Annotated in this window: 97 protein-coding genes, 2 rRNA genes, 1 riboswitch and 1 other annotated feature (2 of these 101 only partly in view); of the genes, 12 read left to right on the forward strand and 87 right to left on the reverse strand. The window is 39.3% G+C overall.

Annotated features, from left to right (window positions below; genetic code table 11):
* The 14 genes from IGJ49_RS13560 to pth all read right to left on the reverse strand — a co-directional run.
* Nucleotides 1-804, reverse strand: a 23S ribosomal RNA gene (locus IGJ49_RS13560); it reaches 2,111 nt to the left of the window's first position.
* Between the two features lie 230 nt (nt 805-1,034).
* Nucleotides 1,035-2,595 (reverse strand): 16S ribosomal RNA (locus IGJ49_RS13565).
* Together the 16S and 23S rRNA genes form the textbook arrangement of a ribosomal RNA operon.
* Before the next feature lie 964 nt (nt 2,596-3,559).
* Complete coding sequence (gene lysS / locus IGJ49_RS13570; protein ID WP_010734126.1) at nt 3,560-5,056, reverse strand: lysine--tRNA ligase; 1,497 nt, start codon at nt 5,054-5,056, stop codon at nt 3,560-3,562.
* A 115-nt stretch (nt 5,057-5,171) separates the two neighbouring features.
* A complete protein-coding gene (gene dusB / locus IGJ49_RS13575; RefSeq protein WP_010734125.1) occupies nt 5,172-6,170 on the reverse strand; it encodes a tRNA dihydrouridine synthase DusB in 999 nt (332 codons plus the stop codon).
* The gene (gene hslO / locus IGJ49_RS13580) at nt 6,171-7,058 is read right to left on the reverse strand and encodes an Hsp33 family molecular chaperone HslO (RefSeq protein ID WP_010734124.1); all 888 of its coding nucleotides are present in this window, start codon (nt 7,056-7,058) and stop codon (nt 6,171-6,173) included.
* Between the two features lie 153 nt (nt 7,059-7,211).
* Nucleotides 7,212-9,308: an ATP-dependent zinc metalloprotease FtsH gene (gene ftsH, locus IGJ49_RS13585; protein WP_010734123.1), complete on the reverse strand. Its 2,097-nt coding sequence runs from the start codon at nt 9,306-9,308 to the stop codon at nt 7,212-7,214.
* Between the two features lie 90 nt (nt 9,309-9,398).
* The gene (gene hpt, locus IGJ49_RS13590) at nt 9,399-9,944 is read right to left on the reverse strand and encodes a hypoxanthine phosphoribosyltransferase (RefSeq protein ID WP_010734122.1); all 546 of its coding nucleotides are present in this window, start codon (nt 9,942-9,944) and stop codon (nt 9,399-9,401) included.
* Nucleotides 9,944-11,374 carry a tRNA lysidine(34) synthetase TilS gene (gene tilS / locus IGJ49_RS13595; protein WP_010734121.1) on the reverse strand — a complete coding sequence of 477 codons (1,431 nt, stop codon included), beginning with the start codon at nt 11,372-11,374 and terminating at the stop codon, nt 9,944-9,946. Before tilS ends, hpt begins: the two co-directional genes overlap by 1 nt.
* A gap of 78 nt (nt 11,375-11,452) precedes the next feature.
* Nucleotides 11,453-11,923: a S1 domain-containing RNA-binding protein gene (locus IGJ49_RS13600; protein WP_010734120.1), complete on the reverse strand. Its 471-nt coding sequence runs from the start codon at nt 11,921-11,923 to the stop codon at nt 11,453-11,455.
* A 46-nt stretch (nt 11,924-11,969) separates the two neighbouring features.
* Entirely contained in the window at nt 11,970-12,395 is a 426-nt protein-coding gene (locus IGJ49_RS13605; protein WP_010734119.1) for an FtsB family cell division protein, read from the reverse strand.
* A 63-nt stretch (nt 12,396-12,458) separates the two neighbouring features.
* Nucleotides 12,459-12,734 carry an RNA-binding S4 domain-containing protein gene (locus IGJ49_RS13610; RefSeq protein ID WP_019722335.1) on the reverse strand — a complete coding sequence of 92 codons (276 nt, stop codon included), beginning with the start codon at nt 12,732-12,734 and terminating at the stop codon, nt 12,459-12,461.
* A gap of 9 nt (nt 12,735-12,743) precedes the next feature.
* Nucleotides 12,744-14,342 (reverse strand): putative polysaccharide biosynthesis protein, encoded by a 1,599-nt coding sequence (locus tag IGJ49_RS13615; RefSeq protein WP_023520496.1) that lies wholly within the window; start codon nt 14,340-14,342, stop codon nt 12,744-12,746.
* A 15-nt stretch (nt 14,343-14,357) separates the two neighbouring features.
* The gene (gene mfd / locus IGJ49_RS13620) at nt 14,358-17,879 is read right to left on the reverse strand and encodes a transcription-repair coupling factor (protein ID WP_438723849.1); all 3,522 of its coding nucleotides are present in this window, start codon (nt 17,877-17,879) and stop codon (nt 14,358-14,360) included.
* A 17-nt stretch (nt 17,880-17,896) separates the two neighbouring features.
* The gene (pth, locus tag IGJ49_RS13625; RefSeq protein WP_224434298.1) at nt 17,897-18,457 is read right to left on the reverse strand and encodes an aminoacyl-tRNA hydrolase; all 561 of its coding nucleotides are present in this window, start codon (nt 18,455-18,457) and stop codon (nt 17,897-17,899) included.
* A 346-nt stretch (nt 18,458-18,803) separates the two neighbouring features.
* On the opposite strand from pth, the gene IGJ49_RS13630 reads away from it, so the two are divergent.
* The gene (locus IGJ49_RS13630) at nt 18,804-19,778 is read left to right on the forward strand and encodes an L-lactate dehydrogenase (RefSeq protein ID WP_019722338.1); all 975 of its coding nucleotides are present in this window, start codon (nt 18,804-18,806) and stop codon (nt 19,776-19,778) included.
* Nucleotides 19,779-20,075: 297 nt separating this feature from the next.
* A complete protein-coding gene (locus IGJ49_RS13635; RefSeq protein ID WP_349521104.1) occupies nt 20,076-21,476 on the forward strand; it encodes a L,D-transpeptidase family protein in 1,401 nt (466 codons plus the stop codon).
* 48 nt (nt 21,477-21,524) lie between these two features.
* On the opposite strand, the gene IGJ49_RS13640 is transcribed toward IGJ49_RS13635, so the two are convergent.
* Nucleotides 21,525-22,031: a VanZ family protein gene (locus IGJ49_RS13640; RefSeq protein ID WP_010734112.1), complete on the reverse strand. Its 507-nt coding sequence runs from the start codon at nt 22,029-22,031 to the stop codon at nt 21,525-21,527.
* A gap of 122 nt (nt 22,032-22,153) precedes the next feature.
* Between IGJ49_RS13640 and IGJ49_RS13645 the strand changes: the two genes are divergently transcribed.
* Nucleotides 22,154-23,953 (forward strand): M3 family oligoendopeptidase, encoded by a 1,800-nt coding sequence (locus IGJ49_RS13645; RefSeq protein WP_349521106.1) that lies wholly within the window; start codon nt 22,154-22,156, stop codon nt 23,951-23,953.
* 123 nt (nt 23,954-24,076) lie between these two features.
* Here the strand turns inward: IGJ49_RS13645 and IGJ49_RS13650 are convergent, their stop codons facing one another.
* The 17 genes from IGJ49_RS13650 to IGJ49_RS13730 all read right to left on the reverse strand — a co-directional run bounded on the left by IGJ49_RS13650 (nt 24,077) and on the right by IGJ49_RS13730 (nt 41,972).
* Complete coding sequence (locus tag IGJ49_RS13650) at nt 24,077-25,549, reverse strand: C40 family peptidase (RefSeq protein ID WP_438723852.1); 1,473 nt, start codon at nt 25,547-25,549, stop codon at nt 24,077-24,079.
* A 362-nt stretch (nt 25,550-25,911) separates the two neighbouring features.
* Nucleotides 25,912-26,436: a rod shape-determining protein MreD gene (gene mreD / locus IGJ49_RS13655; protein WP_010734108.1), complete on the reverse strand. Its 525-nt coding sequence runs from the start codon at nt 26,434-26,436 to the stop codon at nt 25,912-25,914.
* 3 nt (nt 26,437-26,439) lie between these two features.
* Complete coding sequence (gene mreC, locus IGJ49_RS13660) at nt 26,440-27,294, reverse strand: rod shape-determining protein MreC (protein ID WP_023520501.1); 855 nt, start codon at nt 27,292-27,294, stop codon at nt 26,440-26,442.
* A 159-nt stretch (nt 27,295-27,453) separates the two neighbouring features.
* A complete protein-coding gene (locus tag IGJ49_RS13665; protein WP_010734106.1) occupies nt 27,454-28,092 on the reverse strand; it encodes a thiamine diphosphokinase in 639 nt (212 codons plus the stop codon).
* Entirely contained in the window at nt 28,092-28,742 is a 651-nt protein-coding gene (gene rpe, locus IGJ49_RS13670; protein ID WP_010734105.1) for a ribulose-phosphate 3-epimerase, read from the reverse strand. Before rpe ends, IGJ49_RS13665 begins: the two co-directional genes overlap by 1 nt.
* A 12-nt stretch (nt 28,743-28,754) precedes the next feature.
* A complete protein-coding gene (gene rsgA / locus IGJ49_RS13675; RefSeq protein WP_438724021.1) occupies nt 28,755-29,654 on the reverse strand; it encodes a ribosome small subunit-dependent GTPase A in 900 nt (299 codons plus the stop codon).
* Nucleotides 29,655-29,804: 150 nt separating this feature from the next.
* Nucleotides 29,805-31,853, reverse strand: a complete 2,049-nt coding sequence (pknB, locus tag IGJ49_RS13680; protein WP_010734103.1) for a Stk1 family PASTA domain-containing Ser/Thr kinase — start codon at nt 31,851-31,853, stop codon at nt 29,805-29,807.
* Nucleotides 31,850-32,590 (reverse strand): Stp1/IreP family PP2C-type Ser/Thr phosphatase, encoded by a 741-nt coding sequence (locus tag IGJ49_RS13685; RefSeq protein WP_010734102.1) that lies wholly within the window; start codon nt 32,588-32,590, stop codon nt 31,850-31,852. The genes pknB and IGJ49_RS13685 overlap by 4 nt, the downstream gene beginning before the upstream one ends.
* 12 nt (nt 32,591-32,602) lie before the next feature.
* Nucleotides 32,603-33,961 (reverse strand): 16S rRNA (cytosine(967)-C(5))-methyltransferase RsmB, encoded by a 1,359-nt coding sequence (rsmB, locus tag IGJ49_RS13690; protein ID WP_438723856.1) that lies wholly within the window; start codon nt 33,959-33,961, stop codon nt 32,603-32,605.
* The gene (gene fmt, locus IGJ49_RS13695) at nt 33,961-34,905 is read right to left on the reverse strand and encodes a methionyl-tRNA formyltransferase (RefSeq protein ID WP_438723857.1); all 945 of its coding nucleotides are present in this window, start codon (nt 34,903-34,905) and stop codon (nt 33,961-33,963) included. Before fmt ends, rsmB begins: the two co-directional genes overlap by 1 nt.
* Entirely contained in the window at nt 34,898-35,389 is a 492-nt protein-coding gene (gene def, locus IGJ49_RS13700; protein WP_023520504.1) for a peptide deformylase, read from the reverse strand. The genes fmt and def overlap by 8 nt, the downstream gene beginning before the upstream one ends.
* A gap of 13 nt (nt 35,390-35,402) precedes the next feature.
* Complete coding sequence (priA, locus tag IGJ49_RS13705; protein WP_023520505.1) at nt 35,403-37,811, reverse strand: primosomal protein N'; 2,409 nt, start codon at nt 37,809-37,811, stop codon at nt 35,403-35,405.
* A 190-nt stretch (nt 37,812-38,001) separates the two neighbouring features.
* A complete protein-coding gene (gene rpoZ, locus IGJ49_RS13710) occupies nt 38,002-38,307 on the reverse strand; it encodes a DNA-directed RNA polymerase subunit omega (protein WP_010734097.1) in 306 nt (101 codons plus the stop codon).
* A 4-nt stretch (nt 38,308-38,311) separates the two neighbouring features.
* The gene (gene gmk, locus IGJ49_RS13715) at nt 38,312-38,926 is read right to left on the reverse strand and encodes a guanylate kinase (protein ID WP_153830575.1); all 615 of its coding nucleotides are present in this window, start codon (nt 38,924-38,926) and stop codon (nt 38,312-38,314) included.
* 257 nt (nt 38,927-39,183) lie between these two features.
* Entirely contained in the window at nt 39,184-40,074 is an 891-nt protein-coding gene (locus tag IGJ49_RS13720) for a YicC/YloC family endoribonuclease (RefSeq protein WP_349521112.1), read from the reverse strand.
* An 18-nt stretch (nt 40,075-40,092) separates the two neighbouring features.
* The gene (locus IGJ49_RS13725) at nt 40,093-40,311 is read right to left on the reverse strand and encodes a YdbC family protein (RefSeq protein WP_019722353.1); all 219 of its coding nucleotides are present in this window, start codon (nt 40,309-40,311) and stop codon (nt 40,093-40,095) included.
* Between the two features lie 2 nt (nt 40,312-40,313).
* Nucleotides 40,314-41,972: a patatin-like phospholipase family protein gene (locus tag IGJ49_RS13730; protein WP_224434913.1), complete on the reverse strand. Its 1,659-nt coding sequence runs from the start codon at nt 41,970-41,972 to the stop codon at nt 40,314-40,316.
* 233 nt (nt 41,973-42,205) lie between these two features.
* Here IGJ49_RS13730 and IGJ49_RS13735 point away from each other — a divergent pair, with 233 nt between their 5' ends.
* Nucleotides 42,206-42,982, forward strand: coding sequence for a hypothetical protein (locus IGJ49_RS13735; protein WP_010734092.1), 777 nt, complete (start codon nt 42,206-42,208; stop codon nt 42,980-42,982).
* Between the two features lie 54 nt (nt 42,983-43,036).
* On the opposite strand, the gene thiT is transcribed toward IGJ49_RS13735, so the two are convergent.
* From thiT to mprF, 9 genes are all read right to left on the reverse strand, one after another.
* A complete protein-coding gene (gene thiT, locus IGJ49_RS13740; RefSeq protein WP_010734091.1) occupies nt 43,037-43,621 on the reverse strand; it encodes an energy-coupled thiamine transporter ThiT in 585 nt (194 codons plus the stop codon).
* Between the two features lie 83 nt (nt 43,622-43,704).
* A riboswitch (TPP riboswitch) is annotated at nt 43,705-43,807 on the reverse strand.
* A gap of 23 nt (nt 43,808-43,830) precedes the next feature.
* Nucleotides 43,831-44,799 carry a ribose-phosphate diphosphokinase gene (locus IGJ49_RS13745; RefSeq protein ID WP_019722356.1) on the reverse strand — a complete coding sequence of 323 codons (969 nt, stop codon included), beginning with the start codon at nt 44,797-44,799 and terminating at the stop codon, nt 43,831-43,833.
* 89 nt (nt 44,800-44,888) lie between these two features.
* A complete protein-coding gene (gene glmU / locus IGJ49_RS13750; protein ID WP_224434302.1) occupies nt 44,889-46,262 on the reverse strand; it encodes a bifunctional UDP-N-acetylglucosamine diphosphorylase/glucosamine-1-phosphate N-acetyltransferase GlmU in 1,374 nt (457 codons plus the stop codon).
* A 155-nt stretch (nt 46,263-46,417) separates the two neighbouring features.
* Nucleotides 46,418-47,236: a pur operon repressor gene (gene purR, locus IGJ49_RS13755; protein WP_438723861.1), complete on the reverse strand. Its 819-nt coding sequence runs from the start codon at nt 47,234-47,236 to the stop codon at nt 46,418-46,420.
* Nucleotides 47,237-47,411: 175 nt separating this feature from the next.
* The gene (locus IGJ49_RS13760) at nt 47,412-48,233 is read right to left on the reverse strand and encodes a metal ABC transporter permease (RefSeq protein WP_019722358.1); all 822 of its coding nucleotides are present in this window, start codon (nt 48,231-48,233) and stop codon (nt 47,412-47,414) included.
* Nucleotides 48,206-48,886 (reverse strand): metal ABC transporter ATP-binding protein, encoded by a 681-nt coding sequence (locus IGJ49_RS13765; RefSeq protein WP_010734086.1) that lies wholly within the window; start codon nt 48,884-48,886, stop codon nt 48,206-48,208. Before IGJ49_RS13765 ends, IGJ49_RS13760 begins: the two co-directional genes overlap by 28 nt.
* A gap of 18 nt (nt 48,887-48,904) precedes the next feature.
* The gene (locus IGJ49_RS13770) at nt 48,905-49,855 is read right to left on the reverse strand and encodes a metal ABC transporter substrate-binding protein (RefSeq protein ID WP_226077026.1); all 951 of its coding nucleotides are present in this window, start codon (nt 49,853-49,855) and stop codon (nt 48,905-48,907) included.
* 534 nt (nt 49,856-50,389) lie between these two features.
* Nucleotides 50,390-51,238, reverse strand: coding sequence for a 4-(cytidine 5'-diphospho)-2-C-methyl-D-erythritol kinase (gene ispE / locus IGJ49_RS13775; protein WP_019722360.1), 849 nt, complete (start codon nt 51,236-51,238; stop codon nt 50,390-50,392).
* Nucleotides 51,239-51,350: 112 nt separating this feature from the next.
* Nucleotides 51,351-53,921 (reverse strand): bifunctional lysylphosphatidylglycerol flippase/synthetase MprF, encoded by a 2,571-nt coding sequence (gene mprF / locus IGJ49_RS13780; RefSeq protein WP_010734083.1) that lies wholly within the window; start codon nt 53,919-53,921, stop codon nt 51,351-51,353.
* A 349-nt stretch (nt 53,922-54,270) separates the two neighbouring features.
* On the opposite strand from mprF, the gene proC reads away from it, so the two are divergent.
* Complete coding sequence (gene proC / locus IGJ49_RS13785; RefSeq protein ID WP_438723862.1) at nt 54,271-55,065, forward strand: pyrroline-5-carboxylate reductase; 795 nt, start codon at nt 54,271-54,273, stop codon at nt 55,063-55,065.
* Between the two features lie 494 nt (nt 55,066-55,559).
* Here proC and IGJ49_RS13790 read toward each other — a convergent pair whose 3' ends face one another.
* The 9 genes from IGJ49_RS13790 to yfmF form a co-directional block, all read right to left on the reverse strand.
* Nucleotides 55,560-56,300, reverse strand: a complete 741-nt coding sequence (locus IGJ49_RS13790) for a hypothetical protein (protein WP_023520514.1) — start codon at nt 56,298-56,300, stop codon at nt 55,560-55,562.
* A gap of 527 nt (nt 56,301-56,827) precedes the next feature.
* Nucleotides 56,828-57,484, reverse strand: coding sequence for a hypothetical protein (locus IGJ49_RS13795; RefSeq protein ID WP_023520516.1), 657 nt, complete (start codon nt 57,482-57,484; stop codon nt 56,828-56,830).
* A gap of 552 nt (nt 57,485-58,036) precedes the next feature.
* Nucleotides 58,037-59,593, reverse strand: coding sequence for a ribonuclease Y (gene rny / locus IGJ49_RS13800; protein WP_010734077.1), 1,557 nt, complete (start codon nt 59,591-59,593; stop codon nt 58,037-58,039).
* Nucleotides 59,594-59,881: 288 nt separating this feature from the next.
* The gene (recA, locus tag IGJ49_RS13805) at nt 59,882-60,922 is read right to left on the reverse strand and encodes a recombinase RecA (protein WP_010734076.1); all 1,041 of its coding nucleotides are present in this window, start codon (nt 60,920-60,922) and stop codon (nt 59,882-59,884) included.
* A 105-nt stretch (nt 60,923-61,027) separates the two neighbouring features.
* Nucleotides 61,028-62,272: a competence/damage-inducible protein A gene (locus tag IGJ49_RS13810; RefSeq protein WP_023520517.1), complete on the reverse strand. Its 1,245-nt coding sequence runs from the start codon at nt 62,270-62,272 to the stop codon at nt 61,028-61,030.
* Nucleotides 62,273-62,498: 226 nt separating this feature from the next.
* Complete coding sequence (gene pgsA, locus IGJ49_RS13815) at nt 62,499-63,077, reverse strand: CDP-diacylglycerol--glycerol-3-phosphate 3-phosphatidyltransferase (RefSeq protein ID WP_019723896.1); 579 nt, start codon at nt 63,075-63,077, stop codon at nt 62,499-62,501.
* A gap of 171 nt (nt 63,078-63,248) precedes the next feature.
* Complete coding sequence (locus tag IGJ49_RS13820) at nt 63,249-64,139, reverse strand: helix-turn-helix domain-containing protein (RefSeq protein WP_010734073.1); 891 nt, start codon at nt 64,137-64,139, stop codon at nt 63,249-63,251.
* A gap of 295 nt (nt 64,140-64,434) precedes the next feature.
* Entirely contained in the window at nt 64,435-65,724 is a 1,290-nt protein-coding gene (gene yfmH / locus IGJ49_RS13825) for an EF-P 5-aminopentanol modification-associated protein YfmH (protein WP_023520520.1), read from the reverse strand.
* Nucleotides 65,717-66,985, reverse strand: a complete 1,269-nt coding sequence (yfmF, locus tag IGJ49_RS13830) for an EF-P 5-aminopentanol modification-associated protein YfmF (protein WP_023520521.1) — start codon at nt 66,983-66,985, stop codon at nt 65,717-65,719. Before yfmF ends, yfmH begins: the two co-directional genes overlap by 8 nt.
* A gap of 222 nt (nt 66,986-67,207) precedes the next feature.
* Here yfmF and mscL point away from each other — a divergent pair, with 222 nt between their 5' ends.
* Together mscL and IGJ49_RS13840 are read left to right on the forward strand one after the other, a co-directional pair.
* Complete coding sequence (gene mscL, locus IGJ49_RS13835) at nt 67,208-67,672, forward strand: large conductance mechanosensitive channel protein MscL (RefSeq protein ID WP_010734070.1); 465 nt, start codon at nt 67,208-67,210, stop codon at nt 67,670-67,672.
* A 121-nt stretch (nt 67,673-67,793) separates the two neighbouring features.
* Entirely contained in the window at nt 67,794-69,221 is a 1,428-nt protein-coding gene (locus IGJ49_RS13840; RefSeq protein ID WP_371740615.1) for an IS1182 family transposase, read from the forward strand.
* 25 nt (nt 69,222-69,246) lie between these two features.
* On the opposite strand, the gene IGJ49_RS13845 is transcribed toward IGJ49_RS13840, so the two are convergent.
* The 12 genes from IGJ49_RS13845 to IGJ49_RS13900 all read right to left on the reverse strand — a co-directional run bounded on the left by IGJ49_RS13845 (nt 69,247) and on the right by IGJ49_RS13900 (nt 79,756).
* Nucleotides 69,247-69,684, reverse strand: a complete 438-nt coding sequence (locus IGJ49_RS13845; RefSeq protein ID WP_023520523.1) for a GNAT family N-acetyltransferase — start codon at nt 69,682-69,684, stop codon at nt 69,247-69,249.
* Between the two features lie 93 nt (nt 69,685-69,777).
* Nucleotides 69,778-70,023 carry a Veg family protein gene (locus IGJ49_RS13850; RefSeq protein WP_010734068.1) on the reverse strand — a complete coding sequence of 82 codons (246 nt, stop codon included), beginning with the start codon at nt 70,021-70,023 and terminating at the stop codon, nt 69,778-69,780.
* A gap of 116 nt (nt 70,024-70,139) precedes the next feature.
* Complete coding sequence (locus tag IGJ49_RS13855; RefSeq protein ID WP_019724411.1) at nt 70,140-70,715, reverse strand: sigma-70 family RNA polymerase sigma factor; 576 nt, start codon at nt 70,713-70,715, stop codon at nt 70,140-70,142.
* Nucleotides 70,716-70,792: 77 nt separating this feature from the next.
* Complete coding sequence (locus IGJ49_RS13860) at nt 70,793-71,323, reverse strand: NYN domain-containing protein (RefSeq protein WP_010734066.1); 531 nt, start codon at nt 71,321-71,323, stop codon at nt 70,793-70,795.
* A gap of 3 nt (nt 71,324-71,326) precedes the next feature.
* A complete protein-coding gene (gene rlmB / locus IGJ49_RS13865) occupies nt 71,327-72,190 on the reverse strand; it encodes a 23S rRNA (guanosine(2251)-2'-O)-methyltransferase RlmB (protein ID WP_023520524.1) in 864 nt (287 codons plus the stop codon).
* Complete coding sequence (locus IGJ49_RS13870; RefSeq protein WP_010734064.1) at nt 72,174-72,578, reverse strand: Mini-ribonuclease 3; 405 nt, start codon at nt 72,576-72,578, stop codon at nt 72,174-72,176. The genes rlmB and IGJ49_RS13870 overlap by 17 nt, the downstream gene beginning before the upstream one ends.
* Nucleotides 72,575-73,987, reverse strand: a complete 1,413-nt coding sequence (cysS, locus tag IGJ49_RS13875) for a cysteine--tRNA ligase (RefSeq protein WP_023520525.1) — start codon at nt 73,985-73,987, stop codon at nt 72,575-72,577. The genes IGJ49_RS13870 and cysS overlap by 4 nt, the downstream gene beginning before the upstream one ends.
* Nucleotides 73,971-74,519, reverse strand: a complete 549-nt coding sequence (gene epsC, locus IGJ49_RS13880; protein ID WP_010734062.1) for a serine O-acetyltransferase EpsC — start codon at nt 74,517-74,519, stop codon at nt 73,971-73,973. Before epsC ends, cysS begins: the two co-directional genes overlap by 17 nt.
* A gap of 82 nt (nt 74,520-74,601) precedes the next feature.
* Nucleotides 74,602-74,835 (reverse strand) — a binding site (T-box leader).
* On the reverse strand, nt 74,832-76,292 hold the full coding sequence (gene gltX / locus IGJ49_RS13885) for a glutamate--tRNA ligase (protein WP_010734061.1): 1,461 nt from the start codon (nt 76,290-76,292) through the stop codon (nt 74,832-74,834). It overlaps the preceding feature by 4 nt.
* A 325-nt stretch (nt 76,293-76,617) precedes the next feature.
* Nucleotides 76,618-77,766, reverse strand: a complete 1,149-nt coding sequence (locus IGJ49_RS13890; RefSeq protein WP_010734060.1) for a PIN/TRAM domain-containing protein — start codon at nt 77,764-77,766, stop codon at nt 76,618-76,620.
* A gap of 26 nt (nt 77,767-77,792) precedes the next feature.
* The gene (radA, locus tag IGJ49_RS13895; protein WP_010734059.1) at nt 77,793-79,163 is read right to left on the reverse strand and encodes a DNA repair protein RadA; all 1,371 of its coding nucleotides are present in this window, start codon (nt 79,161-79,163) and stop codon (nt 77,793-77,795) included.
* Between the two features lie 65 nt (nt 79,164-79,228).
* On the reverse strand, nt 79,229-79,756 hold the full coding sequence (locus IGJ49_RS13900) for a dUTP diphosphatase (RefSeq protein ID WP_438723868.1): 528 nt from the start codon (nt 79,754-79,756) through the stop codon (nt 79,229-79,231).
* 214 nt (nt 79,757-79,970) lie between these two features.
* On the opposite strand from IGJ49_RS13900, the gene proB reads away from it, so the two are divergent.
* Complete coding sequence (gene proB, locus IGJ49_RS13905; RefSeq protein ID WP_010734057.1) at nt 79,971-80,774, forward strand: glutamate 5-kinase; 804 nt, start codon at nt 79,971-79,973, stop codon at nt 80,772-80,774.
* On the forward strand, nt 80,774-82,021 hold the full coding sequence (locus IGJ49_RS13910) for a glutamate-5-semialdehyde dehydrogenase (RefSeq protein WP_010734056.1): 1,248 nt from the start codon (nt 80,774-80,776) through the stop codon (nt 82,019-82,021). Before proB ends, IGJ49_RS13910 begins: the two co-directional genes overlap by 1 nt.
* A 180-nt stretch (nt 82,022-82,201) precedes the next feature.
* Here the strand turns inward: IGJ49_RS13910 and IGJ49_RS13915 are convergent, their stop codons facing one another.
* The gene (locus IGJ49_RS13915) at nt 82,202-82,510 is read right to left on the reverse strand and encodes a hypothetical protein (protein WP_175401350.1); all 309 of its coding nucleotides are present in this window, start codon (nt 82,508-82,510) and stop codon (nt 82,202-82,204) included.
* A gap of 84 nt (nt 82,511-82,594) precedes the next feature.
* Complete coding sequence (locus IGJ49_RS13920) at nt 82,595-83,035, reverse strand: DUF2798 domain-containing protein (RefSeq protein WP_019723030.1); 441 nt, start codon at nt 83,033-83,035, stop codon at nt 82,595-82,597.
* A gap of 220 nt (nt 83,036-83,255) precedes the next feature.
* Between IGJ49_RS13920 and IGJ49_RS13925 the strand changes: the two genes are divergently transcribed.
* Entirely contained in the window at nt 83,256-86,744 is a 3,489-nt protein-coding gene (locus IGJ49_RS13925) for a glucosaminidase domain-containing protein (protein WP_438723871.1), read from the forward strand.
* 67 nt (nt 86,745-86,811) lie between these two features.
* Here IGJ49_RS13925 and IGJ49_RS13930 read toward each other — a convergent pair whose 3' ends face one another.
* Both IGJ49_RS13930 and IGJ49_RS13935 read right to left on the reverse strand, forming a co-directional pair.
* On the reverse strand, nt 86,812-87,972 hold the full coding sequence (locus IGJ49_RS13930) for a glycoside hydrolase family 73 protein (protein WP_438723873.1): 1,161 nt from the start codon (nt 87,970-87,972) through the stop codon (nt 86,812-86,814).
* Nucleotides 87,973-88,302: 330 nt separating this feature from the next.
* On the reverse strand, nt 88,303-89,148 hold the full coding sequence (locus IGJ49_RS13935) for an SDR family oxidoreductase (RefSeq protein ID WP_023520531.1): 846 nt from the start codon (nt 89,146-89,148) through the stop codon (nt 88,303-88,305).
* A 121-nt stretch (nt 89,149-89,269) separates the two neighbouring features.
* On the opposite strand from IGJ49_RS13935, the gene IGJ49_RS13940 reads away from it, so the two are divergent.
* Together IGJ49_RS13940 and IGJ49_RS13945 are read left to right on the forward strand one after the other, a co-directional pair.
* The gene (locus IGJ49_RS13940) at nt 89,270-89,737 is read left to right on the forward strand and encodes an Rrf2 family transcriptional regulator (protein ID WP_019723027.1); all 468 of its coding nucleotides are present in this window, start codon (nt 89,270-89,272) and stop codon (nt 89,735-89,737) included.
* A gap of 171 nt (nt 89,738-89,908) precedes the next feature.
* Nucleotides 89,909-91,516 (forward strand): SWIM zinc finger family protein, encoded by a 1,608-nt coding sequence (locus IGJ49_RS13945; protein ID WP_023520532.1) that lies wholly within the window; start codon nt 89,909-89,911, stop codon nt 91,514-91,516.
* 171 nt (nt 91,517-91,687) lie between these two features.
* Here the strand turns inward: IGJ49_RS13945 and IGJ49_RS13950 are convergent, their stop codons facing one another.
* The 21 genes from IGJ49_RS13950 to IGJ49_RS14050 form a co-directional block, all read right to left on the reverse strand.
* Nucleotides 91,688-92,020, reverse strand: coding sequence for a DUF4176 domain-containing protein (locus tag IGJ49_RS13950; RefSeq protein ID WP_010734048.1), 333 nt, complete (start codon nt 92,018-92,020; stop codon nt 91,688-91,690).
* On the reverse strand, nt 92,013-92,357 hold the full coding sequence (locus IGJ49_RS13955; protein ID WP_438723877.1) for a hypothetical protein: 345 nt from the start codon (nt 92,355-92,357) through the stop codon (nt 92,013-92,015). Before IGJ49_RS13955 ends, IGJ49_RS13950 begins: the two co-directional genes overlap by 8 nt.
* Nucleotides 92,358-92,557: 200 nt before the next feature.
* Complete coding sequence (locus tag IGJ49_RS13960; protein WP_438723879.1) at nt 92,558-92,902, reverse strand: hypothetical protein; 345 nt, start codon at nt 92,900-92,902, stop codon at nt 92,558-92,560.
* A 5-nt stretch (nt 92,903-92,907) separates the two neighbouring features.
* Nucleotides 92,908-94,428, reverse strand: coding sequence for a hypothetical protein (locus tag IGJ49_RS13965; protein WP_438723881.1), 1,521 nt, complete (start codon nt 94,426-94,428; stop codon nt 92,908-92,910).
* A complete protein-coding gene (locus tag IGJ49_RS13970) occupies nt 94,419-94,769 on the reverse strand; it encodes a hypothetical protein (RefSeq protein WP_010734045.1) in 351 nt (116 codons plus the stop codon). The genes IGJ49_RS13965 and IGJ49_RS13970 overlap by 10 nt, the downstream gene beginning before the upstream one ends.
* 9 nt (nt 94,770-94,778) lie before the next feature.
* On the reverse strand, nt 94,779-95,033 hold the full coding sequence (locus IGJ49_RS13975; protein WP_438723883.1) for a hypothetical protein: 255 nt from the start codon (nt 95,031-95,033) through the stop codon (nt 94,779-94,781).
* An 11-nt stretch (nt 95,034-95,044) separates the two neighbouring features.
* Nucleotides 95,045-95,446 (reverse strand): DUF4176 domain-containing protein, encoded by a 402-nt coding sequence (locus IGJ49_RS13980; protein ID WP_010734043.1) that lies wholly within the window; start codon nt 95,444-95,446, stop codon nt 95,045-95,047.
* Nucleotides 95,443-99,855, reverse strand: a complete 4,413-nt coding sequence (essC, locus tag IGJ49_RS13985; protein WP_438723885.1) for a type VII secretion protein EssC — start codon at nt 99,853-99,855, stop codon at nt 95,443-95,445. The genes IGJ49_RS13980 and essC overlap by 4 nt, the downstream gene beginning before the upstream one ends.
* Nucleotides 99,842-101,014 carry a type VII secretion protein EssB gene (gene essB, locus IGJ49_RS13990; RefSeq protein WP_438723887.1) on the reverse strand — a complete coding sequence of 391 codons (1,173 nt, stop codon included), beginning with the start codon at nt 101,012-101,014 and terminating at the stop codon, nt 99,842-99,844. The genes essC and essB overlap by 14 nt, the downstream gene beginning before the upstream one ends.
* Nucleotides 101,011-101,286 carry a hypothetical protein gene (locus tag IGJ49_RS13995; protein WP_010734040.1) on the reverse strand — a complete coding sequence of 92 codons (276 nt, stop codon included), beginning with the start codon at nt 101,284-101,286 and terminating at the stop codon, nt 101,011-101,013. Before IGJ49_RS13995 ends, essB begins: the two co-directional genes overlap by 4 nt.
* 13 nt (nt 101,287-101,299) lie before the next feature.
* The gene (locus tag IGJ49_RS14000; protein WP_077151714.1) at nt 101,300-101,785 is read right to left on the reverse strand and encodes a hypothetical protein; all 486 of its coding nucleotides are present in this window, start codon (nt 101,783-101,785) and stop codon (nt 101,300-101,302) included.
* Nucleotides 101,786-101,798: 13 nt separating this feature from the next.
* Nucleotides 101,799-105,185, reverse strand: coding sequence for a type VII secretion protein EsaA (gene esaA, locus IGJ49_RS14005; protein ID WP_077151713.1), 3,387 nt, complete (start codon nt 105,183-105,185; stop codon nt 101,799-101,801).
* 252 nt (nt 105,186-105,437) lie between these two features.
* Entirely contained in the window at nt 105,438-105,731 is a 294-nt protein-coding gene (locus tag IGJ49_RS14010) for a WXG100 family type VII secretion target (protein ID WP_023520541.1), read from the reverse strand.
* Nucleotides 105,732-105,872: 141 nt separating this feature from the next.
* Nucleotides 105,873-106,763 (reverse strand): Rgg/GadR/MutR family transcriptional regulator, encoded by an 891-nt coding sequence (locus IGJ49_RS14015; protein ID WP_077151712.1) that lies wholly within the window; start codon nt 106,761-106,763, stop codon nt 105,873-105,875.
* Between the two features lie 364 nt (nt 106,764-107,127).
* The gene (locus tag IGJ49_RS14020) at nt 107,128-108,024 is read right to left on the reverse strand and encodes a phytoene/squalene synthase family protein (protein WP_062806011.1); all 897 of its coding nucleotides are present in this window, start codon (nt 108,022-108,024) and stop codon (nt 107,128-107,130) included.
* Nucleotides 108,011-109,501, reverse strand: coding sequence for a phytoene desaturase family protein (locus IGJ49_RS14025; protein ID WP_438723892.1), 1,491 nt, complete (start codon nt 109,499-109,501; stop codon nt 108,011-108,013). Before IGJ49_RS14025 ends, IGJ49_RS14020 begins: the two co-directional genes overlap by 14 nt.
* A 339-nt stretch (nt 109,502-109,840) precedes the next feature.
* Nucleotides 109,841-110,806 carry a tRNA dihydrouridine synthase gene (locus IGJ49_RS14030; protein ID WP_077151711.1) on the reverse strand — a complete coding sequence of 322 codons (966 nt, stop codon included), beginning with the start codon at nt 110,804-110,806 and terminating at the stop codon, nt 109,841-109,843.
* A 506-nt stretch (nt 110,807-111,312) separates the two neighbouring features.
* Entirely contained in the window at nt 111,313-112,083 is a 771-nt protein-coding gene (locus IGJ49_RS14035) for an ABC transporter permease (protein ID WP_010734031.1), read from the reverse strand.
* Nucleotides 112,076-113,017 carry an ABC transporter ATP-binding protein gene (locus IGJ49_RS14040; protein ID WP_077151710.1) on the reverse strand — a complete coding sequence of 314 codons (942 nt, stop codon included), beginning with the start codon at nt 113,015-113,017 and terminating at the stop codon, nt 112,076-112,078. Before IGJ49_RS14040 ends, IGJ49_RS14035 begins: the two co-directional genes overlap by 8 nt.
* Nucleotides 113,018-113,213: 196 nt before the next feature.
* A complete protein-coding gene (locus IGJ49_RS14045; RefSeq protein WP_062806008.1) occupies nt 113,214-114,863 on the reverse strand; it encodes a MutS-related protein in 1,650 nt (549 codons plus the stop codon).
* A 93-nt stretch (nt 114,864-114,956) separates the two neighbouring features.
* Nucleotides 114,957-115,343: the 3' portion of a ThuA domain-containing protein gene (locus IGJ49_RS14050; protein WP_211197069.1), read on the reverse strand. It continues 228 nt past the right edge of the window; only the last 387 of its 615 coding nucleotides appear in the window; its start codon lies beyond the right edge, outside the window — the gene reads right to left on this strand; it ends in the stop codon at nt 114,957-114,959.

Raw genomic sequence — 115,343 nt, forward strand, 5'->3', positions numbered from 1 at the left:
CTCATCCCCGCACTTTTCAACGTACGTGGGTTCGGTCCTCCAGTGCGTTTTACCGCACCTTCAACCTGGACATGGGTAGATCACATGGTTTCGGGTCTACGACTACATACTCAAACGCCCTATTCAGACTCGCTTTCGCTGCGGCTCCGTCTCTTCAACTTAACCTCGCATGCAATCGTAACTCGCCGGTTCATTCTACAAAAGGCACGCCATCACCCATTAACGGGCTTTGACTTGTTGTAGGCACACGGTTTCAGGTTCTATTTCACTCCCCTTCCGGGGTGCTTTTCACCTTTCCCTCACGGTACTGGTTCACTATCGGTCACTAGGGAGTATTTAGCCTTGGGAGATGGTCCTCCCGGATTCCGACGGAATTCCTCGTGTTCCGCCGTACTCAGGATCCTCCTAGGTGCCTTCCAAATTTCATCTACGGGGCTTTCACCCTCTCTGACTGACTTTTCCAAGTCATTCGACTATCTGAAAGAACTACCATATTGGAGTCCTACAACCCCAATGAGCAAGCTCATTGGTTTGGGCTTTTCCCGTTTCGCTCGCCGCTACTCAGGGAATCGAATTTTCTTTCTCTTCCTGCAGGTACTTAGATGTTTCAGTTCTCTGCGTCTACCTCGTATACGCTATGTATTCACGTATACGTAACATCCTACAAAAGATGCTGGGTTCCCCCATTCGGAAATCTCTGGATCATAGCTTACGTACAGCTCCCCAAAGCATATCGGTGTTAGTCCCGTCCTTCATCGGCTCCTAGTGCCAAGGCATCCACCGTGCGCCCTTATTCACTTAACCTTATCAACCTTACGGTTGGGTTTTGATCTTTCTTCTAGCGATAGAAGTCCAATCAAGAAAAATAAGCAATTGAACTTATTAAAAAACTCATTCAACGCGGTGTTCTCGGTTTGTATTACTTACATTTTTACTTCAATATCCAGTTTTCAATGAACAAAATTTTGAGAGTAGACCTCTCAAAACTGAACAAAGTATCGACAAACGTGTGTAGTCTCCGTAATATTCCTTAGAAAGGAGGTGATCCAGCCGCACCTTCCGATACGGCTACCTTGTTACGACTTCACCCCAATCATCTATCCCACCTTAGGCGGCTGGCTCCAAAAAGGTTACCTCACCGACTTCGGGTGTTACAAACTCTCGTGGTGTGACGGGCGGTGTGTACAAGGCCCGGGAACGTATTCACCGCGGCGTGCTGATCCGCGATTACTAGCGATTCCGGCTTCATGTAGGCGAGTTGCAGCCTACAATCCGAACTGAGAGAAGCTTTAAGAGATTAGCTTAGCCTCGCGACTTCGCGACTCGTTGTACTTCCCATTGTAGCACGTGTGTAGCCCAGGTCATAAGGGGCATGATGATTTGACGTCATCCCCACCTTCCTCCGGTTTGTCACCGGCAGTCTTGCTAGAGTGCCCAACTAAATGATGGCAACTAACAATAAGGGTTGCGCTCGTTGCGGGACTTAACCCAACATCTCACGACACGAGCTGACGACAACCATGCACCACCTGTCACTTTGCCCCCGAAGGGGAAGCTCTATCTCTAGAGTGGTCAAAGGATGTCAAGACCTGGTAAGGTTCTTCGCGTTGCTTCGAATTAAACCACATGCTCCACCGCTTGTGCGGGCCCCCGTCAATTCCTTTGAGTTTCAACCTTGCGGTCGTACTCCCCAGGCGGAGTGCTTAATGCGTTAGCTGCAGCACTGAAGGGCGGAAACCCTCCAACACTTAGCACTCATCGTTTACGGCGTGGACTACCAGGGTATCTAATCCTGTTTGCTCCCCACGCTTTCGAGCCTCAGCGTCAGTTACAGACCAGAGAGCCGCCTTCGCCACTGGTGTTCCTCCATATATCTACGCATTTCACCGCTACACATGGAATTCCACTCTCCTCTTCTGCACTCAAGTCTCCCAGTTTCCAATGACCCTCCCCGGTTGAGCCGGGGGCTTTCACATCAGACTTAAGAAACCGCCTGCGCTCGCTTTACGCCCAATAAATCCGGACAACGCTTGCCACCTACGTATTACCGCGGCTGCTGGCACGTAGTTAGCCGTGGCTTTCTGGTTAGATACCGTCAAGGGGTGAACAGTTACTCTCACCCTTGTTCTTCTCTAACAACAGAGTTTTACGATCCGAAAACCTTCTTCACTCACGCGGCGTTGCTCGGTCAGACTTTCGTCCATTGCCGAAGATTCCCTACTGCTGCCTCCCGTAGGAGTTTGGGCCGTGTCTCAGTCCCAATGTGGCCGATCACCCTCTCAGGTCGGCTATGCATCGTGGCCTTGGTGAGCCGTTACCTCACCAACTAGCTAATGCACCGCGGGTCCATCCATCAGCGGCACCGTAAAGCGCCTTTCAAAACGAAACCATGCGGTTTCGATTGTTATACGGTATTAGCACCTGTTTCCAAGTGTTATCCCCTTCTGATGGGCAGGTTACCCACGTGTTACTCACCCGTTCGCCACTCCTCTTTTCCCGGTGGAGCAAGCTCCGGTGGGAAAAGAAGCGTTCGACTTGCATGTATTAGGCACGCCGCCAGCGTTCGTCCTGAGCCAGGATCAAACTCTCATAATATGCTAGTTCCTCACAGCGAAAGCTGATGTGGAACTGTAGTTCGAATTTTACTTTCGAACATCATATAGTTCATTTGTTAAGCTCAATTGTTTGCTAGCATATTGCTTGCTTGTTAAAAATGTTTGTTGTCTTGAATTGAATCAAGACGCCCTACACATTTGGTTTGTCTTACTTTGTTCAGTTTTCAAAGGTCTACGTGATAATTGAAACACAACTGTCTCAGCTTATCATTTGTGATTGCCGTAGCAACTTTTATATCTTAGCAAACTCTCGGATAATTGTCAACTATTTTTTAAAAGTTTTTTTGAACTCGTTTTTCACGAGGTCGTTTTAGCAACTCACTTATCATAACTCATCGTTTGTTATTTGTCAACAATTAATTTTGTTTTTTTCTTTGCGAAATCAACGTTTATCTATTGTCGTTCACAAGCGACTTGGTTATCTTATCATGTGTCGTCCCACACGTCAAGAACTTTTTTATGATCATTCAGAAGTTATGAAACTTAACTTTTGAACAAATAATAATATACCAACTAAAATCTTATTGGTCAACGAATTTTTTTGTGTTTTTTCAAGTTTTTTAGTTATACGATTAATATGATAAAAAGCGATATAAACATTCGTTTTTTACATGGTATAAAGAGATTGAAAACCTTTATCTATATAAATCATTCGCTATTGCAACTGTGTTGAAACTTCTATAAAGCAGACCCATTTCTAATGGTTCCGTTTTCTTTTTTATATCTATCTTATCCCTTGCCATAACTTTCTCTGAATTGGTTCATTGATACGCATTTACTTAAAAATTAGTTTCAATAAAGTCTTAAATATAGAACCAGATTTCAAGCAAAGTTATCTCATTTTTTCTCTAAAAAATAAACCGACAGCAGCTAGAAATAAAAATCATTTCTGGCTATTGTCGGTTTGGTTCCCTAAACAGGTTGTTTCTATTTATGTCTCAGATTTAACGCATGGTTGGAAACAGTAATACGTCACGGATCGATTGAGCATCGGTCAATAGCATGACTAGACGGTCGATTCCGATACCTAGTCCGCCAGTTGGTGGCATACCATATTCTAGCGCTTCTAAGAAGTCTTCGTCTAAACCATGTGCTTCATCGTTTCCAAGCTCGCGTTCTTTTTCTTGCGCTTCAAAACGTTCTCTTTGATCGATTGGATCATTCAGCTCAGTAAAGGCATTAGCAAATTCTTTACCTGTGATGAACAATTCGAAACGGTCAGTAAAACGTGGGTCTTCAGGATTTTTCTTCGCCAATGGAGAAACTTCTACTGGATGTCCATAGACAAAAGTAGGTTGCACTAAAGTTTCTTCCACAAACGCTTCAAAGAATTCATTGATGACGTGACCAACACCCATTGCTTCTGTCACTTCAACTTGGTGTTCTTTTGCAATCGCTAGTGCTTCTTCTAAGGTCATTTCTTTCCAGAAATCAACACCTGTATGCTCTTTGATTGCATCGACCATATGCACACGTTTGAAATCACTCTCTAAGTCAACTGCTTGACCTGCATAAGTGATTTTAGCTGTTCCTAATACTTTTTCAGCTGCATTACGGATGATACCTTCTGTCAAGTTCATCACATCTTGAAAATCAGTATATGCAGTGTATGCTTCAAGCATCGTGAACTCAGGGTTATGAGTCGTATCGATTCCTTCATTACGGAATACACGGCCGATCTCATAAACTTTTTCCATACCACCAACGATCAGACGTTTCAAATGAAGTTCTAGCGCAATACGTAGATATAGATCCATATCTAACGCATTGTGATGTGTGATAAACGGACGTGCTGCTGCTCCACCGGCTTCATTATGCAAGACTGGTGTTTCAACTTCGATATAGCCGTTCCCATCTAAATAGCGACGGATCTCACTAATGATTTGACTGCGTTTCATGAAGCGGTCAAAACTATCTCTATTACTTACTAAATCAAGGTAACGCTGTCTGTATCGTTGCTCGATGTTCGTTAATCCATGATATTTATCTGGTAATGGACGAAGTGCTTTTGATAAAATGACGATTTCAGAGGCTTTGATCGATACCTCACCTGTATCAGTTTTCATGATTTCTCCAGTTACGCCAAAGAAATCTCCTAAGTCAGCATGTTTGAATACTTCATAAGCTTCTTCACCTACTCGGTCTTTGCGTACGTAGATTTGGATTTGGCCTTCTCTGTCTTGCAGATGGGCAAATCCAGCTTTACCTTTTCCACGGCGTGTCATCATACGGCCAGCAACACTCGCTGTCAATGCCATCTCCGCCAATTCTTCTTTTGTACGTGGATCAAATAATTCGTGCAATTCTTGGGAATTATGTGTACGCTCAAATCGCTTACCAAATGGATCGATCCCATTTTCTCTCAATTGCTCCATTTTTTCACGACGAACAATCATTTGATCGTTTAAATCTTCTAATTGATTTTGTTGTTCCTCAGTCACAAAAGTTCCTCCATTCTCATCTTATTCTCTTCCTTATAATGCCAATGAAACGCAAAAAAAGCAAGCCGAACTTAGTGTTTCGGCTTGAATTTCGCAAAAAACTTAGAATAACTTCCTAAGATTGAAGTGATAATTTTTCACTTTTTTCAACCAATTGGTCAAGCAGTTCATTGATTTCATGCTGTTTCTCAGTCTTATTGATCGCTAATTTGATCTTGGCTGCACGTGAGATACCTTTTAGATAGTAGGAAGCGTGAGTCCGAAACTCACGACAGGCGATGGTTTCTCCTTTTAAATCAACTAAACGTTCTAGATGTAATTTTGCAGTAGCGATTTTTTCGCGTGCGGTTGGTTCCGGAATCAGCTCTCCAGTTTCTAAATAATGTTGTGTCCGATGGATCATCCAAGGATTCCCTAAAGCAGCGCGGCCGATCATGACGCCATCGGCACCCACGTATTCCAACATGCGTTTTGCATCTTCTGGCGTTTTGACGTCCCCGTTCCCCATAAAAGGGATCGTTAGATGTTTTTTGACTTCCTTTAACACTTCCCAATTGGCTTTTCCTTCATACATTTGCACACGTGTTCGTCCGTGCATGGCTACTGCACCGGCTCCAGCTGCTTGAGCGGCTAATGCGTTTTCGACAGCAAAAACATGTTCTTCGTCCCAACCAATACGCATTTTCACAGTAACTGGCACATCAACTGCCGATGCAACTGCATGAACCATTTCATAGACTTTATCAGGATCTAATAACCATTTTGCACCTGCTTCAGCTTTGATGATTTTATTGACTGGGCATCCCATATTGATATCAATGATATCTGCTGTAGTATGTTTCTCAACAAACTGTGCTGCTTCTACTAGTGTGTCTTTGTTCCCACCAAATATTTGCAAACTTAATGGATGCTCCGTTTCGTCGATATGCAGCATTTCCAATGTTTTTTTGTTGCGGAAATGAATACCTTGGTCACTGATCATCTCGCAAACGACCATTCCTGCACCAAATTCTTTGACGGTTACACGAAATGCGGCGTTCGTGATCCCTGCCATTGGTGCTACAACAACGCGATTCGGTATTTCAACGTTCCCGATTTTCCATGTGTGATCCACTTATAATCCTCCCAAGGCTTCTGTCTTCAATGCTGCTAGGTCATCTTCTGTGTAGGTATACTTACTATTACAAAATGAGCAAACTGCTTCTGCGCCATGGTCTTCATCGATCATTGCTTGGATTTCTGCTGCGCCTAAAGCAATGATTGCTTCGCCAAACTTTTCTTTCGAACAATCACATTTAAACTGCACAGGCATTTTTTCTAGTACTTGCAATTCGTCTGTTCCTAACAATCCATGCAAGATTTCTTCAGGTGTCAACCCTTCATCTAAGAGTGTAGAAATGCGTGGTGTTGTTTTCAGTTGCTCTTCGATTTTCACAATCGTTTCTTCGTCTGCTCCTGGCATGATCTGGATCATAAAACCACCCGCTGTTTTGATGGTATCATCCGTATTGACTAAGACGCTTAGCCCTACAGCTGAAGGGATTTGTTCTGAAATCGCTAAATAGTACGTGAAATCTTCAGCTAGTTCACCAGATACAATCGGTGTTTGTCCTGAAAAAGGTTCTTTTAACCCTAGATCTTTTGTCACACTGAACATCCCTTGTGTCCCTACTGCTCCACGTACATCGATTTTTCCTTCTGCGTTCAGCGGTAAACTCAGGTGTGGATTTTTGATGTACCCTTTGACATCACCTTTACCATTCGCATCAACAACGATCCCACCTGCAGGGCCATCGCCTTGGATGCGTACTGTTAATTTGTCTTCTCCTTTAACTGTCGCACCTAGCAGCAGACTGCCAACTAATGCACGGCCTAATGCTGCTGATGATGTATGCCAAGTATCATGGCGTTGCTGCGCTTCTGCGACAGTATTGGTTGCACGAACAGCATATGCTCGAACAAACCCGTCATTGGCTAATGCCTTTACTAAATAATCTTCCATTTGTATGTAACCTCATTTCCCGATTTTAAAACTCATAGTGAATCATACTAGTAACTTCCAAATTTTTCAACTTTTGAATTTGTAAATTCTACGTTTCTATTTTAATTGTCAGACACAAAAAAAGAGCTGCGACTTTCGTCACAGCTGCTTTCTTTATCTATTTTGATCATCTGAATGATTTTGTTCATCCGTTGAAGTCGATTGATTCTCATCATTCAACTCTTTTTTCGCTTCATCAAACTCATGTTTTTCTTCTGCTTGTTTTTCCGCATCTTTTTCTTCTAGTGCACGTTTTGCTTCTTCAAACGTTTGCGCTTCTTTTTCACTAGGGAAGTCTGCCGATTCTGCTCCTTCAGGCATTACACCTTTTTCAAAGAGAGATTTGATTGCTTTGGCATCCAATGTTTCAAATTCAAGCAGTTTTTCTGCGATCAGTTTGTGTTGCGCACGGTGTGCTTCGATGATTTCATGTGCTTTTTGATGTGCTTCCATCAAGATCTTGCGTACTTCTTGGTCGATTTCAAAAGCAACTTGTTCTGAGTATGCTTTCGTTTGACCATAGTCACGGCCTACGAATACTTGGTGGTTTCCTTCATATTGGACAGGACCTAAGCGATCACTCATCCCATACTCTGTAACCATACTTCTTGCTAGTGCTGTTGCTTGTTCAAAGTCATTTGATGCACCAGTAGATTGAACGTTGAAGATGATTTCTTCTGCGGTACGTCCACCTAGTAATCCAACGATTTGTTCAAACATATCTTCTTTTGTCATTAAGAATTGATCTTCTTTTGGTAAAGCGATCATATATCCACCAGCACGTCCACGCGGGATGATTGTTACTTTATGAACGACACGGGCACGACTCAAGACAAGCCCAACGATCGTATGACCTGCTTCATGGTAAGCGACCATTTCGCGTTCGCGTTTGCTGATGACACGGTCTTTCTTGGCTGGTCCAGCAATCACGCGGTCTTCTGCTTCATCGATATCAGAAGCATCGATTTTTTTCTTGTTTCGACGAGCAGCTACTAATGCTGCTTCGTTTAAGACGTTTTCTAAATCCGCACCAGCAAAACCTGGTGTTTGTTGTGCTACGACTTTCAAATCAACATCATCAGCAATTGGTTTGTTTCTTGCGTGAACTCGTAAAATCGCTTCACGGCCTTTGACATCTGGACGACCAACTAAAATTTGACGGTCAAAACGTCCTGGACGAAGCAAGGCTGGATCTAATACGTCTGAACGGTTTGTCGCTGCAATCACGATCACGCCTTCATTTCCATCGAATCCATCCATTTCAACAAGCAATTGGTTCAGTGTTTGTTCACGTTCATCGTGTCCGCCACCCATACCAGCGCCACGTTGACGACCGACAGCATCGATTTCATCAATAAAGATTATTGCTGGAGCATTCTTTTTCGCAGTTTCAAATAAGTCACGAACTCGGCTTGCACCGACCCCAACAAACATTTCAACAAAGTCTGAACCCGAAATAGAGTAGAATGGTACGCCAGCTTCACCAGCAACTGCTTTGGCAAGCAACGTTTTACCAGTTCCTGGAGGTCCTTCTAAGAGAACTCCGGCTGGAATACGTGCGCCTAATTCAATGAAGCGTCTTGGATCTTTTAGGAACTCAACGACTTCGACAAGTTCTTGCTTTTCTTCTTCCGCACCCGCTACATCAGAGAAACGAACGCGATTTGCTTTTTTGTCGGCTTCTTTTGCTTTGGATTTCCCAAAGTTCATCACACGGCCTCCGCCGCCTCCGCCGCCACCTTGTTGTCCCATCATCATATAGAAGAAGAAGACGATGATCACGATTGGCAAGAAGCTTAATAGGAGTGATACCCATACGCCGCTACTTGATTCTTCTCTGATCGTAGTTGCTACGTTGTTGTCTTTTGCCAACTCTGTGACTTGGCTCAATGTTGTATCGTTTGGCAAAATAATCGTAGTGAAGTGCGTAGTTGATGTCTCAGTAGTACCTAGAATCGATAGACCACCACTATTTGCAACTGTCTGTTGTTCTTTGTATTCACCTGAGATCTTATACACACCATTAGCAGGTTGCACCTCAAAGTTTTTGATTTTGCCTTCTTGTAATTGTTCAGTGAATTTTGAGTACTCGATATCTGACGACCGTTGGCCATTGTTACCAAAAATAAAGTAGACGACCATTACCATCGCTAAGATTACGAGGACATAATACAAGGCATTTTTCATCATGCCATTGTTTTTTTTGTTCATAGTTGTCCTCCCTATGCGTTATTTTTACTTGATAAATCTTTTATCAATCCTGACCATACTATTGTAACATAATTTATGAGAGATAGATGATTAATTTGATTGATAAACGCTCGGTTTTAGTACACCGATGTATGGAAGATTTCGATAGGCTTCTGCATAATCTAATCCATAACCTACCACAAACTCGTTTGGCACATTGAAACCAATGTAATCCGCTTCGATATCTACGACTCTGCCTTCGGGCTTATCAAGGAGTGTCACGATTTTGACTGAGTTTGCTTTACGGTATTTGAATAGATCGACTAAATAAGCAAGTGTTCTTCCGCTATCAATAATGTCTTCGACAATCAATAAATCACGGCCTTCCACATTCGTATCCAAGTCTTTTACGATTTTTACTTCACCTGATGAAACAGTTGCGTTACCGTAACTTGAAACATCCATAAAATCCAATTCTAGGTAAGCATCGATCGAACGGATAATGTCTGCCATGAATGGGACAGCACCTTTCAATACACCAACAACCAACGGATTTTTATCTTGATAATTTTCAGTTAACTCTTTTCCTAGTTCTTTACAACGAACTTGTATCTCTTCTTGCGTGATCAATACTCTCTCGATATCTTTTTCTAACATCAGGTTCTCCTTCCAATTGCTTCTTTTTGATATTTGTAAAGAAGTATGTAGTGTATTTTATCAGTTTCTACACCAATACTCAAATAAGAATGGACAAAAGGGACTAGACTCCATAGATTTCTCCCTTCATCTATAATAACCCATGAATTTTTTCGTTGTGCAACAGATATTTTTTTATCGATAAAATATCTTGACACTCTTTTGTTCAACGTCTCCGTCAATTGGATACGATCTCCCGGTTTTCGCCGATCGACCCAAAGCGATTGTTCGGCGGATAACCATAGATCATGAGTGAAGATTTCACCTGTTTCATCCAATTTCCAATCTGGAAGTTGGTCGGGTGTGTAGATCCCTAACCATTCCGACTCTCCTAACTGAATGGATTGATTCGGTATGATTTTTAACGGAGTATTTTGGTGGTTGGTTGATCGTTCCTTTTTTCTTTCATAAAGATAAAGTACTTCATAGGAACGTTCGATCACCCAGCGTTTGCCCAGATCAATCTGCCATTGTCCTGCGGCTTGTTCACATTGTTGTAACAACGTGTCAATCTGTTTTTCTTTGATCGTCACTTTCGTAATTGGAAAAACGTAATCAAAGAACGTGTAAAAGAAGAAGTAACGTTCAAAAGATTCCAAACTTTCGATCACCTTCCACGGAATAGATAAGCGCTCTTCTCTATACGTAAGATGTTCCGTGATCATCTGATGAGTATTTTTTCGGATAAATTGTTCTGCCCATTGGATTTGTTGCGAGAATTTTTGGAAATGAGCCATCGCTTGGGTATTTTCTTTTTTCAATTGTGGTACGACTAAATGACGCAGTCGATTACGTTGGACAGTTAGTTCCTGATTGGTATGGTCCTCAAAAAAAGGTAAATCTTCTGCTTCCGCATACGCATACAATTGTTCTTTACTAAATGACAACAACGGTCGAATAAGTCGCCCACCAGCAAAAGGTTGCGTTTCCTTGATTCCCGCATACGTACCTAGCTGCCCACCACGAATGATTTTCATCAAAATCGTTTCCATTTGATCATCCCCATGATGCGCTGTCATCAATGTATCATAATGATAATCTCGTACGATCTCATCAAATTTCTCATACCGAAAAGCTCGAGCAGCCGTTTCAATTCCTTGTTCCGCGGGATTCTCCCATACTTTTAAGTGGAAAGTAAGATTGTTTTTATCGCAAAAGTCAGCAAGATAGGCTGCTTCATCCGCAGAAACGCTCCGTAAGCGATGATCGATATGGACAACCCCTAGCCGAAAGCCAATTTGTTTTTGGGCGGTCATTAAGCAATCGAGTAAAACCATCGAGTCTACCCCACCGGAAACAGCAACTAGTATTTTCGCATGTTCAGACAGATAGCCACGGCGTAAGCCTCTTTTTATAAATGCTTGTTTAAACTGACTTGCTCTTCTATCCATTGGTGTCACATCCTTTTACAAAATAAAAAGAGCGGACAAAAGTCTGTGACAATTGCCTGCCCTTCAATTTCGCTTAGCTTAGCTACGGCGACCGCCACGGCCTCCGCGTTTTCCTTCTGTGTTGCGTTTTAAGGAAGTCAATCGATCATCGCTATCTTTTAAAAATGAGCTCATCAATGAATCGAAGTCTTCTTTTGTATTGGAAGGTTGGCTGCGAGAAAAAGATTTTTTCTGCGGTGCGCGTCCTCGATTATCTCGAGTTTCTTTTTGTGGATATCTCTTTTGACGATTTTCATCATTAGTTTCTACTGGTTGCTCTTGTGCTTTGCGGATAGATAAACCGATTTTCCCATCATCATTGACTGTAATGACTTTGACTGTTACCTCATCACCAACGCTCAATACATCATGAATATCCTTGATATAACCGTTTGATACTTCACTGATATGAACTAACCCTGTTTTGCCAGCTCCTAAATCAATAAATGCGCCAAAATTTGTGATTCCTGAAACTTTTCCTTGCAGTTTTGCTCCTACCTCGATTGACATAAAAAAAATGTTCCTCCTAATTATTTCCCTTTTTTTATATTACTGCTTATTGGGCAGTTGTTGAACTCGTTGTTTGTTCATCGGTGTCTGCTGAATTATCTGTCGTAGATTCAAGTATCGGGTAGACTTGCTCCCCTTCTTTTGAATAGAAAAATTTGCTTCTAGCAAGTTTTGCTACGTAATCTTCATCTTTAAGCAATTTCACGTCTTCTGTGAGTTGGTCTACATCTTTATTGATTTGTTGTAACTCTGTATCTGCTTCGACTTTTAATTCATTTAAATGATTCATTCGTTGCATATCATTAAAAATTTGGAAACCTATTACAGCGAAAATGACCAAAGCACCTAAAAAGATGGCTGCTAACCTGCGTCTACGAAAAATCAATTGGCGTTGTTGTTGTTGAAATTCGACATATTTTTTCTTTGCATACTCTGTGTCTAGTGCAGCGATTTTATTGCTTTTGTTTGCCACCTGTATTCGCTCCAATCTTTTTTGATTGTCATTCTTTATTATACCAACATCCTGAATGCTTGTCTAATCTATTTCGCTTGTGTTTTGTACTCGTGTTTCTGACAAGACTTCATACATTTTTTGTGCATCTTCTTTTTTTGTTGACTCATGCAACTCTGCTACCTTGATTTCCATCGTCTTGTTGCCAAATTGGATGTCCAATTGGTCTCCAACCTTGACATCACTGGAAGATTTCGCTAGTTTGCCATTGATTTTGATTCGTCCTTTATCCGCCACTTCCTTAGCGACAGATCGGCGCTTGATGATTCGCGAGATTTTTAAAAATTTATCTAGTCGCATCTCATGTCCTCACTTTTCTTTTTTTATTTTTTTCAAACGTAAGATTTTCTTACCAAATGGCAGTAACAGCCATTCACGGATCGTAAATAATTTTGTCCAGATCACTGCATATACAAATGTGACTACGCCTATAATGACACCGCCTAGGCTGGCAAAAAGAGCAGTCGAGCGATGGCTCACTGGACCAAACAATAAGTTTAAGAAGCCATAATACACAAACAACGCTAAGACCATCCAACCTAAACATTGGATCAATTTCTTACCAAATTTTCGTTCGTGCCAAAAACTATTGATTGCTGGAGTTTCAGTACGGACAAAATACCATAAAGTCACTGATAGTCCAAGTAATGTCGATAAACTAGCACCGACTGTTCCTAAATAACTCGTGAGAAGCGGTGTAGCTAAAGCTTTAGCAAGCAAGCCCCAACCAGCACCCTTTAGTGAGGGGCGGAAAGAGTTTTTACTTTGAGCAATGCTTTGGTACGCTTGAATAATTGCAGTTAGTCCAATGGAAAAAACAAATAGAACTAGTGTCATATTCCCAGCATAATCTTTAAACAATGCGTAATTGATATAAGGCAACAATACAGCTAATCCTACTGAAGCTGCCAATGCTAATGCAGTCGTCAGACGCAAGTAAATTTTTGCTGTGGAATAAAATTGTCCTTTGACTGCACTCGTTAGGTAGCGTGTCAATGCGGGTAAGAACGTAGCACTTAAAGCTGTAGCAATAACTAATCCTAATTGAACTAACGGTTGCCCACGATCATATACTCCTTTAGCTATTTTAGATGCTTGCTCAGATAAACCATAGATTTGTAACGCATTCTTAACAAAAAAAGAATCAATCAATTGGAAGAAGATCAATAGACCACTATAAATGGAGACTAATCCCCCTTCAATCAAGAAACGGCGCACGAGTGATTTCGCTGGCCTTCTTAAAATCGGAAAGTGGCGGAAGCTCAATGCACCACCATGGATTTTTTGTTCATAATAGTACAGTACACCATATGCACATACGCCACCAAATACTGCGCCACTCATTGCCGCTGTGCCTGTTTGATAGACTGTCCAGCCTAATCGCTTAAAGGCAATTGCGCTAAAAACAATGATTGCTACACGAACAATTTGTTCCACGACTTGCGAAACCGCTGTGGGCTCCATTAAAAATCGACCTTGAAAATTCCCACGATAATAAGATAGTCCTGGCATCAACAAAAACGTGAAGGAGACGATCCGAATCAACGGCATCAGTTGTTGATCCCCCATCATAAGAGCGATCCAGTGACTAAATGAAAATACGAAGAGCCAGAGTAAAAAGCCTGACCAAAAAACAAGGGGATAAAGATTTTTCAATGCTTGTCTTTGTTCGAAAGGGTCTTTTTTTTCTGCTACATATTTAGAGATAAACTGGGGTAGCCCCGACAAAGCGAGTGTCATCGCAATACCATAAATAGGATAAACTTGTTGATAAACATAAAAACCTTCATCGCCCACTAAGTTTTGCAATGGAATCCGATAGAGTGCGCTGAGGACTTTTGCTATAAAGGAGGCAAGCGTCAACACAAAGGCACCATGCATCACTTGACGCATTTCTTTATGATCCAAAGGTTCAGCCCCTTCCTATGCAGTCGCATATTTCTGTTCGCGCAATGCTTTGACAAATTGTTGGATTTCTTGCAACCAAACAGCAGTCGTTGTTTGAGGTGGCAAGGTCAAACGAATCATCATTTGTTCTTTTTCCACACCAAGTCCTGCTTTTAATTTTGTGGCAGTCAGCGCTTCAAATAATTGTTCAACCGTGTAGCGTTTTGTTCCCACTTTGCTCAACTTGAACACGATGGTTTGTTGTTGCTTACGAATCATCTCTAGCAATGCACGATCGCCATCCATTTTGATTTGTCCAATCGTCAACAAATGCGCGACTTCTTCAGGATATTCACCAAAACGATCCAGTAGATCTGCTTCTAATTCTTCCAACATCTCTTGTGAATCCAATTCGCGAATCCGTTTATAGATTTCGATTTTTTGGCGTTGATCTGACACATAACTTTCTGGTAGATAGGCATCGACGCTTAGATCGATCTCCACAGAAGTTTTTTCTATTTGCTGATTTTTACCTTGTTTACGAGCGACTGCCTCACTCAACATTTGAGAGTACATATCAAAACCAACAGCATCGATAAATCCATGTTGTTGCGCCCCTAGCAAGTTACCAGCACCACGGATCGATAAATCTCGCATCGCGATTTTAAATCCTGAACCCAATTCCGTAAAGTCTTTGATTGCTTGAAGACGCTTTTCGCTGACTTCATTAAGGATTTTTTGCTGTTCGTACATAAAATAAGCATAAGCGACACGATTGCTTCGTCCGACACGTCCTCGTAATTGGTAAAGCGTAGAGAGTCCCATATAATCGGCATTTTCTACGAAGAGTGTGTTTGCATTTGGAATATCCACACCAGTTTCGATGATCGTTGTCGTCACTAAGACATCATACTGTCCCTCGATAAAGTCGAATAATGTGTTTTCTAGTTGGACTTCCGTCATCTGTCCATGCGCATAGGCGATTCTCGCTTCGGGAACTAATGCTTGGATTTCTTCTACTTTACGTTCAATCGTTTCTACACGATTATATAAGTAGAAAACTTGTCCCCCACGTCCCATCTCTCGCTGAATCGCTTCTCGGATCGCACCTGGATTTTTTTCCATCACATATGTTTGGATCGGATACCGATTCGCCGGTGGTGTTTCAATCACCGATAGATCCCGTACGCCTAGCATCGACATATGCAGCGTTCGCGGAATAGGTGTCGCTGTCAAAGTCAGCACATCCACTTGCGCACGCAATTGTTTCAAACGTTCTTTGTGTTTTACACCGAAACGTTGTTCTTCATCAACGATTAATAGTCCTAAATCACTAAATTCAATATCTTTTGACAATACACGATGAGTACCCACAACAATATCTAGTTGTCCTGTTCGTAATTCTTCGATCGTTTCTTTTTGTTGTTTCTTTGTTCGGAAACGACTCAGCAAACCAACATTCACTGGGAATCCCTCAAATCGTTCCAACATCGTTTCGTAATGTTGTTGCGCCAAGATTGTTGTCGGCACAAGAAATGCCACTTGTTTACTTTCTTTGACTGCTTTAAAAGCGGCACGTAGCGCAACTTCTGTTTTCCCATAGCCGACGTCCCCCACAAGTAAACGATCCATCGGTTTTTCTTTTTCCATATCTCGTTTGATTTCCGCCGCACTTCGGAGTTGGTCATCTGTTTCCGAATATGGAAAAGCATTCTCAAATTCTTTTTGATAAGAGTCATCCGGACCAAATGCGTATCCTTTTTCTGCTTCTCTGACCGCATACAATTGGATCAAGTCATCCGCAATATCTTCGATTTTTGAGGAGATCTTACGTTTCGTTTTCGTCCATTCACTACCACCGAGTTTGTTGATTCGTGGTGTTTTCGATTCCGAAGCTACATATTTTTGGATCAAATTCAACTGCGTGACAGGAATAAATAGCTTATCATCATTTTGATAAATGATCGTCATATAATCTTGGTGGACACCGTCGACCTCTAAGGTTTCCATACCGATATATTTCCCGATCCCATGATTCGCATGGACAACGTAATCTCCAGCTTTTAATTCGTTGTAGCTTTTTAGTCGTTCTGCATTCGTTACCGTTTGACGACGTGTCTGTTTTTTTGTTGTCTTTTGAAAAATCTCTTTTTCCGTGATCGTTACGATTTTTTCTTGCGGCAACTCAAAACCTGTCATCAATGCGCCTTCGACTAATTGGACTTGTCCTTTGATCAGTTGGTCTGCTTCTGTTTCTACCACTAATATGTCTTCGTCACGCAACATTTGTTCCGCCTTACGGATACGTTCTTTCGTTGGAATGAAGATGACGACTGTCTGCTCTTGTTTGCGCCAACGATCCATTTCCGTTTTCAGCAATGGCATTTGTCCAAAGAACTGTTGCATCGTGCGATACTGGAACTGGTAAAGTGCTTGGAACCTGAGATTTCCCATTCCTTTTTGGAATAAAGAGAAAAAAGTGGTCGCAAATTTTTCTTTTTGGATGATCCCATGTACGTCTGCCACAAATTGTTGTTCAGAGAATACGCGTAACTCACTGATTTTTTGTGTATGCCATTCCGCTGCTTCTCTCTCCATTTCGCGATTCGTTTCCATGATTCGTTGGTAATCGTCCACAATCAGCAAGCTATCTTGGGGAAAATAATCCAAAATCGATAAATGTTCAGGATACAAAAGATCCGCATAGAACTTCGCTTGGTCTGTCGGGACATTACGTTGCCACTCCGAGATCAACTGACCGAAATAGTCATGCAAAAATTGTCGTTCAGTAGGTTCTGCGGTCGTTGCTAATTTCTTTTCTAAGAGGTTTTCTATTTTGTTGATACCGTCAAGCAGATTCTCTTGAGAATAAATTTGTTCACTTGTTGGTGGCAACCACACTTCTTCGATCTTTTCAATCGATCGTTGCGTATCAGCTTCGAAGTATCTCATGGAATCAATTTCGACATCAAATAATTCCACACGAACAGGGTATTCAAATGTCAAAGGATAGATATCGACAATACTCCCTCGCATACTAAATTCCCCAGGTTTTGCGACCATCTCTGTCCGCTCATACCCCATCAAGACGAGTTGTTGCGGTAATGAGTCCACGGCGATCTCGTCGCCAATCTGCCAATGTAATTGGGCATTGCTCCATGTTTCTTTATCAGGAAGACGTTTGTGCAGTGCTGCCACTGGAAGAAGATAGATTCCTGGCTCATCTTGTTGCAAACGATTCAACGTCGCTACACGTTCAGCCCGAGCTTCAGGAGAAGAAAAAGCCATTTCTGCGGAAAGCACTTCATCTACTGGAAATAAGTGGATACTTTCAGCTGGCAGAACGTGTTGCAGATCCTCTGCCAATTGGTTGACGTAATATAAATTTGGCATCAGGATAATCAGATTTTTATCCAGTTTTTTAAACGCATGTGCAAACAACAACGTCTTAGCAGATCCAGCTAAACCTGTAATCAACTGTCTAGACATCCGTTGTTCAAGATTCATGGACCATTCAGCCACTTGAGCATCTTTGCCAATCAATTGGATCATATCCATCGTTTCATTCTCCTTTCTTAATTAAATTGATTCATTGTATCTATAAAAGAATGGCCATCCAATAGAAATTCAACAGCAGCGACTGATTGATCGATGCTTTGTTCGATCAAGGGTTGCGTCTCTTTACTAAAGGGACTGAGAACATGTTGGACGACTGTTTTTTTACCTTCTGGTCGACCAATACCAACTTTTATTCGATCAAAGATCGTACTATCCAAATGAGAGATAATACTCTTGATCCCATTATGTCCGCCTGCACTTCCTTTTTGTCGTAAACGGATTTTACCGATTGCTAAATCTAGGTCATCATAAACAACCACCAACTCTTCTGGATAAATCCCAAAGTAAGTCATCAATGGACCAACCGCTCGGCCAGATTCATTCATAAATGTTTGGGGTTTGACTAATAAAATTTTCTCACCTTTGTGGAAAAATTCAGCTACTTCTGCTTCAAATGTGTTTTTCTTAAAGGTCGCTTGGTGTTTTTCAGCCAAACGATCCACCACCATAAATCCAACGTTATGCTTTGTATGTTCATATTTCTTTCCTGGGTTTCCAAGCCCTACGATCATTTTCATTTCTGCGCTCATCCAATCTTATAAACAGCACAAAAGGCTGGACTGCTCATAGGCGGTCCAGTCTTTGACTCGATTTTTTTATTATTTTAGCTCCTATTAGTATAACACACAATCCTTTGTTACAGCTAAAAAGAGAAACTTAATAAATGAAAAAATGATTAAAATTATAATTCAAAACTAATGAAATCATTGGTTTTGCTAAATAGTGAAATAACGCACATGTAAGCTTTTACATATGTTACAACCTTGTTATCTGTTATATTTTGTAACCAAATAGCGTGACAGCAGGCTTTTTCCATGTTAGCATAGGCATGGGAAAAACAAATCAATGGAAGGATTGATATAAATGACTGCAAACGCAGAAAAAAAAGATCATCAAAAAGTAATACTTGTTGGAGACGGTGCTGTAGGTTCTAGCTATGCCTTCGCTTTAGTTACACAAAATATCGCTCAAGAAGTTGGTATCATCGATATCAATACAGCAAAAACTGAAGGAGATGCGATCGACTTATCACACGCTCTAGCATTTACTTCACCTAAAAAAATCTACTCAGCATCTTATGCAGATGCACATGATGCAGACTTAGTCGTTATCACAGCTGGTGCACCACAAAAACCAGGTGAAACACGTTTAGATTTAGTAAATAAAAACTTAAAAATCAACCGCGAAGTTGTTACACAAATCGTTGACTCAGGTTTCAATGGTATTTTCTTAGTTGCTGCTAACCCAGTTGATATTTTAACTTACTCTACTTGGAAATTCTCAGGGTTCCCTAAAGAGCGCGTAATCGGTTCAGGAACTTCACTTGACTCTGCTCGTTTCCGTCAAGCACTTGCTGAATTAGTTGACGTTGATGCACGTAACGTCCATGCGTATATTTTAGGTGAACATGGAGATTCTGAGTTCCCAGTTTGGTCACATGCCAATGTTGCTGGTTTACAAATCTATGAATGGGTGAAAAATAATCCAGACGTGGATGAAGAAGCAATGGTCAACTTATTCTTCGGTGTACGTGACGCTGCTTATACGATCATCGAGAAAAAAGGCGCAACATTCTACGGTATCGCTGTAGCTTTAGCACGTATCACTCGCGCGATCTTAGACGATGAAAATGCAGTTCTTCCATTATCTGTTTATATGAATGGTGAATATGGACTAAACGATATCTATATCGGTGCACCTGCTGTCATCAACCGTCAAGGTATCCAAAAAGTCATTGAAATTCCATTAAGCGACAGCGAACAAGATCGTATGGCCGCTTCAGCAAAACAATTAAAAGATATCTTAGATGAAGCTTTTGCTAAATTGGATGCTGAATAATTAATTACTTGAGACGCTATCGTTCTCACTAAAAAAGAATACACGTTGTTCCAGAAGTAATGTCTTCGAAAACAACCTCATCTTCACAGGGAATCCTGAAAATCGACCTTCCATTTTCTAGGATTTCCTGTTTTTTTATACACTTCCGTATATAAAATCCTTGCCTAACTATCGTTATTTTTCTAAGCAGTATGTTAATTTTTATATAAAGAGGGACATCATTTCGTCTTTTACTGTAAATTATGCTATGATAGAGTCGTTACACCCTATAACTATTATTATTAAGGAGTTGCAGATATGACAAGATCTTCTCATCGAAAAAAATCAATGAATATTGGTTTGCTTTCTGTTCTCGGTGTGATTCTAGTATTAATCGGCTTTTACGCCTACCGTAGTACATATTACACGAATCGTTTTCTTCCTAAAACGGAAGTCAATTCGATCAATGTAAGTAACCTGACTATCGACCAAGCAAATGACAAGCTAAAAGAAGCTTATTCCAATAAGACGATTTCAATCAAAGAAAACGGAACGGTTTGGAAAGAGATTGCAAAGTCCGATCTTGGTTATAAAAAGGATTTTTCAACTGATCTAGCTTCCATCTTGAAAAACCAAAATGCTTGGACTTGGGGAATGAACTATGTAGCTGCGGCCGAAAAACAAGAAATCGATCCACTAAGTGCGGAACGGGAACAACTGGATCAAACGATCGAGACATTGTCTACGGAATTGACTGAATTGAATAAAGAACGTACGCCTACTGCCGATGCAACGATTGAAAAGTCTGGTGACTCATTTAAAATCAAGCCTGAAGTGAAAGGGAACACGGTCGATGTCGAAGCCGTTACGAAGGAATTGACAACTGTTGTCAATGATGGAAAAGATACAATTGATCTGACTGAGTTCCAAAAAGAACCAACGGTCACATCTACAGATAAAAAGTTGACTGAGCAGTTAACGACAATGAATAATATCGCTAAAGTAAAAGGAACTTACAGTATCAATGGTGAAACAGTTACGATCCCTTCTTCACTCATCGTTGAATGGCTCACCTATGAAGATGGAAAACCTGCGCTTGATTCAGAAAAAGTTCGTCAATATGTTAGTGAACTTGGCGAAAAATACAATACAAGTACGAATGATACTAAATTCAAAAGTACCAAACGTGGCGAAGTAACTGTTCCTGCTGGCACGTTCAGTTGGACGATCCAAACAGATAGCGAAGTAACTGCATTAACAGAAGCGATTTTAGCAGGACAAGATTTCACACGTTCACCAATTGTTCAAGGTAGTACAACTGCCGACCACCCATTGATTGAGGATACGTATATCGAAGTCGATTTAGAGAATCAACATATGTGGTTCTACAAAGATGGGAAAGTAGCACTTGAAACAGATATCGTTTCAGGAAAACCTTCTACCCCTACTCCTCCTGGTGTCTTTTATGTCTGGAATAAAGAAGAAAATGCAGTATTAAGAGGAACGAACGATGATGGTACACCATATGAAAGTCCAGTGAACTATTGGATGCCAGTCGATTGGACAGGTATCGGTATCCACGATTCGGATTGGCAACCAGAATATGGCGGCGACTTATGGCGAACTCGCGGTTCTCATGGTTGTGTCAATACGCCACCAGGTGTCATGAAAGAATTATTTGGAATGGTTGAAAAAGGTACACCTGTTTTGATTTTTTAATCGTAACTACTAGAGCACAGTTGCAGACACGCAACTGTGCTCTCTTTTTTACTTTTTCTTCTTTATAAAAGTAAATAAAATACATATAACAACTGCAGTCAATGCCCCCATCGAATCAAGCATGACATCTTGGAACATTGGTGAACGATCGCCTGTCAACATTTGATGGAACTCATCTAGACCGGCGTATCCTGTCGCAGATAACCAAGCAAGAACCCCCGTTAACCACCAGATTTTCATTTTCGGGAATACACCTAGATACAGACTACCTCCTAATAGAAAATAGGTACCAAAATGGGCGCCTTTTCTTAAAAAGAATTCAATGAATTTGCTGTATCCAGAATGGTCGATACTGATAACACTTTCTCCATAAGTAAACTGGATACCTGATAATGCTTCTTTAAAGGGTTGGTTTGGGAACCACGCATCAATTCTTGAAAGTTGCGATTGTTGTCCATAGGTTTGCGAGGAGCTATAAAATAAAATAGCCATGATCATTAATGCAAACACTAAATAAAAATTTCCATTTTTTCTTTGTTTTTTTAAAAACTCCATAAGTCACCTCTTCTTTCTATGATAGCTTTTTTTTCATAAAACAACAATAATTTCTCCAAGACTTATTCCTTCTTTAAATGCTATACTAGAGATAGTACCATAAATATGAGAGGGGTTTTTTGATGACTTATTCGCTTAACTGGGATTTAGATTCTATCTTTCCTGGAGGAAGTGCTTCAACTGAATTAAATGAACGTTTGGCTCAATTAGAACGACAAATAGAAACATATTACGAACAAATCAATCAATGGTCATTTTCATCCGAAGATATCGATTCTCTTGTGACGATTTTGGCACTTCAAGAAAAAGTAACCAATGGCTTCAGCCAATGTAATAGTTATATTACTGCTTTATTATCTGCTAATGTAAAAGATTCCGATGCAAAGATTTTGTCTGGTAAACTCTATGCTTCATTACCACGTTGGCAAGCAGCAGATACGATCTTATCGAAAAAATTTGCAGAAATATCTGACAATGAATGGACACACTTGATTGCTCAAGATCAATTAGCTCCGATTGCTTTTCGCATGAACGAAATTCGTCGCGATGGCGCACGCTTGTTATCTGAAAACGAGGAGCACATTATCAATACATTATCTTTGGATGGTTTGAATGCCTGGAGTAGTCATTATGATACGATTGTCGCTAGCGTGACTGTACCATTTGAACAAGAGGGAGAAATCATTGAATTATCTGCTGGTCAAGCATTCAATAAAATGATGGGTGATCCTGATCCAGAAGTCCGCAAACAATTATTTATAGCTTGGGAAACTGCTTGGCAAGAAAAAGCACCTTTATTTACAGACACTTTGAATCATTTAGATGGGTTCCGTCTATCCACCTATAAACTACACGGTACAACAGATTTCTTACAAAAGCCTTTAGAATATAATCGCTTGAAAAAAGAAACATTAGATGTAATGTGGGAGACGATCCAAAAAAATAAACAACCCCTTGTCGATTACTTAACAAGAAAAGCCAATCTTTTCGGTAAAGAAAAAATGGAATGGCAAGACCAAGATGCACCGATCATTCTAGGTGATATGAAAGAAAAAACCTTTACCTTTGATGAAGCGGCAGCATTTATCATTGAGAATTTCAATAAATTCAGTCCTAAAATGGCTGAATTTGCTCAAGACGCTTTTAACAAAAGTTGGATTGAAGCAGAGGATCGTCCTGGCAAACGACCTGGTGGTTACTGCACCGAATTGCCTGAAACACAAGAATCTAGAATCTTCATGACTTATAGTAATTCAGTCAACGAAGTCGCTACTTTAGCCCATGAGTTAGGTCACGCTTTCCATAGTAGTACGATGTGGGATCTTCCAGCGTTGAATCGTGAATACGCGATGAATGTTGCTGAAACAGCAAGTACATTTGCAGAATTGATCGTAGCTGATGCAACACTTAAAGCGGCATCAACAAAAGAAGAAAAAATCAATTTGTTGGATACGAAACTACAAAATGCTCTGGCTATGTTCATGAATATCCATTCTCGTTTTATCTTTGAAAATCAATTCTATACTGCTCGACAAAAAGGACTAGTCGCAGAACAAGAGATCACTGATATGATGATCGAAGCGCAAAAAGAAGGATATGCAAATGCATTATCTACTTATCACCCTTATTTCTGGGCAGCAAAACTACATTTCTTTATTGATGATGTACCGTTTTATAATTTCCCTTATACCTTTGGTTACCTGTTCAGTTTAGGTATTTACGCCTATGCTAACGAGCAAGGTTCAAGTTTTGAACAAGAGTATATCGACTTACTACGCGATACTGCTTCGATGACAACGGAAGAATTGGCTCAAAAACACTTAGGTGTAGACTTAACGAAACCAGATTTTTGGCAAGCAGGTATCAACATGGTCTTAGAAGATATCCAAAACTTCATGGAATTGACGGAAGAATTTATTTGATCATGCTTTCTAAGCAAGAAAATTTTAAAGGATCGAACAGACAGTTACCAAAAACTGTTTGTTCGATCCTTTTTAGTTTCGTAAAAAAAGAACTAACTCACTTTAGAGTTAGTTCTTCATAAATTACATACTTACAGCAAAGTCAGGTGCATACCATTGAACTGAGCCAATTTTAACACTTTCGCCCGGTTGTGGTGCGTGGATGTATTGTCCGCCACCTAAAGAAATTGCTACGTGGTAAGTGCCACCAGCTGCTCCCCAGAATAATAAGTCTCCAGCTTTTGCTTGAGAAACTGAGATTCTAGCTCCTGCTGATTCTTGAGGTACAGTCCAACCACCGATGTCACGACCAGTTACTTGTAGGTACACATAGCGTGTAAATCCAGAACAATCAAATCCACTTGGATCTTTTCCACCCCATACATAAGGAGTCCCAATGTATTTCATCGCTTCAGCTACAATCGCTGCTCCATTAGTAGATGGAGCCGTTGGCGCTGGAATTGAGGGTGCCGGTGTTGATGGCTCCGGCGTTGATGGAGCTGGTGTTGATGGAGCTGGTGTTGATGGCTCCGGCGTTGATGGTGTTGTTGTTTCTGGAACAGATGGTGTAGTAGTAGATTCTTCTGTTGAAGATTCTGGTACACTGCTTTCAGTTGTTGAATCTTCTGTTGATGTAGATGATTCAGGAACTGAAGATTGTTCTGTTGAAGATTCAGCACTTGATGATGATTCTGAAGTAGCTGATTCAGAAACTTCTGTTGATTCTTGTACTGATGAAGAAGAAGCTTGTTCTTGCTCTTGTGCTGCTGCAGCGGCAACTGCTGCTTGTTCACGTGCTTCTCTTTCAGCTTGTTCTTGTGCTGCTTGTTGACGCGCTTGCTCTGCTAAACGAGCTTGTTCACGAATACGTGCTTGCTCTGCTTCAGCTTCTGCTTTTTGGCGGTTCAAGTCTTCTTTTTTATCTTCTGCTGTTGCTTGTTCAGCCGCTAAAGTAGTTTTTAGGACATTTAAATCAGCTTGTTTTGATAGTAAGTCGCCTTTTTGTGATTCTAAAGCCGCTTGGTTTTCTGCTAACTCTTGTAGCTTCGCTTCATTTTCAGCTTTTTTATCTTCAACTGCCTGTTTGTCTTCTTTTTGTTGTTTCACTAAGTCTTGGTTCGCACGTACAATTGATGACATTGCTTGAACGCGTCCGATAGCATCTGAGAATGACTCAGCATTCAATACTGCATCGATGTAGTTAGAGCTTGTACCTTTAACTTGTGTTTCACGTGCTTGCTCTTGGATCGTTGCTTCACGTTTTTCTATACGTTCTTGTAGATCAGCAATTTCTTGTGTCAATTGAGAAGACTCTTGACGTAATGTTGCTTGATTAGCTAATAAAGTTTCAGCTTTTGTATTGATGTCAGCGACTTGACCTTCTAATGCCTCGATTTGAGATTGGGCACTTGCTTGTTGGTTTTGTAATTCCGCAATTTTTTGATCTTGTTGTTGTATTTGAGAATCAAAATCTTCCGCCGCGGCTGCGATCGGTGATGCTACGGCAGTCAAGGCCATTGAACTTACCATTACTGCTGATATTAAACTCTTTTTCACTCTTCATTCCTCCGACTGGCTTAATTTAATAAATATCTAAAAATATTTAAGTCTTTCTTAACGATAACAAAATTGTACCATAGCTGTATGTCAATGAGATAATAGTTATGTTACAAAAACATTTCAAAACAACTGATTATAATGACAGAAATGTAAGATGACATGGTTATTTTCATAATACATTTTTCAATAATTAAATAATGTCCGTTTTAAATTAAATAAAAAAAGGCTGAGACATTGGGACTCTCGCACCACCTAAAACAGATTAAATGGCGGGCACAGAAGTAACTTCTTCGGCAATAAGGCGCCATCCACAAAAATTTGAAAAACAATTTCCGTGGATGGCGCCTTATTTCTCGAGACTAAACACCTCTGTCCCGACCTTCTTTGAATAGCTTCTTTAATGGGAATACAAGTAGAGCGAACAATACCATATTCAATAATAATGTTGGGCCTAAATATTTAGTGATAAAGTACGTACTATCTACACTCGCAAGTTTGAATACCATTTGTACGATCAATGTAAACAACTCATAGCCTGTGATGAAAATGATGAGGCTAAAAAACTCAGTAAAAATATTTACATGGATGACCGATTTCATCCCATACATGATAAATACTAATAAAGGTAAAGCAACTGCGTAAATACCAATCACACCAATATAGTAAGAATCAAAGATAATACCTAAAACTAATGTCGTGATCAGTAAGTAGCGTTTGGAAAAACTCAAACTGCAAAATAGTAAAACCAATATCAAAAGATGCGCACTTGCCATGTAGTCACCGCTCGACCACCTGATCATCATTCGGGTAAAGTGCCCATCGATCAACATGAGTAGGAACAGGAGGATCGGCAAATAAATGGTCATTTTCTCTTTTTTCAGCATGGACTATTCCTCCACAAGACGTTTGATGATCGTTACTACTGGGAGATCATACATATCCGCATAAGGTTTGACATAGACTTCGCGATCTAGCCCATAACTATCTGGTTTTGTTCTGATGACTGTACCGATTTGTAGATCTGCTGGCGAGTTGCCTCCAAGACCTGATGTTTGTACTACGTCGCCCTCTTTGATTTCACTGTCACCTGTTAGCTGTGTCACAACTAGCGCTTGTAACTTCTCGTCATAATTCTTGAGTAAACCGAAAGATTCTCCGTTTCCAGAAGATACGCGGACAGGAAAATGGTTGGAACTTACATTTGATGAAGTCAGCAATTCTACTTTAGAAGAAGTGGCATTGACTTCAATGACACGTCCGACTAAACCTTTTTGCGCCATGACTGCCATATTGACTTCGATTCCATCATTTGATCCTTTATCGACGACTAATAGATCTTGCCATGAGTCAGGTGAACGAGTGATCACATTTGCTGTGACTCTTTCATAACTCGTCAACGTTTGGCTTAAATCGAGTTCGCTTTTTAGTGCATCGATTTCTTTTTGCATGTTCTTGTTTTTTTGAGCTATCTCATCATAGCTGTCGATTTTTTCTTTTAACCGTTCATTTTCTGAATAGGTGGTGAAAAGATGATGTACTGAATCCACGCCATTTTGGACCCATTTGACCGGAGCAGAAATCGTCCGATCGACAAAAGAGACACTGTCGTTCACAATAGATTGGAAGAAATTGGGCTTTCCTTCATTCGCTCGCTGGGCAGCTGTCACACTTAGGACCGTTACTACAATAATAACGATGACTAAGGTAATAATGATATTTTTATTAGGATTGAACTTCTTCACAAAGACACCTCGAATTAAATTAGACTCTTACCTGTAATTTTATCATTAAATAAGGGGAAACAAAAGGCTCGACCCTTCTTTTAAGCTTTTTTTAGCAAATAATTTAAACTGTCATTTTTCCGCTTCATTTCTTTTGCTACTTTGTCCTGAACCGATCCATCAATCTTTACTTTGGATGACTGAAATGATTCCTTCAGAGAAGCTGAAGGATGCTTTGTCAGTGACAAATTCATTGCTTGCATAAGAAGTTGGACGAGATACTTCCTCGTTTGATAGTTGATATTTGCTGTCAGATAATGTCAATTGACTAACAGGTGTCAAACAACAGTAAGCCAAATACTTCATTTCAGGAATTTTTTTTATCTCGTAAGCTCCTGGTAGATAGTAAGTGATTACGTTTTGTTTGTCTTGTATTTGGATCTGTCGTATAAAGGGTTGAAACCGTGGTTCTAATGCTAACCATAGATTAGCTAATAAATGATCTAATCTTCCACCAGTTGCACCGATCAGTGTCACGCTTGCTTCTGGAAAGTGTTCGAATGTCTTTGCTAAACCTAGCTGAGTGTCCGTATCGTCTTTCTCTGCTGGCGCTTGGTGTACTTCGACAGCTTTATCGGATACTCGTTGATATTCCGAGGAAGACAATGAATCAAAATCACCGATTGCTAGATCTAATGAATAGCCTTTTTCAAGTAAATAGAGTGCCCCACGGTCAATGCCCACGTATTGATCAAATGATTGCTGTGACAAGTCTGGCCAATTTTCTGGTGATCCGCCTGCAACAAGTAATACTTCCATTAGCCTAATGCCTTTTTCAATTGATCGATTTGAGCTGCTGGATCTTCTGCACTATAGACATAGGAGCCTGCAACAAATACGTCTGCACCTGCTTCACGACAAATTTTTGCAGTTTCTGGAACGATTCCACCATCCACTTCGATTTGATAGGTCCAATCGTTCACCTTGCGTAATTCCGCTAACTCTGCGATTTTATCCACTGTTTCTGTAATAAAGCTTTGTCCGCCAAATCCTGGATTGACTGTCATCACTAACACTTGATCAACTAAAGGCAAAACATGCTTGATCATTTCGATCGGTGTACCAGGATTGATAACGACCCCTGCTTTGACATCTAAATCTTTGATCATCTGGATCGCACGATGGATATGTGGTGTCGATTCCACATGGACCGTAATGATATCTGAACCTGCTTTTGCAAAATCAGCAATATAATTTTCAGGATTGATGATCATCAAATGAACGTCTAAAGGTAGTTTTGTGACCGGACGGATTGCTTGCACTACATTCGATCCGAATGTAATGTTAGGAACGAATTGGCCGTCCATTACGTCCACATGGATATAGTCTGCTCCACCTTTTTCTACTCGTTCAATGTCTGCTTGGAGATTGGCGAAATCTGCGCTTAAAATCGATGGTGCTATTTTCATAAAAATACCCTCCTACTTTCTTCTAGTTTCTTTTTTGTTGTACATCGGTTTACGGTTTTCAACTTCTTGCAAAAATTGCAAGTAATTGTCATAGCGAGTCTGTGCAATTTCTTTTGCCGCTACTCTTCGTTTGACTTCACAATCTGGCTCTTTTACGTGCATACACTCTCTAAAGCGACAGTCTACAGAAGCATCGACAAATTCAGGGAATTGTTTGGATAACTCGACAGGTTCGATGACTAAGAAATCAATAGAACTGAAACCTGGTGTATCGGCAACCAATCCATCATAGAGTGGTAATAACTCGACATGTCTTGTCGTGTGACGTCCACGTCCCAAAGAATCAGATATTTCACCTGTTTCTAACTCAAGCTCTGGTGAGATTTGGTTGAGCAACGTCGATTTACCTGCACCTGACTGTCCCATGAAAACAGTCAGTCTTTCTGGAAAATAGCGAACTAATTCATCCGTGGCACCCTGTGTGCGAGGGACGATCACTGGATAGCCGATTTTTTCGTAAGTCTCTTTAATTTCTTTTATTTGTGTAGAATCGACAGCTAAATCCGTTTTCGTCAAATAGATCACTGGCTCGATCGATTCATATTCCAACATGACTAAAAAACGGTCGAGTAGATTATAAGAGAATGTTGGTTCGATCAAACTCGTCACAACAACTCCTAAATCAACATTTGCTACTGGTGGTCGTACTAATTGATTTTTACGTGGTAAAACTTCTAGTAGATAGCCATCGGTCTTGTTTTCACTTTCAAATATGACTTGATCGCCAACAAGGGGCGTGATCTTTCGATTACGAAAATTCCCTCGACCTCGTGTCTGATAGGTCTCTCCATCTTTATATACGTAATAAAATCCACTTATTGCTTTTCTGATTTGCCCTTTAATGAAACCCACCTCCATTTTTAGTATATTTTACCATAGGACAGCAGAAGTTAGGAGAAATCACCAAAAAATAGACCTAAGAATTTCCTCAAATGCCGCCGACATTTTGAATTCTCAGATCTATTTTTTTCATTATCGTTTTAGTTCTTTTAATTCTGTCTACTAGTCACTATCCGTCGAGGACGGTGTGGTGGTACTACTACTAGTTGTTTCGGAACTTGAACTACTGCTTGAACTGCTAGAAGAACTGCTGGAAGAATCTTTTTCAGAACTTGATGATGCTTTCGCTGGGTCTGGTCCTTTTGAGTAAATCACATTGACGATCGTTCCTGATGTGATTGATGCACCTACTCCTGGATCTGTACGGATCACTTTGTCTTTTTCTACTGTATCTGAAAACTCATACGTTTCATGACCAATGTAGTCGGCACCGATACCAGATAAGTAACTTTGCGCATCACTTTTCGTATAACCAGAAATGTCATTCAGTGTCTTCGCATCTGGTCCTTGACTCACCACGAAACTAATAAATGTCGCATCCGTCAATGGTTCCCCAAAACTTGGTGACTGACTGATGATTGCACCGGCTGGGACCGTATCACTATAATCATTCGTTGCACTGATATTCGTATAGCCATTCGTTCTCAAAATACTAAGAACTGTTTCATAGTTTTGTCCGGTGTAATCGCTCATCGTCGGCTGACTTCCTTTACTAACAGTAAAAGTAATCGTATCTGATGTGGGATCGACTTCTGTTCCTTCATCTTCTGATTGCGAGATGATATTTCCACTAGTGACCTCATCACTAAATTCTTCTTCTTTTTTGATTCTACTTGAAGAGAAACCTAAATCCAGTAGCTGCTTGCGCGCTTCATCGTAAGACATACCCGTAAAATCATCGAGTTGGATTTTCTTCTTACCTGTACTGATATAAAGCGTGACTTCACGATTTTGTTTGACTGTTGTTCCTGAGGCTGGATCTGTTTTGACCACATTTCCTTTCTCAATCGTATCGTCAGCAATTTCTTCAGTGTTCGTTGCTACCTTTAATTTTGCTTGTGTCAAAGCTTCTCTTGCTGAAGCTTCGGATTGACCCGAAACATCGGGAACCGTTACTTCTCCTCGTCCACCTGAAGCAAATAAAATCGCTGTCCCAATTCCTAACAAAGCAAGCAAGACCAGCAAAATGATCCACCATTTTTTTCTTTTTTTAGTCTTTACATCTGGCATTGTTTCTTCGGGATCTGGTAATTCTTCCGCTGGTTTCTCTTCGGGAAGAGGCATTGACTTAAAGGAATCTGGCATCGGTGTTTCTGCCGTCAGTGGTGTCAATACTCTTGTTTCGTTGTCCATCGCCTGGGGTTGCCATTTTTCTTCGTTTGCTCGTTCTAACGACAACACCGTTGCTAGGTCATCTGCCATTTCTTCTGCCGTTTTATACCGGTCGACAGGTTCTTTGGCTGTTGCTTTCAAGACAACATTCTCCAATGACTGAGGTGCCCCTGGATCTAACTCTTTGATTGAAGGCAAATCATCCTGAAAATGTTTCAGTGCAATGGTGACAGCTGATTCCCCATCAAAAGGAACGCTTCCTGTCAGCATTTCATATAAAATGATCCCTAACGCATAGATATCTGATTGTTTTGTCGCCATACTACCTCTTGCTTGTTCTGGTGAAAGGTAGTGAACCGAACCAAGCATCGTATTCGTTTGGGTGATCGATGTTTCCGATAAAGCAATCGCAATACCAAAATCGGTGATTTTCACAACACCTTCATTATCGATCAAGACATTTTGTGGTTTTAGATCTCGGTGGATGATTTGATGGCTATGTGCTAAAGAAATCGCAGACAAGATTTGTTGCATGATGTTTACTGCTGTTTCATAAGGAATCGGATAGTGCGTTTGGATATAACGTTTTAAATCCATTCCCTTTACATATTCCATAACTAAGTACTGCATGTTATCTTCTTCACCGACATCATAAACACTGACGATATTTGGATGAACTAATTCGGTTGCCGCTAATGCTTCTCGTTGAAAACGACGGATCGCCGTTTGGTCATTTTGGAAATCAAAGCGTAGGACTTTGATTGCAACATCTCGATCTAAAATCAAGTCATGGGCTAAAAAGACATTTGCCATACCGCCACTACCGATGTTACCGGTAATTTGGTAACGACCATTTAATTTTCTTCCTGGCTCAATCATGCAACATCCTCCTTGTATTCAATAAGAAGAACGCTGATATTATCTGCTCCGCCAGCTTCATTTGCTTGATCCACTAATTGCGTTACTTTTTCTGATAATGATCCTTCTTGATTGATGATCGTACCGATCGTTTCTTCTGACAGCATATTCGTCAAACCATCCGAACATAGAAGCAAACGATCTTGGAGTTGCCAAAGATACGTTGCAACATCGACTTCTAATGATCCTGGCATGCCGACAGATCGAGTCAAGATATTCTTACGTGGATGATTGACGGCCATTTCTTCGCTGATTTCACCAGATTTGACTAATTCATTTACTAAAGAATGGTCTTCCGTCAAGCGAATGATCCGATTATCGCGAAGCAAATACGCACGACTATCGCCAACATTGGCAATCGTGAAACGTTCCTCTGATAGGGCAGCTGCTACGATCGTTGTTCCCATTCCGTTATATTCAAGCTGTTCTTGTCCTAATTGATGAATCGCGCGGTTTTCTTCTTGGATCGCTTGGATAAACCACTGCGCGATTTTTTCGTCATCAAGTAACGCTTGCTCTTCCCAGGCTTTCCCTAAATTTGTGACGGCCATTTGACTAGCAATATCGCCTGCGCGGTGCCCACCCATGCCATCTGCTAAAACCGCCAGCGTGAGACCGACTTGGTTTTCAAATACACTGACATAATCTTGATTCGTATTACGTCTTCTTCCTACATCTGATTGATATTCAATCTGCATACTTTCACCTCATTACTTTTTGCGCAAACAACAAATGAAAAAGCCATCTGTATAAGATTGATGTGGATACAACGTCAACATCTTATCCTTGATTGATGATTGTAGCACAGGATCAACTAAAACATCAATCTTCTCAAAATCAGGATGTCGTTGTAAAAACGCTGAAACAACTTCTTGATTCTCTTCTTTCAAAATCGTACAAGTACTGTAGGTCAATATTCCTGAAGGTTTAAGAGCCGTAGCCACACTTTCCAAAATAGCTAGTTGGATAGCCGGTAAATTGGCTAATTCTTTTTCATTATTTTTATAACGAATATCTGGTTTTCGGCGTAACAAGCCAAAACCGGAACATGGAGCATCTACTAAAATACGGTCAAATTGTTCTGTTTCAAACTGTTCTTTGACTTCACGAGCATCCATTTTTTGTGCGAACACTGCGTTGGCAACTCCTAAACGGCGAGCGTTCTCTTCCACTAGTTTTACTTTGTGGTCATGGACATCTAGAGCCACGACTTCTCCTCCACAAGTTGGATCAAGGAACGTGGCGATATGGGTCGTTTTGCCACCAGGGGCAGCGCAGGCATCTAGTACATGATGTTCTGGCTCAATCTGCATCGCTGGTGCAACAAGCATCGAGCTTTCATCTTGGATCGTCATCAAGCCATCGTGAAAAAGTGTCGTAGAGGCGAGTCTGCCCTTTTCAGCAATCACACCATATGGGCTTATTGGACTTGCTTTTACATCTAGTCCTTCTTCTTTCAATTGATCCAGTGCTTGTTCACGCGAAAGTTTACGGGTATCAATACGGCCACTCACATGACTTGGTTGATACAATGAAAGACCTAACCTTTCTGTTTCCTCGTAGCCGATTTGGTCAATTAAGCGCTGTGTCAGCCAATTCGGCAGACTTAATTTAACGGCTAAACGTTCGACTTCATCTGTGATAGTTTCCAGATCAGGTTTTCCTTGACGTAAATAATTTCTTAATACACCATTCACAAATTTCCCTGTGCCGGGGTTACCTTTGATTTTTGCAATTTCTACTGCTTCATTCAAAATTGCATGATCAGGTACTTTATCTAAAAATTCGAGTTGATAGACAGACAAATACAGCAAAGTTTTGACCCAGTCATCCACTTTTTTTGCATTTGCAATCAATGGCGCAACATAAAATGCAATCAAACGATGGCGACTGATCGTTCCATACACTAGTTCTGTAAACAGACCGATATCTTTTTGGTTAAGGTCGCCTTGGTTGATCATCTCATTCAACAATAGATTGGAGTATGCTCCACCTTTGTTGACACGCTCTAATGTCATCAACGCCATAAAGCGAACCGAACGTTTCATTTTTTTTGGTATTTTCGCCATTATTTCACCTGCTGTCCTACAGCGACTTGTTGTCCACTGCCATTTAGGAATTCTTGTATTAGTTGTTTTGCTTTACCGGCAGGTTGTAGTTCTTTGATCGATAATACCGTCTGTTCCCCACAAGCTACCCATAATTGTTTTTTATCTTTATGGATGATAGTTCCTGGTGTTTCAGATGTCGTTTCATCTGCCAACACATCTACTGCCCAAAGCTTCCAGCGTGTTCCTTCATAGGTTGTAAAAGCAATGGGCCATGGACGCATGCCACGAACTTGGCAGTCGATTTCTTCTGCTGTTTTTTCCCAATTGATTGCTTCTTGTTCACGTGTGATATTCGGGGAAAACGTTGCTTGGTCCTCATTTTGAGGCGTAGGCGTCAATTCGCCAGAAATGATCTTTGGTAGTGTTTCTAGCAATAACTCTTTGCCTAATAGACTAAGTTTTTCAAACATCGTACCGACATCATCTTGTTTAGTGATTGGTAGGCTTGCTTGTGAGAAAATACCGCCCGCATCCATTTTCTTGATCATCTCCATAATCGTTACACCTGTCTCTTTTTCCCCGTTGATAATGGAATAATGGACTGGTGCACCCCCACGATATTTTGGCAACAAAGAGGCATGAACATTGATTGCTCCATGTGTTGGAACTTGCAATAGTTTCTCCGGTAAGAATTGACCAAACGCTGCTGTTACCAGCACATCTGGTTGCAAATCAATGATTGTTTGCATTTCTGGAGAACCCGTGATTTTTTCTGGCTGTAGCACAAGAAGATCGTGCTTCAAAGCCGCCACTTTCACAGGTGTTGGGGTAATGATTTTTTTTCTTCCCACTGGTCGATCAGGTTGTGTCACGATAGCGACGATCTCATACCCTTGGTCGATCAGCCCTTCTAGTACAGGAACTGAAAATGCTGGGGTTCCCATAAATACGATTTTAGTCATCTAAATGTTCCTCCATGTATTCTTCGAGTTTTTCTTCGGGGATTTGTCCGATCATTTTATCGATAAATAAAATCCCATCTAAGTGATCGATCTCATGTTGAAAGGCACGTGCAAGATAGCCAAACGCGGTAACTTCGATTTCCTCTCCGTCACGATCATAATATCGAACTGTTACTTCATCTGCACGTTTGACTGTACCGTAGACATGCGGAATACTTAAGCAACCTTCCACATCGATACTTTCTCCTTTTGCCTCGATGATCTCAGGATTGATGAGTTCAAATTTATCCCCTTCATCGACTTCAACAATAGCGATCCGTTGATTTTTGCCGACTTGCGGCGCGGCGATGCCGACGCCGTCATTTGCCACCATTGTTTCATACAAGTTATCTAACAAGACGATAGTCTCATCAGTGATCATATCGATTGGTTGGGCTTTTCGATTCAATTTTTTATTTGGGTGGATCATTATTGGATAACGCATAGTGTTTCCTTTCTTAAATAAAATGTAGCGGCTCGTTGTCGATCGCAACAAATAGATTTTGTCGCTGTTCTTTTTGACTTTGATCCAAAATTTCTTTCAGGACGTTAGGCAGTTCTGGTTCATGTTTATATTTGATGATCAGCTGATAGTAATAGCGATTTTTCACACGTAAAACGGTGCTAGGTACCGGACCTAACAGAAGGCTGTTCGTTCCTAATACTTGTTTTAATTGACTGGCGATCTGAAAGATTTTTTTGGCTGCGACTTGTTCTTCTGGATGACTCGTCGTGATTTTCACAGTGAAGTAATAAGGCGGATAGCCTCCACGATGGCGTACATTCATTTCTTGTTGATAAAAGCGTTCATAATTTTGTTCCTTTGCTAAAGTTACCGCATAGTGATTCGGATTAAATGTTTGGATCACGACTTCCCCAGCTTTTTCGGCTCTTCCTGCCCTTCCGGAGACTTGTGTCAATAATTGGAAGGTATGTTCACTAGAACGAAAATCTGGCAGGTTCAACGAAGTGTCTGCATTTAGAACGCCGACTAAGGTCACATCAGGAAAATCTAACCCTTTTGCGATCATCTGCGTTCCTAGTAGAATATCCGCTTGTTTGTCCCCAAATTTTTGTAAGATTCGTTCATGCGCGCCTTTTTTTCTGGTGGTATCCACATCCATCCGTAAGATTCTTGCTTGAGGATACAGTGCTTTTAACTCTTCTTCCACTTTTTGTGTTCCCGTTCCATAATACCGGATCTTGTTTTCCCCACAATTTGGACAACGATGCGGGATCGCTTCTTCATGTCCACAATAATGGCAACGCATCGAGCGAGAATCCATATGGAGAGTCAATGAGATATCGCAATTTGGGCAAGGCAAGACAAAGCCACAATCTCGGCACATCACAAAGGAAGAATACCCTCGTCGATTCAATAGAAGAACTGTCTGTTCTTTTTTCTCTAATCGATCTTGGATTTTTTCTTGTAATAATTGAGAGAACGTCGATGTCTGATTCTTTTCGAATTCTTCACGCATATCAACGACTTCGATCTCAGGTAATTGCGCACTCATTTTCGCACGCTGACTCAAATGCAACATGCGATAGACCCCTTTTTGTGCACGGGCTCTTGATTCGAGGGAAGGTGTCGCGCTCCCCAAAACGATCGGGCAATGATGGTAATTCCCACGCCATATAGCTAAATCTCTGGCATGGTAACGCGGGGTTTCATCTTGTTTATAGCTCGATTCATGCTCTTCATCAATGATGATCAACCCAATGTTCTCTAGTGGGGCAAAGATCGCTGAACGTGCACCGACGACGACCTGCGCTTCATTGCGCTCGATTTTACGCCATTCATCATATTTCTCACCTTGAGATAAGCCACTATGTAAAACTGCGACGGATTCTCCAAAGCGCCCTTTAAAACGTTCGACCATCTGAGGAGTCAATGCGATTTCAGGAACCAACATGATTGCTGTCTTCTTCTCTGCCAAGACATCAGCAATGGCTTGAAGATAGACTTCCGTTTTCCCACTACCAGTAATTCCTTCAAGTAAAAAGGTTTCATTCTTTTCCTGATGACAGGCTTCAATGATCTGCTGAACCGCCGATTGTTGTTCTTCATTCAATTGTAAGGCAGTCGTTCGTTCAAATACCCGATCTTTATAAGGGTCACGATAACTTTCGACTTCTTCGATACGCAACCAACCTTTATCTCTACCTTGATTCAATACGGCAGAACTGACTCCTTTTTCTTTGAAATAAGCAATAGGCATTGGTTTTTCCATTTCTGACAAATAAAGAAGTAATTCTTTTTGTTTTTTCGCATTTTGCCTCAAGGTGCCCCAAGCTTCATCGAGTTGTCCTTTTGACAAAAGAGAGTGAACGACACGGATCGTTTTCACTTTGTTTTTTGTATGGACTTCGTAACGGATATCAACTAGCTTGTTTTTACGCCAACGGATCAATTGCGGTAAGATCCCAGTTTCTTCCGCTTCCTTCCAAGAAATCTCTTGTCTACCTGCGAAAAATGCAACGACTTCTGGTTCATCGGTCACTGGGTAAATGAGCTTATCGTATTCTGCTTTCATGACACTTGGTAGCATCGTTTGTAAACAGGTGATTTTAAAAGCATACGTAATGGTTTTCATATAGTCTGCTAACCTCATCAACTCTTGATTGACAACAGGTGCCAGGTCAAGTAATTGAAGGATTGGCTTTAATTCTTTTTTTATAGGTTGTTCGTTGGCTGTCAACGCCATCACAAAGCCTTGGACTTGGCGATTGCCGTTTCCAAATGGTATCGCTACACGCATACCGACTTGGATAGCCGCTTCCATTTCAGAAGGAACCAAGTAGGTGAATGCTTGGTCGGTTTGCATCGTTGGTACATCGACAATCACATCCGCAATAACAGTCATGGACTCCTTCTCCTTTCTTCATCTTGGTTTTAAACACAAAATGGCTCTTGCCTATTTTACTAGAGATTCCTTGTTTTGTCTTACTTTCTGCCAAATCCTAACAAAAAATTAACGCAGGAAAAAAAAGAGCCTAGGAACATTTCCCAAGCTCAAATCTTTTGCTATCCATAAGCTGAATAGTGAATTGATTTTATAGTTTTTGCTCGTCACGGATACGAGACTCTAATTCTTGTTGTGCACGGTCTTTTTGCGCACGACGTTCTTCGTCTTCCATACGTAGACGTTCACGTTTTAATTCAGGATGTGGATCACTGATCACATTTCCTGCTTCGATTTCTTCTAAAGCTTGTCCAACGCTTTTGACAGAATCAAATGAATCCATTGTTGGTTGTGCTTTTGCGTCTAATTCATGTGCACGTTTACTTGCTAAGATCACTAGAGAATATTTTGAGTTCACGCGATCTAATAATGAGTCGATTGAAGGTTTTAACATCATAAGACTACATCTCCTTTAACATTTTGATATATTTTCCGATGACACGATCGACACGGAAATGTTCACTTGCAATAATATCTTTGATTCGGTTGACCGCTAATGGAACTTCATCATTGACAACAGCATAGTCATACAGTGCCATCATCTCGATTTCTTCCTTAGCGACTTTCATTCGTTCTTCGATTACTTCATCTGCATCTGTCCCACGCCCAACGATTCGTGATTTCAATTCTGCTAAATCTGGGGGCGTCAGGAAAATAAATACGCCGTCAGGTACTTTTTCTTTTACTTGTTGTGCACCTTGGACTTCAATTTCAAGAAAAACGTCTTTTCCTTCGTCTAAGGTTTTGTTGACATACGATAGTGGTGTACCATAATAATTCCCGACATATTCTGCATATTCCAACATTTCGCCTTTAGCGATCATTTGTTCAAATTCTTCGTGGCTTCGGAAATAGTAGTCGACTCCTTCAACTTCTCCTTCACGCATCTTGCGTGTCGTCATCGAAATCGAATATTGGAAATCATTATCCTCACTCTCAAAAATTGCTTTTCGCACTGTGCCTTTTCCCACACCGGATGGACCAGACAACACGATTAATAATCCACGCTCTGACATGACGACGTCCTTTCAACTAGTCTTTTTTATACTATTGCTTATTTTGCACTTTTTTCTTGCAACTTTCAAGGCTATTTTTTTATTATAGCTAGAAAACCTAGAAAAAGCTAGTCTACTTCCCACTAAAGAGTCCGAGACAAAAGTAAAAATTACTTTTGTTGGATACCTAAAAAATGAATAAACGGCGGGAACAGGAGTAACCTCTTCGGAAATAAGCCTGCCTAACGGATAGGTCATCAATTAGACAGGCTGGACACTTATTCAATATTTTGGATTTGCTCACGTATTTTTTCTAAAATCGTTTTAGACTGAACGACATGGTTTTTGATTTCGATCGCACTTGATTTTGAGCCGATCGTATTGATTTCGCGATTCATCTCTTGTAAAAGGAAATCTAGTTCTCTACCGATGGGGTAATCTGCTTCAAGTAACTCTTCCAATTTCTGCGTATGGATGATTAAACGGTCGATTTCTTCATGGATATCGCCACGCTCTAAAAGAATCGCTATTTCGGTCAATAAACGATCTCGCTCAACTTCTGCACTAAGAAAAGCTTCTAATTTTTCTTGGTATCTCGTCTGAAATTCTTGCTCATAAATCTCGACAAAGTTAGCTAATCCAGCAATATTTTGTTTTAATTCTGCGGTTTGTTGAAGTAACACGTTCGCCATGGCTTGGCCTTCTATACTCCGACTTTCTTCGATTGAACGAAGTGCTGTTTGCATCGTTTCTTTCGCTAATTGTGCAAGTAATTCTTGATCCTCTTCCGTTGCTTCAGCAATTGTCACAAACTCTTCGTTTAGTGCAAAACGTTCGATCAGTTTACCGATCGACAATGCGTTCGCTTCGCCATACCTTTCTTTAATACCGGTAGTCATCTGTGTATAGAGCGTATCGATCAGTTGCCAATTGATCGTCACTTTTTTATCTTGTTCACCTAAGTATGTTAAATTAATAAAGACATCGACACGTCCTCGACTTAACTTCGTTTTGATCAATTGTCTCAATTCATTCTCAACAAAGCCTAATACTTTAGGGCTACGTATCTGGATATCTAAAAACCGTTGATTGACGCTTTTGATCTCGATTTCAAGTTGATAGTTCTTTTTTTCGCGGATGGCATTGCCAAAGCCAGTCATGCTCTTCATGCGACAGAGTCCTTTCTTTTACATATTTTTAATTGCTTTTTGTAACTCTTCAAACTCTTCGTTCGTTAATGTTAGTCCCTTACCCATTTTTTCATGGTCCGGTGCCCAATCCCGCAAGTCAAATTTTGGTGGTCTGCCATTCCAACTCACTAAGTTCAATTCTTTGCGCCATCCCTTATTGTTTTCAGATAAAACTGCAATTTCTTCTACGATCTCATATGAGAATTCTTGTGCCATTTTTATTCCTCCTTTAGATGATAAAGATAGAGATACATCAAAGTTTCTACTGTATCTGCATTGAGTTGTCGTTGTAAGCGATCACTCTTTTTTTCTTTCACGTATTGATAGATCGCGTGTTCCTTCATTACGTGTATTTTAGCATTTCGTTCCAGTTTTCGAAACTTCAACCATTCGCTGGCATTTAATTGTCCAACCTTTTTTAAAAATGCTTCATCAATTTTACTTTCTTGGCAAATGAGCGGTAATATTTCTTCGACGGTATACACTTTATTCGGTAAGATCAATTTTTGTTTCGCTAGTAGCTCAAGCATCGCCAATCCGCATGTTTCACTTGTGACCCTGTCTTTATATACATTACGCAAGTCCCGCCAGAATTTTTCTTTGTAAAAAAAGGATACGTCTAAATCAAGCGTTTCGACTAAGAAACGTAAGAAACGTCGCCAATAACGTTCAGCTGGCTTTGCTGTTTCAAACGTATACCAGTTTCCTTGATAGATCCCTAAACATTTTTTAGCCTCTAAATAACCTAATTGGATATTCAATTGGTTTCTTTGTCGCTCAAAAACTAAGAAACCACCTAAAGACCAGTTTGAACAACATTTCCAGGTCACCAAAGCATCAGGTTCCTTGTATTTTTTTGTCACCCCAGGTCCTTGGACATCGACAATCAAGACTTCGGTTGCACCTTGTTGAATAGCAACATCTACTGGCACGTTATTTCGATAGCCCCCATCAACATAATTTGATCCATCGATCTGACGATAAGCCATGGCAGGATAAAAAGAAGCAGAGGCGAGGACCCAATCGGCGATTTCTGTTGGTGCTAATGCTTGGATCCTTGTAACTGTTTCTTGAAATTCTGGGATTTTAGTTGCGATTGTATAGAGTTGCGGTTTTTCTGTACATTTGATTTTTTCCGCATCTAGGTACTGCTCTAGTAATGCTTCCAACGGTGCAATCGAGGTTCCTCCTTCGACTACTGCACGACGTGTCATCAAGCTGGCTTCTTGGATATAACGTTGCCTCAAATCTTCTGATAAGGCAACCTCTGGTAAAGCCAATACTTGATTGGTTGACAGTTCCTGCCACAAGTCAATGGCTTGTGTTAGTTGATCCTGAACGACCAAAGCCCCATTTAGCGCACCTACAGAAGTACCAGTAACGAGTGAAATCTCTAGATTTTCTTCTTTCAATGCTTTCCAAACACCTATTTGATAAGCACCATGAGCCCCTCCTCCGCCTAAGACAAGACCGGTATGATAGGATATTTCCTTCTCAAACGATTGCGTTCCCAAATAACCACTTTGGTGGAAAAGGTCGATCATGTTCGGTGAGATTGAATGATCAAAGCGGACGAGTCCGTATTTTTTGAAAAAATAACGAACCGTACTTTCTAGCAATAGGAAAATATCGGACCACTGCCAATATTCTTCTTCAATCAACACGTTGGTATAGATCAATTTTTCATTCGTTATTTCTGCAGTAAAGTAAATGTTCAGCCTTTTCGATACGATCTTCCATGCCTGTTGTTTTTTTGCCTGTTGCCAAAAATGTTGCCGGCTTTCTTGATGTGTAGTAAAAAAACTAAAAAGTTGTTTTGCTTGCTGCACTCGATTCTGCTGATAACGTTCCGACCAATAGACTTTTTGAACTTTCATAGACACCTCGGATTCTCTTTTTCTTTTATTATATCAGTAATCAGAAAAAAAGGATGGGGGGTGAATAGTCATCTGATAACAGTGTTATATATATATAAATTTTTACTCTATGTTCATCGTTTATTCATAAAAAAAAGTTGCTTTGTAATCGAATTTTAAAATAAAAGAAACAAGCTTTTTTTCAGTAAATGTTGTAAAATGAAAGGGATGAGATACAGGGGAGGAGGAGCATGATGAGTGATTCAGTATATGTACATATCGATACAACTAGTAACGCCGTTTTGACCAAAGGGCTGACTATCAATGATTTTTCAAATAGCATCGTGCATTTTCCTCAAAATCTACTTTTGTTGGACCCTTCCGCATCTGCTGGAGAATATGAATCACACACAGGCTTGAAGGTCATTCGTGGAACTGAGAATATCCAAAGATTTTTCCAAACCGTTCGCAGCCGTAACAACAGTACGGATCTTAAATGGATCGATTTTACGGATTTGACGATGTTAAAAGAATTAAGCCCTTTAGAAATCTCAGAGTTGCTTTATTTTGGTCATATGAAAACACATCTCCATTCACCTTTTTTCTATAAATTACAAAATAACTTTGTTTATTTTGATTTGAGCGATCATCTAGGTAGAACCTATTATCGTTATTTAGATGAATTTTATCGGATTTTTGCCAACAAGTTAAGCACGATCTTGGCGGGAAAAATCAACGAAAAAAAATCATTCTTTCGAAAAGAGATCCCTGTTGAAAAAATCAGTGTGGAGATACTGAAAAAGATGCGTAATTTGATGCAAGAAGGAATCATTTTTTCGTTTGATCAAGCAGGTTTGGTCGATGACAAGTATGAGATCCCGATTTATGTCATTGAAGATTACGTTTGGAAATTAAAAGGAACACGTTACTTGGAAGAAAAACCGGTAGCTGTTCTCGTCTATCATGCCACTCAACAACGTTGGCAACTAGACGGCAACGTTTCTGATTTTGTCTATAACACATTTGTATAATGACAGTCAACTCCACTAAAAAAGCGTAAAGGTCAGCTGCCTTTACGCTTTTTTTTAATTTTTACTTTTACGTACCTGCAACCCTTCGCCTACAAATAAAGAAGGAACGGTCTGTTCAATACCTAATAGGACAATAGTTGTTACAATCCCCGTAGCTAACCCACTAGCGCCATTCATGACTAAAGAGAACAACCATGGATTCATTCCCCATAGTGCGAAACTCCCCCAAAAAGCAACTCCAGCGACAAAATGCCAGAAATATCTGGCAGTCACACCAACGAATGTCGCTAAAATAATCGTTGAGGCCATTTTCTTACGATTGCCTTGCAGATAACTCTGTTGCATTCTTTGCGAAAAAATTCCTGCAACGCCAGCAAACGTAAACGCGATCGGATACTCGATCAACACTTGGATGACACTCAAGTAATAGACAGTCCCCATGGGAAAATGAAGGATTCCCCATAGAAAAGCCGATCCCATACCAGCTTTCCAACCCCTTCTCAAGGCAAATAAAGTTAAAGGGATTTGCCCGAGTGAGATTTCAAAACTACTACCTATTTGTAGAGGAATCATCGACAACACTAAAGATAATGCTGCGACGATCGTTCCCTCGATCCAGACACGATGATTCTTATTCATAAAAAAGCTTCCTCCTTTATAATTGGACATCACAAAGGAGGAAGCAAGTTTGTTTTTTTACAAACAGCTTCGTGCTTTCACACTAGCTATTCATTCACAATTCCTACGCTCGCATAACCGAAACAGGTACGAAGGGTTTAGAATATATTCAGTCTCAGCCCAAAATGGACTCCCCTTTGTGATTGTAATTATTTAGTTTTTATTTTCCTTTATCTTTTTGTTTCAAATAAAGGACTAACTGGTTTGTTTTCATGGATACGTTTGATTGCGTCACCCATCAAGCCACCAACGCTTACTTCGTCAATCTTATCAATTTTGCGATCTTCTGGCAAATAGATTGAATCCGTTACAACTAAGCGCTCGATTGCAGAGTCTTCGATTCTTTGTAAAGCAGGTCCTGACAACACAGGATGTGTACATGAAGCATAAACGCTCACTGCTCCAGCTTCTTTCAAGGCATTAGCAGCCAATGTGATCGTTCCAGCTGTATCGATCATGTCATCGATCAAGACACACGTTTTGCCTTCTACTTGACCAATGATATTCATCACTTCTGCCACGTTTGCTTTTGGACGGCGTTTATCGATGATTGCAATTGGTGCTTTTAAAAATTCAGCCAATTTACGTGCACGAGTAACACCACCATGGTCAGGTGAAACAACGACAACATCATCGCCTTGAATCCCTTTTTCTAAGAAGTAATTCGCAATCAGTGGTGCGCCCATCAAATGGTCGACCGGAATATCAAAGAAACCTTGGATTTGGACTGCGTGCAAGTCAAGTGTCAACATTCTTGTTGCTCCAGCTTTTTGGATCATATTTGCCACTAATTTTGCAGTGATTGGTTCACGCGCGCGCGCTTTACGGTCTTGACGTGCGTAGCCGTAATACGGCATTACAACGTTGATCGTTTTGGCACTTGCACGCTTCAATGCATCGATCATGATCAACAGTTCCATCAGGTTATCATTTACCGGACTACTTGTTGATTGAATAACGTATACGTGTGAACCACGGATACTTTCTTCGATATTGACTTGGATCTCACCATCACTAAATTGAGTGACCGATGATTTTCCTAATTCAACCCCAACAGCTGCAGCAATTTTTTCTGCCAATGGACGATTTGAGTTTAATGCAAATATTTTTAATCTTGGATCAAAGTAATGTTTGGACATGAGGACCTCCGCTTTCTTTTTCACAACTCTACTACCTAATAAATACTAGTCATATTTGCCGAATAAATCAAGTGATTTTGCAAAAAGTATCAATTTGAATATGGGAGTTTCTTCGCGTGTCCTTCTTTATTGACTTGTCTAGCGCGTGCGATTGCCATCGCATGTTCAGGAACATCGTTAGTGATCGTCGAACCAGCAGCGATACATGTATTCTCTGCCACGTCTACTGGCGCCACAAGATTCGCATTTGACCCAATGAAACTATGGTCACCGACTGTTGTATGATGTTTTGCTTTTCCGTCATAATTGACAAAGACGACACCACACCCCACATTGATTTCTTCACCTAGTGTTGCATCTCCGACATACGTCAAGTGACCAACTTTTGTGTTTTTGCCTATTTTTGCATTTTTCACTTCTACAAAGTTGCCGATATGGACGCCTTCTGCAATTTCTGCTTTTGGACGTAAATGGGCATACGGTCCTACATCTGCTTTACTTTTGACCACACTGTGTTCGATCACTGAGTTTTCGATGACTACTTGGTCACCGATCTTGCTATCAACAATACGTGAATGTGCACCAATAAAACAATCTTCACCAATTTCTGTTTCTCCTTGGATCTGAACACCCGCTTCGATCACTGTATCTGAACCAATCACAACATCTGCATCAATATACGTAGTTGCAGGATCAACCAAGCTAACGCCATTGACCATATGTTTTTTGTTGATTCTTTGGCGCATCAACTCGTTTGCTTTTGCTAGTGCCATACGATCATTGACACCCATACACTCATCGAAATCTTCCGTCTGATACGCAGCAACTGGATTTCCAGCATCTTTTAGGATCTCAACGATGTCTGTTAAATAATACTCGCCTTGTGCATTGTCTGTTCCTACTTTATTCAACGCTTCAAATAACGCTTTGTTATCGAAACAGTAAGTTCCTGTATTGATTTCTTGAACTAACGCTTCTTCTGGCGAAGCGTCTTTTTGCTCAACGATTTTTTCAACGATTCCTACATGGTCACGAATGATTCTGCCATAACCTGTCGGATCTTCTGCTTGTGCAGTCAAAATCGTAGCACTTGCATTTTTCCCTTGATGGTATTCAAACAAGTTGTTCAACGTCTCAGTTGTCAATAAAGGGGTGTCACCACTGATGACTAACGTCGTGCCTTCCTTACCTGCCAAAAATGAGGCTGCTTGTAGTACCGCATGACCCGTCCCAAGTTGTTCCGCTTGTAACGCATACTCGCTACGTTCGCCTAGCTGAGCTTTGACTTTCTCTGCACCGTGACCAACGATCGTCACGATTTGATCAGGGTTTGTCTCACTTACACGGTTGATGATGTGTTCGACCATCGGTTTCCCAGAAACAGGGTGTAGGACCTTGTATAGTTTTGATTTCATGCGAGTACCTTTACCCGCGGCTAATATGATTGCATAACGTGCATCCAAATGTGTCACTCCTAAATTACGATTTATTATTTTTAGTTTAGCCCAGTCGCTCTTTTTTTTCAACTAAACGTTCATTTTAGCAACCAGGACGCAAAAAAAGAAGAGACATCATCCATCGCCTCTTCTTTTTCCATAGCACCGCTATGTTCGTTGTTTTATTCTTCGAAATAGTTGCCTGGTACTACAGTGATATTTTTCGTTTTTGTATCCACATCTTTGACGTAAAGTAGCGACGTGTAGTCATTGATTGCGCGATGTCCGTTGAATTTTGACTCCGCAAACACAGTGATACCGACAAGCTCAGATTCAAATTCTTCAATCAAGCTCTTCATTCCGTTCACTGTTCCGCCGCCTTTCATAAAGTCATCGACGACAAGCACGCGAGAACCACGTTTCAAACTTCTTTTTGATAGTTCCATTTTTTCGATCCGTTCAGATGAACCTGAAACATAGTTCACACTCACTGTAGAACCTTCTGTAATCTTAGAGTCACGACGAACGATGACAAACGGTGCGTTCAAGTAATAGGAAACGGCTTGAGCGATTGGCACCCCTTTTGTGGCTACAGTCATTACAGCATCGATTTTTTCTCCTAAATATTTTGAGGCAATGATTTTCCCTACTTGACGTAATAGCTCAGGTTCTCCTAATAGATCAGATAAGTAAACATAGCCTCCAGGGAGTAAACGGTCTTGTTCAGACAAGCGCTCAGCTAGCGATTCAACATATTTCTTTGCTTCTTCGTAGGAAATCTCCGGAATGAATAGAACACCTCCGGCTGCACCAGGGATTGTTTCAAGCGTTCCGTAACCACTTTCTTTAAATGTTTTTTTGATGATTCCCAAATCTTCACTGATCGAAGATTTAGCAGATTCATAACGTTCGGCAAAGCTTGTTAATGAAATCAATTCATGCGGATGATCTAATAAATACTGTGTCATATCGACAAGACGCTCACTGCGACGTACTTTCAAAAATTCCAGCTCCTTTTTCCAACAAATTTTATCGTGTTTCATTATATAAGTTTTTTCGGGAAAATTCGAGCATTTTATCCAAAATTAAGAAAATAGTTCGGTATTTATAAAAAAACAGGTAACTATTTAAGACATTTGTTTGTCTCAAATAACTACCTGTTTTAAAAATAGTGGTCTATTTTTTCCTTCTAATTCCTAATAAAATACGTTTACTCAAGTTGACTAATAAGAATAAAAAGATAAATACTAATGTGATAGTTGCCCCTGGCGGTGTATCCAAGTAGAACGAACTAGTTAACCCAGAAAGCATACCAATAAAACCAACGATGATACTGATCAATATAACAATATTGAAGCTTTTCCCTAAACGCATCCCGATTGCTGCTGGTAAAACCATAATAGCAGAAATCAGCAACGCGCCTGCTATCGGGATCATGACAGCGATTGCTACCCCAGTAATGATATTGAACATCATTGACATCCAACGAACTGGCAGCCCATCGACATGAGCGGTGTCTTCATCAAAGGTTAACACGTACATCGGACGTTTGAATAAGAAAAACAAAAGACCGATTACTGCAAACAAAATACCTAGGAATAGAACTTGTGGCCAAGTGATCGTCACAATCGATCCAAATAAATAAGATTGGATGCTCGTGGCAGAATTACCCCCACTCAAATTCATCAAAACTAATGCAAGCGCAAGTCCTCCTGCCATTAAGATCGCAATGGAAATCTCTGAATACGTACGATACATCGAACGTAGGTATTCTAAAATGATTGCAGCGATAACGACTACCACCATTGTGGTCATCGTTGGATTGAGATTGAGGAAAAATCCTAAGGCTACCCCTGCTAAAGAAACATGAGACAGTGTATCTGCCATCAACGATTGCCGACGTATCACTAAGAATACTCCTAACATTGGTGCGATTCCTGCAATAAAGATCGCAGCAAGAAATGCCCGCCTCATGAATTCATATGAAAGCAACGCCATTGAGAATCCTCCTTTCTCACTAAACGGATTTGTCGATCCGCATATTGTTTGATGTCTTCGTGATCATGAGTGATCATCAATACAGCTTTCCCATGGTCGTGTGCGCTATGGCGCAACAAACGATAAAATTCATTTCGTGATTCTTCATCCATTCCAGTAGTTGGTTCATCAAGTACAAATAAATCTGGATCAGTCGCAAAAATACGTGCTAAACTGATTCGTTGCTTTTGACCACCAGACAGCTCACCGATCCGACGATGACGCATATCCCACATACCAACAGATTCTAAGGCACGCTTGACATGCTCATGGTCTTTTTCGCTTAACCGTTTGAACCAACGACCTCTCGGATATCTGCCAGAACGTACTAATTCTAAGACTGTACTAGGAAAACCCGCATTAAAGGAAGAAACTTGTTGGGGAATGTACCCGATACTTAATTTGTCTCCGTCCTGATTTTTTCCTGCAATTTTGATGGTCCCTTTAGAGGGTTTCAATAACCCCAAAGAAGCTTTGATCAATGTAGATTTTGCCGCCCCGTTTTCACCAGTCAAAATCACAAATTCACCGGCATCTACATGATAAGAAACACCTTCTAACACAGGTTCTTCATCATAATAGAAAGTAAGATCAGCTATTTCGATATAACGCACATAGAGGACTCCCTTCCTTTACTTTATGCTTTCTTTTAATGCCTCTAGGTTTTTCTCCATGGTAGAAATGTAGGTTTCACCCGCTTTGATTTGTTCATTCGTCAAACTCTCAAGAGGATTAAGTACTTCAAGTTTTACACCTGTTTCCTTTGATAATGTCTCTGCTACTTTAGATGACGCATTTTCTTCAAAATAGATAACTTCGATTTTATTTTGATCGACAAAATCTTTCAATTCAGCCAATCGACTAGGCGTCGGCTCTTGATCCGGTGAAACTCCTGAGATGGCTACTTGTTTTAGGTCGTAGCGATTTGCTAAATAAGCAAAGGCAGCATGTTGCGTCACAAATGTTCGATTGGTTGCACCTTTTAATGCTTCTGTATAGTTCTGATCCAATGCTTCTAATTTTTTGATATAAGCTGCGGCATTTTGGTCAAATGTATCTTTCTTATCTGGATATTTCTTGCCGAGCTCTGTAGCAATCGTCTGTACTTCTTGGATCGCTAATGTTGGATCTAACCAAACATGAGGGTCATAGGCATGATCATGCTGATGTCCTTCTGATTCTTCGTGCTCTTCTTCATGCTCTTCTTCATGCTCTTCTTGTGACTCTAGACGTTCAATTCCCTTAGCGGCTTCGATCATCAACGTTCGATCGGTATCGACCGTATCTTTCAATGAGTCAACAAAAAATTCCATATCTGAGCTGTTATAAACAAAAACATCTGCATCCGCAATGGTTGCACTTTGTTTGGCACTTGGCTCAAAATCATGGGGTTCCGTTCCTGCGGGGATCAATAATTCGACCTTCCCAGTATCACCAACGACTTCTTTCGTAAATTCATACATCGGGTAAAACGTTGCGACAACGTTCAACTCATCTTGTGCCGATTCTTGGGTTGTCTGTCCACACGCTGTAAATAGGAAAGCTCCTATTGCTAAAGATGCGGCTAATAAATATTTCTTCATATATGCTCCTTTCAAAACAAATCGTAATATTACGATTTATCAACGAGGATTAATGTACCAAATTAAAAAAAAACAGTCAATAGTTTAACCTGATTTTCTGATTTAAATGCAAACTTACCATGTAAATCGGAAAACAAATGAATTGCCCGTCATATCAACAACGAACGTAATTGTTTTCTTTCAACTTTGGTCAAAAAGTGGCTGTTCCACACTATTATTTTATGTCCCGAGAACAATGAACGATTGGTTGAGATTGATAACAAAAAAGAAGGTAACGATCCTTCATCTTCTAAAACGAAATCAGCGGGAAAGATGTCTGGAATATTAGTCCTCTCACATCTCCTAAAACTGAATAAACGGCAGAAACAGAAGTAACCTCTTCGAAAATAAGGCGCCATCCACAAAAATTTAAAAAACAATTTTCGTGGATGGCACCTTATTTCTCGAGGCTAAACACTTCTATTCCGACCTCTTTTACCGCTTATTTTTCGAATCTGACTGCTTCCGTCATGACATCGTGTCTCTTTCATGCGTTTATAGCGTTCTGACAAGATAAACTTCCTCACAAAAACCTTTTAATCCGTTGTAGACGCGTTGTGCTCTGGAATAGTGTTGACAAAGGGCAAAAACAGTTGGTCCACTACCGCTCATCAGGGCCGCGTCTGCACCATATTTGATCATTCGCTCTTTGATTTGATAAATGACCGGATGGCGTTTTCCTGTCACATCTTCAAGACTATTCCCCATTTTCGTCAACATTTTTTGATAATCTTGTTGTCGAAGCGCATCAGCCAACCCAGGAATATCTTGATGTTGGATTTTTTGCGTATCGATTTCTCGAAAAACAGTTCGTGTCGAAACACTCATTTTAGGTTTTACCAAGATAATCCAGCAAGAGGGCATCGCTGGCAACAATTGGACGATTTCTCCCTTTCCGCCTACGTAAGCTGTTTGGCCATAAACACAGTAAGGAACATCTGTCCCCACTTCCAAGCCGATCTCTGCTAGTTCTTCTAAGCTACAGCCTAACTCCCATAACCGATTGATCCCTCGCAACGCGGCAGCACAATCTGTACTTCCACCACCTAGGCCAGCAGCGACAGGAATATTTTTTTTCACAACGATTTTTACGCCTTTTTTGATTTGATATTTCTTTTTCAACAACAAAGCTGCTTGATACACATTGTTACGCTGATCTACCGGTAAAAATGCTTTATTCGTTTCAACAATGATCCGATCTTCCGATAGCTCTTCAAAGAACAAGTGATCAGCTAAATCTACACTTGACATCACCATTTCCAACTCATGATACCCATCTGGTCTTTTATATAACACATCCAACCCTAAGTTTATCTTCGCTGGTGCTTTTTCAATCAATTCCATCCTCTCACCCATTCGAAAAGTCTAAGTCGAAAGTATTCTATCATAGGGGAAAATAAAAGTATAGCTTCCACCAACATGCGTAAACACTTTCCTCACAGCTTTACAATCATTTTTACAATTCTGTCAGAACTTCTTCTGCTAGACTTGTTCCTTTTTCTTTCCCTTTGCCAATCAATAAGAAAAGCTGCCATGTGGCTAAAGTAAAACTACTTCCTTTCATATATGCAAAATAACGGCCTTCCCAATGAGTAACATACCTTTGTTTTTCTTCGTAAGCTAATTGGAATGAGTAAAAGAAATTCCCGTAATTAAAGATGATCCTCATCACTTTTTCTTGTAAGAACGAGAAATCAGTTTCTCCGACATTTGCAAGTGGAGCCAGTCCCAGATTTGCTTCTGCATACCCATTTTTGCGATAGACATCCAATAGATTTGCAAGTAAGTAATCACCTAGACTATTCGGCTGGTTCGGCAGATACCGCAATAAATCATACCCCGCTTGGCGGTCATTGATTGGTTGAGATGTAATAAACCCAACGATTTTCTGCTCTTTTCGAACAATACCAATACCACTCATCAAGAGATAATCTTTCTCAAAATAACCAACAGAGAAATGCTTCTCACGAGAACCATCCAACCATTTTTGAGAAACTTCTTGGATCGGTTCGAGCAACTCTTCAGGTAATTGGTCATACCAAGTAAAATGGTAGCCCTCATTCGTCAAACGTTGTAATTCGATCTGCTTTGTGCGCCAGTGTAGCGCATCTGAAGAAAGATCAGTAATTGCTGCTTCGCCAACTTTTGCAAAGTGAAAACCCGCTTCGTGAAGCATGACGACATAACTTTCGGATACTTTATAAAAAGCTAATTCATAGCCAAAACAATCAGCTTTTTTCAAAAACTCATGCGTAGCTGTACGTATCTTCGTTGGATCACCAATCGGATCACCAAGAACAAAACATTTATTCCCTTTGATTTGGTAACCAAACACTACTTTATCTTGACCATTTTCCTGATAATAAAAATAAGTATATCCAGGTAAGTGCAGATAATGACTAGCTGCCGTTCCACCATAGGCGGTCAAAAGGCGATTTAAACGCATTTGATCCAGAGGCTCACCAAACCCTGTCTCTGAAGCTAAATATTGGTACAATGCAACTAACGCAAGTAATGAGATCCCTAAACCAATCAGTCCTGAAAACCAAACATCCTCAGATGGAAAGAGAATAAAGCGATTCGCAGTTAAATCACCTACCCAAAAACTTCCACGGTGATAGCCTGCGATTGCATAAACAATAAATAAAAAGCCAAACAAACACGCATCAAATATGATTGCTCCCCAAGAATAGACGAACTTTTCACGATAAAACTCTTTTCGGGATAACCACACCGCTAATAAAATCAAAAGGTATACAACAATCAATTCCCATGATAAGGTTCGCATCACAGTGTTGATGATGCCAAAAGCGAGTAAAGCAATCGTAGGAATAAATGCTTTTTTGACTTTCATCGCTAAAGCTCTAGCTAGTCCTAACAATAAGAACCCAACCAGCAGATTCAATGACTGATCTAAAAAATCAAACGAAAAGGGTAAGAGTATTTGAAACAACCGACTGACAGTCGAAAGATTCGTGATCGTTGAAAGTAAGACCATCATGATTCCCGCAAAATAAACGGCACACACTAACACCAAATGAGCAATTTTTTGAAAAAATAGTCGGGGAATATTATCTAAAAACCGATTGATTTTGACACCTGTGTGTGTCAAAAATAAAACGATCCCTGAAAGAAATGGTAGAACATAATAGAACAAACGATAATAAAGTAACCAAACAAGTGCAACATCTTGCCGCACGCCAAGTTGACTCATTCCTAAGATCATCAGCACATCAAATGTTCCTACACCACCTGGCACCATCGTCAACATCCCAATCAATGTGGCAATGATAAACATAGGGTACAAGGACCATACAGAAATATCTACAGCCATCAAGCGCCCAATCAACAAGAAAACCACTAAGGCACCGGTCCATTGTCCAAAGGAAGCCAGCAACAAGCCCAGTAAGCCTTTAGGATAAAATTCTACAAATAGCGTTTTACGTTTCAAATAGGCAAACAAAAAGATAAGCGGTGCCAAAAAGCTACCACCAAATAACCAAATCCAATAACTGCGAAATACACTATCTGTTTGAAGAAAGAAGACATTGATGAATGTCACTAATGACCAAATAGAAAGACCCGTCAATAGAAACAAAGCAACCTTAGAGACTGTTGCCAACACCATTTTCCGATTCGTGTGCTTGCCATAAAAACTGGCGCGCAAGCTTGCTCCGACAATCCCTCCGAATCCTGCCAAGTTATTGATCGTATTCGTGATCCATGCAGATAACAAAAAGTCTTTACGACTCATTTTGGGCTTGCCTTGTTTTTCCAATACTCGAATCGTTACCCAATCATAAAGTAACATCGGCATCACACCAATCAAACCTGCTAATATCATCCATGCTAACGTGACATGACTTTGTTGTTCCATCGTGTGCCAGACATCTTGCCAACTCATCCCATGGGCAATGTTTGCGACTTGATTCGCCACAAAAACAAGGATCGATCCAAAGAAAATCAGCTTCAAAATCAACTGATGTGCTTTCACCCACTGGATCATTATCTGTAATTTATTTTTCACCGGCACCCTTCCTCACCTGTAGACTTTCTAAACATATACACTCATGTTATCTTATTTACATTGATTTTTCCACTTTGGGCATTAGGTTGTGAAAAAGCCGTTAAGCTCCAAGTAGTAAGACAGAACGTGGGAAAATAGCTCCTCATATTTTTTCACGTTTTGACTTACTATTGAAGGAGCTGGCTTTTTAATCGCTTTTATTCCCCCAGAAAAATCCGCCATTCACTAGCTTCACACTCACTGTCCTCCCCTTATGTATACTCTCCTTGACTTCTTCAAAATCAGTTCGTCTCTCGACTTGCAGGTTATGAGAAAAAAAGCTATGCTAAAAACCAAAGGAGAGGATTACATGAAAATCGGATTTATCGGTACAGGAAATATGGCACAAGCAATTATTCATGGTATCTTAGCAAATAATCTAGTGGCTAAAGAAGATATTTTTGTTTCAAGCGGTCATTATGAAAATGCCCAACGCTTTGCTGGTAAAGTTGGGGTCAATGCTTGTCAAACCAATCAAGAGATTGCTGAAAAAGCAGAAATCGTTGTTTTGGCAGTGAAACCAAAAATCATCGAACAGGTGTTAAATGAATTACGCGACCATCGTAAACAACAGTTGTTTATCTCAATTGCTTCAGGAAAATCGCTTGCAACACTAGAACAAGCACTGGATCCAGAAGCTGCTATCATTCGTGTGATGCCCAATGTCAACGTGAGTGTTGGCGCGGGTGTTTCTGCAATCTGCAAAAACCAAGCAGCAACAAATGAACAGTTGACACAAGCGACACAAATCTTTGAAGCGATTGGTAGTGTCTACCCTTTAGCAGAAGATGATTTCAGTACATTTATCGGATTGGCTGGAAGCTCCCCTGCTTTTATTTATATGTTGATCGATGCAATGGGACGTGCAGGTGTTTTACATGGACTACCTAAAAAAACAGCAACAGAAATTGCCGCTAAAGCGATTTTAGGTTCCTGCCAAAAGTTCCTAGCAAGCGATGAAAATCCTTGGGAATTAGTTGATCAAGTATCTTCTCCAGGCGGAACGACAGTTGCCGGTGTCGTCGCATTAGAAGAAGCTGGGTTTATCTCTGCAATCATCACAGGGATCACGAAAACAATCGAAAAAGATAAAGAAATGTTGTAAACGAAGAAGCGATGCAAGGATAGACTGAAAAAATAAAATTTAATATTGTTAAAAACAAAACAAGCCGAAGAATCCTAAAACGCCTGTGCCTACTTCTGGATTCTTCGGCTTGTTTATATTGAACAATTGCTATTATTTCTTGTTTCGCTGTGTAAACAAAATTACCCCATATAAAATTAGTATTCCTACAAGTATTAATATAGCGTACAAAAAACGTGTAATCTCAAATTTTTCAACCCCAAATGAGCTTACTATTTTAGGTGGTAAGTAAAAACACAAGAAGAGAAGAACCACATATTGGATTTTTCTTATCCTAGTTTCATTCTTAAACGGTTTAACGGATAAAAATGGAACGCCAAAAACATAGCCTAAACCACTGGTTGATATTAGTATGGATTTATTTCCTTTCAATAAAAACTCAACCAAGCCGATAAAGACTAATACAAGTAAAAATATAACTAGTAATTTAACGATGTATTTCTTCATAAGGTTAGTCACATCGTTCGATGCTGCGTTCCATGATATACCGTCCATGAGTCATTCCATACTTCTCGAACATATAATCCAATCCAACCATTACCACTAGTGTCTAAAGCCGATGCAATGGCTGCTCCACTAGATAGACCATATGCCCCCATATACTCAAGTAAAAATTCTGCTGCAATTGTTGCAATACCAAATACACCAGCTGTAAAAGTAATTAAAGACGCAATCCCTATATTTACTAGCGACCCAAATATATTTTTCCCTACAGCTAAATTCGTATAATTCCATGAGGTATATTTCAGACTTAGTAGATTATTTGAGAGATCATCTAACCCATTTTTTTCACTATTTTCGACTATCAATGGGTATTTTTCAGTTATTTGTCTATATTCACCATCATTATTTTTTTCTTTTTTCTCGACAATCACTTCACTACCTGTTCTTGTTACAGCCATTGTTTCTAATGTTTGTAAATTAGTAACCTCTGCGGCCAATACATTATTGTTTCTATCTAGCAACTGAATAATATGCTCATTGTTTTCATCGAATTGATTAATCTTAGCAGTATTCTTATAAGTGATAACCGCATCATTAAATAAATCCGTTTGATAAGATTTAGCCTCTGTCGTTGTTTTTTCTTGATACTCCGAGGCAAATACTGACTCATTAACTCCTAAAACCGAAAATACTATAACACTAGCTAACGTACTGATTGTGACAGATAAGGTAATGATTTTAGATTTAATCATTTATACTCCTCCAACAATATTTTGTGAGAAATCTCTCTAAATATTAAACCACATATTTAAAGCCCTACATTAAATAATTTATGTTTTTTTATTATTGACACAACAAACGCAATAACATACTGATAAAAAAACACTAAATCACTTGCTTACACCAGAAAAATAACTATAAAATAGTTATTTTAAAATTAAATAATAACAATAATATATAAAAATCCTTGTAAATTCACTTTTTTCTGTTACCTTAGAACTGAATAAACGCCGAGAACATCCGTAACCTCTTCGAGAATAAGACCGCACATTTTTATGCTTACTGTCTTAGTAATCGAAGAGGTTGTTCTTCATATTTTAGCTGATACTTACAGTAGTAAAATTATACTTTATCTCTATGCTATTTTTTTTGGCTAGTGTCCTTTACTGTTCGTTTTACAGACTAACCTGTTTTCCCTTCACGATAGACTGCTGGTAAGTGATTGTCGCGTTGGTCTCTTTACTAACCTTTTTGCCATGACTTATGATCTTTGCAGAATCTACCGCTCCATCTCTTGTTTGAGCAGGTACTTCTGTCGACATTTTGGTACTGCTTGTTTCTTTTCTAAACGTTTAGCTTGTTCAATCACTAAAAAAACACCTGTTTGCATCGTCGTTGCACCACTAAACAGCTTACTATCTCCTAATCCTTCTTCTTTTGTCTCTCTTTTGACGCGGGGGTTATCGTGGAACTCATTTTTATCCTCACCCCCTCTCATGATCCTTGCAAAATTCGCTACTTCATCTCTTATTTGAGTAGATCTTGTCGGCGTCATTTCAGACAATTCTTGCTTTTTTTCTAAATCTTTGGTTTGTTCTAAAACAAAGAAATTAACTGTTTGCATCATTGCTAACACAGTGAATAGCTTGCCATCTCCCATTTCCTCTGCCTTTGTTTTTCTTTTGACACACGGTTGGTTATAGAACCTATTTTGATTGGCAAAATCTCTTATAATCGTTGCAAGCAATTGAGCATCCGTCAATTTGAACTTAGTAAATAATAAAGGGTCTGTTTGAAATGCTTTGATGACAGTTTTTTTAGATGACTGAGGGGCATTTTGCTTTTTTGCTACCGCTGTAACAAATTGATCAAAATTAGGAGGTTCAAAATACTCTGCGTAGCGTGCAAGAAAATCATCTTTCACATGTTTGACCACTAGGCAAAAATCCAATAGACGTTAGCCCATATTTAACAACATCATATGTTCCTAAAACAATGTGTGTAGTTTCATGCGTAATCGTAATCTCTGGGGGTGCTGCCATTTGGATTCCTGATAAAATTTATGGTCTTCTATGGAAAGCATCCGCTACAATAATGATGCGACACTCAGCATCTTCTTTCAATACAAAGGCATAGGCTTTCGGATCATCATTACTAATGGAATAATAGGCATGTGTCTTCTCATCTAGCACAAAATCAGTCGAAACGACTCAAATATTTTCAAATCCCCAGTCTGCTGTTCGACGCAAACATTGTTCGCCTTTTGTTGCGATCGAAAGAAGTCGCTCGACTGATTCCTTTAAAATCTTCTCTTATTGAAAAGAAGGTGGTATATCAAGGAATTTTCTTAAGTATTGACCTTCGACTGTTTCTGCGATTTTATCTACTTTTAATAATTCTAAACACACATCTTTGACTAAAGTCAATAAAAAAAATGACCCAACAGACTAATCTAATCTGTTGGGTCATCCTATATTTTAACTATTTTTTATTTCGCATAATCGGTTGCACGAGTCTCTCGGATCACGATTACTTTGATGTGTCCTGGGTAATCCAGATCATCTTCGATGCGTTTACGGATATCGCGTACTAAGCGTACCGCGTCTAAATCAGAGATTTCTTCTGGTTTGACCATGACGCGTACTTCACGTCCGGCTTGGACAGCAAAACTTGATTCAACACCGGCAAAGCTGTTTGAGATCGTTTCTAGGCTTCTCAAACGACGGATATAGTTTTCCAATGATTCGCTTCTTGCACCTGGGCGAGCTGCTGATAATGCGTCTGCAGCGGCAACTAGGACGGAAATAACAGAAGTCGCTTCGACATCGCCATGGTGAGAGGCGATCGCATTGATCACAACTGGATTCTCTTTGTATTTCGCTGCTAGTTCTGCACCGATCTCAACATGTGAGCCTTCAATTTCATGGTCTAATGCTTTCCCGATATCATGCAGCAATCCCGCACGTTTCGCCAATTGGATATCTTCGCCTAACTCCGCTGCTAAGATTCCTGATAATTTCGCTACTTCGACCGAGTGTTTCAACACGTTTTGGCCATAACTTGTTCGGAAATGTAGACGACCCATGATCTTGATCAAATCTGGATGAAGCGTATGTGCGCCGACTTCAAAGGCTGCTTCTTCTCCATATTCTCGAATCCGTTCGTCCATTTCTTTGCGTGATTTTTCAACCATTTCTTCAATACGCGCTGGATGGATCCGTCCATCTTGAATCAGTTTTTCTAATGTCATTCGTGCGATTTCTCGACGAATTGGATCAAATCCTGAAAGAACGACTGCTTCTGGTGTATCATCAATGATCAAATCGATCCCTGTAAGGGTCTCAAGGGTCCGAATGTTTCGTCCTTCACGTCCGATGATACGACCTTTCATTTCGTCATTTGGCAATGTCACGACAGACACTGTCGTTTCAGAAACTTGATCTGCTGCACAACGTTGGATAGCCAATGAGAGCAAGTTCTTCGCTTTGCGATCTGCTTCTTCTTTTGCACGTTGTTCTGATTCTTTTACCATCAAGGTCAGTTCATGATTCAACTCTTCTTCGGTTGATTTCATGATTACTTCTCTTGCATCTTCTTTCGATAAACCAGCAATTTTTTCTAATTCTTTTTGTTGATCTTCAATCAATCTTTCAACGTCTTTTTCTCGCTCTTCAATTAATTGCTGTTTTGAACTAAGTGCCTCTTCTTTACTTTCAAGTGAGTTTTCTCGTTTTTCTAACGAGTCATCTTTACGATCTAACGTTTGTTCGCGTTGGATCAATCGATTTTCTTGAGATTTTAGCTCTAATTTACTTTCTCTCAGCTCACTTTCAACTTCAGAACGATATTTCTGATTTTCTTCCTTAGCTTCCAACAATGCTTCTTTTTTTAGAGTTTCTGCTTCTTTTTTTGCACCTTCAAGAATACTTGCAGCTGATGTTTTTGCACCAGCAATTTCTTTCTCATGACGTGACTTCGCAACCATAAACCCTAAACCAAGACCGACAATTAAACCGATGATAGCGAGGAGAATGTTGAGTCCCATTAAATCCACCTCCATACTATCTTTTCCATTTTTATCATCTACCAATTTCTATGATAAATTATTCTAAACTATAAATATGCTGTTGCATATGTGCATAAAAACCTGCACAAGTTTATTCTAATGTTTGTTTCCAGTAGTGTCAACTTTAAATACGAAAAGAAACGGCTTCCTCGTTTTTCAAAAAAGGGAGGTTTTGAGCGAGTGATGACTTATTTTTTTGTGCTTATTCTAGAGAAAAATAAAAAAACATCCGGTAGTTATTAGACTACCGGATATCCGCTTATTTCTTTATTCATCTAGTGGTAATTCTTCTTGTGCTTCTTCTGGTACATCAACTGGTTCACCGATGCCATAAGCTGCACGCACTAATGTAGATACTTCAGCCATCATCTCTGGATGATTTGACATATAGATTTTCGCGTTTTCACGACCTTGACCAATGCGATCTTCTTTGTAAGAATACCATGCACCACTCTTGTCAACGATATCTTTTTCAACTGCCATATCCAATAGCTCGCCTTCTTGAGAGATACCTAAGCCATACATGACATCGACTTCAGCGATTTTGAATGGTGGCGCTACTTTATTTTTTACGACTTTGATCTTTGTACGGTTACCGACAATGTCCGTTCCTTGTTTCAATTGTTCAGCACGACGTACTTCCAAACGGATCGTTGCATAGAACTTCAGCGCACGTCCTCCTGGTGTGATTTCTGGATTACCGAACATCACGCCAACTTTTTCACGAATTTGGTTGATGAAAATCGCGATCGTTTTTGTTTTGTTGATCGATCCTGACAGTTTACGTAAGGCTTGAGACATCAAACGAGCTTGTAACCCTACGTGTGAGTCACCCATCTCACCGTCGATCTCTGCACGTGGTACTAAAGCTGCTACTGAGTCGATAACGACAATATCTACTGCACCACTTGATACTAAAGCATCAGCGATTTCTAATCCTTGTTCTCCTGTATCCGGTTGAGAAAGGAGTAATTCATCGATATTTACCCCTAATTTTTGGGCATATTGTGGATCTAAGGCATGTTCCGCATCAATAAAGGCGGCAGTCCCACCATTTTTTTGGACTTCTGCGATTGCATGAAGTGCAACCGTTGTTTTACCTGAACTTTCTGGACCGTAGACTTCAATGATCCGTCCACGAGGATAGCCACCTATCCCTAAAGCAACATCTAGTGCAAGAGAACCACTTGGAATTGTCGAGATTTGTTGGTCGATTTTTTCGCCCAGTTTCATGATCGAACCTTTCCCATAGTTCTTTTCAATTTTTTTCAATGCAGCATCTAAGGCTGCTTTACGATCATCTGCCAATACGATAATCCTCCTTATTTTTACGACTCAAAGTAACATTTCATTACGTTTATAATATCTTTTTTATTTATAAAAAGCAAGCGAAAACCGAACAAATATTCGCATTTATTTTTTTCTTAATAGTTGCTTTCTTAGCAGATCAAATCCTTGCATAATCGCGCTATTTCTGATTGCCGAACGGTCTCTTGTGAAGTGACATTCTTTTGTTTCTACGCCTTCTTTTGATGCAACGGCAAGCCAAACTGTACCCGCAGGATGTCCTTCTAATGTGTCGGGTCCCGCTACGCCAGTAAACGCTACGGCATAATCTGTACCAACGAGTTGGCGTGCTCGAATCGCCATTTGTTCGGCGCATTCTTTACTGACTGTGCCAAACTGCTCTAACAGGTCTGGATCGATGCCTAAGAGCTTTGCTTTGGTCTCTGCTGAATAAGTCACAAAACCACCAGAAAAGACTTGAGAGACGCCAGGAATCGCTCCTAGTGCGGATTGAAAGCCTCCGGCTGTCAAACTCTCAACTGCTGTGACTGTCTTCCCCTGTTCTTTCAGTAGATCCACGACGGCTTGTGGCAACGAATAGTCATCCCCATAGCCATAAAAATATTCACCGACACGGGCTTGGATTTTTTCTTCTAGTGCGTGCAACGCTTGATTCCCTGCATGGATGTCTGACGTTTTGACGGTCAATCTCAGTGTGACTTCATTTGGTTTGGCATAAGGAGCAATCGTGGGATTGATTTGTGTAGCAATCAAGTCTTTTAGATCGGTTACTAATTGTGATTCACCAATGCCATAGAAGCGCAACACTTTTGAGATCAGTTTTTCTTCTGAAGGGAATTGTTGTTCTAACAAGGGGCGTACTTGTTCTACAAACATCGGCTTCAACTCACTCGGTGGCCCAGGAAGTAAAAGATAGGCATTGCTTTTCGTTTGATAAAACGTGCCTAACGCTAAGCCAGTTCGATTAGGTAATGGTGTGCCACCTTCAATGATTTGGGACTGTTGTAAATTGTTATCCGTCATTTTTCTTTTTGTCGTTTCGAAAAATGCCAACAGTTTCTTGTAACCTTCTGTATTTTGGATCAGTTTTCTATCAAGGTGTTTTGCAACAACTTCTTTTGTTAAATCATCTTCTGTTGGTCCTAATCCACCACATAAAATGATTAGTTCACTTCTTGATTCAGCTAACTGGAGTAACTCCTCCAAACGAGTCGGATTATCCCCGACAACTGTGTGATAATAGACATCGATTCCTAGATCTGCTAACTGTTCTGATAAAAATGTCGCATTCGTATTCACGACTTGTCCAAGTAATAATTCTGTTCCTACTGCTATGATTTCAGATTTCAGATTTGATCGCTTCCTTTAGTTGAGGTTGCTTTTGCAACATCTCTATTTATCTGTAAATCAGTCTTTGTTCGACTAATTATCTCTACCAAATAGTATACGCTATTTGCTGATAGAATCATTTCTCCTTGCTCAATTTATTCTTGTGATTGCGTCTATGTCAAAAAAATAAAAATCAGACCGGAAATGACCGATCTGATTGCAAGGTTCACTAAGTGACTCTATGATTTTACATGGATCCTTTGAATACGCCACGATTCTTGATAAAGTAATCGACACCTGAATAGATGGTAAAAATCAGACAAGCGTATAACATGATTTGATCAAGGGGTACATTGATCAAGTTGAATGGGATATTATTGATGAATAATAAAATGATCGCAATCATTTGAGTAGCTGTTTTTACTTTTCCAGGCCAAGCAGCTGCCATGACTTCCCCGTCCTCGACAAGCAATAATCGTAACCCTGTTACAGCCAACTCACGACAAACGATGATCGCAATCACCCATGCTGGCGCTTTTCCTTGACCTACCAACATGATAAAAGCTGTCATAACTAACATTTTGTCTGCTAATGGATCAGCAAATTTTCCGAAGTTCGTCACTAATCCTCTGGAGCGAGCAATTTTCCCATCTAGCCAATCCGTCACACTTGCTAAAGCAAAAATGATGGCACCTACTAGCTGAGTGATCGCTAATGACGTTGTTCCTACCGTTAATTGCCCCCAATCTAACGGAAGGCCGACGACTAAAATAAACACTGGAATCATACAGATTCTAAGTACAGTTAATTGATTTGGTAAATTCACAAGAACGACTCCTTTCTTTCCTATTTTACGTCAGTCCAGCAAAAGTTTCCACCAATAGTCTCTCAATTGCTAAACAAATCTTTCACTACATTATAACCTACTATCTAAACAAGAAAAGAGAGCCCAACACGAGATTCCGGCTCTCTTTTACACGGTTGATGTTTAAACTAGTTATTCTGCATACTGCAAGGAAAGCGAAATATTCTTCAGACTCGTATTATTTGGGCCTGCGTTGATAGGCAGTTCTTCACCATTTAATTTGACCGTTGCATTACTCGCTGCTCCAAGTGTGATCATTGCATTTGTCGTATTTTCTGGAAGTTCTGTTGTTTTTGTATCATTGGCAACCAAGGTTTCTTGATAGTGATAGTCAAACGTATTGTTCAATTGGACACCAATCCAGACACGTTCACTTGCTGTAAATTCCAATGTGATCGGTTTTTTCGCATCTTTTACCTCGATTGAAAGCGCACTTCCTGTGTCTTGTCCCGGTGTGATGATCATTTTTTTCTCTTCTTCTGTTGATTTTGTTGTCGATTCCACGGTCGATTCAACCGTTGATTCACTTGACTCCGGTTCTTCTTCCGTGATCGAACCATCGACAGATACCGTTGAAGCTGTTCCACCAATGATCGGCTCCGATTGACGGTCTTGCCATGACATATATGCCACTACTGTGATAATTGCTACAGCGACTAATCCTAATAAAATCACTGGCAGACTTGTCCAGAATTTTGTTAGATTCTTTTCTTCTTCGTGCATGGCTTTTCTTGAACCACTCACTGTTTCTGGTTCTGGTCGTTTTTTGATGGTCTCATCTGCGAAAGATTTTTTCCCATCAAAAACATCCACTAAATAATCACCATCTTCACCAACAGCTTCTGCATATTGACGAATAAATGCACGAACATAAAATTTACCTGGCAATTGATCAAATTCGTTTTGATCGATCGATTCCAAGTAACGTTTTTGGATCTTCGTCATTTGTTGTAATTCATCTAATGATATTTTTTTGTTTAAACGGGCTTGCCGTAATTTTTCCCCGATGGTTTCAAAAGCCACTCGTTCATCTTCTCCAGTCTGTGTATTCTAGTCAGAAGGTGCTTTCTCTACTGAGGATCGACCATTTTTTCTGACTGCTTCTCATTGAATTTTTGCTTTATTCATGCTCAATTTATAGTGTTCCCTCTATATTGATCAATCTTGCACTCAATCTACTTAAGAATACCACAAAGCGAACTTACTTTGGACAACATTTCATCTGTTTTAAAGTGAAATTTAAAACTTTCTTTTATTCTTACAAAAAGCATGACGAAACAGCGAGTATGTCCAATAAATTCAGAGTTTTTTTACTGTTTCACTTTTTTGGCTGCATATAAAATTCACTAAACACATCAGCATTGATAAAAGAGCGTCCTACTTGAAGAAGATCCGTCATCTGGATTGATTCAATGATTTCTGGCAAATCAAACAATGTTTGGTCACCAAATAGACTTTGTGTAAATTGATTGGCGATGTATTCGATGGAGTTCAATGATTGGAAATACTGCCCTAACATTTTCTTTTTCAATAAGTTCAAGTTTTCTTCTGTGATTCCTTCGTCATGTTCAAAGTTCAATAGAATCTCTTTTATTTTTTTTACTGCTAGTTTTGGTTGGTCCGAATCGCCACTGAAGTCAGCAAAATGAAATTCACGATCTAAACTAAACTCAAAGCCAAAACTATCATCAATAATTCCTTCGTTGTAAAGGGCTAAATAGTTTTGTGCAGTTGGGCCTAAAAGTAATTGTAGTAACAAACGAATCGCTGTTTTATATCTGAGCAATTCTCTCCCATTTTCAGGTAACACATCGATTCCTTTGATCCCTAACACAAATTTTTCTCGTGTGATCGCTGCTTCTAAGGTACTTATCGGCAGAACATCTGCTTGATTTTCGGGAAAGAATCGTTCGATTTTTTGAGCGGGTGGAAATTCTTTGGTAGCTTGATTGTGGCGAATTTGCTCCATCAACTGTTCTGGTTCCAAATTACCAACTACAAATAACACCATATTGCTTGGTTGATAAAAGGTGCGATAGCAAGTATATAGATCCTCTGCTGTGATGTCAGCAATACTTTCCACCGTTCCTGCAATATCGATGTGTAATGGATGATTGGGGTATAGATTGTTTAAGATACCAAAGAATAACCGCCAATTCGGATCGTCTTCATACATCTGGATTTCTTGACCAATGATCCCTTTTTCTTTGTTGACTGTTTCTTCAGTAAAATAAGGTGCTTGAACAAAATCAAGTAAGGTCAAAAGATTCTTTTCTACCTGATCTGTCGTTGAAAACAAATAGCTGGTTTTTGTAAAGCTCGTAAACGCATTCGCTGATGCTCCTTGTTGACCGAACAACTGGAACACATCGCCTTCTTCTTTTTCAAATAACTTATGTTCCAAGAAATGCGCGATCCCATCAGGAACTTTCACTTTTTCCGTTGCATCATAGGGAATAAATTCATTGTCGATCGACCCATAGTTCGTACTGAATAAACCGTATGTTTTGTGATAATCGTTTTTTGGTAACAAGTAAACCGTCAAACCATTCGGTAAGACTTCGTGATACAGTGTTTCATTGATTTGACTGTACTCTGCTTTATGCATTCTCTTCACCTCCAGCTAAAAAGAAAATTGCTTGTAATTCGATTTGGTTTGCCACTTCTTGAATATCTTCGATCGTTACACGTTCCATGCGAGCCAGCCATTCCTCGTCCGATAGTTCAGTATCAGGAAGCCAGTGTGCTAAATAAGCGGATTCGATTGCAGCTTGTGGCGAATCCAAAGACAACAAATAGTGATTACGTAACATTGCCTTGGTTTGTTCAAGCTCCAATTTAGTGACTTCGCCATTTTGTAAACTTGCCAGTTGTTGATGGATCAAGTGCAAGACTTGATTACGATTTTTGGTCTCAATGCCTGTTTGTACAGTCAATAACCCACGAAAAGTATCAACGTTGCTAGACGCATAATAAGCTAAGCTTTCTTTTTCACGTACATTCATGAAAAGTTTGGAGTGAGGGAAGCCTCCGAATAAGCCATTAAAGACCATCAATGAAAAACGTTCAGGCTGATCGTAATAAACATTGGTTTGATAGGCTAGGTTCAGTTTGGCTTGCACCACTGGTTCTTGGATTTGTCGTTCCTTGATCACGTTGTTTTGTGTTTGTTGATAAAAGATTTCTGGTCGTACCACTTTTCGCTCAGTGAAAGGAAGCTCTTTTAACGCTTCGATTGCCATTGTTTCTTCGATATCACCCACTACAAAAATATCCACTTGGTCTTCTTTGATCATACGTGCATAATATTCTGCTAAGGCACTTGATGTGATATTTTCGAGTTCTTCAACGGACCCCATACTTGGGATTTTTTGTGCATCTGACTGTTCAAAATATAATTCTTGTAATGCTAATGAAGCCATTGTTTGCTTATCTTCATTTAAGCTTTCCAAATATTGCTTTAAGTTATTTTTCTCTAAATCAAATGTTGCTTGATCAAATGTTTGATTTTTGATGTTAGGGAAGAATAATACCTCTTTTAAAAAGGAAACGGCATTCGTCAAAATCGTGCTGTCATTGACATACGCACCATTGACGAAACTGATTCCCGCATTCATCCAATGTAGATTGCCTTTTTTCCGAACAGAAAAACCGAAACCAGCTCCATACAAATCAGCTAATTTTGCACTTAATTGTGTCTGATCCGGATAGTTCAAGCTATTCGTCTCTAATAAACTACTCAGTAATGAACGTTTGGTGACGATGTCTTTTTCTAAGGCTGTGGTGAACCGTACAAAAATACGGATCGTTTTAAATTGTTTGGTTGGTAGCACATGAAGGTTGACACCTTCTGTCAATTGATAGGCCATAAATAACTACTCCTTTTTGTCATGATCCTTGGATCTCTTAGCGATGATCGTTGTTGTTTCAACGACATAAAAGTTCTCTTTTTTTGTCCAATTTTTTTAAAAGTCACTTTCTAGTATAGCATACAAGTGATTGAACGAACGTGTGGGGATATTATTAAGCGTGTTGTTTTTACATTTTTTTATTCTTCGATATACTAGGATTAACAAGAAAGGAGAAAAACAATGATCAAAGAATTTAAAGAATTTATCATGCGAGGCGATGTGCTAGATCTAGCTGTCGGTGTAGTGATCGGTAGTGCTTTTACGGGCATTGTGAATCAAATCGTTCAAGGTCTGATTACTCCCTTAATTGGTTGGGTCGTTGCAATGATCACAGGTACCTCTGATTTGGATGGTGCATTGTCTGTTCTTGATTGGTCACCTGCGAAAGGGGTCACCTTTTCTTTTGGGAATGTTATTAGTGCAATTATTACATTTGTCATTACTGGTTTTGTTCTATTCCTAGTGGTCAAAGCAGCCAATCATGCGAAAAACTTACGTCCAAAAGAAGAAGAAGTGGTGGAAGACAAACCCACTGCGGAAGATTATCTTAGTGATATTCGCGATCTATTGGCACAACAAACAGCTGAAAATAATGCACGCCCCACTGCCCAAGCAACTTCTGAGAGCACGGATCCTAAAGCGTGAGATAAAAAAAACAGAAGGAAATCCTTCTGTTCAGACTGTAGACAAACTCCTAGATTTGGAGTGTTGTTTGCAGTTTTTTTGTTTTATACTCATTGTATAAACTATTCTGGGAGTGATTCTAATGATGAGAAAACAATCGATTGAAGGTAGAAATCAATTTGCTATGTTAACAATTGATGATCTTGTACCTAAAGATCACTTAGTTCGAAAGATTGATGCTGCGATTCAGTTTGATTTCATTTATCCCATTGTAGAATCTACGTATTCGACCCATGGTCGTCCCAGTATTGATCCAGTGGTCTTAATTAAATTAGTATTTATCCAATATTTATTTGGTATCCGTTCGATGAGACAGACCATTAAAGACGTTGAAACAAATGTTGCTTATCGTTGGTTTTTAGGTTATTCATTCGAGGATCCTATCCCGCATTTCTCTACTTTTGGTAAAAACTATGTTCGAAGATTTAGAGAAACAACTTTATTTGAAGACATTTTCTCTCATATTCTAGAACAAGCTGTAAAAGCTGGCTTCGTTACGGAAGACAACCTTTATATTGATTCTACTCATATTAAGGCAAATGCCAATAAACATAAGTTCACAAAAGAAATGACCTACGGTCAAGCTAAAGCTTATCAAGATGAATTAGAAGATGAAATAAATAAAGAACGTATTGCTGTAGGAAAACGTCCTTTTACATGGGACACAGAAAGTGAGTTGAGTCTTCAAAAAATAAGTCATTCAGATCCAGAAAGTGGTTACTATGTTAAAGGTGAACGAGAAAAACAATTTGCTTATTCCGCGCATACTTCCTGTGAAGATAATGGTTTTATCTTATCTACATTAATCACACCAGGAAATGTACATGACAGCCAAGTCGCAATCGATCTGGTCAAACAGTCGAAAAGAGCTTTTCCAAATATAAAGCGTGTTGTCGCTGATGCAGGATATAAGACGCCTAAATTTGTTCATTTTCTGTCACACTTGAAACTCTACCCGATTCTTCCATATACTGTACCTCATGGAGTAAAAGGAATGTTTCGTAAAAAAGACTTTGTTTATGATGCCTATTTTGACTGCTATTTATGTCCCAATAATCAACCGTTGTTATTTTCAACTATCACTCGTGATGGTTATCGAACCTATAAATCAAATCCAAAATTCTGTAGGAGTTGTCCATTACTTAAAAACTGTACTTTGAGTACAAAACATCAAAAAATAGTAACTCGACATGTTTGGGCGGATCTTATGGATGAACTTGAACACCAACGCCATACGGCGTTGAATAGAGAAATTTATAAAAAGAGAAAACAAACTATTGAACGAATATTTGCAGATGCAAAAGAAAAGCATGGTATGCGTTGGACAAAATATCGAGGTCTCGAAAAAGTCGCCACGCACACGATGCTTACGTTTGCTGCCATGAATTTAAAAAAACTAGCCTCATGGCTATGGAAAGCAAAAAAGCCTATGGCTTTTTATTTCAAATTTCTACAAAGACTAATAAAAAGGAGTTGGCAATTAAGCCACTCCTTTTTGTCTACAGTCTGAACAGAAGGAAATCCTTCTGTTTTTTTTATGCTTGTTTTCTCATGTCTAAGTGGGGGATTCCATCTTCTAAATATACTTCTGAGATTGCCTGAAAACCAAAGGATTCATAAAATGATTGTAGATATTCTTGTGCCCCGATCACGATCGGACGTCCAGGTGCATTGGCTTCGATCGCCGCTAATGTTTGTGCCACGATTTTTTGTCCTAACCCTGACTTGCGATGCGCCTGATTGACCAAGACTCGTCCAAAATGAACTGTGTCTTCTTCTGCATAAATACGTGTATATGCCAAAATCGTACCATCTTCATCTTTAAAATAAGTATGCCATGCGATTTCATCGATCTCATCGACTTCTTGGTAAGGACAATTTTGTTCAACAACAAATACGGCGATTCGCTCTTTCACGATTGCATAAAATTCTGCTGTTGTTAGTTCTGCAAATTTTTTTACATAATGCTTCATCATCAGGACCTCCGTTCTTTCTTGCTAATAGCATAACGAGTTAGATACAAAAAAGCAAACGAACCTCATATATAATCTAGGTCCGCTTGCTTTTTAAACTGCTTCAGTTAAAAATTCGATCTCAACTGTTCGAGTAAGTACATCTGAATAACTGTAAGATACTCGTTCAAATGAATTTTCTTCAGGATCTAAGTCTACGACAAATACTGAAGGATAGGTTTCTGTTAAAACGCCTCGGCGTTCCGTTTGACGCTTTCTTCCGGTCTGTGCAACCAACATGATTTGGCTGCCGATACGACCTTCTAAATCTTTTTTGATTGTAGCTAAAGTTAGTGGCATACAATTCACCTCAATTACTATCATACCATATATAGTAAAATTTTTCAAGTTTACCATATCAAAAAAAGAAATGCAATAGAAATAAGTAAGAAAAACATTAGTAATGCTATAAAAAATCACTCATTATAATCTTTCAGATGTTTTTTTATCTTATATTTCACTCGACCGTAAGCGCTTTTTATTTGCTTCAGATCCATTGATAATTCTCTCTCCATCTCGCTAAAATCATTGCCTTGCATGTAATGTTGAAAGATTTTTGCCTCTTTTGATGAGAATTTGATATCACAGTCCTCGAAAGCTTCTTTTAATAGTAATTGTTGCATCGCAACAGGTTCTTGGATGGTGATCTCGGCTAAAAAATCTGGTCCTTCTGTCGCTATTTTTTGTTCAATAGAAATTTCATTTTTTTGGTCTCGACGTTTTAGCGCGTTTTGCTTACGCAATAAAGAGTAGATTTGGTTACTGATAATACTTTTGTAATAACTCCCAAAACTGACACCTTTATTATTTTCGTACGTTTTAAGTGCTTGATATAGAGCAATCCTTGCTTCTTGTTCCCAATCTTCACTTACATAATTCCTTAGATAATAAATATTTTTCAACCGTAATAATAACGGGAAATATTTTTGATACAGCATAGAAAATGCTTCTTCATCTCCATTACGGGCGGCGCACAATAACTCCTCGGACATAAAATAATTCCTCCATAACTTTCGATTATGGAGGAATCTTACCATCAATTCATTGAATAACTAATCGTATCTGGCTGTTATTTTTCTTTTCTCATTAAATCGTCCAATTTTTGGGACAATTTTTCTAATTGTTCTTCATTCCACGGAGAATTTCGTCGAAAATCAATAAAACGCATATTTATATTATCTTGGGTAATATTTTTTTCTGTTTTTTTGATTGTTTTATATAATTCGTACGCGGAAGTTCGTAAGGCACCTTGTGAAAAAATCACCCATTGTTCCGCTAAGTCACTCGTTGCGACAGTCACTTGCGTCAAACGAGTATTCAACTCTCCAGCGATCCGCTCGATATACGTATCTGCCGTTTCATCCTCTTTTGTGAAAACAACTTCTAATTGGTATTTTCGATAATTTTGTTGGATACCCGGCACTAATTGTGCATCAAAGACAACGATTACTTCTAGGCCTTCATATTTTGCATAATTCGATAAACGATGCAACAAGGCTTCTCTGGCATCCGCCATTTTATCTTGCTTTTTCAGTGCCACTAATTCCGGCCAAGAACCGATCATATTATAGCCATCGACGATCAACAGCTGCTTCTTCATGCCTTATCCCCCCTGACGCTGAGAAAAAGCCTGATACATCAGTAGCCCAGCCGCAACACTCGCGTTCAAGCTTTGAACATGACCGACCATAGGGATCGTTAACAACTCATCCATTTCTTTCTTCAAGCCTGCACTCATGCCACGACCTTCGTTACCGATCACTAACGCTATCGATCCTTTTGCATTCCATGATTGGAAATTCGTTCCTTCCATATCCGTTCCGAATACCCAAAATTGTTGCTCTTTTAGCTGCTGGACAGTTTGAACTAAGTTTGTCACACGAGCCACTGGCACGTATTCAACGGCGCCTGTCGATGTTTTCGTCACGATTGGCGTGATTCCGACTGCGCGATGTTTAGGAATGATGACACCATCCACCCCACTGGCATCTGCCGTTCGTAAAATCGAACCAAAATTGTGAGGATCTTCGATACTGTCCAAGATCAAGAAAAAGGGTGTTTCCGTTTTGCTCTTCGCCTGTTCCAATAGTTGATCCAACGTCAGATATTCATAAGGCGTGATGGCCAATACCACCCCTTGATGAACACCACGATCACTCAGTAGGTCTAATTTCTGCTTAGGCACCCACTTGACCGGCACCGATTGTTCTCGAGCAATATTTTTCAACTCTTCAACCTTGTCGCCCCGTGAATCTTCTTGGAGGAACAATTTATTTCCACGACCTTGTTGCAAAGCTTCGACTGTCGCATGATGACCAAATACAAAATTGTCTTCACTCGTTGTGTCCTCTTGACCAACATAAACTGTTTCCTTCTTGGCACTACGTTTCTCATTGCCTTTTGTAAAACGTTGAGAATCTTTTTTGTTTCGTTTTTGATAATTACGTTCTTTATTTTCTTTCCTCATGGGTTTCACCTACTTTCTCAATACACCAATTGATCAATTCTTCCATACGTTCGGTTTGTTTTGTTAGATGTAAGTAGCCCATCAAGGCTTCAAACCCTGTTGCAACGCGATAAGTGGTAATATCCGCATTTTTTGCACTCGTATGGCTTTTGGCATTTCTACCCCTGCGATAGTAAAGTTCTTCATTTTCTGTTAACAGGTTTTCTTGCAACATTTGTTGGATCAAAAAAGCTTGTGCCTTTGCCGAAACATAGTGTGTCGCTGCTCGGTGCAGTTTATTCGGCTTTGTTTCACCTTTTTCAATCAAGTAATCTCGAATATAGATTTCGTAGATAGCATCTCCAACATAAGCAAGTGCTAAACCATTTAGTTGTGTATGATCTCTCATGCTTCTCTTCTCCAACGAGTACCTTGTGGAGTGTCATCTAACAAGATACCTTTTTCTTTTAATTGGTCCCGAATTTCATCACTACGAGCGAAATCTCGGTTTTTTCTGGCTTGTGTTCGTTCTTCGATCAGTTGCTCGATTTCTTCATCCAACATTTCTGCTGTCGTAAATAAGATACCAAAGATCGACAACCATTGGGTAAATAGTGCCTCACTTTTGGATAGGATCGTTTTGGAGACAGTCGGTTGTTCCAAATACGTATTGATCCATTTTGCTAATTCATAGACAACTGTGATGCCGTTAGCCGCATTGAAATCATCGTCCATTTCTTTGATGAATCGTGTCTCTAATTGTTCCAGTTCTGTTACCTGTCTCTCATCTTCCGACTGGGCTGCTACCGCATTTTCAAAACGGAAGTTTAGATTATCAAACGTATTTTTCAATCGCTGTAAGTTTGTCGCTGCTTCTTTCATCGTTGCTTCACTATAGCGAATCGGTCGACGATATTGTGTGGTTGCCATAAAGAAGCGTAACACTTGTGGGTCTACCTCTTGGATCATTTCGTGGACAGTGATAAAGTTCCCTAAAGACTTACTCATTTTTTGATCGTCTTCACCAATCGTCACATAGCCATTGTGCATCCAATAGTTCGCAAATTTTTTACCTGTTTTCGCTTCACTTTGGGCAATTTCGTTCTCATGATGAGGGAACTCCAAGTCTTGTCCACCACCATGGATATCGATTGTCTCACCTAAATGTTTCGTTGCCATCACGGAACATTCGATATGCCACCCTGGACGACCTTCGCCCCATGGCGATTCCCATGAAATTTCGCCTGGTTTTGCTTTTTTCCACAAGGCAAAGTCTAAAGGATCTTCTTTTTGTTGCTGTTCTGCGCCAGTACGTTGACTTGCACCAATCTCTAACTCGTCTATTGATTGATCACTCAATTGACCATAATCAGTAAATTTACGCGTACGATAATAAACATCGCCATTCGATTCATAAGCAAAACCTTTGGCGATCAATATTTGGATGAACACACGAATATCTTCCATGTGATCCATTACTCTTGGATGGCTCGTTGCTGGCTGCACATTCAAGGCTTTCGTATCTTCTTCAAAAGCTTTGATAAAACGATCAGCAACTTCAGGCGCCGTGATCCCAAGCTCATTGGCAGCCTTGATGATTTTATCATCCACATCTGTAAAATTCGATACGTAGTTCACTTGATATCCACGGTATTCCAAATAGCGTCGAATCGTGTCAAATGCAATCGTACTTCGGGCATTTCCAATGTGGATATAATTATAGACAGTTGGTCCGCAAACATACATTGAAACTTGTCCTTCTTTTAAAGGAACAAAAGTCTCTTTTTCTCTTGATAGCGTATTATAGATTTTTATCATTCTCATCCCCTACTTTCTCTCCATTGATTCGGACAACTTTTGCTGGTATCCCTACTGCTGTTGCCCCATCAGGTATATCTTTTAAGACGACTGCGCCTGCACCGATTTTCGCATCTTTTCCTATGGTGATCGGTCCTAAGATTTGGGCATTGGCTGACAACATTGCGCCTTTTTTGACGGTTGGATGTCTTTTCCCCGTTTCTTTTCCAGTCCCCCCTAAAGTGACACCATGAAACAAGACGACATCATCTTCGATTTCTGCTGTTTCTCCAATAACGATTCCCATACCGTGATCGATAAATACACCCGTTCCAATCGTCGCTCCTGGATGTATCTCTATTCCCGTAATAAATCGCCAAAATTGGGCATTCATTTTGGCAATCAAATAGAGACGATGGCGATATAAATAATGGGAGAAACGATGCCAAAATAATGCATGTAGCCCAGGATAGGTCAAAATGACCTCTGCTGTGGTACGCGCTGCTGGATCATTTTTCTTTACGGCAATGACAGCTCGTTTGAACCATTCCATCGACTTCCTCTCCTTTCCTTTTTCGACTGTATGTAAGAACAACGAAAGACAACTAAAAAACGTCTTTTAATAAGTTTCCTTATTAAAAGACGCTATGAGGCGTGGTTCCACTTTTTTTCATAATCAAATGATTATCTCTAACAGGTAACGTCTGCTATTCGTTCTTCGCTACTTTCAAGGATTGAGATTGATCAACCCCCTCTTCGCAAAGACCACTCCCAGAGGCATTTCAAAAAAGAACAATTGACAACTTACACCACCCGTTGACTCTCTTGAAACCATTCTTTTTTTACTTCTTTCTGTTCATCGTGTTTAGTTCAATACTTGGTTTAAATGTGCTAAAGATTTTTCTTTTCCTAACAATTCGATTGTTTCTGGTAATTCAGGTCCATGCATTTGTCCTGAAACAGCGACACGGATCGGCATAAACAGGTTCTTTCCTTTTACCCCTGTTTCTTTTTGTACTGCTTTGATTGCTGCTTTGACTGTTGGTGCATCTACCACTTCCATTTGAGTAAGTTGTTCTTTGAAAGCTTTCAACACAGTCGGAACCGTTTCACCCGCTAATACTTCTTTGGCTGCTTCATCTAATACAGGATGTTCGTTAAAGAATAATGTTGATACTTCAACGATTTCCGCTGCATAACTCATTTGTGGTTGGTACAGACGAACAATTTTTTTCACCCATTCGATTGTTTGTGCATCTGGATTTTCTTGCACACGACCATCAGCGATCAAATAAGGTAAACACATTTCTGTCAATGCATCTAGATCCATTTCTTTGATGTAATGGTTGTTCACCCATTGTAATTTTTTTGCGTCAAATGCTGCTGGTGATTTGCTCAAGCGCTGTGGATCAAACATTTTGATCAATTCTTCTTGACTGAACAATTCATCTTCACCGACAGGCGACCAGCCTAGTAAAGCAATAAAATTGAACATCGCTTCTGGTAAGTAGCCTAATTCACGGTATTGTTCGATAAATTGTAAAATCGATTCATCACGTTTACTTAATTTTTTGCCCGTTTCAGAATTGATGATCAAGGTCATATGCCCAAATGTTGGCGCAGTCCAACCAAATGCTTCATAGATCATTAATTGTTTTGGTGTATTCGCAATATGATCATCCCCACGTAATACGTGAGTGATCTTCATTAAGTGATCGTCAACAGCTACCGCAAAGTTATAGGTTGGCATACCATCGCGTTTTTGGATGACATAATCCCCACCGATATTGTCTGATTCAAAGGTGATATCTCCTTTGACCATGTCGGTAAACGCATATTCTGTATTGCGCGGCACACGGAAACGAATCACTGGTACAATACCTTCTGCTTCTTTTTTCGCTTGTTCTTCAGGTGACAAGTTCGCACAAGTCCCAGCGTAGTGAGGCATTTCGCCACGCGCACGTTGCGCTTCACGTTCTGCTTCTAATTCTTCTTCTGAACAATAGCATTTGTAAGCACGATTGCTTGCTAATAACTGATCGATCCATGGTTGGTAGATTTCTTTTCTTTCAGATTGACGGTAAGGACCGTATTCACCTGGATTTTCAGGTGATTCATCCCATTCCATCCCTAACCATGCAAGATTCTCTAATTGGCTTTTTTCGCCATCTTCAATATTTCGTTTTTGGTCAGTGTCCTCAATGCGGATAATGAAATCTCCATCATTGTGACGGGCAAATAAATAATTGAATAATGCAGTTCGTGCATTCCCAATATGCAAATGCCCTGTTGGACTTGGTGCATAACGTACGCGTACTTTCGTCATTTTCTTCCTCTTCTTTCAAACTAGACTTTGAGACGCCAAAAACAACTGACAATACAATATCTTATCAGATTGTTTTGGGTTGTATCTCCTTTAGCGATAAATGTTGAAATTTAAAGCTACTCAGCACAAATTTTACCTTTTATACGTTAAATAGTAAAGAGATTATGAAAAAGTCATTCAAATCTACGTAAGAAGGCGGGAATCGAAAAAATAGTTTGGCCTACTTTTCAATCCTCGCCTACTCCACCTAAACTGAGGAAACAAAAACCATCTCTCTAAAAAATCTGACGATGTCTAATTGCCTCATATTTACCATATTGCGTTTTTATTTCGCTTTTTTCTCATTTTCACGCTTATTGTCGATTCCTCTACCCGCATGAGCAGGTTTTGCAAAGATCATTCGTCCAGCAGCTGTTTGTAGTGCACTCGTTACCACGACTTCGATCCGTTCATTCATGTAATGTTGCCCATCTTCCACAACCACCATTGTACCGTCATCTAGATAAGCCACTCCTTGTTGACGTTCTGTGCCTGCTTTGACCACTAGTACATTCATATTCTCACCAGGGATAACGACTGGTTTCACTGCGTTAGCAAGTGCATTGATATTGAGAACAGGTACATTTTGAAATTCAGAGACTTTGTTAAGATTATAATCATTGGTCACGATGACACCATCCAATAGTTTTGCCAATTTGATCAGCTTACTATCTACTTCACTGATGTCTTCAAAATCACCATCATACATCTCAACTGAAATACCTTCTTCTTTTTGTAACGCATTCAAAATATCTAGTCCGCGACGTCCACGTACCCGCTTCAGGCTATCGCCAGAATCAGCGATATATTGTAATTCATACAGGACGAAATTTGGGATCATCAAGGTTCCTTCTAGAAATCCTGTTTTTGTAATATCGTAAATACGTCCATCAATAATGACGCTTGTGTCTAAAATTTTATATTTATGAAAATGATCATCTAATTTGCGTTCTAATAACTGACTTTCCACCTGACTAGGTGTTTCTTGCTCCACCTTTTTACTTCTAGGTCCAAATATTTTCTTCCATTCTTCGATGCGGGTCGTTCCCATTCGCAAGCCCAAATAACCAAGGATCACCATCAATAAGATGGGTAAAACACTGTTCACAAAAGGTATTTCAATATTGTAAAGCGGCGTTGAGATCACAACCCCCAACGTTAGGCCAATAATTGCACCGATTGCGCCAAATAAGAGATACGTCAAGCTGACTTCACTTAATTTTTCTTCAATTTGCTTGATGACTGCTGTTATATGTTTTGCCAATAGCAAAGATAATAGAAAGAAAATAAGTGCACCTAACAAGCTATTGGTAAAGGTGTTATTCAGCCATCCATTCGTCTGTTGACCGACCGCCTGCCAAGCTGTAGGTAAAAAAGAAATCCCTAAGCTGGCACCAACGATGATCATCAGTAAGGTGATGACACGTTTTTGCATCCTGTTTCCTCCATTTCATTTTGATTTTAGCGAAATACTCGTCTAAGAGTTTCATCAAGTGTAGCAACACCTACGACTTCGATACCCTCTGGAATATTCCAACCACCTAAATTATTTTTAGGTAAATATACTTTTGTAAAACCTAATTTTTGTACTTCTTTGACTCGTTGTTCAATTTGGTTGACTCTTCTGATTTCACCAGTCAGACCGATTTCTCCAATAAAACACTCCGTTGGTTGCGTTCCTTTTTCTTTGTAACTAGACGCAATACTGACTGCAATCGCTAAGTCGATTGCAGGTTCATTTAATTTTACCCCACCAGCTGCTTTTAAGTAAGCATCTTGATTTTGCAACAATAATCCTGCCCGTTTTTCTAAGACTGCCATGATCAATGACACCCGATTAAAGTCTAAACCAGTCGTTGTTCGTTTGGCATTTCCGAACATCGTAGGCGTGACTAAGGCTTGGATCTCAACCAAGATCGGACGTGTACCTTCCATGGCGACAACGATCGCTGAACCTGTCGCCCCATCCAATCGTTCTTCTAAGAAAATCTGTGAAGGATTGGCTACTTCTTCAAGGCCATGGGTGTGCATCTCAAAAATACCGATCTCATTGGTGGAACCAAAACGATTTTTGACGGCACGCAAAATGCGAAAACTATGATGTTGCTCACCTTCAAAATACAAGACCGTATCAACCATGTGCTCTAACATGCGCGGACCTGCAATCGAGCCTTCTTTCGTGACATGACCTACTATAAAGATAGCAATACCGTTTGTTTTTGCGATTTTCAATAGCTCAGCTGTGGTTTCTCGCACTTGACTAACACTACCAGCGACACTCGTAATATCAGGTTGAGTCATTGTTTGGATCGAATCGATGATGACATAATCAGGTGAAATTTGTTCGATGGCTCGACTGATTTCATTCATATCTGTCTCTGCATACAAGTAAAACTCTGTGTCGATCGAACCTAATCGTTCTGCACGCAACTTGATTTGGTCCGCACTCTCTTCTCCCGATACGTAAAGGACTTTTCCACCAATAGCAGCCAGTTGCTGTGATACTTGCAAGAGTAAGGTGGATTTTCCGATACCAGGGTCGCCACCGATCAAAACCATCGAGCCAGGGACCACACCACCGCCTAAAACACGGTTCAATTCTTCTAGCTTCGTCTTTACTCGTGGTTCTTTCTTAGGAACCACCTCAGCAATTTTTGTTGGCTTGGCTTTTTCTCCGGTCAAACTCGTTCGTACTCTGCGGTCCGTTGTATCTTGTTCGATTTCTTCAACCATGGTATTCCATTTACCACAATTTGGGCAACGTCCTAAAAATTTAGGCGACACATAGCCACAATTTTGACAAACAAATTGAACTTTTGCTTTTTTGGCCATTTCGGTGTACCACCTGTCTTTCATTTTACTTTTCTTGAGTTAAAGATAACTTAAATCTACTTTGCTTATTGGTTGGATGAACCAAATCCACCTTGACGAGCATTAGCGGTTTGATCTTGGTCCGCTTTTAAGAACGGTAGGAAGATTCCTTGCCCAATTCTTTCCCCTTTTTTGATCACTACATCTTTGAAACCAAAATTCGTGAATTGGAACATGATATGCCCTTCATTTGCTTCGTTATTATAATAGTCACTGTCGATCACGCCGACACCATTCGTCAAAATCAAAAAACGTTTTAATGGATTGCTCGAACGATTGGCTAATTGTAAGAATTCATCCTCACCCATATACGCTTTGATTCCTGTAGGCACTAAAACGGGTTTGATTTTCTTTTCCTCTGCTGACATTTCAGAGATCAGCGTATCTGATACAGCTGTTAGTCCTTGCTTGAACCCGGCTTTCCAAACACTTGGAATCACCACATCTTCTGCTGCTTCAAAATCATAACCGGCAGCGTGATGAGTCGCTCTTTGCGGCAATTGGATCTGTTGATCCTGATAACGTGTAATTACTTCAAAACCTCTTTTATTCACCGAATCCCTCCCAGAGTAAACTAGTTCTATTTTAACATACCAAGCGACTGAATACCCAAAGTTAACGAATTCTTCATGAAATTCCTTTCTCTATTTAAGAAACAAATTTATTGATTTTTTGAAAAAAAGTTTATTAAAACATGACTTTATGATTGAAAACAAGTAGAATAGAGCAAAATCATTTCTGTGTAAAAAAGATTAGTTGAGGTGCACCATGCGAAAAGAAATAATAGAAGCAAAACGAATCATTATAAAAGTAGGAACAAGTACGTTGATCTATCCAAATGGCAACATCAATTTGGGTGCGATCGATCAACTCGCTTTTGTTCTCTCTGACCTTCGTAATCAAGGCAAAGAAATCGTCTTAGTCTCTTCCGGTGCAGTAGGTGTTGGGATGCACAAGATGAATCTAGCAAAGCGTCCTAATACGATCCCCGCACAACAAGCGATTGCAGCAATTGGACAAGCTGAATTGATGAATATCTATAATCAACGGTTCAGTGCCTATGGTCAACAAACGGCACAAATCTTAGTGACGCGAGATGTTATCGATTACCCTGAAAGCCGAAAAAATGTTGTCAATACGTTAGAACAGCTACTAGCAATGGGAACCATTCCGATCGTCAATGAAAATGACACCGTCGCAGTGGATGAATTAGATCACTCCACCAAATTTGGCGACAATGATCAGTTATCTGCGATCGTTACCAAACTGATTGCCGCTGATCTACTCATCATTCTTTCAGATATCGACGGTTTTTATTCGGATAATCCAACCATCAATCCTGACGCTGAAATGTATCAAACAGTTACCGCGATCGACGATGAACTGATGGCCCAAGCAGGTGGTGCTGGTAGTGCCTACGGAACTGGTGGGATGGCAAGCAAACTAAAAGCAGCTTTAAGGATCTTTGAAGCAAATCGTCCGATGATCTTAGCAAACGGAAAAAATCCAGCAATCATTTTTGATATTTTAGCTGGAAAAGAAATCGGCACATTATTTAAGGAGGTTTTATAATGACTGATCTTAACCAACTTGGGATACAAGCAAAAAAAGGCGCGCGAGAACTTGCTTTGATGCCGACTAAACAAAAAAATGACTTATTGTTGCAAATGGCACAAACAATCAAGAGAAATCAACTAGCCATTCTTGAAGCCAATCAAAAAGACTTAGATCAAGCGACAGAAAATAATATTAGCGAAACAATGCAAGATCGTTTACGGCTAACACCAGAACGCATCCATACAATGGCGGAAGAAATCATTAAAGTGGCGCAACTAGACGACCCAATCGGAAAAGTCGATCACATGTGGCAAAACGAAGATGGTTTATTGATTGGCAAGAAACGTGTCCCTCTAGGTGTCATCGGCATGATCTACGAATCACGTCCGAATGTGACAACTGATGCGGCAAGTCTCGCATTTAAATCAGGAAATGCAGTGATTTTACGTGGTGGAAAAGAAGCCTTCCATTCCAATCAACTGTTGGTTGAATTACTTCAAGAAACATTGGGAAATGCTGAAGTTTCGCCTTACGCGATCCAATTCGTGGATGATACCTCTCATGAGACGGCTGCGGAATTGATGCGATTAACGGATTATTTAGACGTATTGATTCCTCGAGGTGGTGCTTCGTTGATCAAACGTGTGAAAGAGCAAGCCACTGTACCAATCATTGAAACGGGTACCGGCAACAACCATATCTATATCGATAAAGAAGCACAATTAGCCATGGCCGTGGATATCATTGTGAACGCCAAAACATCTCGCCCTTCTGTCTGTAACGCTGCCGAGACTTTGCTGATCCATTCAGAGATCGCACCTTTCTTCTTGCCATCTATTGAGCAAGCACTGGTTGAACATGGTGTCTCTCTACATGCAGATGCTCACGCGTTAGATTATTTAGAGACCGCAACCTTAGCAGACGAAACCGATTGGGATACAGAATATTTGGATTATATTTTAGCGGTTAAGATCGTTGATTCTTTGGACGAAGCAATTGAACATATCAACCGTCACAATACACAACATTCCGAAGCTATCGTGACGGACAGTTACACAGCAAGCCAACGCTTTTTAAATGAAGTTGATGCAGCTGCTGTTTACGTCAATGCGTCCACTCGCTTCACGGATGGTTCAGTATTTGGCTTCGGTGCAGAAATCGGTATTTCTACACAAAAACTTCATGCTAGAGGTCCAATGGGGCTAAATGAGTTAACAACGACGAAATACATCATCTATGGAGATGGACAAATTCGTAAATAATGTTTCACGGGAAACATTTTATGTGCGAGTTGTCTTTCATAATAAAGTTACGTAAAAATCAGATTATTCTTTATTAAAAGAAAAAAATAAGACGACATCCACAAAATTTTAAAATAAATTTCGTGGATGTCGTCTTGTTTCTAAAGAGTGCACACTATTAGTACATTCTCCCTTGATAGACTATTCTTCCGTTAATTGATCAAATAAAGAAAAGCCATCAAATGTTTCTCCATCGTAATAGCGCAATAATTGTTCACTCGTCAGATTTGTGGTAGTTTCTTTTTCCTCTTCTGATTCAAGAAGAAGTTGTTCACGATAGATTCGGTAGGTCTCTGCTAATTGTTGTTGCATTTTTATCCTTGAATTAGCCTCCGCATTGATCGTCGGAAGCTCCTTGATCAATCCCCGATAAATCAACTGTTCATCTACCCATTCAACAGGTAGTTCGACCATCGTCAAACCTACCTCTTTAAAATATTCTTCGATCATCATCTAAGCCTCACATTTATGTCTTGCTTGCATTTTAGCTTATCTAACTGAAAGTTGCTAGCGACAACATAGAGACTTCTTTATTTATTTTTGGATCGTCGCCAAAACTGCACGTGAAACTGGACCGACAAATAATAACTGTAACGGCAACGCCATGATCACATTCATTTTCCAAGCTGTAAGATAGGCAGAAAGAAATTGTTCTGGAATCCCTTGTTCAATAACAATACCGAATAATGACATACATGTCACCATACCTAAAACCATGAGACATGAAATCGTAAGGATCATTTGCATTTTATTTTGTTTATTTATAGGTAGTTTGAAAGCAATCTTTTTTGCGACTACTCCTACGATAAAAACATCTAAGATAAATGCCACGATAAATCCTGGTATAAGTCCTACGAATAAGTTTGATACATGCAACGCATTATGTAACCATAGATTATAGATACTCATCCCTAAAACCATCAGAAAACACATCATTGTTGTAAAAATAATTCCTTCTTTTTTGTTTGTTGGCACTTCAATCACTCCTTTTCATGAAAAACAGCATAGCATAAATGAAAATTTTTCGTAAGTTTTTATTTTATTTTTTTCATTGAGCTATATTTCTTGACTTAATTTAGAAAATATATTGGAAAATAATTAAATTTACGATAGAATAATATTAGTAACACCGAAATAAAAATAACATTTTCTTATCAATCAAATAAAGAAAAGATTATAACCAGGAGGATATTTGATGAAAGTAAGGATTTTGCTTGCATCGATAATGTTATTAAACGCATCATTGTCGCCATGTATTGCTTTAGCAGAAACAGTAACAAACAATAATCAGCAAACCGAAAGCACCTCAAGTTCAATCACCGAAGAAAAAACAACGAATGTAATATCTCCAACTACCATTTCAACCACAAATGAAGAGATACCCCCACCCAGCACTGACACACCAACTATAATAGGAACTCCCCAATTAATAGGAGAAAGCTATAAGGATGGTGTCAGTAAACCGAAACGAATCAACGTATCAGCGACTGAAACTATGCAACAAACATTTATTGAAGATGAGGAAAACAAAAAAACAACACACAGCTACATTGGTGGAAACACAATCTATGAAATCAATTCCACAGATGTGCAAGTCCCTAACCCCCGAACTACTGATTCATCCACGATCCAGTTAGCTGTCTACACTGGAGATGTCTCACAAACCAAACAAACTTTAGCTTATTATCTTGCACAACAGTTTAAAACTTATCAACTCTCACTCGAAAATCTCACAGATATTCTTTCAATTGATCCAACTTTAGCGATCAATGAAGATAGTTTGTTTGCTTTGATCCAAGAGTATTATCCGCAGGTCACAGAAAAAACCACCATTCGAGAAATAGAAGATTTAACTGATCAATATGGGAGTGTGCAACAACAATCACTAACTGATACATTTAATCAACAATCTAATGAAAAAGTATTCTCTGGAAACATTCTTTTGAGTCGAAAAATCGCATTATCCAATCAGGAAACATTCTTTTTTGTCGAAAGCGCTACGCAGTCCGGTTGGATTTTTGCAGAAAATTTAACTTATCATGCTTCTAAAATAATAAACCTTTCTGAAAAAGGAAAATTAACAGAAAATCATGCAAAAATTTATTCCACTTTAGATGATGCATGGCTTGAAAAATCTGCAATGCAAGCTGATCTTGAAACACTTTATGAAATAAATCAACAAATACAAATCAATAACCGTTCATTTTATAAAATATCCCATGACAATGTTGTGGTGGGGTATGTTGATCAGAACGACTTCAACAAATTGGGACAAGGTGATCCAGACACAACTGAAACAGAAAATATTATACCTACTATACCTTCGAATAGTAGTGTCAATGATACAAATCATTCACCTAGCGAAAGAAGAACAGAAACTTCAATTAGTTACTCAACACATGTGCGTGGACATGGGTGGATGCCCACCTCAAAAAATGGTGAGTTGTCTGGCACAGAAGGACAAGGACTACGCATTGAAGCAATACGTGCCAATCTTACTTCTTCCCTTTCTGGTTCGATTGAGTATAGTTCCTATGTTGAAGGAACTGGCTGGCAAGACTGGGTATCAAATGGAGCAATATCAGGAACGGAGGGGCAAGGTCTTCAAATAGAAGGAATTAATATGCGACTCACAGGAGAATTGGCTGAAAATTATAACCTTTATTACCGAGTTCATGTTCAAAAACTTGGTTGGCTACCTTGGGCAAAAAATGGAAATCCTTCTGGAACATCCAGTTTTGGTTTCCGAATCGAAGCCATCGAAATTCAATTAATTAGCCGCTCCCAACAAGGTCCTGAACTTGGAGATTCTTACGTCCAAAGAGCATCTATAAATTATTCCACGCATGTACGCGGGCAAGGTTGGCTTCCTGAATCTTCGAATGGGGAAATTTCTGGAACAGAAGGACAAGGGTTACGTATTGAAGCGTTACGTGTCAATCTCTCTTCTGCCTTTTCTGGATCAATCGAATATACTTCCTATATTGAAAATCATGGTTGGCAAAATTGGGTATCAAATGGAGGGATATCGGGAACAGAAGGACAAGGTCGTCAGATTGAAGGAATCAGGATACGACTGACAGACGAACTTGCAACACATTACAATATTTATTACCGAATCCATGCTCAAAATCTAGGCTGGTTACCTTGGGCAGAAAATGGAAATAGTGCTGGTACATTGGGGTACGGTTATCGTATTGAAGCAATTGAAATACGTCTGCTACCAAAAGAGCAAATTGGGCCACCAACGGGTGAATCTTATGTTGAAAAAACCCCTTCTGTCTTAGCGAACGCTCACGTAGCTTCTAGAGGATGGCTACCAGAACAAACAGCCGAGACACAAGTTGGAACGGTCGGACAAGGACTTAGCTTACAGGCACTTCAATTAAAATTAACGGAAAACAGTTATGAGGGTGGTATCGTTTACCAATCCCACCTGGCACATCGTGGTTGGGAAACTTCATGGATTCAGGAAGGACAAACTTCAGGGACCGTTGGACAAAGCTTAGCATTACAAGCTGTCCGAATTAATTTGACCGGTGATATCAGTCACCACTATGATATTTATTACCGTGTCCACTCCCAACACTTCGGCTGGTTAGACTGGGCAAAAAATGGAGAATCAGCTGGCACGCAAGGTTACTCGTATCGTGCAGAGGGCTTACAAATAAAACTAGTCGAAAAAGGGCAAGCTCCCCCAGGTCAAACTGCTCGTGCCTTTCGAATTGCACCACCTAAGGTTTTCTTTGATGGTCATGTGTCTGGTATTGGTTGGGTCAATCGCAATGGTCTAAGTAATTCAATCAATCATGCGAATCAAGGGCGGCAATTTGAAGCAATTCGTGCACAATTAGAACAAAGTGATTACTCTGGTGGAATTAGATATGATTCACATATTTCATCAAGTGGATGGACAAATCCTGTTGAGAATGGAGCAATATCAGGTTCGGTCGGACATAGTCGTGCACTCCAGGCCTTCTCTTTTCAACTAACAGGTGAATTATCTGAAAAATACGATATTTACTATCGTTCATTCGTCCGTTCACGCGGTTGGTTAGGTTGGGCTTCAAATGGTCAAAAAGCAGGCTCAGTTGGAATGAGTCTACCTGTCGAAGCAATTGAAGTCACGATTGTAGAAAATGATCGAAAACCAGCGGGTTACCAAGCAAATCAACTGACCATATTAGGTCAAATTGACACTTCAACACCAGAAGGAAGATTTGTCAATTCTATTACACAAAGTGCAAATCGAGTTGCTCCAGCATACGGATTGTACACTTCTGTCATGCTTGCTCAAGCAATTCTAGAGACCGGCTATGGCACTAGCTTCTTGGCACGCAATGCGAACAATTTCTTTGGAATGAAGTTCAAAGATGGGGAAGATGAAGGGAAATATGATTACGTTTGGCATGTATCCAATGAAGTTGTCAACGGGATCACGATACCTGTCAATTCTAAATTCCGTGTCTATCAAAGTACCGATGAATCTTTCATCGACAATGCTGTGAAACTGAAATATGGCGTACCTTGGGACCCTGTTCGCTATCGTGGAACTTGGAAAGTTAATACACGTTCTTATCGAGATGCGACCCAAGCCTTAACTGGAACATATGCAACTGATCCAAATTATGGAACAAAATTAAACAACATCATTGAACGTTGGCGTTTGGATCAGTTTGATTGATCTGATCTTTTATAAAAAATATCTACTTGACATTATTTAAAAATGCCAAGTAGATATTTTTTATTTATTAATTCGCGTAAAAACCGATTCCCTCATATCTCCAACCTAATGGTGTCAAAGAATCTCTTTCTACTGAACTTAATGTGTAATGATGTGTTCCGATAGTTTCATTTGGGTTAAATAGTCGATAAATTGGTTTAGAACCTCCAGAATAAAAACTTAGCCCTTCATATCTCCAGCCTAGTGGTGTAAGGAAGTTGATTTCTGACTGAGCCATTGTATAATGATGATCCCCATTATTTGGATTATACAGACGATACACCGGTTGACCACTATTTGGTGCTTGCCATGCAATTCCTTCGTATTTCCAACCAACTGTTGATAAATAGTTTTTCTCTCCCGCATTTAATGTGTACAAATGTTGCCCTGTACTTTTATTATATAAGCGATACATCGGTGAAGAACTAGAGTTTGGCGTATCATATTGTGTCAAATTATAGGTTTCAATAATACTATTCAATGTTGAACCATAGTTTGGTGCTGTCGCGTAACGACCTGTTAACCATGCTGTGGCATCTTTATACGAAGAGGTATTACTTTTCCAAGCACCTGAGTAATAATACACACCCGATTGGAACGAAGTTGTTTTAAGAACAGTTACATTATCCTGTAAAGATTCTGCGTACGAAGGATATTTACGAAAAGCGGCATTTACAGTGATCCATTGCCCATTTACAAACTCAGAAGTTGGCATTGTCACGGATTGCCCATTATAACTTCCCTTTATTCCAAATAAATTGTAGTTAGGTGCCGAAGCTAGCGTACTTTTCCCCCAGCCACTTTCAACAATCGCTTGAGCGATCATAACTGAAGCATATAAGTCATTCGCGCTTGCTAAGGTCTGTGCACTTGCAGCAATGCTATCAATGAACGCTTGTTGCGCATTTGAAGAAGCACGTGCTGAAAATGCTGCTATGCCAGGATTTTCAAATTGTGATAAATCCGCTTGATGTGTGTGTGTTAGTTCTTCCCCATTTGTCAGAGGATTCGTAATAGATTCAATTTGTTCCACATTTTCCGTAGGCTGTTCTGTCACATCGTCTGCTTGTGTCGAAACGGTGGTTTCAACAGAATTATTTGTCCCTACTTCTTCTGCAAGTACAGTAAGGTTGGTAGTCACAAGACTACTCAGAACAATTGCACTAAATAATAAATTTTTTGCTTTCATTACTTCTCCTTTATTCTTAAAAATAAAATAATTTAATGTGTTGCATATGATAACAGAAATATACACTCTCTTTAAACATCATACACTTTTTAATTATACATAGATTTCAACATTTTTCAGTATATAAATTCTTAAGATTTAGAGGAGTCTTTATGCCATTTTGTAACTTTCTATTTTTGAAGTCGATGATTATTGGCTCAAATCAAAAAATAAAAAACTCTTAGAGGCTTGCCGGCATAGTTTAGAAATACATCTGCTATTTCCAAACCCATACGCGTGCTCTAAGAGTAACATTCCTATTAAATTTGGTAGAAAAAACTAGTCCTTAATTTAGATACCTAACTCCCTTAACCCATCTTCTATCGAAGTCAATTCGCGTCCTAATACTTTTGCAAAATCATCAGAAGTTACATCTAACTGATTATTGCGAATATCATTTTGGATTGCAGTCGTCATTTCTGCACCACCTTGAGAAAATCCCGAGGCTGTTAGTTTGTCTGTAAATTCATCTGGAGCCAACGAAAGGATGTCTAAAGGTTTCCCACTTACTTTAGCAACTTGTTCTGCCAAGGTTTGATAGGTGATTGGTTTTCCAGATAATTCTAAGAACTCAGGATAATCCATTCCTGCTAACACTTTTGCAGCTACTTCTGCATACTCTCTCTTTAACGCCCAACCGGTTTTCCCTTCGCCAGCTGCATAAACAAACTGACCAGTTTTCAATGCTACTCCAATCAATGGCATCTCATTTTCTAAGTACCAGTTATTTCGTAAAAAGGTATGTTTAATACCCGATTCTTTGATGATTTTTTCTGTAAATTGATGGTCTGGAGCCAGGATACTAGTCGAATGATCTGCATCCGCAAAACTAGTATAGGCAATAAAAGAAACCCCCGTTTCTTTTGCTGCTTCTACAACATGTTGATGTTCAGCTTGTCGGTTTCCCGGTACACCTGATACAAATAATAGACGATCGATGCCTTGTAGCGCCTGTACCATCGTCTCGCGATCAGCATAATCGCCGATGCGAACTTGAAGTCCTGCTTCAATTAATTTCTGTGCCTTTTCTTCATTACGAGCAAGGACATAGATCTCCTCCAATGGAACCAGCTTCTTTAATTCTTCTAAAGCGTAGTGTCCAAATCCTCCAGTTGCTCCTGTTACTAAATAAGTCATATTCCCACTCCCTATTGATTAATTATTTTTGTTCATATAGCTGTACATTTTTAAAATACACCATTATCATAAAGAGTATGCTAAGATAAGTCAAGAAATCAAGTTGAAAGGATGGATTTTAATGAAATATTCTCTACAATTAAGCGATGCGATCCACATCTTAGCTTATATCCACATATTTCAAGGAACTGATTTACTTTCAAGCGACATGATTGCAAGTAGCATTGAAACGAATCCAACAAATGTTCGAAAAATCATGAGTCAATTAAAAAAAGCAGATCTTATCCATACAACAAGTGGGAAACCAACACCCGTACTTGCGAAAGCTCCCGAAAATATCAATTTATTGGAAATTTATCGAAGTATTGAAGGCAACACAAATTTGATCCAAGTAGATCCAAAAACAAATCCGAATTGCGTGGTAGGCGCTAATATCCAAGAAGTCTTGGCTGCAACTTATTCTCGATTACAAAAAAAAGTGGAAGAAGAAATGGCAGTAATCACTTTAGATGGACTCATTAAACAGATTGCATTATCAGAAAAAGAGAAACGTCCAGAAAACCAGCCGCTCGTGGAAAAATTTCTTTAGTTTGATGTAAATCAGAGTCACTTTTAGTTATCTAAAAATTAAAATAACAGTTTTATATTATTATTAATTTTATAATAGATTAAATAATCTTCGTACTGGAAAAAAATTGCTGTTTTCTTTTTATTTATTCGGTAAAATTAAACTATGAAGATAACTAAAGGAGGAAATTTTATGAAAGATTGGAAAAACGATTTTTGGGAATCTGATTTAGATCATGGCTATGAAATGTTTATTGAAAAACGCGTTCATGGATGTTTGTTTACACAAGAAAAAATCATCGCAAAAGTCACAGAAGAAAACAAGAAGGAGTATGACATACTTATCCAATTAACAGATGACAACCAATTCTATGGTTTGTCTTGCAGTTGCTCCCACGAAGACACAGGTCATTGTCCTCATGTCGTGGCTACCTTATTCAAATATGAACAAGAAAAAGAGCAGAGAAAAGCAAATGAACTGGTCAAGTTGATTTCTTATGCAAATGAACAAGATATTCAAGACTTTCTATTAATTATTTTAAAAGAGAACCAAGAACTAGCTCAACGATTCCAAGAACATACTGCAATCAAAAATATGGACGATTACGATAAAATGATTGTTATTTTAGAAAAACATACCCATTATTCTGGAAGCAATATTCATGATCGTACACTTCAAAACATCAATAAAGAACTGTCTGAATTTTTAAACAGTCTTATTGATACATCCATCGCAAAAAAACAGATCCTTCATGCATTCGAATTAATGAACAGAATAGTTGAACACTTTGACTTAGCAAAGGTACATAATGTAGAAAATGATATCAGCCTTATCATGCATCAATGGTACTCTCTATGGAAAAAATTACTTAGACATGCGTCTGAGCAAGAAAAACAACGAATATATTCTAAACTTTCGGCTAAAATAAATAACGCAAGCCAATCTCGTTTTTATATCCAACAAATTTTACATGAAGAATTCCCTGAACAGTTCTCTGATCAGGATCAGCAAAAACTTGATCAAACATCTGAAAATAACGGACACTTAAACTATAAAAACAAACGACTGCTATCCATTCGCCAAATGGAAAATTTGAATTATACAGACAATCAAATTCATCAACGTGCACGCGAAAGCTGGCAATCTCCAACTATACGTTCACAATATATTGACTATCTGATGCAAAAGAAAGCATATGAAGAAGCAATCACTGTTTTGAATGAAAGTATTGTATTAGATCAACACTCTTCTGATATGGTCACCTTGCATCGCTATGCATTAAAAAATCTTTATCATAAACTAGGGGAAAAAGAGCTGTATGCGGAACAAGTCTTGCATCTTCTATTAGAGGGAGAGACCGTCGATATGAATTTGATCCATCAATTGAAAAAAACATATTCGATTGATCAGTGGGAAGAAGTACGTGAAAACTTATTTGAAAAATTAAAATATCGTACAGACGTTGGATTGTTTTATTCAAAAGAAAGACGTTATGATTTATTGTTGGATTATGTCCTCAAGTCACCTGGACTGGAAGAAGCAAGTCGCTATTTTTCTTTCTTGAGAAAGCAATTTCCAGAAGCGCTTCTTCAAAAATATGAATACGAATTACGGCGGATGGCTGCTGAGACAACTACACGTTTACGGTATCATAAAATGGCTTTGTTGATCGCCGAAATGGCCACCCTTCCAAGTAGCACCATCTCTGTTCAATTACTGATCAAAGAACTAAAAGAAAAATACCCACGCAGAAAAGCGATGCTAGAAGAATTGAGAAAATTAGAAAAAACGTATAAATAATGTAGCAATAGCGACCCTATTCACAGTCCGTACTTCAAAAAGCCGAATCAACAAGCAACGCCGTTGATTCGGCTTTTTTGAATAGACAATTACAAATTTGTCTATTTCCTATATTTTCCTAAAAAAGAAAAAGCATTTTAAAAACTTTTAAATAACATGATATCTCATCTGTCAATCAAATCCAATCGGAATTGATTGGGCTGATTTACTGGTTGCTTGCTTCACGTCAGTCTCCCACTTGCTATAGATCTCTAAAAATCTCACTTCTTCTTCATCACTATATCCTTCAAAAACAACTTTATCGATATTTTTATGATCAAAAAAAATAGTGGTCTCAGGATTTAATCCTGAGGGATAAAGTACTGCCATATAGTCTGCAAACGTATCTTTTTTCGACTGTTGATCTGTATATACAGCACCTCTTCCAACGATGACTAATTTTTGTAACCCTTCCTCAAGCAACACGACACTTCCTAATGGTAATAACTTTTTCCCCTCATTCATTATATATTTCCTCCTTATCAGTTCCTTTGATATGTTTGTTAAAATATTTCTCTCCATACCATTCTAATTGTGTTTTCCCTTCAAAATTACGGTATTCTTCTGAGTATTTGTGTTTATAATAACCGTGTAATAGATACGGGAAGAATAGATAGGCTTCGGCGAGAATCACTGCAATATTAAACGCTATCCACATAGCAAAAATATTAATAAAACCGATCATATCTGTTCGAGATGTATTCCCACTAGGGAAAATGAATTTCCAAATCATGACTATTATGACCACTATCCAGCCATAGCTCATTACCATCTGAATGATTTTTTTTATAAAACCACCCACCTTATGTTTCTCTTTATCTTTTATATTAAGCATTTTTATATTTAAGGAATTACATTTACTTCTAATAACGATATAACCTACTATCGTTAATAAAATAAAAACGATTATCATCCCAATAGAAGTTAATAGTTTCAGAAACATAGTAATAAAAAATAAATTTACTGTCAGTATTAACCAAATAAGGTAATTGTTACAGGTGTTCATTGTAATAAAAATTCTTGTACTACTATTATTCCTATTTTTATATCTTGTATATAACCAGATAAATAAATAAAAAGAAATATCCAAAAAAAACTTTCTGGCAAAAAATTTATATCTGGTTCAGGAACAAGGCTATTTCTATCAGGATCTTTCATCCCTAATTCAGTAAATTTAACAAAACCATATTGTCCCATTATTAAAATTATTGATATAGATATTAATAAAAAACGCTTTTTCCCATTATATAATCCTCTTTTTTCAGTATCTTTTATCATATAATCGACTAAACGATCATCCAACAAGTTTAAGCTTTGTTCAAACGTCGCATTGATTAATTTTTTCATATTCTTCACCAATTAAAGCTAATTTTTGGTATTTTTACCGAAAATAGCATCTTTCCTGTTGATTTACCTACTTGTTGAATATTTTTATACACATGTTTTACTGTATCAATACTTTGTTCAATCACCTTACCCACTTTCTCAACACTCTTATCGTATGCTTCATAAGCAACTTTTTTTCCATAATCGTACTTATTTGGAAAAGCAAACTGCAATATTTTATTTGAAAGTCCAAAAGCAACACCAAGTAAAGCACCCGGCGGCCCAGCGACTGCCGCACCTAATGTCATTCCCTCTAACGGTCCAATGCTCTTCACCATCTCTATTCCACCGCCTATTATTCCTTTGCCAACACTTCCTGTTTTTCCATATTCATTCACCGCATTGGCGGCGAAAGTGACGCCTAATTGCGCGTAAGTAGCTACTTGGCCTGCCGTTCCTAATCCTTTGGCAACACCCCAATTTTTAGCTCCTTGCACAAATTGAGATTTCTTCAAGGCTTCGCTGACATAGGTTTTTACAGGGGACGTAAATTTAGTGAAATTTTGATAGGCTTTGCCTAGCGTATCGATTTTAGGAATCCATTTCCCTTGGGCAACGGCTTTACCGAACATTTCGTATTTTGCAAGACCGCTAAATAATTTATTTTTCATACCTGATGGTAGATGATTAGCAAGCATCCAAAATTCATCGTTGGATGCCAATTTGTTGACTAATGCATCCGGATAATTTTTGATCAACATTTCGAACCGCTTGACTGCATCGGTTTTCCCATCTTTCAAGGGTTGGACCAATTTTTCGATCTCCGCATACATTTCTAAGTAGGCATTATTTGAAGATTCTTCCAACAAAGCTTGTCCGTTTGGTTTGTACTTCTCAAACCAACTACCATCCACTCCTTTCGGCAATACATAACTACCGTCTGCCTTGATGGTTGTTTGGTTCAAGACTAATACGCTTTGCATGGCGAGTTTCAATTCCAGTAGACTGTTATTGAACAGTCCACTGGTTTGGGAGTTAAAGGCATGCAGTTTCTGTTGTTTGCGTTGCAGCTTGTAGATATCTTCTTGCAGGCTGTCCGCCATTCGCATCAAGTTTCGATGAAAATCACTGAGCATTTCTGTGATACCTGGTAATATGCTTGTATTGGCGATCTGTCTAATCGTCTGCGCGTGGTTATCGATTGATTGTTTAGCGAATGCTTTGACACGAATCTGTCCGCTTAAATTCTCTTCGTCCAAGTATCCTTCACTGGCAATCATTTGATGCGTGGAAGAGTAAAGATTCAAGTCTGACTGAATCCCTTGTACCGCAGTGTTTACCCGATTGATCGTAGGAATGATCAACTCAGAAAACAGCCCTTTCCCAGCTTGATAAGCAGCTCCTGAGAGTTTTTTGTCATCAACCGCTTGAACAACTTGTTGACTACCTGTTCGTAGTTGGGTGATCGTTGTACGAGCAAGCGATAAATTAGTGGTCAGATTGCTCATTAAATTAGAAGACTCTGTGGCTGAATAAATTAGTCCCATCGTTTATTCCTTTCTTTCTGAAGTTCCGTACGTTCTTCTTCAAGTTTGATTACACCTTTTAAGTATTCTTGATCTAGTTGGTGCTGTTGGTTTTCTACTAACTGCGTGAAGTAAGTTGATTTCCCTTCATTCTCATTTTGCTCCCAACGAGCAACTTGGCTTCCTTGGGATACTAATTCTTCTGTGAATTGTTGGATTTCTCGAAAGCTTTTTCGCATGTCCATCTCTAAATAATACATACATTGTTTTAACTGCTGTTTTTCTTTACTCAGACGCTCCAATCGTTGTTCATTGTTGCTGATTTTACGCTCATATTCAGCGAGCAACTCTTCCTTTTCCATACTGACTCCTTACTTGAATCTTGTTTGACTGTCTCTGACTGCGATTGCTTGAGCAAGCTGAGGGAATTTGTTTGCCTGTTCATTGACACAAGTAACTAGATTTGAAATATCGGTGAGTAGGTTGTTACTGACCTCTACTCCTGTTTTCATACTGCTGATCGTGCTCTTGCTTAAAGAACTTGTTTTACTACTACTAACAGATACATTTTTTATTCCTGATACGGCTGCTGTTGCAGTGGATTCCTGAGAAGCGATTTTCGACATCTTTTTTCTCCTTATCTGAATTGATAGAATGGGTCTTCTTTTAATCTCTCTTCTTCATTGATTTTTATAGTTTCTACAATCTGTACAGGTTTCTCCTCTTGCACGAGTGGTGGTCTAGTTGGCGCATCCCTAAGTTGCTTCAGCAAATCGTCTAAAAATTCTTCATCGTCTTGGTTTTGGAAGCCTTCGAACAACACTTCTGTGATTTGATCGGCATGGATAGAAAAGACTTCTTGGCTCGGTACATCTCCAAACGGATGGGGGGCTACTCGATATCTCGCTATCACTTTTTCTTCTTCATTTTTAGCGATGGCACGAGCAACGACAAAATAGAGCAGTTGGTCATCCTCTGTCCCAACTAGTCTTAAGATACTACCTAGTGGCAAAAACGGTGTGATCATTTCTTCTCTCATGCTTCTTCCTCCGTAGGAAACACCAAAGCTTCCAAGTGTTCATCCTTCAAACTGTGTAGGACGTTTTTAGCAACTATTGCGTTTTTTTCTTGATAAGAAAGATTTTCAATAAATAATTGATTTTGTAAGCTTCCACCAAATAAAATATGATCGATATTTTCTTTTACGAACATAGTGATTCCGCCAAAGGTATTACCCACTTTCGTCATATGATCGAGAAAAACAAACTGTAAATGCTCGTTTCCTCCACTTAGCAGAGCGGTAACTTCCTCAGGGTTCAATGTTAATTTATCGACCAAGTCTGCGATACCATTGATAATGATGATTCTCTTGCCAGTTTCATTTGTTAAGAGAGCTTCTAAAGCCCCTTTTAGGGCTGTTACTTTTTCACTAAGACATGAACGGTCCAAATATAGTGAAACTTTCGGCTTTGCTGGTTCGAGTGTTCCATTTGCATCGATCAACACCACTTCTTCTTGTCTTTCTTGACAAATTTGTTGAAGCAGCCAAGGCATCATCGCACGAAGTTGCTTATTGGATTTGAAAAAGATCCCTAATCTCATGCGCTGGAACAAGTCGAACGATTCTACTGAAGAAGTGGCTTTGTTTAATCCCAAATACAGTGTGTGGCTGTCGTCTTGTTCAAGGTAAGAAGCAAAACTTTTTTGCGTTAGGTTTTCTGGTACCATTGGAATTTTATCTGGGCGTTCGCCTGTCCAAGCTTGATTGATTTCTATAATTTCTTCTTCCAGATTTTGGAGTAGTTCCGCATCATTTTTCCCGTTAATCGGCAGATAAAACTGAATGGTAGTTGGCGTAGAGAGTAAGACTTGTCCGCGCCCATTGATTGCTTCAGGTGACAAAGCATTTCTGCCCATGACCATATTTATTTCATTTTCATCGTTTAAATATAGCGTTATCTTAGTGGCAATATTGCTCATCATGTTAGTCCGAATACTTCCTACACGATTCGCGGTCATCACAAGAAAGATACCCAAACTGGCACCATCTCTTAGTAGTTGAAGAAGCACTTCGTCGATTCTATCTTTGCGCTTATCTTCCAAGCTCAGGCCATCATAACTATCAAGAATGATTCCTAAGATCGGTAATTTTTCTCTTGTTCTTGTTTCGTATTGCGTTAGATTCGCGACACCAGCTTGCTTGAACAAATTTTTGCGTGCTGCCAATAATTTTTCGATGCGATCAAGCATTTTTTGCAGTTTTTCATCTTCTTCCAAAGTCGCTATATCCGCAATATGGGGTAATTCCTTGAGTACTAATAAACCATTATTCCCAAAATCAATTAAATGAAACTGAATCGTTGCAGGGGTGTTTTGACGGGCAAGGTTCATTACAAGAGTTTGCAACACTGTCGACTTCCCATAGCCTGGACTAGCTACGATCAATGTGTGACTCGCTTCTTCGAGATTGAAGGTATAATTCATTTGTTTTTGTTCAGAAGGAATATCTAAACAACCAAATGGGATAGCTAGATTACGAACTTCTGACTGTTTTATTTTTGGCGCCATAATCTGCTTATTTAAGTTCGGTAGCCATGGCTTATCCGGCAATTTGTAGGTAGAATCGGCAAAGATTGTCTTGATCTTATCAATCACTGCTTCTAATTGTGTCGGCAAATCTCGTGTATCTTTTCCTTGAATGATTTCGATATCTGGATCATAGAGTAATTCTAACTGGCCCAATTCGTTGATTTTGAATACCCGTTCATCAATCACTTCTTCGATCAATTGTTCTGGATCATATGGAACCCCCGCATAGCCACTTTGAAATAATTCATATACCTCATTTTCGCCAACTTTCAAATAGCCTCGTCCAGGATTCGTGATTTGTGCGGCATCTGGCGTTTTGAGTAACTCATTCGAGTCTTGGACACTCGCCATTTTCAAGGCAATTTTACTCGTACTATTGGCTTCGATCTGATCATTGACTACCCCAGAAGGTTTTTGGGTGGCTAAAATCAAATGAACACCTAATGAACGTCCGATTCGGGCAACAGAAGTGAGCTCATCTAAGAATTCTGGAACATTGGCTTTAAGCTCCGCAAATTCATCCGAAACTAAAATCAAATGGGGCAAAGGTTTTTGTGGATGAACAACGTCTGGTTTTGGGGCCTTTCTTTGTTTATACAAGGTCATGTAGCCGTTGATATTATTTACACCATATTTGGCAAACTCTCTTTGACGTTTCGCTAGCTCTGCTTTGATGCTTGCTAAGGCTCGCGCAGTTCCAGCACCATCCAAATTAGTGATTGCGCCCATAAAATGGGGCAAATGATCTAAGGTATTGGCTATTCCGCCACCTTTCCAGTCAATAATCAACATGCCGATATCTTCTGGCGAAAAATTGATTGCTAAGCCGATCAAATAAGTCGTTAAAAATTCAGATTTCCCGGAACCAGTCGTACCGCCGACTAAGGCGTGTGGTCCATGGACTCGTTCATGTAGATCCCAGTAAACTAAATCTTTTTTTCCACGCCAACCAATTAATGAACGAATCGATTTATTAGGTTCCGCAGTAGCCCAGCGATTTGAAATCGCTAGTTCTTCAACTGTCTTGACCTCATATTGATCCAATAGACTCAAGCTGTCAGGTACGGCATTTTTCTCTACTTCCACATGATGAAGATTCGCCAAACGCCGAATGGCTTTTTCGATTGGATAGGTTGTCGGCAAATGATTGGGAATAAAACGCTGGTTCACATATTCATTGTCCTGATTGATCAACGTTGCTGCTTCATTGCTTTGATATTCAATTAAAGTAGTCGTTGTTTCTGGCAACATATTCAACGTTTCTTTTCCCCAAATGACCGTGATTCCATAGTCTCCTAAGTTTTCGGCTAAAAACTCGTTCAATCCATGACCTGCCAACCAACTTTCATCCAAAATCGAAAAAACATACTGTGGCTGAAAGTGTACCTTTTCATTTCCCGCTTCACGGACTTGTTGTTTTCTTTTTGCCACTATTTGATAAAAAGAATTCAAAATCATGTCTCGACTTTGGGGGGTATGCACCATTCCTCTTAGATTTAAAGAACGGATTTTGTTATGAGGTAACCAACGCCATTCTCGCCAATGTTGTTCGTACTCTTCCGACGGGATCAGTGTAATGAATTCGACGTCTCGATAAGAATGCAACACACATAACTGAAATAATAGGAGTTGTAATGCTGTTCGTAAAACACTAGGTGTTCCTGCTAAGCCAACCGTCTGTTCCAAAAGTGAAACGATGATCGGGGCATCTCCAAGTTGTTTATAGGGACTATTAAGATGCTCAAACGCTTCATTACTCAGTTCATCCTCTTCTACCGGCTGAAAGTTTGTTTGAAAACTAGCATTGATTTCGCCGATTCCTAGGCGGACAGTCAAAAAATCTTCGTTCACTGTCATGCGTTCATAAATCCTCGCATGATAATCCTTAGCCATCAATGCTAATTCATCCAGTGAAGGATTCATATATTCTAATGCTGTTTTTTGTGTTTGCTGTAAGACATTAAGCTCTGACTTTTTTTTGATCATATACTGACGGAAATGCTCTTCTCTCATATGATTTTTTCTGTTGATTTCTTTTTTGTTTGTAAAATAACTCGACACAGAAAAACCTGTTGTAAGTAAACTAGCACCTCCCATACTGATCAACATAACTGGATTGCCCCCGCTCAAAAAACTTGTCGCACCGCTCAAAACAACCATACCTAACGGTGGAACGATAGTTTTCAACCACTCATTCTTTCCTTCATTAGATTTCTGCTTAGGCGCTTGGATCTCTATTTTTTCTTTTGGCTCTTTTAAATGGATTCTTGGACTACGCCTAAATGCTGGAAAATTTTCTGGATACTCGGGAATGTAGGGTTCTTCGAGCAACTGCCAGGGGTCCAACTGTAGCTGATTTTTTAAATCTGAGATCTTTAATTGTTTCTCACGCATCTCAATCATGAGATAATCAATGATCAATTGATCGCCTACAGAAAATGGAAAGACACCTTTTTCTACACGTTGGTGATTGTAATAAATCTTGGCCTTACTAGGATAGATTTTTATTTGATAGTCATCAGTACTATTACGATGAATAAAAATCAACGCATCCGAATCAATACGGATCGCCGAGTCTTGTGTATTTGATAGATAGACGCTTTCCCTTGGCTTATTGACGATTACCGTTTTCAAATTTTCATGATGAACGAGGAGAAACTTTTCATCCTTGACTAATTCTCCTCCACAAAAAAGCTGTCCGTCTTCACAGGAAAGTGTTCGATCGTCCAGTATTACTTGATTGTTTTTTTCTGTTATTTGTTTATGAATAAACGTCGAACCAAAGTAAAAAAGATCATAAAGAACTGAAACGGAATGTTGGATTTGATCAGTTATTGAATTTGGCTTAGTTTGCTTCATTACTATCCGTCTCGCTTTCTAAGATTTCTAAGTACTTATTGATTTCTTCCTCATAACTTGTTAATAACTCTTGCTTCTTCTGTCCACTCATCTTGTTGTTTGCTCGCGTCGCGTCGTATAGTTTGGTGTAGGCATGTAAAATGTATTGATGATCGCCGAGGTTTTGTGCGATATCTAATGATCGTTCAAAATTCCCCCTTCCAATATAGATCCAGTAAAGCAAAGTATTCTCATTTGATTTTTGAGAAATGTTATTTAAGATTGCTGTCTTTTGCTCATTCGACAAATTATCCAGCTGTACCGCGCTGACTGCAGCGACATATTGGGCACCAGAAGGGAGATCTTCGGGTTTATCATCTTTTAATGTGGTCAAAACACCAGCATAATTATTAGCAATATATTGCGTTTCAGCAGAACTGATCCGTTCTTGTGCGGGAAGTTTATCAAACGCATAGATACCTGTTGTAAGCGTTAAACCTATTGTTGAAATACTTAATAAAAGCGTGCCCCACTTAAACATAAAATAGCTTCTTTTGTTCACCATTTGAATTTCTGATGCACGTTTCGTTTTCTGCTGTACGACTTGTTCGCCAATCATGCGGTCGATTTCTGCGACACTGTTTGCTCTTTGGATTCGTTTAGAAAACTCGTCCTTCAATGTGCCATTTCCTTCAATCAGTTGCTCATAATCGAACTTAGGATGTAAAATTGTCAGGATCAAGGCACGATATTGCTTCAAAAATTCTTCTTCGGTTATTTCATAAGGAATAATTGAATGCGCAAAACCTCTATGTGCTACGATGATTTCTTCTCCAAATAGAAATAGATTGGCTGGATGGATGAACGGCTGGATCGGGCTACTCAAAAACTCGGATAAGAAATTGATTTTTTGTGCAAGTAATAATCGTTGAAAAAGTTCTGTTCGTTTAAGGTACTCTTGCAAAGAATAGATTTGTTTACTTTTCTGGTATTGAATGACGAGTTTTTCCTCTGAAGATTCTACGATCTGTCCAGAGAGCAAGTGTTTTTTCTGTGTTAAGAATATTTGATACTGTTCTAAACGATCGAGTTGGTATTGCTTAGCATTCAGTGTCACTTTGACAGCATCAGTTGTTGTCTCAATCATGATCGTTTCAGAAATATCTTTTATGTGGGTCACGTTCGTTCCTCCGATTTTTGTTGAGATTCATGGATCAGTAAATGATCGCCTTCACTTAATGGATAGTCTGCCACATATGCCTCTTCCTTTAAGCGGATCGGTTTATTCAATACCACTAAGTCGAACACCTCTGGCAAGGACGAACCATTTTGTATGAAAGATTCCTTTAGTAATTCTTTTAATCGTGTAATCGTTACTTGGGTCGGGATCTGTAAGTCAATGATTTCTTCTTTGACTTGTAAACTTATCCCAATTGCTTGATTTCTATCCAACTACAACAGTCCTTTAATCATTTTTGTATTTCTGCTGTGAAAACTTTTTACCAAGATAATTGCCTCCAATAGTCAGTAAAATACTTCCTAGTAGAAGTAAGATCCACAAAACAATTCTTCCCTGGATAGCTGTGTGATTTGGGTTAGCTGACACCTGATGTCCTACAGACATTTGCCCTTCTTTGAATAATTGGGGTGTAATTGTTTGCTCAAAGACCTGTGGCTGTGGAGTTGCTTCCGACACAAAGACGAGGTTGTGAGCAGTAGAAATCTGTTGTCTTTGTTGTTGGACACGTTCTTGGTCTAATTTTGTTTTATCTTCTAAAAATAAATCTTGCACTATAAATGTTGTTTCATGATCTTCGATGCCTTCCCTTTCTTGGTAGATCACATGGTTATTGATAGTGAGTGTGCTTGCAAAGACTGTGACACTCGGGTGACTTAAAAATAGTAAAACTACCAACAAAAAGAAAAGCCCCCCTATTTTTTTCTGAACCATTTTATACCTCCATTTATTCATTTGACCGTTCTTTTTTCTCTTCTGGTCGGACAATAAAATTCAGTATCACTCCAAATATCAGGAATAGAACGAGCATGAGATAACTTCCCCAACCGATGACACCCTCATTCATCAGCACATTAAACCCGTTTTGAATATTCTGTAAAGGTGACAGACGATAGAGCCATTCTGTCAACGAGCCATTTTTGATTGCTACGCCCAACAAAGGAGTCAACATGAAGAACAAGCCAAAAATCCCACCACATAAATACAACGTGATTTTTTTGAATTGGCGCATGAACCCTAAAAGAATCAATTGACCACTAGCAAAGACTAAAAATGCATAAACGAACCAAACAAAAGAATGCGCGACTCCTGATACTATGGTCGTTAAAACGCTATAAATAAGTGACAGAACTAACGTTACACTGAGTACCGCCACCATATTAGGCACGTTTTTCCATATACGGTTCGGTGTGACTAACAAATCGACAGAAGTCACTACACGTTTTTTCATCACGCTAGACAATTGAAAGGATACTAACAGAATCATAAAGCCACCGATCAATGTCACATAGTAAGGAGTCAATAAGCTTTGTCTTGTTTGACCAAAGCTTCCTTGTCCTAAAATTGGACTTGCTAAAAAATTAAAGACATGTGGATTGTCTGCCCCTCCATTCTTTGTATTCGAAAGGACTTCACTAAATGATTCGGCATATGTTTGATTTTCAGAGACAGTCTGTGCTGATTCATCAAGAGAGGTACTTAGATTACTTAAAATAGTGGTGGCATTCTCTTGTACTTCGATGGTCGATTCTTTTAGCTGATCGATTGTAGGTGTGATATCAGCTACTTCTGCCGCAGATTGACCGGTAACTTCAGCTGCTGCTTTTGAACTTGCCATCAATCCTTGCATCGTTTCGATCAGACTGGCTGTTTGAGCTTCAATCAGAGCGTATTCATTTTCTTTAGGATGTGGATTTTCTTCTGAGATGACGGATTCCGCTTCTGTTTGTGCCGTTTGCTGCCAACTGTCGTATACTGCATGGATTTGTTGATTCGCAGAGGCGAACCAGTGGTTTAATTTGTCCGCTTCTTCCATAAATGTCTGTGGTAATGTCATTAATTGCAAGGTACCGTACAAGGTTGGTTTTAGTTCTTCAGGTTCTTTAGTCCCAGGAGAACCAATGACTGCTTGTAATGCAATGATTTGATTCTCGGTATCGCTATACAACTGATCCCCTGTTTTTTTGTATTCCTGATACAGTTGTTCACTGATCATCGAAGGTTTGTCGCTTTCCTGAAGATTGTTATATAGCCAATAGATCGAACGAGAATCAGCTAATTCAATAAGGGATCTCCCCGTATTTTCTGGTTGATCGATCATCTGTCGATATGCGGGAATCGTTATAGAATGGTGTGGTGCACCAAATAGCGTGACGATTTGTTGCGCAGTCGTACTTAATAGTTGAAACTGTTCCAAGATTTGTGGCACATCATCAATCAATGGCTGATCCATTGGAAGATATACCGAGAATTCACTCATTGGTTGTTCGCGTTCATTGATCATCCATGTGTAAAACACCTGATTGTATGAAGTAGTTTGTTGTTCTGGAGTCAACTGCCACTTTAAAGGAATGCTTACTTCAAAGTTCAATTTATCTGATAGCGAAGGATATTCTATACGCTGGTATGTCTCTTCCGTTTCCTCCTCCGGTTCAATCGTCCAAGGTTGTACGATTGTGAATGAATGATTTGTATCTACTCGGATTGCTGTTTCATAGTTGTAGGGGGCTAGTAACTGATTCAATTGAGTTTCCATTTCTATAAAATCATATGTTGGATCAAAAAAGAGCATTCCTTGCTGCTCTTCTTCTGCTTGTATCGAGAGGAACGTATCTTGATTTAACTCAATTGACATCTGTTGATTGGTGGTGGGTAAAGAAATCATTGCATCATGTTGTGCTTTCGGTTCAAGATAAGCAAAAGAGGCTTCACTTCCGATTGGTCGGTCAAAATCATGGGCATAGCGTGTAACAATCGCTAGCTCATCATTGAAAATGGCGGCCTGATCCTGACTGATCACTGCTTGATTTTGTAATTCAGCTAATAATAGAGCTAAACTATCCACCGAGATCCGGGGCAATATCTCCTCGATAACTGATTGGTACGCCCCATCTAATTTGGGTTCATTCCTTTGATTTGTCATCAATTTGATAATCGCATTTTTCACTTGAACTTCTGTCGCAGTTGCGGGTGTACTTGTCGGATCATTATAATACGCATTGGCAATTTGACCTTTTAAGCGTTCTAGCTGTTCTACTTGACTCTCCAACTCAGTAATTTGTTGTTGGATCTCTTCGATGCGGGTTTGTTGATTGGTTTGAAACGCCGTTGCCTGAGCCAAGAAATCCCAATAAATACCGAAACTATTTTGTTCATTTGGTGTATAAAAGTTACTAAATTGAGCTAAAATCGCATCATTGAATAAGTCGTATTGATTTCTATAATCAGTTGTTGCGTTCTCCCACTGAGTGGTTAATTGATTTTTTTGTAAGATGACTTGTTGATTGAATTGATCGATCGCTCCAGTGATTTTTTCATTCGTTTCTTTTGTATAATCAACAATTGTCTCCTGAACATTTTCTGTCTCTTTGTGAGTCTCTTCTAAACTTGTATTATTGCGCTCCAAAAGAGATTGTACCGAATCAACAAAGGCCTGTTGTTGTGCCTTGAATGCACTATTTGTTGTATCTAAAATACTAGTTGAGTCTAATACACTCGCATAGTTGTCTGAAATATTTTGGAATGGCTGATAGATACTATTTTCTAGATTTTGCTGATAATTGCTATGTGTATTCGTCATTTTATTCACGTTTTGCTGCGCTTCAGAGAGATTTCCTACAATACTAGAGAAATACATCTGCACAACACGCTGATTGAAGTTTGTTAAAATCTGATTCACTTGTTCTTCGATCATTTGGTTAGTTATCTCATTTTGACCATCTCGAACTTGGTATTCGATGATCGCTTTTTCTGGATTGATACTTTGTAAAGATAATAGTTTTTCCGAAAAATCTTGGGGAATAATGATTTTTGCATCGAATTGGCCGTTCTCTAGTCCTGCTGTTGCAATATTACGCGTAGTCGTTTCCCAACGATTGGCAGTATCTTTATTGATCAGTGTCACAAAATCGGTTCCTAACAAGTACTGCTGACCTTCAAAATCTGCTCCTCGATCCTCATTTACCAAAACATATTGCATTTTTGTCGTCGGGCTGGCGGTGCTCGTGATGATACTCTTTTCTTTAAAGCCAATATAAGCAAAGAAAAGAAGCAAAGATAAACTTGCGATGATCGCAAGGATAAATGGCTGCTTTTGGTTCAGATGGTTTTTCAAGTTGTTCTCCTCCTTCTAAAAGAGCATGGGGTCAGAAGTGACTTGTCTGTATTTCTACCTTTCAAAATAAGCGTCAAAATCCAAAAATAGCTAGCTGATTTCGGATTTTGACGCTTATATCATGGCGATGTGCACTTCTGTCATATCCTCTTTTTAGGCTATAGCTGAGATGCTCTGTTTTACATTGTGTATTGTTGCACATGTGATTCGTTTAAGAAAATCTAGCAAAGTGACTTCTGTTTGAACATCAAGTTAAAATCCAAACGAACCTGCATCTTGACGATCGCGTTCTGCAACCGTATCAGCATACTTGTTCAACTGCTGATTGATGCGCTCAAGAAGTTCTTCCATTTGACGAACATTACCTTCTAATTGGTTGTATTGTTCCAAATAAGCTTGAAATGCTTGTCCTTTCCACTGTTGACTGATTTGTTGGTTCATTGCATTTACTTTACGGATCGCCTCTTGGATCTGAGAGGCTGCCTGTGAATAAACCTGTGCTTGTGACTTCAGTTGTTCGGGGGTGACTGCAATTACTCCTGCCATTTTTGTACCTCCTAAAATTTTTTTGACTAGTTCATCATACTTGATTTTCAACTGGTCAAAATAAAATACGCCGAATAAGGTTGATCTTCGTCGTATACGCACAATTCTTTTCGTATAAGATTAGTTATTTTAAGATAGCATTCAATTACTAGCGGGGGAAAACTCATTCTTGAGTTCAAAATCCACATGGTACGCCTGCTCCACGAAGCGTAACAGTTCGTATTTTTTTTGATATTGTTGCTTTGAATCCAAGTAGCAACTGACTGCTAAAGCGTTTTTCACGTGATACTTCCCTTTCTTATTACCTTTGATCACATACCAGACGCCTTGTAAAAACAATTGCAAGTTACGCTCATAGTATAGTTCTTCTTCAAGGAAATACTCTTCTAACTTCGCCCCATATTTCCAAACCAGGCGGAGATCCTGATTTTTAATAAATAGAATGAGGCCATTCGCCAACATGCGAAATGTCTCACTTTGCCCGCTGCGATTTTCTTCGTAGACCGCCAAACTAAGAAACGACTTTTCTAAAATCAAATCGATAAATTTAGGATGGAACGCATACATACAATTAGTAAACAAAAAAATTTCGTAGCGAGTCCATGTTTGTGCCTTCATTAAATACTGATAAACCTCTGAAGATAGCACATCGATTTTTTCCTCTTTTAATTGAGCGATCATCAAGCGACAAAGACTGATCAGATGGCGTTCTCTTTGGGAATCAGGTTCTTCTGTTTCATACAACATAATAATACTATGTAATTCTAAACTATCTTTCTTTTCAAAAGCGACTACCGCTTCTTGCATCAATCGATTGACCTCGGATAAATCATTTGGAAAATTAAATAACTGCAATTCATCATAGTCCAAATTTAGTTTTTTCAAAAAATAAGTCAACTTACTGACTGTCGTATCTGCTTTATTTTGAATAAAACGTTTATAAACAGAACGACTAGCTTCCTCTCCACAAAGTTCTGCAATCGTTATTCCTTTTTGCTTTCTGACAAATTCAACGATCTCCCATACTTCCATTTTTTCACTCCTGACCTCTTTCACTAAATCTTGAACTCAAAGATTTTATAGAAAGAGCTTCTATGATTGAAATTTGATAAAGCTAAAAATCCCCGTTTATTATAATCTTACCATCATTCTCGTTTGAATATTACATTTATTTATAATAACTGTTGTCTTTAAATATAAAGACTTTACTAATAAATACAAAAAAACAGAACAGAAAAACATTGATGTTATTTATAAGAGCGATAATAATGGAATAAACAATGTATTTTTTGTTCAAAATGTCATGATAAACAAAGAATGAGCACTCGCAACGGTACTTTCCGCGAGTGCTCATTCCGTTTTCTGATACATCAGATTATCAATGCTATCATACCAATTATAATGTTGATTGTTGTGGACTATTTATTAGGGTTTCTACATATTTTTTGGCTTTTCTCAGCAGTTGGATTTTTCTTATCTGGCTGACATAGTTTTTATGATCTAACATGAAATAGTTATTTTCTCTGATTACGCTTAATTGCTCTCTATATATCATTGCAGCAGCAGTTAATGCGAGTTGACAATTTCGGTCAATAAACGGCAGCATCGTAAAAGAAGTTTCATATTTTTTCTCTGCTTCATTAGCTATCGCTTCCCATAGATCAATCAATGGCTTCGCAGGTTTATCTGCTTGCAACATGGTTTCAGTCACACCATGGGCACGCATCATTTCCTTTGGTAAATAAATTCGTCCCATTTTATTATCTTCACCGATATCTCGTAAAATGTTAGTGAGTTGCATCGCTTCACCCAGCCTTTTTGCCTGTGACTGGATTTTTTCTGCTTGGTCAGATAATAAAGGTAACAACATCAAGCCGACACTACCTGCGACATAGTAACAATAGTCTTCTAAGTCAGCCAATGTTTCTGGCTGTGTAAAGACTAAATCTTGCTTTTGACCTGCGATCATGTCGTAGAACGGAGACAAGGTCATGGGATAAACGGAAAAAACAACCGACAAGGCACGCCAAATTGGTTCATCAGGAATTTTACCCATGGAGAAAGCATCTAGTTGGTGTTTTAGTGCCAACAATTCTTCCTCACTATGCGCTAAGTCAACTGTATCATCTGCCAAGCGACAAAAAGCATAAATGGCATAGACACTTTTTGCTTTTTCTTCAGGAAGTTGAGAAAACGCAGCGTAAAACGATTTTGAATATTTTTTTATCACAGTTTCACAATAGGCAAAATCGTCTGCGTGTTTTTCAAACAGTTCCTGATTAGTTTTTGTCATCTTTAACCAACTCCTCTACCGCAAGCTTAGCACTTTGCATCACGATTGGTACACCAGCTCCGGGATGTGTACTGCTACCACAGAAATAAAGATTCTCAGCAGAAGCAAATTTATTATGAGGTCGATAATAGTTACTTTGTTTTAAAGTTGGTTTCAACCCAAATGTTGCACCATTATAGGCATTGAAATGTTGTTCAAAGTCTTTTGGTGTATAAAAACTTTCTGAAACGATATGCTCTTCAATATCAGTAAAGTCTGTCTTTTCTTTTAATAATGTCAATACTTTTTGACGATATTCTTGGACTTTCGCTTCTGACCAATCTTCGTATTTTGAAAGTTCTGGAACTGGTACTAATACATATAATCCATCATGGTTTTCTGGGGCTAATGATTCATCCATGATCGTAGGACGGTATAGATAAAAGGATGGATCTTCCGGTAAACGACCATCTTCAAATAAATCATCCACATTTCGTTTGAAGTCATCTGCAAAATAGATGCTGTGGAGATAATCCCCCGGATATTTTTTATCTAGACCTAAATATAGTAAGAAACACGAACAAGAGTATTCCATCTTATCGATTTTCTTATCCGTATATTTCCCACGATTCTTTTCATCAGGAATCAACTCTTTCATTGCATAAGGAAAATCAGCACCACAAACGACCGCATCTGCTTCTATTCGTTCTTGTCCGATTCGAACACCTTTTGCCACTTTATCTTCAATGATCAATTCATCAACGGGTGTATTATAATGGATCGTTCCACCTAATTCTTCTAATAAGTTAGCCAGTGAGGTTGCTAAAGTATACATACCTCCTTTGATAAAATGAACGCCATATAAAAGTTCGATCATCGGGATAATCGTGTATAACGATGGACCTTGGTATGGTGAAACACCGATGTATAAGGTTTGGAACGCCAATGATTTTCGCAAACGTTCATCTTTAACAAATTTAGCAATCGATGAATACGCATCACTAAATGTTCTTAGACGAATCCCTGCCCATAGTGATTTAGGATTATAGAAATCCCAAAAACCACGAAAGGATTTAGTAATAAATGCTTCTTTGGCTATGTGATAACGCTTGTAGATATCCGCTAGAAACGCATAATAGCCTTGCGCATCTTCTTGGGAAATCGCTTCGAGCGTTTTGGTCAATTCAATGAGATCATTTGAAAATTCGATTGGTTCTTCTTTATTGAAATAGAGTTTCAACATAGGATCGACTTTTTCCATCGGAATGTAGTCATCCGGATCTTTCCCACAAAATTCAAATACTTCGCGATAGATTTCAGGCATCATCACGATCGTTGGCCCCACATCAAACGTGAACCCATCTTTTTTGATTTGATTCATCTTGCCGCCAGGGCCACTTTCTTTTTCGTACAATGTTACTTCATAGCCTAATTTTTGCAAGCGTACAGCTGCACTTAATCCCGCAACTCCTGCACCTGTTACAATGACTTTTTTCATGACATCCACCTACTCAATTCTTGTTCTATAAATTTTTATCATCTGATAAATTTTAGGATATCATTAAATTTGTTATGTCATAAAACAAAACGCTCAAATAACATACGTTACATTAAATTTTCTTCATTTTTCTTTGTTTTTAATTCATTTTTTATCATTTTTCACTCAGTATTATTTACACGTGAAATATACAATCTAGATAGCCATTGTCAGCTAAAACTGAATAAACAGCCTTCAAAAGTCAATTCATTAAAAAAAGCCATGACATCCGAAAATATTTTCATATTTTTTAGATGTCACAGCTTTTTTGGCTGATTACTTTGTGAAAACTTAGACAGTTTATTCAGTTTTATGTTGAAATTCATCTAAACGTGCCCGAACTTCATCAGTGGATTTCGTGTTCATCAATTGCACACGCAAATCGTTGGCTCCTGGAAATCCTTTGACGTAGATTTTGAAGAAACGATGTAAGCCTGTGATCGAACGTGGGATCTCTTTTGCATAGTGGTCTTGTAAATCTAGTTGCAAGCGCAGTAAATCAATAAGTTCTTCTGCTGAATGCTCTTTCGGTTCTTTTTCAAAGGCAAATGGATTTTTAAAAATACCTCGGCCGATCATGATGCCATCTACACCATATTTTTCCGCTAATTCAAGCCCTGTTTGGCGGTCAGGGATGTCACCATTGATCGTCAACTTCGTTTGTGGGGCAATTTGGTCACGCAAGGCAACGACTTCAGGAATTAGTTCCCAATGTGCCGGCACTTTACTCATTTCTTTGCGTGTACGTAAATGAACAGAAAGATTCGCGATATCTTGCTTTAGTAAATGACTGATCCAATCAACCATTTCAGCTTGCTCTGTGTAGCCAATACGTGTTTTTACACTTACCGGTAACCCTCCAGCTTTTGCAGCTTCGATCAATTCTGCCGCAACCTCAGGACGTAGGATCAAGCCACTACCTTTTCCACGTTCTGCCACATTCGGTACCGGACAACCCATATTGAGGTCTATTCCTTTAAAACCCATCTCGGCTAGTTGAATACTCATCTCTCTGAAAAATTCCGGTTTATCTCCCCAGATATGTGCCACCATCGGTTGTTCATCTTCAGTAAATGTCAAACGTCCTTTGACACTTTCTTTGCCATCTGGATGACAAAAACTATCTGAATTAGTAAATTCGGTGAAATACACATCCGGCGCACCGGCCTTTTGGACAACATGGCGAAAAACCACATCTGTCACATCTTCCATCGGTGCTAATACAAAAAAGGGCGTAGGTAGTTCAGCCCAAAAATTATTCTTCATCAAGTACACTCCATTTCGCTATATAAAAAGTTCCATCAAAAACATTGTTGCCATTATACAAGGAAAAAGAAAAAGAAGCAAAGTAGAGGTTGTGAAAGGAGCGATCAGCACTAAGGCATAAGAAAGGAAAATCGAAAATGGTTGTTTCATTTTTGATTTTCCTGGCTTATGTCCGAAGTGTTGCTCCTTGAACACCGTTTATCATAGGTTGTGAAAAAAGCGTTTTGACCTGAGCAGTAAGATAGAAAATTGTAAAATAGCTTTTCATATTTTGCAATTTTTTAGCCTAATGTTGAAGGTCAGCTTTTTGAACACCGTTTATCGAGGTTGTGAGAAAGCCGGTCAGCTCCGAATATTAAGGCGGAAATTGGGAAAATAGCTTCTCATATTTTTTCAATTTCCGCCTTAATATTGAAGGAGTTGGCCTTCGAACACCGTTTATCGAGGTTGTGAGAAAGCCGGTCAGCTCCGACTTAATATTGAAGGAGTTAGCTTGCCTCGTTCGCTTAACTTCTTAACCCTCTACCTTTATTGATCAAGTACCAACACGTTGAATAAAGCACTACAATGAACAGTACAAGGATCGCAATCGAAATGAAGATTGGCACATCGGTGGTGCCTAAGAAACCATAACGGAAACTTGAGATCATATAAACAATTGGATTTACTTTTGAGATGGCTTGCCAAATCGGTGGTAACATCGAAATTGAATAAAACACCCCGCCAAGATAAGTCAAAGGTTGTAACACAAACGTTGGTACAATGGACACATCATCATAAGATTGGGCGAAAATCCCATTGATCAAACCAGCAAGCGAGAATAAGATAGCGGTCATCAATAGTGTTAATACAACGATCGTCCATGAATAGACATGTAATGGCACAAAAAATAGAGAAATCATTGTGACTAATGCACCGACCAAGACACTCCGTCCCAACCCACCGATCACAAATCCCCAGATGATGACATGTGTTGGTACAGGGGCAACTAAAATCTCTTCGATATTCTTTTGGAATTTTTGTGAAAAGAATGAAGAAGAAACATTTGAATAAGAACTTGTGATGGCGGACATCATGATCAATCCGGGAACAATAAATTCCATGTAGGAGAAACCACCCATATCACCGATTCGTCCCCCGATCATTTTCCCAAAAATGATAAAATACAAAGACGTAGTGATCACTGGTGGTACTAGCGTTTGTACCCAGATACGCATATAGCGATTGGTTTCTTTGATTGCTAAACTTTTTAATGCAGTAAAATAAAGATTAAACATTTTTCTTCGTTGCCTCCATATGATAAGTTTCTTCCGTAATTTTCAAGAAAAGTTCTTCTAAGCGATTGGATTTATTGCGCATAGACAAGACTTTGATCCCTTGCGCACTTAACTGTTCAAAGATCCCATTCACTCCTTGATCACGCTCCACTTCAACCGCAAGTGTGCGTTCATCTTCTAAGATACTTGTATAGCCAATGATCTCTGGCTTTTTATCATAAGGTGCTAAGTCAAAGATAAACGTTTCAAATTGTAATTTGGAAAGCAAGGCTTTCATAGAGGTATTCTCAATCAGTTCACCCGATTGGATGATTCCAATATTTCGACAAAGCATTTCTGCTTCTTCCAAATAATGAGTCGTCAAAATGATCGTTGTTCCTGCGTGATTCAATTCACGTAGAAAATCCCACATTTCTCGTCTTAATTCAATATCGACACCCGCTGTGGGTTCATCTAGAATCAATAATTTGGGTTCATGCATCAATGCACGGGCAATCATCAATCGTCGTTTCATCCCACCTGAAAGCATCCGCGCACGAACATTGCGTTTCTCCCACAAATTAGATTGTTTAAGATATTTTTCACTACGTTTCAATGCTTCATTACGGGACACGCCATAGTAACCCGCCTGATTCACGACGATTTGTTGCACTGTTTCAAACGGATTAAAGTTGAATTCTTGGGGCACTAAGCCGATTTGTTGTTTTGCTCGTACTAAATCTGTATCCAGATCATAGCCAAATACTTTCACTTTTCCCGATGTCTTATTCACTAATGAAGTGATGATCCCGATCGTTGTTGATTTCCCTGCACCATTTGGTCCCAATAATGCATAAAAATCTCCTTCTTCAACCGTCAGATCGATGCCTCGGAGTGCTTCCACACCTGTCCCATATATTTTTCTTAACTCATTTATCTCAAGAGCATATGTCATTTTTTACTAACTCTCCTTATTTTGTCTGATTTACTATTTTAGCATGTAAAGAGGTTGTGAGAAAGCCGTTAAGCTTCATGCAGTAAGATGAAAATGAAAAAACCACAAGTCCTTCCAGAAAATAATTCTGTCGTCTCTGTGGTTTTCATTATCAATGATGGTTATTGACTAAATACTTTCAGCTTGGGCTTATTTCTTACTCCACTACCCGCCATTGGCGATGTTGATCAAAATAGGCGGCTTCTGCTTGTGCCTCTTTCACGATTGCTGTAGGATACTTCAGCACATCTAATAATGCGATGGCATTTCTTGTCTTAGCAGGTCCTTGTTTTAATTTAAAGTCAAAGCTGATCCCTTTCTCAGGCGTCACTTGCTCTTCAAAATGGACATTGGCACAATCTTTTTTCAAGATCTCTGTCAGTTCGATATCATGTGTTGCGACAAAGGCTAAAGAAGGGTAATCACTCAACCAATTCACGATAGCTGCTGAAGACGCGATCCGTTCAATCGTATTTGTCCCTTTCAAGATCTCATCGACAAAGCAATAGCAACGTTCTTTTGTTTCCACTTGCTGTAATAAGCGCTTGATCGATTTGATTTCTGAAACAAAGTAACTATCGCCTTCAAACAAATTATCTTCGATCGCCATCGAGGTCAAGACATGACCGGGTTGGATCGTGAAAGATTCGGCTAAAGCAGTTTGGATCGTTTGCGCTAAGATACAGTTGATGGCAATACTTTTGACGTACGTCGATTTTCCTGAAGCATTCGAGCCTGTGACCAATGTGTTCTGTTGCCAATCGATGGGATTGACGACTGCCTCTGCAATCAGAGGGTGATACGTATCCTCTGCCATAATCCCGCCTTCTGCAAAGACTGGTTGACAAGAATAGGGCATGTAGGTGCGATAATTCAATACTGCCGCAGCTACTTCTAGCTCTCCGAGTAATTGCCATAATTCAATCGCTTGTTCCGTTTTCTTTTCCAATCGGCTAATGACAAAATGATACGAAATAAATGGCAACATGAACATCATATTCAAGTAGTCAAAAAACAACTCCGCTTCTGAGCCATTTTTCACTCGAAATGAAAAACCGAACTTAGGGATTTCTTTTAAAGGCTGAACATTTTTTTGTAACTCTGCTTGTAACGGTGTGGCAAACGTAGCTATTTTTTTCGCCGCAGAAATCGTAGAAACAAGATAGCTCATACTATTAAGTTCTGTTTCGAGTGTTTGCTTTTTTATCAAGTAATAAACCGTATTGAATAACACACTAATGATCGCGAGATAAATGCCGATCACTTGTCCAAGTAAAAACAAGCCTAAACCAATGAGTGGTAACATGCCTAAAAAGGCAAATAGCCCAATATGACCAATTCTTTTGCTTTTGCCATCTGCTAAGTATTGTTTGGCAAAATTCCGGTCTTTTTTTCCAATTCGTGCAAATTGATATTCGATTTCTTCTCTCAACTTAGGATTTTCTTGATAGAAAGTAATCAACTTTTCTAGACGCTGATCTTGTCCAAAATCAAAATTACGCAGTCGCTGATAAAGCGCTTCCGAACCCACACTTGAATACGTATGATTGAGCGTTTCGAATACTTCAAACATATCTAGGTCATACCAAGTCAAGTCATCGACTTCACTGTCCCACGTGCGAAACTTTTTTTCTGTCTGCCAAGCTTCTTTTAAGCTCTCCTCCTTATCAAATCGTACTTGATATGGAAGCTTCCCCCATTTGTAACGGATATCTGCTCTTAATTTTTTTCGCGAATTGATTTCTAAGACAATTAAGATTCCAATGATGCCGACGATCAGGAGCATGATAAATTCTGTTTGACTCATAAATTTTCTCCAATCTATTGAATACTTTAAGTATAGCACTGATTGGAAACATAAATGGACTTATAAAAAAACTATCCTTCTTTTTCACCGTATTCATGTTGATTCTAGACACCAACTAATTCCATCGAAAAGTACCATTTGATTTCCTTCATGTTGCAATCCTTCTGAAAAATGTGCAGGAGTCATACAAAAAACTTTACCTTTACCATACAGATGTCGCCAAGCGGCAATCGATTCACCATAGTGAGAAAAGCTGTGCATCAGAACTTCCGTTTCGCCTATAGCTACCTCAGTGAAATAGTGTTCGTCCCATATTTTATAAGACTTACCATTTTGTTCTCGATAGGTTACTTCTGTAGGTTTGGGATGATGAAGGAAGCGCCCCCGCAACATCTCACTAAACGCAGAGTGGATCGGGTAGCTAGAAAGTCCTGAATGATACGCAATCAGGCTTCCGCCACCCGCTACATACTTGGTGAT

This window comes from Enterococcus sp. AZ171 (genome assembly GCF_051714005.1).
Lineage (GTDB): Bacteria > Bacillota > Bacilli > Lactobacillales > Enterococcaceae > Enterococcus_B > Enterococcus_B pernyi.

Coding starts and splice junctions, on each gene's coding strand:
- hslO (WP_010734124.1), bottom strand. CDS start 7,058: ATGGAAGATTATTTAGTAAAGGCATTAGCCAATGACGGGTTTGTTCGA.
- ftsH (WP_010734123.1), bottom strand. CDS start 9,308: ATGAACAAAAAAAACAATGGCATGATGAAAAATGCCTTGTATTATGTC.
- hpt (WP_010734122.1), bottom strand. CDS start 9,944: ATGTTAGAAAAAGATATCGAGAGAGTATTGATCACGCAAGAAGAGATA.
- tilS (WP_010734121.1), bottom strand. CDS start 11,374: ATGGATAGAAGAGCAAGTCAGTTTAAACAAGCATTTATAAAAAGAGGC.
- IGJ49_RS13600 (WP_010734120.1), bottom strand. CDS start 11,923: ATGTCAATCGAGGTAGGAGCAAAACTGCAAGGAAAAGTTTCAGGAATC.
- IGJ49_RS13610 (WP_019722335.1), bottom strand. CDS start 12,734: ATGCGACTAGATAAATTTTTAAAAATCTCGCGAATCATCAAGCGCCGA.
- mfd (WP_438723849.1), bottom strand. CDS start 17,879: ATGGATATGATCCAATTGATTGGCAAAGATGCTCAAGTGGCTGAATGG.
- pth (WP_224434298.1), bottom strand. CDS start 18,457: ATGAAAATGATCGTAGGGCTTGGAAACCCAGGAAAGAAATATGAACAT.
- IGJ49_RS13630 (WP_019722338.1), top strand. CDS start 18,804: ATGACTGCAAACGCAGAAAAAAAAGATCATCAAAAAGTAATACTTGTT.
- IGJ49_RS13635 (WP_349521104.1), top strand. CDS start 20,076: ATGACAAGATCTTCTCATCGAAAAAAATCAATGAATATTGGTTTGCTT.
- IGJ49_RS13640 (WP_010734112.1), bottom strand. CDS start 22,031: ATGGAGTTTTTAAAAAAACAAAGAAAAAATGGAAATTTTTATTTAGTG.
- IGJ49_RS13645 (WP_349521106.1), top strand. CDS start 22,154: ATGACTTATTCGCTTAACTGGGATTTAGATTCTATCTTTCCTGGAGGA.
- mreD (WP_010734108.1), bottom strand. CDS start 26,436: ATGCTGAAAAAAGAGAAAATGACCATTTATTTGCCGATCCTCCTGTTC.
- IGJ49_RS13665 (WP_010734106.1), bottom strand. CDS start 28,092: ATGGAAGTATTACTTGTTGCAGGCGGATCACCAGAAAATTGGCCAGAC.
- rpe (WP_010734105.1), bottom strand. CDS start 28,742: ATGAAAATAGCACCATCGATTTTAAGCGCAGATTTCGCCAATCTCCAA.
- pknB (WP_010734103.1), bottom strand. CDS start 31,853: ATGATTGAGCCAGGAAGAAAATTAAATGGTCGTTACCAAATTACCGGT.
- IGJ49_RS13685 (WP_010734102.1), bottom strand. CDS start 32,590: ATGCAGATTGAATATCAATCAGATGTAGGAAGAAGACGTAATACGAAT.
- rsmB (WP_438723856.1), bottom strand. CDS start 33,961: ATGGCGAAAATACCAAAAAAAATGAAACGTTCGGTTCGCTTTATGGCG.
- fmt (WP_438723857.1), bottom strand. CDS start 34,905: ATGACTAAAATCGTATTTATGGGAACCCCAGCATTTTCAGTTCCTGTA.
- def (WP_023520504.1), bottom strand. CDS start 35,389: ATGCGTTATCCAATAATGATCCACCCAAATAAAAAATTGAATCGAAAA.
- priA (WP_023520505.1), bottom strand. CDS start 37,811: ATGACTGTTATTGCGGATGTGATTGTCGATGTACCAACGATGCAAACC.
- rpoZ (WP_010734097.1), bottom strand. CDS start 38,307: ATGATGTTAAAACCTTCAATCGACTCATTATTAGATCGCGTGAACTCA.
- gmk (WP_153830575.1), bottom strand. CDS start 38,926: ATGTCAGAGCGTGGATTATTAATCGTGTTGTCTGGTCCATCCGGTGTG.
- IGJ49_RS13720 (WP_349521112.1), bottom strand. CDS start 40,074: ATGAAGAGCATGACTGGCTTTGGCAATGCCATCCGCGAAAAAAAGAAC.
- IGJ49_RS13725 (WP_019722353.1), bottom strand. CDS start 40,311: ATGGCACAAGAATTCTCATATGAGATCGTAGAAGAAATTGCAGTTTTA.
- IGJ49_RS13730 (WP_224434913.1), bottom strand. CDS start 41,972: ATGAAAGTTCAAAAAGTCTATTGGTCGGAACGTTATCAGCAGAATCGA.
- IGJ49_RS13735 (WP_010734092.1), top strand. CDS start 42,206: ATGAGTGATTCAGTATATGTACATATCGATACAACTAGTAACGCCGTT.
- thiT (WP_010734091.1), bottom strand. CDS start 43,621: ATGAATAAGAATCATCGTGTCTGGATCGAGGGAACGATCGTCGCAGCA.
- IGJ49_RS13745 (WP_019722356.1), bottom strand. CDS start 44,799: ATGTCCAAACATTACTTTGATCCAAGATTAAAAATATTTGCATTAAAC.
- IGJ49_RS13760 (WP_019722358.1), bottom strand. CDS start 48,233: ATGGCGTTGCTTTCATATGAATTCATGAGGCGGGCATTTCTTGCTGCG.
- IGJ49_RS13770 (WP_226077026.1), bottom strand. CDS start 49,855: ATGAAGAAATATTTATTAGCCGCATCTTTAGCAATAGGAGCTTTCCTA.
- ispE (WP_019722360.1), bottom strand. CDS start 51,238: ATGGAATTGATTGAAAAAGCACCAGCGAAGATAAACTTAGGGTTGGAT.
- proC (WP_438723862.1), top strand. CDS start 54,271: ATGAAAATCGGATTTATCGGTACAGGAAATATGGCACAAGCAATTATT.
- IGJ49_RS13790 (WP_023520514.1), bottom strand. CDS start 56,300: ATGATTAAATCTAAAATCATTACCTTATCTGTCACAATCAGTACGTTA.
- rny (WP_010734077.1), bottom strand. CDS start 59,593: ATGGGACTCAACATTCTCCTCGCTATCATCGGTTTAATTGTCGGTCTT.
- yfmH (WP_023520520.1), bottom strand. CDS start 65,724: ATGCATAAAGCAGAGTACAGTCAAATCAATGAAACACTGTATCACGAA.
- yfmF (WP_023520521.1), bottom strand. CDS start 66,985: ATGGCCTATCAATTGACAGAAGGTGTCAACCTTCATGTGCTACCAACC.
- mscL (WP_010734070.1), top strand. CDS start 67,208: ATGATCAAAGAATTTAAAGAATTTATCATGCGAGGCGATGTGCTAGAT.
- IGJ49_RS13840 (WP_371740615.1), top strand. CDS start 67,794: ATGATGAGAAAACAATCGATTGAAGGTAGAAATCAATTTGCTATGTTA.
- IGJ49_RS13845 (WP_023520523.1), bottom strand. CDS start 69,684: ATGAAGCATTATGTAAAAAAATTTGCAGAACTAACAACAGCAGAATTT.
- IGJ49_RS13850 (WP_010734068.1), bottom strand. CDS start 70,023: ATGCCACTAACTTTAGCTACAATCAAAAAAGATTTAGAAGGTCGTATC.
- IGJ49_RS13855 (WP_019724411.1), bottom strand. CDS start 70,715: ATGTCCGAGGAGTTATTGTGCGCCGCCCGTAATGGAGATGAAGAAGCA.
- IGJ49_RS13860 (WP_010734066.1), bottom strand. CDS start 71,323: ATGAAGAAGCAGCTGTTGATCGTCGATGGCTATAATATGATCGGTTCT.
- rlmB (WP_023520524.1), bottom strand. CDS start 72,190: ATGAGGAAAGAAAATAAAGAACGTAATTATCAAAAACGAAACAAAAAA.
- IGJ49_RS13870 (WP_010734064.1), bottom strand. CDS start 72,578: ATGAGAGATCATACACAACTAAATGGTTTAGCACTTGCTTATGTTGGA.
- cysS (WP_023520525.1), bottom strand. CDS start 73,987: ATGATAAAAATCTATAATACGCTATCAAGAGAAAAAGAGACTTTTGTT.
- epsC (WP_010734062.1), bottom strand. CDS start 74,519: ATGGAATGGTTCAAACGAGCTGTCATTGCCGTAAAGAAAAATGATCCA.
- gltX (WP_010734061.1), bottom strand. CDS start 76,292: ATGACGAAAGTACGCGTACGTTATGCACCAAGTCCAACAGGGCATTTG.
- IGJ49_RS13890 (WP_010734060.1), bottom strand. CDS start 77,766: ATGCAAAAACGTGTCATCACCTTACTGATGATCATCGTTGGTGCCAGC.
- radA (WP_010734059.1), bottom strand. CDS start 79,163: ATGGCCAAAAAAGCAAAAGTTCAATTTGTTTGTCAAAATTGTGGCTAT.
- proB (WP_010734057.1), top strand. CDS start 79,971: ATGCGAAAAGAAATAATAGAAGCAAAACGAATCATTATAAAAGTAGGA.
- IGJ49_RS13910 (WP_010734056.1), top strand. CDS start 80,774: ATGACTGATCTTAACCAACTTGGGATACAAGCAAAAAAAGGCGCGCGA.
- IGJ49_RS13915 (WP_175401350.1), bottom strand. CDS start 82,510: ATGATCGAAGAATATTTTAAAGAGGTAGGTTTGACGATGGTCGAACTA.
- IGJ49_RS13925 (WP_438723871.1), top strand. CDS start 83,256: ATGAAAGTAAGGATTTTGCTTGCATCGATAATGTTATTAAACGCATCA.
- IGJ49_RS13930 (WP_438723873.1), bottom strand. CDS start 87,972: ATGAAAGCAAAAAATTTATTATTTAGTGCAATTGTTCTGAGTAGTCTT.
- IGJ49_RS13935 (WP_023520531.1), bottom strand. CDS start 89,148: ATGACTTATTTAGTAACAGGAGCAACTGGAGGATTTGGACACTACGCT.
- IGJ49_RS13940 (WP_019723027.1), top strand. CDS start 89,270: ATGAAATATTCTCTACAATTAAGCGATGCGATCCACATCTTAGCTTAT.
- IGJ49_RS13945 (WP_023520532.1), top strand. CDS start 89,909: ATGAAAGATTGGAAAAACGATTTTTGGGAATCTGATTTAGATCATGGC.
- IGJ49_RS13950 (WP_010734048.1), bottom strand. CDS start 92,020: ATGAATGAGGGGAAAAAGTTATTACCATTAGGAAGTGTCGTGTTGCTT.
- IGJ49_RS13960 (WP_438723879.1), bottom strand. CDS start 92,902: ATGAAAAAATTAATCAATGCGACGTTTGAACAAAGCTTAAACTTGTTG.
- IGJ49_RS13965 (WP_438723881.1), bottom strand. CDS start 94,428: ATGGGACTAATTTATTCAGCCACAGAGTCTTCTAATTTAATGAGCAAT.
- IGJ49_RS13970 (WP_010734045.1), bottom strand. CDS start 94,769: ATGGAAAAGGAAGAGTTGCTCGCTGAATATGAGCGTAAAATCAGCAAC.
- IGJ49_RS13975 (WP_438723883.1), bottom strand. CDS start 95,033: ATGTCGAAAATCGCTTCTCAGGAATCCACTGCAACAGCAGCCGTATCA.
- IGJ49_RS13980 (WP_010734043.1), bottom strand. CDS start 95,446: ATGAGAGAAGAAATGATCACACCGTTTTTGCCACTAGGTAGTATCTTA.
- essC (WP_438723885.1), bottom strand. CDS start 99,855: ATGAAGCAAACTAAGCCAAATTCAATAACTGATCAAATCCAACATTCC.
- IGJ49_RS14000 (WP_077151714.1), bottom strand. CDS start 101,785: ATGGTTCAGAAAAAAATAGGGGGGCTTTTCTTTTTGTTGGTAGTTTTA.
- IGJ49_RS14010 (WP_023520541.1), bottom strand. CDS start 105,731: ATGGCAGGAGTAATTGCAGTCACCCCCGAACAACTGAAGTCACAAGCA.
- IGJ49_RS14015 (WP_077151712.1), bottom strand. CDS start 106,763: ATGGAAGTATGGGAGATCGTTGAATTTGTCAGAAAGCAAAAAGGAATA.
- IGJ49_RS14020 (WP_062806011.1), bottom strand. CDS start 108,024: ATGACAAAAACTAATCAGGAACTGTTTGAAAAACACGCAGACGATTTT.
- IGJ49_RS14025 (WP_438723892.1), bottom strand. CDS start 109,501: ATGAAAAAAGTCATTGTAACAGGTGCAGGAGTTGCGGGATTAAGTGCA.
- IGJ49_RS14030 (WP_077151711.1), bottom strand. CDS start 110,806: ATGAAGAATAATTTTTGGGCTGAACTACCTACGCCCTTTTTTGTATTA.
- IGJ49_RS14035 (WP_010734031.1), bottom strand. CDS start 112,083: ATGTTTAATCTTTATTTTACTGCATTAAAAAGTTTAGCAATCAAAGAA.
- IGJ49_RS14040 (WP_077151710.1), bottom strand. CDS start 113,017: ATGACATATGCTCTTGAGATAAATGAGTTAAGAAAAATATATGGGACA.
- IGJ49_RS14045 (WP_062806008.1), bottom strand. CDS start 114,863: ATGAGTCAAACAGAATTTATCATGCTCCTGATCGTCGGCATCATTGGA.